Raw genomic sequence first — 115,343 nt, 5'->3', positions numbered from 1 at the left:
TCACCGCACCCTCACCAGACCTTCGAGGGGCATTATTTTACAACCCGGAGCGTCCGTCCCCAGCGGGTCTCGTCGAAGAAGTGCAGAACCACCTTGCCGAAAAACAAGATTCGGTCGCCCCAACTGGTCTTGCGATATTGATCGCTGGGCGTCTCGAACGACCAATAGATGAACATCGGCCGCCCGATCACGTTCTCCTTTGGAATGAAGCCCCAGTAGCGGCTGTCAAGACTCACACCGCGATGATCGCCCATCGCGAAGTAGTGGTCCGGCGGCACTACCAGATCGTCCCCCTGAATGTAGGAATGCAAATCGACAAACCAGTTGGGCGACATGTTGCCGTCATCGGCTGGTGGGACAGATGGAAAATCATTGCGATAAGGATCGAAAGTGTCGGCGTCGTGCAGCACATAAGGCTCGTCCAGAGCCACGCCGTTGCGATAGACCACGCCATTACGCAGATGGATACGGTCTCCCGGGACGCCAATGATGCGCTTTACCACGTAGGTGCCGGCCTGATTTGGGTCGGGATGCAGAAACACAACGATGTCCCGGAAACGTACGTCCCGATAGGGAAGCAGCGGACCGATCCACTTGCTCCGCGGAGCAAACTGGATGCGATTCACGAACACGTGGTCGCCGATCAGGAGCGTATTCTCCATCGAACTCGATGGAATCTCGAACGCCTGTACGACAAAGGTGATGATGAAGAGTCCCGTAACGAGCACCGCGGCCAGCGACGACAGAAACTCGACCGTAGTCTCCTTCGGTTTCTCTTCCGCGACGTTGTCTTCGGGCGCTTCTTTGACTGCTATCTCTTTTTTCGCCACCGTCATCGTTCGTTGTCGGCTCAAAGCGTCTCTCGAGTCTGTTGAGTACTGTGGCCAGGGTGCGGGTTTGAGCCGTACCGTAGTTATTGGTAGGCGCGGCTTTGGACGTGCCCTAAGCCCCGTAAAAAGTGGGCGCCTCAGCCCCTGAGGGACATTTTCAGTGTACCAGTCGCAGCGTCCGATTCCAGCGCGTGAGCTGAAAAATATGCGTCACCGCGTACGCCAGATGATAGAGTCGGCCTGCAATCGATGAAGATGGGCTCTTATCCCAATCCCGCACCGACCAGTAAATTACCAGCGGCGTTCCAATGATGTTCTCCCGCGGCACGAATCCCCAATACCGGCTGTCCTGGCTGTCGTCGCGGTTGTCGCCCATCACGAAATAGTGCCCGTCGGGAATAATCAATTGGCCGTCTTCCACCAACTTCCGCATCTCCAGCCACCACTTTCCCTCGAGAAAAGGAGCGGGAATATCCACGCGCGGAAAATCGTCGCGAAACAGATTGTTCGGTGGTTCCAGAAACCGTACATACGGTTCGTCCAGCGGCTTGCCGTTGATGAACACCTTCTTGTTCACCATTCGCAGATGGTCTCCGGGGACGCCGATTACGCGCTTCACAAAGTGCTGCTGCGGATCGACCGGGTAGTGAAACACGATAACATCCCCACGCTTGATCGCCTGATACGGCATCAGGTGATCGCCCGGCCCACGTCCTCCGTAGCACAACTTGTTCACCAACAGGTAGTCGCCGACCAGCAGCGTGTTCTGCATCGACTCGGAAGGAATCTGGAACGCCTGAACGATAAACGTGATTACGAAAATCGCAATCACGACGGTGCCCATCAACGACTGGAGCGATCCGATTATATCGCTGCCGAAAGTGTTAACTAGGCGCCGCGTCGGCATAGGAGGTTGTTCGACTGCGGCCTGGAGCTCAACTGGAACCCCAGGCGGAGCGGCGACGGGAGCCGGAGGGGCCACAGGATCTTCGATCGAAGCGATAGGAAAGTTTGGCGAATCCATGAAATCTAATTTCTTCTTTTCTACTGAATCTTCTACTTATCCTCTAAAGCTTCGGCCGAATGAAGCCCGGCAGAATGTAGCGGCGCTCCCTTCGCATCGCCGGCTTTCGGGCGGGAGGCCAGAAACGTCAACAGTTGCCGCGCCGCGTCCTGCTCGGCCGTTTTTTTGGTCGAACCCTGAGCCCGCCCAACGAACTCCGTGCTCTTCCCACCATTCTTTGGATGCAATCGCGCCTCGACCGTGAACGTCTTGCTATGTTCCGGACCGGCCTCCTCGACCAGCACATACGCGGGTTGAGGCAGTCCCAGGCTTTGCACCGCTTCCTGGAGAGCCGACTTGAAATCAGTCACCGGAAGCGTGCCGCCGCCCCGCTCCATCCGTTCCAACTCAGGCGCGATCACATTACGGATCACGAACGCCCGCGCCACCTCCAGCCCGCCATCCAGATAGATCGCCGCCAGGATCGCCTCCAGCGCATCGACCAGCAGAGCTGTCTTGCCGCGCCCGCCGCTCTTTTCTTCGCCACGTCCCAGCCGCAGGTAGTGGCCCAATTCCAGTTCCTGCGCCACCCGGATCAAATGCCTTTCGCTCACCAGGTGAGCCCGAAGCTTCGAAAGCTCACCCTCGCGGAATTGAGGAAAGCGCTGAAACAATTCTTCGCTGGTCACCAGGGCCAGCACGGCGTCGCCCAAAAATTCCAACTGTTCGTTGTCGCTTACCTTGTATTTGCTCTCGCCCGCCTGTTGCGCTTCCTGTTCCCGCGCCTGCGAACTGTGCGTCACTGCCTGCTCAATGAACGCGCGCCGCCGGAAGTGATAATCCAATCCTTCTTCCAGCGCCGTGATTTCCCGTTCTTTCATACGTCCATACGCGGTGTCATTCTTATGTGGGGAGAGCCGCCCTCGGCTGTCCGGCGAGCGCAGATCGCCAGGTTTGTGCTACCGATTTGAGCAACGCTGCCCTAATTCTTCGGAGGCGCCGTCGTTTGCCCCGGCGCCGACCCACTGCTCAGTTTTGTCAACCGGTCCTTCTCATCCCGCGCGGCTTTACCCACGCCCGAGTCAGGTCGATCCTTCGTAAGCTCCACTGCCTGGTCGCAATACTTCATCGCCTCCGGAAGTTTGTTCTGCATATCCAGCGCGACCGCCAGTTGGAAAACCGCGACGGTATCAGGCTGCTCCGGCAACGCGTCAATCGACTTGCGCAGATTCGTCTCCGCATCCGGCCAGTTACTGGCTTTGAATGACAATGTCCCCAAAATAAAGTAGGCCTCGGACCGCAAGAAGCCCTTGAACGCGGCTAGCTTTGCCGGATCATAGCCCGAAGTCGGAACGTCCGTCTCAATCGTCACCAAAGCATGCTCCGCATCCTTCTTGGCTTCAGCCAGGCGCTGGTCTTTGTCCAGATCCGTATCGTGCGTCCGTTCCGCCAGCGCGTGCGCCACTCCAACCAGGGCGGCCGGGTCATCGGGATCAATCGCCAGGACTTTCTTGGCCATTTCGATCATTTTGTCGGCGTTATTGGCCTGCTGATACCGTTGCATGGCTGCCGTATAGAGCAGAGCACGCAGTTCACTCTCAGGAAATTTGGTCGCGAAATCGTCGGCAGACTTTTCCAGCGCCGCTGGATCGGCCTGCGCCATGGCCGCGTTGTAGGCCGCAAACTCCGGCTGCGTCTTGGCCTGTGGCGGACGCTTTCCCTGCGGCGCGGCAGGATTCGCTGTTTGTGCTGCGGGCGCCGACGCGGGTTTGCCCGTGTTGCCGCTACTCTGTCCGAAACTCCAGGCGCACATTCCGCCGACGTACATGCCCAGAACTGCCACCGCCTCCAAGACGATCGCTGCTCGCTTCATGCTTTCTCCTCGCCCCTGAACTTTTCCGATCTCAATCACCCGCGACAGCCGCAACGATAAATCTTATCGTAGTGTGGGTTGTTTTCACTGAGAGCTGATACCTAACAGCTGACAGCTTACTACTGCGGTTTTGCCGGAGGCTCGTATGCCTGCTCCAGACCGTGCTCCGCCGCTGCCTTGACCTCGGGCAGTTCCGCCCCGGCAGTCAAAGCCGCCTGGTACTCCTTCATGGCCGCCTCGCGATCTTCCTTCATATCCAGAATCCTGCCCAGATATACGTGCGACCATCCAACCACCTTGGGATCTTTCGTCTCCTGGATCGCCTTCTGGAAATTCTGTTGCGCGCCCTCGCGATTCTTAGTCGCCACCGCGGCCTGTGCCAGGATGAACAGCGCCCGACCGGGATCTCCGATTTTCTTATCCAATGCCTGCTGCGCCAGTTCCTGTGCGCCCTTGGGATCGCCCGCCGCCAGACGCTTTTCGGCCGTCATCAGCATCCGGCGATCTTCGAGTCGGGAAAGTTGCACCAACTCCGGCGCCGATACACGCACATACTGCACCTCACCCGCTGCCTTCTCCTCCGCCTTCAAATCGACGTTATTTAGAATGTCCGAATACGCTGTTCGCAGTCCTGCCGGATCTTTTTCAAACACCACCAGGGCGTTGTAGAAGTATCGGGTTAGCACGTAACCTTGCTTGACCGCATCGTCCACCGCCTGCTGACGCATGGCCTCGACGGTCTGCTTGTTTCCCAGCGTGCGTATCTCAATCGCCCGTATCAGGCACTCGGTCACCAGCAGCGAGATGTCCGACTTGAATCCCTCTTCCAGCGGCGCCCGCCTTACCGATTGCAGTAGCGGTTCAATGCGCTTGATCGAGCTGAAATGTTTCTCCGCCAGCGGATCGAGCAGATAGTGCAGATACGCATGCCGAATCTGCGGCATCTTCAGCGGATCGGTCGAACTCGGGTCCGGCGAAGGAAAGACGACCACGTCATAGTCAGTCCCGTAATTGCGGGCGTTCGCCTCATTGGGATCGCCCATGAAATCGAGATAGACGGTGAACGTCCGCCCGAGAAATCCGCCCGACTGCATTTTTAGATAAATGTCGGTATCGAACACCATCTTCGACAGCGGGACATGATAGCGATCCACCAGCGCCGCATAGTTCGCGCGGTGCTTCTCCCAGATATTATGCAGCCCGGCCTTGTCGTAGAACTTTTCCAGCACCGTGCCAAATGCCGACAGCGGCTCGGCATCCGGAGGCATGTCATCCTCCTTCACTCGCGGCAAAAAGTGCGGAGGCCCTTGCAAGTACAGCGCCAGCGATACATACTGCGACAAGTCATGCGCCGCATCTTTTCCCTTATGCCCCAGGTACCAGTCGCACATCGCAGTCATGGCGCCCTGCGCGTCCTCGGAATTTCGCAGGTTCCGCTCCACCTCAGCCCGAATGTTGAGCCGCTGCGCATCGGAAATGTTCAGGCCTTCGCCGTAGCCGCAGGTATTCATCGCCGTCAGCACGGCGAACAGCGTCTCACTCGTATCCAGCGTAATCGGATTATTATTGTCCGCCAGACACACCGGCCCCAGCAGCCCCACCAACCCGGCCACCACGAAACCGCGAAGCCCACAACGTTTCCAAAAGTGAAGAAACCGACTCAGGAATCCCTCCCGCAGGCAAACCACACACGATGGCCAACATGAACCATAGGCGGAGAACACCTTCAGTTTAAGGGCTCGTAGGCAGAGGGTCAAACCGATTTGGGGGCTTATGGTGGTTGATCTTTCCTGCACGACCATCAAAGTGGGTCCCCCATCCTTCGCGCTTTTTGCGAAGGGTGGGAATGGGGAATGCTGGCACTAGAGGTTTGAGGCAGGAGAGCGCTACTCTACCCGATCACGAATCGAAATCCAAGCAGAGGCAATCGCCGGTAGCACGAGCGCTTGATAAGGTGCGGATGATGAGCGCCGTAGGTTCGATGCACACGGCTGCGCATAAGTAAATCCCACGTCAGAGATAGCATCGCGTCCCGTCATTGCAAAGTAGCAAGCACGGGGCACCCACATTTCTATAATGGGTACGAGAAAGCTCACCCCGAAAAGGTGGGCCAGCCTGGCTGCGAGATGTTATGAAAAGGAATACCGCATTCATTGTCGCGCTGATTCTCGCCGCGCTCATGCTGTCCGGCTTCTTGGCGGTCTTCGTCGACTGGATTTTCTGGTTCGCCATGATGTGTGCGGTCTATCTCGCGGTCGCGAAGATGTCGCGAAGGGCAAAGGGATTCGCTAATAGGGCCAGGGACTTTAGGTTCGATGACTAGACAGGCTATATTCAAGATCGTTCTTGCATCAGCGGGGCTGGCTCTGTCGCTTTACCTCGCGCTCGGCGGCTGGGCATTGAAAGCAGACTATGGCATCCGTACTCCCGGCGTCAGAGCAGCGGAGTCTGTCGGCACGTCAGGTCGAGGCCTCAGCGCGGCGTTCGCTACGCAGTTGTCTGTTGACTGCGCTTTCTGGTTCGCCTTGATGTGCCTGATCTATTTTGTGGTTACGAGGCTTCGACAAAGGTCTCGATGACTAGACCTAGACGGCAGCATGACGCGGGCCGGTATTGCGGAGGAAATAATGAATCGCAAGAACGGAATCTTTCTTTCGACCATTCTTTTTGGGCTCACGGCGCTTGGATCGATGCCTGCCTATGCCCAACAACCTCTGATCCAGATTACTGCCCCGGCCAACAATAGCTTAGCTACCGAGGGCCAGACAATCACCATAACCGTCTCTGCTGACCCCTCGGTCCAAATCGTGGGCGTGATTCCCCAAGGTCCGCTTCCGGAGGTGCAAGCGACCTCGTCCGCGAACCAGTTTACGCTTGCCGTTCCAACCACTATTCCCGCAGGACTCTACAACCTTACTGCGATCGGAACCAACGCGAGCGGCGATGTCGAGTCTGTGCCGGTTGCAATTGACGTTGAGCGACAGTACGTTCCCACCAGCATTGCGGCCAATCCGCCCCCCGCTCAATCTCAAGTCGGTCGGCGACCAATACCCAACCTATGTCATCGGAACCTTCGGCGACGGCACCACGCTCGACATTACGGGTTCGACACAAACGGTTTTCAGCTCGAACAATACCCAAGTCCCGTCGTGGTGATAATCGGTGGCCTGTCGACCACTGTCCCTGGAGGAAATTTCACGGTGAATTAACCGACCCAGTCGCTCCTAAACGCCGACCCGACATCGCTCTTGTGTGCTAGCATTTCTCCTGCTGCTGGTCCCTTTGATGCTCAACTTACGTCCAATTCCCTTGGGCTCGATCCCTGGCATTGAACCTGTGTTCGTAGTGGGAGCGGGCCGCTCCGGCACTACTCCGCTACAACTTGCCCTCAATATGCATCCTGAACTTGGTGTGTATGGGGAAACGCAGGCATTCTTTGAGTATCGAAGGTTTGGGCCGCCCGCCAATGAAGTGAACTTCCGATCTCTGCTCGACCACTGGCGCGGTGTTCTTTCCGAGTGTTGCCCTTACAACGATCTCCTCGAGAATCGAGAGATACAAAGCCAGTTGGCTGATGCGCCGAGCTACGCCCACATACTGAACATACTGATGGGAGCGATAGCCGCCCGCGAAGGCAAGAGCCGCTGGGGTGAAAAGACTCCGGCGCATATTTTAAAGCTGCCCGAGATTCGCGCCTGCTTTCCGAACGCGGGGATTATCCACATCGTGCGCGACCCTCGCGCCGTGGTTTGCTCTACCATCAAGGCCTTCAACCGAGGGCAATTCACCGACTGGAATGTCTATAGCGCTGCCCACCACTGGCTGCGCTGTTTAGAAGTTCATGCCCGGCAAGAGTCGCGCAAGGAATCGGAAAACAGCGACCGCTACATGCTGGTGCGATACGAAGATTTCGTAACTCAGCCAGAGGAAAGTCTAAATGGAATCTGTTCGTTCCTGGGCATTACGTTCGTGAGAGCGATGCTGAAGGCTCATCAAGTCGCGTCCGACTACGTACGGCCGCGCAGATGTGGCGGCAAACCGGATTTGCACGTCCTGACTCGAAAACCATTGGATTCCGGCCGCACCGATGCCTGGCGAGGAATTCTTTCCCCTGCTCAGTCCAAACTCATCGAGCAGGTTGCGGGAAGGCAGATGGCAGGTTTGGGTTATGAGCCAGCGCACGAAGGGGAGTCTCACGCACCCCTGCGGGTTTCGTACTTTTCGATGCGATCGGCAGTTTGGGTAAGCGGGGAAGTCCTGATGAATCAGATCAAAATACCGTATTGGGCTGTCCGACGTGTGATCGATTCGCGGAACGCGTCGAAGGGTTCCGATGATGCTCAAAATGGGGCGACTCCTGTGGTGAACTCCACTCTCTCCGTAAAGCAGAAGCGGATGGGGTGACTAGCATGGGCCGTTTATGCCTTTTGGAAGACGGAACAGGTTAACCTCGGCAAGTCACGTCCTTTGCGCTAGCGGGAAAAGCTTCCGCCCCAGTGTGCTTCCCGAGCCTAAGTCGTCTAAAAACCTTGTGCTTACTTTTCGGGTTCCGTTACCTTCAGGACGCGGTCCGCGTCGACGTCGCGCAGTATTTGGATGGCACCTGGGGGCCAGTGAATTTCGATCGCTCCTACATGGCTGTCGGCACCCAGGCCAAAATGCACGGGGCCATTGCTCGACGACGCATAGCCATATCCCGCGCCTGCCAGGCCGGCGGTATTGGTAACATCGGTGAAGGTGCCGTTGCCGTCATTTCGGAAGAGGCGGTTGCGGAATTTTGGCGAGTCTTTCTGGAGCGTCGCAAGGTTGGCGCCATTGGTGAAGAAAATGTCGGGACGTCCGTCGCCGTTGTAATCGAAAATGGCCACGCCGCCAGCCATAGTTTCAGGTGCGTTCTTCGCCGGAGTAACTCCATTCTCCAAGTGAAACGGGATTTTCTGCAGCTCGAATAGGATTGGGCTAGGGCTGGAATCGGTTATTGCAGAAGGAAGCGAACCCAGCATGAGAGCGAAGGTAAGTAAAACAAGCTTTAGGACGCGCATTCCCGCCTCTGCCTCCATTTCCGGCCACTCCCTACATAAACTGCGCCGTGGCCGCGCTTTTTGCAAGGTTTTGCTTCATCGATGACATGCGGACGTTGGCGTGCTTGTCTGAAAACGGGGAGGCGCCCGTCATGAGTCTTCCGAGCCGATCCGTTTCCGGAATAGTGTCGAAATAGGAAATACACTATTGCATTTCGCGTCAGCATGCCCCTTCGGTCCTTTCGGCTCTCGCCGAACTGTACGACTATTACTCACAGGCGGCGGAGCCGCACACGGCCAGAGATACTACCGGATATCGGTAGCGAATCCTGGAATTCAGACGTCAGAACTGCGTCCGCGCTCTCTTCATCGGATCCGACGCAGGAGTTGGGGTTTTGGAATCTCTCAATCCGCTATTTTCTTCCGACTTCATGCCGCACGGCTACTGCTATCAGTGGAATCCGTGGATTGTATGGCTTCATGTCATCTCCGATCTCCTTATCACGATTTCGTATTACTGCATACCACTGGTGCTGATTTACGTTGTCCGCAAGCGCCGGGACTTGCCTTTCCACTGGATGTTCCTCATGTTCGGAGCGTTCATACTGAGTTGTGGCACAACCCACCTGCTGGAAGTGTGGACGGTATGGCGCCCGGACTATTTTTTATCGGGCATCGTAAAGGCGGCCACCGCGGCGGTCTCCGTGACCACGGCGGCATTGCTACTGGCAGTGGTTCCCAAAGTATTGACGCTGCCCAGTCCCGCCGGATTACTGGCGGTCAATAGCGAACTCGCCAAACAGGCCGCGGAGCGAAGACAGGCGGAAGAGAGGTTTCGCGCTCTACTGGAAGCTGCCCCCGACGCCATGGTCGTGGTGAATCGCGAAGGAAAAATCGTACTCGTCAACGCCCAGGTCGAGAAGTTATTCGGATATGGTCGCGAGGAACTGTTGCAACAGCCGATCGAAATATTAGTGCCGGAGCGATTCCGCGGACAGCATCCCGGCCATCGCAATGCCTTCTTCGCCGATCCCCGGGTACGTCCCATGGGGGCCGGCATTGAGTTGTATGGATTGCACAAATACGGCCGCGAGTTCCCCATCGAAATCAGTCTCAGTCCCTTGCAGACAGCGGAGGGCATATTAGTCTCCGGCGCCATCCGCGACATTACCAGCCGCAAGCGGGCCGAGGCCAAGTTTCGCGCTCTGCTGGAAGCAGCCCCCGATGCCATGGTGGTAGTGGATCGAACCGGAACGATTGTCCTGGTCAACGCGCAGGTCGACCGCTTGTTTGGCTATCGTAGAGAGGAAGTTTTGGGCCGAAAGATTGAGGTCCTGGTGCCCAAACGTTTTCAGGATCAGCACCCGGCTCACCGCGACGCGTTTTTTTCCGATCCCCGGGTCCGTCCCATGGGCGCCGGCCTAGAATTGTATGGATTACATAAGGACGGCCGGGAATTTCCCATCGAGATCAGCCTCAGCCCATTGGAAACGGAAGATGGGATCCTGGTCTCCAGCGCAATACGAGATATTACTGAGCGCAAACGGGCGCAAGACCAGATTCAGAACTTGAACCGCGAACTGGCGGGGCGAAACACCGAACTCATCGCGGCCAACGAAGAATTGGAGAGTTTCAGTTACTCCGTGTCGCACGATCTCAGGGCTCCAATCCGGCACATGGATGGATTCTCCAAGTTGCTCCACGACGAGTACGGCCCCGACCTGGACACGACAGCCCAGCATTACCTGCGCATGATTCAGGAAGGCGCCACCAGCATGGGTGGACTGGTGGACGGCTTGTTGAACCTGGGCCGCATCGGGCGGAAGGAACTCGATTGTAAACTCACGGATTTGAATTTGCTGGTGAAGAGCGTGCTCCGCGATCTTCAACCCGACTGCGAGGGACGGCAGATCGAGTGGCGCATTCAAGAATTGCCCAGTGTGCCATGCGATCCCGGATTGATGAAGCAGGTGTTCGCCAACCTGCTTTCCAATGCCGTGAAGTACACCCGACGCCGGGATTCGGCTCTCATCGAGATTGGCGAACTTGTTCGTGAACCTGCGGTCGAGGGCCGTTCGGTTATCTATGTCCGAGACAACGGCGCAGGATTTGAGCAGCAATACGTCCACAAACTATTTGGCGCTTTCCAGCGACTGCACCGCGCCGAAGAGTTTGAAGGAGCCGGCGTGGGATTGGCCACGGTCCAGCGCATCGTCCGAAAACATGGGGGCCGCATCTGGGCAGAAGGGAAGGTAGATCAAGGCGCCGCTTTCTTTTTCGAACTAGGGCAAAACCTGAACCCAACGCCGGAGGAGACCCTGGCATTGACCGGGCGGACTTGTCCGTTCCCGGGAGCCAGCCAATAGGAGTAACCCAATGATTCATGATGAAGTAGAAATCCTGTATGTCGAAGATGACCAGGCAGACGTGGAACTAACGCTGGCGGCCATGCGACGGGGCAAGATGGTAAACACCATGCACATCGCCCGCGATGGGGCAGAAGCACTTGACTTTTTGTTTTGCCAGGGTTCGCACGCCAGTCGTGAATTCTCCAATCCCAAGTTTGTTCTGCTCGATTTGAAACTACCCAAAATTGGAGGCATCGAGGTGCTGCGAGCTATTCGCAACAATCCCCGCACCAGTCTTCTTCCGGTGGTAATTCTGACTGCATCGAACGAACAACGGGATCTGATCGACAGCTATCAATTGCACGTCAACAGTTACATCCAAAAACCCGTAGACTTCGCAAAATTCCAGCAGATCGTGCAGCAACTCGGGCTCTACTGGTTGATTGTCAACCAGACGGCTCCCGCAACAAACTCTGCCGCGGCGGGGTAGTGCTATTTTGTCTGAATGCGCGCAGTCTGCCTCGTGCAAAATCCTATCTCGGCCGGGCAGCGGCAACTCTCCGCCAGCAACGCGCAACCTACTTTCAACGTAAATCTTGAGTGGCCCCTCGGCAGCGGTTTTGGGGGCGCTAACAAAAAAGGAGCAATCCGAATGAATACATTCAATCGCCTGTTGATGTGTGTGACGCTGATATGTCTGATGACAGCTTGGACCTTCGCCCAAAACTCCAGCGAAGACAAGTCCAAGAGCGAAGTACGAACCATGACCGGATGCCTCACCCAGAACGGCAACAACTACACCTTAACCGCCAACGATGGCAGCACCTGGGAGATTCACGGCAACAGTTCGGTCGATTTGGCTAGCCAGGTGAACCATACCGTGGAAGTCACTGGCGCGGTCTCGCACACCATGGCCCACAATATGAAAGAAGATGAGAAAGATATGGCGCACGATACCGGAATGAAGAAAAACAACGCCGAACATGGTCACCTGAAAGCCACCGACGTCCATCAGGTTTCCGATTCCTGCCACCAGTAGGCTCGTATCGGAAGTGAAAAAACGAAATGGGCACCCGGCATGGGTGCCCGTCCTTTGATGGCATGTTTTCGGTACGGTGTTAATTACCCTCGAACGCTGATCTTCGAAAACGACAGTACGGCACGACTCGGCGTCGGCCGGCCCATTGAGAGCGCAGGACGAAATGTCGTGAAGATCAACATGCGCTTCACTTGGGGCAACACTTCCTTTGACGCTTCGGTGTCCGACAGAATGCGGTAATCCTGCACCCGGCCGTTGGCGTCGACGTAAGCCTCAATCACCAGTGAATCGGCATCGATCGAATCCATAGTCATGCCAAAGGCGCTCTGCTGCAATTCGGGCGCGGTATTGAGCATGACCAGCGGTACATCGTTACTCGCCACCAGCGACGACGGCGCCACAAAGTAAACCATGGCGATGCCAAAGATAATCAATGCGCTCAGAAATCCAGCCGTAGCCGGAACCATGAAGGCGTGCAGGGAATTTTCCAGCCGAATTCTCCAGCCTTCGAAACGAACTCGCCGGGCCTGGTCCGTTTCCCGCGAAATGGCCAACCGCAGCCTCAACCCCAGGTCCGCCGGAACCCTCGGCCGCATCGTGCTCACCAGCAACTGTTGCGTCTTTCGCAGTTCGCGATACTCCCCGCTGCAATCCGCGCACCCCGACAAATGATCCTGCAGCGCGAGCATCTCCGTGCCCGTAATTGCTCCATCCAGATATGGCGAGAATAGCCGCTTCGCCCGCGGGCACTCCAGTGGCGCATTATTCACTGTGCCTGTCTTCACTGTGCCCATCATGAAATCACCTCGAACCTTCTACCCCCTCCAGCAACCTGCGACCGCTCTTTATGATTTTGTTTTGACGAAGCTAACCCCAATTCGTTTCCAACTTCGCGTACGTACGGCGCCAGCCGTTGCCGCAGTGCGTCTCTGCCACGCGTAAGCCGAGACTTCACCGTTCCCAGCGAAATCTCGAGAACCTCGGCAATCTCTTCGTACGACATGTCTTCCAGATCGCGCAGAATCAAGGTTGTCCGGTACGGCTCCGGGACTTTGCGCAACTCCTCATCCACCCGGTGCTGCACTTCGTGATGCGCGACCTGGTCAAACGGAGATTCCGCATGATCGGTCAGCGCCACCTGCATCGCATTCTCTCCCAGGCTCGGTCCATCGGATTCCACCGGCTCAATCGAAGTCTCTTTCGCCTTATGCCGGAACCACCACCGCCGCCGGTTCGCCGCCTCATGCAGCGCGATGCGGTAGATCCACGTCTTCAGCGTCGAGCCGCCATGAAAATGCTTCATCCCGCGAAACACTTTCAGAAACACATCCTGGGTCGTGTCGGCCGCGTCCGCCGGATCATTCACGATCCGATAGACGAGCCCATACACCGGCTGCTGAAACTCGCCAATCAGCCAGGCATAGGCCTCTTCCGAACCAGCTTTCAGTTCGGCGACAATCGCCGCCTCTGCTTGCGACCGTGCTCCGATTGCACTTGCCAGATCACCCAAGGTGGTTACTCCCGCCATAATGGCGTCCCCTGCTTCCTAAATCATTATAGGATTTTACACCCTACCGCGCCTTAAAATCTGCTGCCCAGCCTGCTCCAAACTGCTGCGTGCCCGGTGTGTTCGATGCTCCCCGCGCGAAAACTGTGGAACGACACTCTCACTCCACATAGACTCCGCCCACCTGTCTAGAGTTCCCGATCTGTAAGTGTTTTGTTTTCATGACACCGGCGACCAAGACTGAGAGTGAGCGAAGCGGGCGACGACCACGTTTTTAGCGCAAAGGTCACCTCTCTATGGTTACTCGCCGTTCCCCGGCGCGCTAAGACATGGCAACCGACCCTTGAAAGCTGGCGGATTCCTATAGAATTCCCTCATTCCTCTCAAGCTTTCACCGGATTACAACGATCCTTCGCCGTTCAATCTGCTCTGGCTGTTATAGCGGCTCCGTTCGGGACCTTCAGATCCAATCTGCGCACGATCTCAGCCAGCGCGGTCAGCAACGTTTCGTAACTCTTATCCATTCCCATCGCCGACTTTTCCAGGAAGGCGCATGCCCCGTCTTGCCGCAGGCGTTCCTCATTCTTCTGCGACAGCGCGGTAAACGCTACGACCGCGATTTTCGCTGTCTCGGGATCGCTCTTTAAAGCCTTCAATACATTCGGCCCCGTCATCTTCGGCAGCAGCATGTCCAACAGGATCACGTCCGGCTTCTTTTCTCGCGCAATTTCCAGGGCTCGCTCCCCATCGGTCGCGGTGCAGACGTCATAGCCGGCACGCGCGAGAGCACGCTCCGTAGCCAGTCTCAGGAATTTGCTGTCATCGACGAGCAGAATCTTGGTCATCTCTCCATGTCTCTTTTCAGAAGTCTCGCCTGCGTTCACTCGGATTCCTGGAGGGAATCGACCGTGAACGAGCCGTCACCGTATTGCTATCGGCAGTTTTGTGAAGCGGGCGAGCAATCAGGAGTAACTAGGATGAGATTCGTCTCAGGTGGGCTCTCTCGAAAGGCCAATTGTGTGCAGTGGGTAATCTCGCCCGCTGGTTTGGTAGAACCAGGGGCAGCAGCCGCTCTGCCCAGAATCACTTCTCTATAGGAAACTTGTGCGCTCCTTCCAGCATGGCCTTTACGGCCGCACGACAGGCCGAGCGCAACTCTTGCTCGTGACCATCGGGAATCGATTTCGAGAGCAGCAGAGTGGTGGTCCCGTGCAGAGTCGCCCACACCGCCAGCGCCAATTGCGTGTGATCTTCGGGCATGCCTCCCAGCCGTTTGGCCAATAACCGTTCCACGAATGCGAAGTTCGGCCTCGATTCCCGGATCGGCCGCGGCCGGCCATTGCCTCGCGGCGGCGAAAGCTCCCGGGCGTGAGTATAAAAAAGCTGGTACTCATGCGGCACCCGGAGCGCCTGCTCGACGTAGGCCTCGGCCATTTCCTCCAACGTATCCCGCGCCGCAAAATCCTGCCGGATGCGATCCGCAATGCGCAGCAACAACCCGCGTACCAGGTCGCGACGGTCTTTGAAGCGCCGGTACACTGCCGGGGTGTTCGTTCCCGCCGCCCGCGCCACCGCCCGCATGGTCAGAGATTTGTCTCCCCCGCGCTTCCACAAGCGGTGTGCGGCATTCAGAATGCGGTCTTCCAGATCGGGATCAGGGCGCCGGGGCATTCTGCGTTCCTTCTGCTTTGAAACGACCGGTTTCTCTAAGACTTGGTTCTCTACAACCTGGTTATGTACGATCTGGTAAATCCGGCCGGATTTCACGCGATACTGCGGCACCGGCGCCATAATCCCGGAAATTGTGTTGACATCGTATACATAACACCGTTATACGCAGAAATACAAGTCCTCACCCATCACAACAGATTGCGCTATCAGGAAAAGGCGATGCGCCCTGTAATGGCTATTCGATGCTGCGCTAAATGTCTTAAAATAGATGCGGCGGACTTTTAGAAATGGCGCGCGAATCGATCATTATTTCTTCCACTAGCATTTCTTCCGCCAGCGCTTCCCCGGCTGGCGATTCTCCAACCAGGATTTCTCCCGGCCCGCAGTTTATGACCGCCATGGCGCTGGCTATCGTGGCCGACGTGTTGCAGCTTGTGATTTTTCCTTTGTTTGTGGAGGGTGCGCTTTCTCCGGCAGAGGACCTTCTTGATCTCGGCGTGGCGGCCGCGATGGTACGGCTACTGGGATGGCACTGGGAATTTCTACCCTCATTTTTCGCCAAGCTGGTGCCGGGAATGGATCTGGTTCCTTTCTGGACGATGGCAGTGGCTAGCGTTTGGCGCAAAGCGAAACGAGCAGTCGAAAGCACCGAAGCCAAGCCCCTGGAGAAGTAGAGATACCGGCAAACCGAGCGGTGTTGCTCCTATGGAAAGGGCAATTGTTCAGCGCAAAACAAAACGCCCCAGACTCATAGAGTCATGGGACGTCTGTTGATCAGCCCTCCCCCAAGTGCTGCTCAAGCACAATCTAACTCTGACCCAATCCCCGGTAAATGGCTCACCAGTGCCATATATGGCACGAAAGTGGGGTCTAACGCGCCGTAGCGTAAGCACATGAAAAATAAGGCCTCATTGCCAGGCAGCATCTTCCATGTTGCTAAGGGCAAATGCCGGAAGAAATAATTCTGACATTGATTTGTACAAGCCCGCGGCATTTCGCAAAGTAGATGAAAGAGCCAGAACATCGGGATTGAGGAGGACCGATGAAACCCTGACGGAGTTGGAAATGGAGCCGACGAGCGGACTTGAACCGCTGACCTGCCGATTACGAATCGGCTGCTCTACCAACTGAGCTACGTCGGCTTCTTAACGATTCTAAATGCGAGGCCGGAAAGCGTAAAGAGAAACGCCGATGAAGGGGCGCTACCCGCTAGGCAGCCCGAGCCGCAGCCAGGGCCTCGTACTCCTCCTCCGACTCTGCGGGAAGCAGAACCCACATGGTGTAGATGCCCAGCGCCGTTCCGAATGGAATGTTGGTAAACAGCGAAAGAAAGGCCACCACGAGCGTGAGCACGCGAGCCCAGCGCTCGCGCTGCAATAAACCGTAGCCGGCGATGAACCCACAGGCTGCTTTGGCGAGGAGGATAATCGCAATCGCGCTCAAGAGCGGAGTCAGAAACTGCGGCGGACCACTCTCCGGTCCGCGGGCGCGCAGATGTGGGAACAAAGTATTCGCGACAATGAATAGCGCCAGGCCACCGATCGTGTTCAGCGCCGAGAGCCCGAACCACAATATCGCTAGCAGGCGCACATGCTCCTGCACCCGGCCCGGCCGCGGCTGCATGAGCGATACCGGACCGATGATCTGCTTGCCGCATTTGTTGCAAAAAGCCTGACCCGGCTGCACTGCCATGCCGCACTGATCGCAGAACATAATCCCTCCGCCGCTTACCATCTAGAAGTTCGTCTGAAGGCCGGAGAATTTCGAAACCCTCAAACACTTCAACAAAAGATAATACGCAGAACCCGCGAAACAGTTCCCGCCTAAGTTTTCGCAGGATCGTTTTTTTGGGCGCTTTTTTGCTACCCAGGGGAAGTTGTCTTGAGAATGCTGAATGGAACGCAAAAACGAAGAGGCCACCCGGCAACAGGGCAGCCTCTTCTTCAAGGGAGAATAGTTCCAACGGAGCTTAAAAATCCGTCAAAACTTTCTGCCGAAATCTTATGAGTCTAAAAACGGGGGTGTCAAGCGATTTTTATGAAATAAATGTCTTTGTTTTCAATGGCTTACATAAGCGATCAATACTCGCGGAGAATGTACCAATTTGAGACAAAATGTTCATGCAAAGGTTCTAAGCCGATATTTCTAAAGGCACTTACCGGGGTTTAGAGAGGGTTTTGGGGGACCGAACCGGTGCTCTCAGTCCCACTTCCAGACGTACCTTTGACCACCGTTTCTGTCAGCCGCAGCGAGATAAATTCCATCTGTTCGGGACGGTCAAATACTTTGTCGGGATACATGCGTTTCATCAAAATTCTGATTCCCCCGAAGGCTACACCGGCCACGACTGCGAGTCCCGCAAGAATTCCGCAGAGAATCACGATGTTGAGAATCAGCATGTAGAGGTCGCGCGCCTGCGCATTGTCGGTGGCCTGGTTCCAGGTGACGCTGGCTTCCCAGTTCACCATTCCGAGCAGCGACTTTGCATCACCGTCAGAGATCGGTCCGGTCGCGATGGCAACGATGGGCCCGGTGCGTTTGTCGAAGAATGAACCTGCGCTTTCAATCGCGGCGACGCCCGCCTGCGGCGGTGCCATGTGATGCGCAGCATCAATCCGGCGCAAATGCTCGGCGGCTAGTTGTGGCGTGGGATAGGAGATCAGCATCAACGTCGCTTCGCCGCTCGTTGTGTTGTAACGCGCCAAAGTTACTTCCGAACTGGCATCGAAATCGACCTGGTCCGCGGCGACCGGAGGCGCTTGCGCGGCGAGTGCTTCCGGTCCCATCACATACTTTTGGGTGTTCGCGATATAGCCGCGGCGTGGCATGAACTGGATAAATGACGGCAGGTTGCCGGAGTTCCCACGGGGTCGCGGGAGCGCTCCCGCCAGCTCCCGCAACTGCTCCGCCGACATGACGGACTCTGCGCTGAACTGCGCGTCCACCAGCACATGCCCGCGATAGAAGAGTGTGCGCCGGCCCAGCGATACCCCCTGGTCGCCAATGTCTTCCTTGGCCATCCCCGGCTGAAGGTAGAACGTGTAGGCGCCAAAGGCTCCAGAAGCATCGGCGAAGCGCGCAGCGCGAATCTTCAACGTACGGCCGTCGTCCCGCGAGTAGGTACATGTGGCAACGTCGGTGAAGCGGTACTCCTTGAGCACGGCGGCATTCGTAGGGTCGGCGGCTGCGGGATCCTGGCTGATCTGCGGCGCCCCCTGCATCTGCCATCCGCCAAACTGCGCTGGCAGCAACGCAGGCGCCTGATCCGAATGGACTGCGGCTTTCTGCGCCGCTTGCGGATGCGCTGCCCACGCCACACCCAACAGGCTTCCGGTCAACAGGACGATGATAACGGTACGGGAAAAACTCATGAATATCCTGGCTTGAAACACCTACTCACAATTAGACCACAGAGCGGCCAGAAAAGTTTCTAGCGCTTTCTATCACCCAGGTCTCGAAGTTTCTCCGTACGGGCTGGTTACCTACGTGCCGCTTCCCTACACATCAGGGCCATTCACAGTTTGCCATTCCACGGGCAAACTGGTTGTGGGTGAAGGAATGCCGTCAAGCAGTGTGGATAAGAATCAGCGCCGCGGGAATCGCACCAAAGCGGTTCTTCCGGTTCGAGTGAAGGGCAAAGACAGCAACGGTAGAGCTTTTGAAGAGCTGGTGCATACGCTCGATGTTACTCCCGAAGGAGCGCGTTTGGGTTCGGTGCGTCGCGAATTGAATTTACTGGACGAGGTCACCGTTTTCTATCGCCAGCGCAGAATACAGTTTCGCGTGGTCTGGACGAAGAAGATGAAGGGCTCGTCTGAGTTTCAAGTCGGGTTACAGGCTGTGGCCCAGGACAGCGAAGTCTGGGGACTGGATTTTCCGGAGTTCCGGCGTCAACCAGTTTCGCGATCGGCGGCTTCTCAGGCCTTGGCGGCGGTATAGAAGTAGTACAGAGTGTAGAGGTATAAAGAATTAAAGAGAGGACTACGGTATGAGCTGCGCATCGCGCAATAGTGGGCTGAATAGACTTTGGACTGAGGAGGAAGGCCAGGATATCGCCGAATACTCGGTGATGCTCGCCGTGATTCTCGTGATTGTCGTGGGCACCGTGCGCCTGATCGGCTCCAACGCCGGCAACGTATTCTCGCAGGTGGGCAGCGCGATTCAGTAGCGATCAACTGCCGCTCGAGTCTTATTTATACTGCCCCGCAGCTTTATCGATCTTGCTGGCCATTTTCACGCCGCTCAGCCCGTCCACATACTTCGCGATGCCGCGGTAGAGCGATTCGGCAATGCGCTGGCGATATTCGCTGGTTTCCAGGCGATGCTCGTCGGCGGGGTTGCTGACGAAGGAAATTTCCGCCAAAATCGACGGCATGTTGGCGCCAATCAGTACGATGAACGGCGCTTTCTTCACTCCGCGGTCGCGGATGGCCGGGCTCTTGGCCGCCAGGCCACTATGCAGCGACTCCTGCACGTCTCCGGCAAATTCGCGGGACTCTTCAATTTTTTCCTTGAGCGCGATCTTCTTCACCAGGTCCTGAAGTTCGTAGATGGATTTTTCCGACACGGCGTTTTCGCGCGCCGCTACTTCCAGCGCTTCGGGCGAAGAGGTGAAGTTCAGGTAATACGTTTCCACGCCGCGTGCCGCGGGGTCATGGCTCGAGTTGGCGTGGATTGAAATAAAAAGATCGGCACGCTGCTGGTTGGCGATGGCGGTGCGCGTCTCGAGGGGAATGAAAGTATCGTCCTTGCGAGTGTAGACCACCTCAGCCCCCAGCCGACTTTCCAGCAACTTGCCCAGGCGGCGTCCTACTTCGAGCACGAGATCTTTTTCCTGGAGGCCGTTGGGACCGATGGTTCCGGTATCGTGCCCGCCGTGGCCGGGATCGATCACAATTCTGCCAATCTTCAGTCCCAGAGCTCTGATCAAAGACCGGTCGCCGCTGGCAGTCGGCTTGGCCTCTCGCGTTCCCGTTCCACGCATACCCAGGTCTCCTCGCTTCGAAGCCAAACGCGACGCTTTCTGGGGTGCTGGGTTGCTCAGCGTCGGTTCTGTTGCCGACGCCTCCTCGGGAACGGAATCGGCATCCACCGCGACGTCCTTTTTTGAAGATGTCGAGGCCGACGAACGCGAATGCGATGGTGTCGAAAGTTTCGCGACCTTTGGCGCAGGCGCGCCGTTCTCGTCATCATCATCGTCAGCCTCTACAACGACCTTTTTGACGATCCCGGTCGCGGTCCTGGCCCCCGCAGGAGTTGTAGCAAGATTGTCTTTAGACACAACCTCCTGACTCTCATGAAGCTGTTCGTGCTGGGTGATCGGCTTCCCGGCCAGTGCTTTGAGGTCAGCTTTCAACTCCGATTTGGGGACAGACTTCGAACCGTCGGGCTTGGTTCCCTCAGCCTTCGTGGGCACAGCCGAAGTCGCGGTCGGAGGTTCTTCCACATCTCCGGTTTCATCCGCCAGCGCTTTCCCGTGGCCTGCGGCTAGGTCTCTTCCGCGCATGTCTTTAGCGTGAAAATCTTTGCCATGAATATCGATAATCAGACGATAGGGATTCGGTAGCAGAAAGGCGTCGTAGTCCGAGAGATCGTCAACTTCGAGCACCACCCGCGTGCGGCCGGGCTGAAACTGCGCGACGCGAATTTTCTTCAGGAACCCATCATCCACATCAAAGCTCTTGCCCACCAGCGTGGACGCCAGCTTCGTATTGCGCAGGTCGAAAAAGATGCGGTCGGGATGGGCGATGCGCTGCGAACCAAACTTGATCTCGCCCTCCAGATCGATGGCGACGCGGGTGTAATCCGGTGTCGACCAATGCCGGATTCCCGTCACCCGAGGCTGATGTGGCAACCCCGTGCCGGATGAATCTTGTCCGGCATCGGCTTGAGAGTCGGAATTAGGATCTGCTTTCGGATCCAGGTTAAGGGCAGGCTTAAAAACCCTGGAATCAGCGGAAAGGTCCCCACCCTTCTCGCGAGTATCCTTAAGGGCCGTAGCATTGCCGGCGATTTCCCTCCCCGGCTTATTGGGGCTGTCGACCTTCTTCGCGGCAGCGGCCTCGCGATCGAGTTCTACTACTGCCTGCTGCGCATCTTCTACCAGGTGATTGTGCGGATAGCGATGCAGAAAATCCTGAAAAACCGCACGCGCCTGCCGGGCGTCATTCAAGTCGTCTTTGTATATCTCACCAATCGTGAACAGAGCATCGCACCGGTACTTGCTGCCGGGATATTCCTTCCGCAGAAACTTGTACTGGGCAATGGCTTCGTTCAGAATTTTGTCGTCTTCGAAGCGGCGACCCATCTCAACTAGAGTCTCGGCTACGGCGACCACGCTGGGATCGGCCTTGGTCGAAGTGGGTGCGCCTAGATAGACATTGCGATAGGCGTTGAGTACGCGCTGGTAGTTGTGGCGGGTGCGGTCGGCGAGAGGACGTCCGTTGAGCGCTTCACGCATGCGCTCCGCGGCGGCAAAGCGGTCGCGCGCCCAAGCTTCCGTATGATGCGTCCGGGCGTACGCCGGCATTCCGGAAAGCGCCATCAGCAACAGCAGCGCTCCCCAGCGCAGGCTGCGCTGGCTTAATTTCATTTTCAAAGTCGGTCCGTAACTGTCTTGACCCAACTGTCTCGATCTGCCGTTGCAGTTGAACTGCCTTAGGTACCTGAGAGATTGCTAAGTAAAACTTACTGAAAACAGATGCCGTAAACCTATTCGGTGTTGCTGATGTAAAGCATGCCCCGCGCATCTCGTTGAACCCGCACCGGATCGCGTGTAACGCCGGACTGAGAAAGATCAAAACCGCCATAGTAAAGATTGGTAATTCTCCGCACGTAATTCTGCGTCTCGGCGAAATGCGGGACGCCGTTATTGCGGGCCACCGCGCCCGAACCCGCGTTATAAGCGGCCAGGGTCAGATTCACGTCGCCGCCGTAATTCTCAAGAAGTTGCTTGAGATGCCGCACGCCCGCATCCACGTTCTGGTCGGGGTCAAACGGATTCTTCACCTTCAACTCCCTCGCCGTGGAAGGCATTAACTGCATCAGCCCCATCGCTCCCTTGCGCGAAACGGCATTGGAATTGAAGTTCGACTCCACTTTCACCACCGCCCGCACCAGGTTCGGGTCTACATTGTGCCGCGCCGCCGCCATCGTGATGGAGGCGTCGATTTCGTCTTGCGTAGCCTGATGTCCCCGGTAGTTGGCAGCTAAAATCCTGGCATTGGCTGACTGCTTCGACTCATGACCGAAATATTGGGCACCCTCGTATTGGACGACCTCGGCCGCCGCCGACCGCGCCGCCTGCATCGAGGCCGTATTCACCGACGGTACCGGCTTCCAGCGATTCTCCTTGCTGCTCCAGTACACCAGCGAGGACCGCTTCGGTTGCGGAGCCGGCGTCGCCGCATGTTTCTGCACCGGGGCTTCATCGTTCACGTAGATCTTGCGTCCGTGCTCGTCGGTAGTAGAGATTACTTGGGACGTGCTGTCGCCCTCGGCGGCCCACACGTGCAGTGGATAGAGAAAGTAGGAGGTCGCGATTGCCGTGGCGGCCGTCAGCATGAATGCGAGTTGCAGGCGCTTTCGCATATCCGGGCGTTGTCCCTTTCACCAAACTCTCGTCGGGAGACTGGCGCTAGCTAAGACTCGCGCTAGACAGGCCTTGCCCTCCCCACCCACCACCCGGAACCTCACGGAGAATCCTTCAACCAGAGTAGGACCAGTATAGGCAGAAGGAATGCACCCGGCAATCTCTCCGAAGGGAGTAGAACCATCGGAGTAATCGAGGCAAGCGCTTGAAAAATATGCGTATTAGAAGATTTTAGGAACCGGGCGGAAATGCCGGAGGTAACCCAGGGCGAGGTTACCACGGGTTCATGGGTACATCCGCGCTTCGGGCGCCGAACCTCCGCAATTCACCGCAGATGAGCGAACGGATTTTCTATGCGAATGCCCGCAATCTGCTGCTGGGCATCCAAGTCCTCCGACAGGATTCGCGTCGTTCCAGCTTTCGCTGCGGAAGCGACAATGAGTGCGTCCCAGAAACCGATGCGGGATTCGTCCTCGATTCGGAACGCGGCTGCAATTTCGGTCGGCGTTGTTTCCACGCACCAGATCGAATAGCTGTTCACCACCAGCCGCGCTTCGCTTCTCGGCAGCGGGGAAGCGATCTTGCGGGTTACGTTCACATAAAATTCCTTTAGCACTTGCATGCTGAGAACACCGCTGCGCCCGCTCCAAAGTTCTCGCAAAACATTCCTGGCGATGTCGTGCTTGGTTTTCGCATCAACGTCGTGCGCGTAAATCAGGATATTTGTATCGACGAAGGTCTTATCGATCATCGTTCCGCCGTCGATCACCCCGCTCAGCGTTCATGCCGCTCCTCGCGGGTGCCACGAATCACACCGCCCAGATGAAACCCCTGCTCCAGGAAAGCCGTGGCTTGACGCTGGGCGCGCTCATACGCCTCGTCTTCTCCCACCAGAATCTCAATCTGCTCGGCCAAAAGTCCGCTGATAGAGGAACCCCGCCTCGCAGCCAGGATTTTGGCTTTGCGTATTGTCTGCTGGGGGAGGCTAACCGTAAGATTTTGCTTGGGCATAAAGTCTTCTACACGTAAAATACGTGTATCACGTTTAAGGCGTGCAGTCAAGTTAAGCCACCCTGCGTAATCGCATCCTGCACCCGCAATTGCGCGCGCAGCCGCCAGAGACGAAGGTTCAGTGCACCAGATCCTTTGGGTCTCGTTGCGGCTCGACGTGACACCAACGCGCCGCGAAAAATTAAGAGGGAAACGGCAAAGGGCGCAGGATTGTCCGCACTTCGCCCAGACGTTGCTTCGCCCGACGCCAGACTGTTACGATGCGGCGGGGTTGTCGCCAATTGAAGTCCATTCTGAATTACATCGGGGGCGAGTTCGTACGCGGCAAGCGTGAGTTCGCCGATGTGAATCCTGCCGACGGCAGCTTGATTGCGCAAGTGGCAGAAGCCGACGCTGGCTTGGTCGACGATGCGGTGGCGGCCGCCCGTAGAGCGTTGGGCGGGGAGTGGGGCCGGTTGGGCGTCCGCGAGCGCGCCGCTCGGCTGCACAAGGTGGCGGACGCGATCGAGGCGCGCTTCACTGATTTTGTCGCCGCCGAAGTGGCGGACACGGGCAAGCCAGTCGCCCTTGCTTCTAAGCTCGACGTTCCGCGCGCGGCCGCGAACTTCCGCGTATTTGCCGATCTGATCAAAACCGCGCCTCTGGAATCTTTTCAAACCGAAACGCCCGATGGCAAGAGCGCGCTGAATTATGCGGTGCGCAAGCCGCTCGGCGTGGTGGGCATCGTCACTCCATGGAACCTGCCGCTGTTGCTCCTCACCTGGAAAGTCGCGCCGGCCCTGGCCTGCGGCAACACGGTCGTGGTCAAGCCCTCCGAGGAAACTCCGGCGACCGCCACGCTTCTCGCCGAAGCGATAGCGGCGGCGGGAATTCCTGCCGGGGTCTACAACGTCGTCCACGGCTTCGGTCCGAATTCGGCGGGTGAATTTCTTACGCAGCATCCCAACGTAAATGCCGTGACCTTCACCGGTGAGTCGCAGACTGGGGCCGCGATCATGAAGACGGTCGCGGCCTCGGTGAAACCGGTCTCCTTCGAACTCGGCGGCAAGAATGCCGCAATCGTATTCGCCGATTGCAATTTTGACGAAGCGGTCAACGGCATCCGCGACGCGGTGTTCCTCAACACCGGGCAGGTCTGTCTTTGCGCGGAGAGAGTTTATGTGGAGCGCGCCATCTTCCCGCGTTTCGTCGAGGCGCTGAAAGGTAAAGCCGAAACCCTGCAAGTCGGGTCTCCGCTGGAGAACAATACCAATCTTGGCCCGCTCATTTCGGCAACGCATCGCGACAAAGTGCTCTCCTATTACCGATTGGCGCGCGAAGAGGGCGCAACGGTACTGACGGGCGGCGGCATTCCGCAGTTCGGCAACGCGCTCGATCAGGGCTTCTACGTGCAGCCGACGATCTATACTGGATTGTCGGAATCGGCGCGCTGCGTGAAGGAAGAAATATTTGGCCCTGTGTGTCACATCGCTGCTTTTGATGACGAAGAAGAAGCGATCCGGATGGCGAACGATACGAAATACGGCTTGGCCGCGTCGATCTGGACGACGAATTTGAAACGAGGTCACCGCGTAGCGCAGGCGATGAATGTCGGTATTACGTGGGTGAATTGCTGGTTCCTTCGCGACCTGCGAACGCCCTTCGGCGGCGCCGGACTTTCCGGCATCGGGCGTGAAGGCGGAATGCATTCGCTGAATTTTTATTCCGAACTGAACAATATCTGCATTGGCTTGTAAGGCTTGCAGCAAAGCGCAAAAATGGGGAAAGTCGAAAGCACGGTGGTGGCGGGAAAGGCAAAGCCGCGGGGAAAATTTCCTCACGTCAAGCGCGCGGGCGACTTCCTGTTTGTTTCCGGTACCAGCGCGCGCCGCCCCGACAATTCCATTGCCGGCGCGGAGGCCGATGAACTCGGCGCCACGCATCTCGATATTCGCTTGCAGACCAGGGCCGTGATTGAGAACGTGCGTGACATCCTGAAAAGCGCGGGCGCGCAACTGGAAGATGTTGTCGAGGTGACGACCTACCTGGTGAACATGAACGATTTCGCGGGATACAACGACGTGTATGGTGAATTCTTCGGCTACGATGGGCCGACTCGGACGACCGTGGCCGTCCACCAGTTGCCGCATCCACACTTGCTGATCGAAATTCGAGCGATGGCATACCAGCCGGAGAAAAAGAATTAAGGAGCCGCAATGCCGTCTATCAAGAACCTAAGAGCCTTCAACTTTCAGGGTTGGATCGAAGCCAACAAAGAAAAATTCAAGCCGCCCGTGGGCAATGCCCAGGTCTGGGAAGACGGCGAGATGATGGTCACGGTGGTCGGCGGACCGAACAATCGGCGCGATTACCACGACGATCCGACCGAGGAGTTTTTTTACCAGCTCAAGGGCGACATTTTTCTTCGCCTCATGGAGACCCCCGGTAAGCCGCCGCTGGAGATTCCAATTAAAGAAGGCGAAGTTTTTCTCCTTCCCAAACACATGCGTCATTCGCCGCAGCGCTTGCAGGCGGGTACCATCGGCGTGGTCGTTGAGATGCCGCGCCCAGAGGGGGCTATGGACGGCTTCGAGTGGTATTGCCCGAATTGTCATCAACTGGTTCATCGTGCGGAAGTAAAACTGAAAAGCATCGTGACTGATTTGCCGCCTTTGTTTGAGCGCTTCTACAGCGACGAGAGCCTGCGCAAGTGCAAACACTGCGGAGCGGTTCATCCCGGCAAGCCGTAGCCATGTCAGTCATCCATCATGCGAATCATCGACATTCATAATCACTTTTTTCCACGCAATTGGCCCGATCTTGCGGCGCGTTACGGCACTCCCAACTGGCCCTGGATCAAGCATACAGAGACGGGCAAAGCGGAAATCATGGTGGGGGATCGGTTCTTCCGCCAGATCTATTCCGCTTGCTGGGACCCCGAAGTGCGGCTGAGTGAGATGGACCGCGACGGAGTGGACATGCAAATTCTCTCGGCCACGCCGGTGCTGTTCGCCTATGATCGTCCCATTCAGCATGCGCTGGATTGTGCGCAACTGTTCAACGATGCGGCGCTCGGACTCTGCGCCCAGGGTCAGGGCCGGCTGAAGTCCTTGTGCCAGGTTCCGCTACAGGATATCGATTCCGCATGCCAAGAACTGAGCCGGTGTATGCGCGCGGGGCACCTGGGAGTGCAGATCGGCAATCACGTCGGAGAGAAAAATCTCGACGATCCCGGCATGGTGACCTTCCTGCATCATTGCTCGGATGAGGGCGCCGCTGTACTGGTGCACCCCTGGGACATGCTCGCCCCCGAGCGCATGCCGAAGTACATGATGCCGTGGACCGTCGCGATGCCGGCCGAGACGCAACTCGGCATCGTCGCGATGATTTTAAGCGGTGCCTTCGACAAACTGCCAACGAAACTACGCATCTGCTTCGCTCATGGCGGTGGAAGTTTTGCCTTCTTGCTTGGACGGCTCGAGAACGCCTGGCAGCATCATCCCGTGGCACGCGGCGTTTGCGAGTTGCCTCCAAGGCATTATCTGAATCGCTTCTATACAGATTCCGCAGTGTTCGACGCGCGGGCTCTTCAGTTTTTGGTGGGAACCCTGGGCGCGGAGCGTGTCATGCTCGGATCGGACTATCCGTTCCCGCTGGGCGAGCATCGCGTCGGGTCGCTGATTCGATCGAGTGAATTGTCCTCGCTCGAAAAAGACCTGCTGCTGGGCGCGAATGCCGTGGAATTTCTAGCGCTTAATCGCCCGCAGCCTCAAGCGACCCCTGAGGTTTCAACCTCGGCCGCCCCGATCGTTCCCCACGCCGAGCAACTCACGTACAGTTCCTACCTCAAAGTTCCGGAACTTCTGAAGTTGCAGCGCCCGCAATCGAACCCGCAACACCACGATGAACTCTTGTTCATCATCGTGCACCAGACTTACGAGTTGTGGTTCCGGGAGTTGCTGCACGATCTGGACGCGGTGGTCGCCAACCTGCGCGGCGCCGGCGCGAACCCTGAATCGCGCGATGAGGTGTATGAAGCAGCGCGTTTGCTGCGGCGCTGCACGGAAATTACTCGCGTATTGGTGGAGCAGTTCACGATCCTCGAAACCATGCTTCCGACGCACTTTCTGGCCTTCCGCGGAAAGCTCGAGCCCGCCAGCGGTTTTCAATCGGAACAATTTCGCGAGTTGGAATTCTTATGCGGCCTGAAGGACGAGAAAATGTTGCGCTACCATCGCCCGACGCCCGAGGCGCATGCGCAGTTGGAGCGCCGGCTGCGTGAGCCTTCGCTGCACGATGTTTTCTTTGACGCGCTGCGGACCATGGGCAAATTGCGATTCGACGACACAGCGACCGAGCGCGAACGTTTCGAGGCGCGCGCCCGCGCCGTGCTCTCGCTCTATCAGGACGAACGAAGCCATCGCGATTGGATCGATGTCTGCGAACGGCTCACCGAGTTCGACGAACTGGTGGTGAGCTGGCGGCTGCGACATATACAACTGGTCGAGCGCGTGATTGGCGTCCGCATGGGCACGGGCGGCAGCGCCGGGTCGTCGTATTTGAAACTTACCCTGGACAAGAAATTCTTTCCCGAATTGTGGGAGGCGCGAACGCTCCTGACGCAGTAGCGAAGCGTCGCCGTTACGCTAAGCCTTAAGTTGCCAGGTTTCAAAGTTGCAAAGTTTAGTGTCTTTGAAACCTTGAAACTTCTGAAACTTTGAAACCTATGTCATGACTTCTCCACTCCAACCCATTTCACTGATTGGCGCGGGACTGAATGGCCCGCTGCTGGCGCTGGGCCTGGTCAAGCGCGGGCATCGGGTTGAGATCTATGAGCGCCGGTCTGACATGCGGCGCGTCCGCATGAGCGCCGGGCGCTCGATCAACCTCGCCCTGTCGACCCGCGGAATTCACGCCCTCACCGAAGCTGGATTGTGGGACGAGATGCGGAAGATCGTCGTTCCGATGCGGGGAAGAATGATGCATTCGGCGACATCGCAGCTCACTTTTCAAGCCTACGGCAGGAATGACAATGAGGTCATCAATTCGATTTCGCGAGCCGAATTGAATATTGCGCTGATCAGTGCGGCTGAGCAGGCAGGGGTGAAGATCAATTTTCAACAACGTTGTACCGGGATCGATCTGAAGACCGGAGAGCTTTTATTGCGAGATGAACGCAGCGGCGAGAACAGAACGATCGAACGCGAGGTTGTGATCGGCTGTGACGGATCGGTGTCGGCGATTCGCAACGAGATGTTGAAGATGACCGGGTTCAACTTTTCGCAACAATATCTTAATTACGGCTACAAGGAGCTTTCGATTCCAGCCGGGCCAGACGGCATGCACGTATTGGAAACGAATGCGCTTCACATTTGGCCGCGCGGCAATTACATGCTCATCGCCTTGCCCAATGTCGACGGCACATTTGCCTGCATTCTTTTTCTACCATTTGAAGGTCCCGACAGCTTTGCCCATCTGACATCACCTGAGCTTGTGCTGGAATTCTTTCGGGCGCGCTTTCCCGACGCGATTCCGCTTATGCCGGATCTGGCGGCAAATTTCTTTGCCAATCCTACTGGCGCGATGGTTACGATCAAATGTTCTCCCTGGCATATTGATCGCCGCGCTCTTCTGCTCGGTGATGCGGCCCATGCGATCGTTCCCTTTTTTGGGCAAGGAATCAATTGCGGCTTTGAAGATTGTTCGGTTCTGCTCGAACTGCTCGATCGCCATGGAACCGATTGGGCGCGGATCTTCCGCGAATTTGAGTCGGCCCGAAAGATCAATACCGATGCCATCGCCGACCTGGCAGTGGAAAATTTTGTAGAGATGAGAGATCGCGTGGCCGACCCGCGATTTCTCTTTCGCAAGAAAGTTGAGCTGGCGCTCGAAGCGAAATATCCGCGGCTTTTCGTGCCCAAGTATTCGATGGTCACGTTTCATCGCATCCCCTACGCGACCGCACTGCAGCGCGGAAAAGTGCAAGATGGCATCCTCAGCGAGCTCTGCGAGTCCATCGATCGGGTCGAGGGTCTCGATTGGGAAAGGGCTGACCAGCTGATTCGCAGCGGACTCACGCCTCTGGATCTGGCCGCGTGACCCTTCCACCGTTTCACATTGGAAGAGACTTTGCCGTTGCCATGGATGAGCGCGATCCCCTGGCTTATTTTCGTGAACTCTTTTTTATTCCAAAAACGAAAACAGGCGAAGACTGCATCTACCTGTGCGGGCACTCTCTCGGGCTGCAACCAAAATCGGCGCGAGCCTATCTCGACCAGGAACTGCGCGACTGGGCGCATCTCGGCGTCGAGGGACACTTCCACGCCAAAAATCCCTGGATGCCCTACCACCGTCTGCTGACCGAGCAGACCGCGGCTCTGGTCGGCGCGCAGCCGGAAGAAGTCGTGGTCATGAATTCGCTCACCGTAAACCTGCACCTGATGATGGCGTCGTTTTACCGCCCCACGAACGCTAGACATAAGATTCTGGTGGAACGCGGAGCGTTTCCGTCGGATCAATACGCCGTGGCTTCTCAGATTCGGTTTCATAAATTTGATCCGGCATCGTCGCTGGTGGAACTCACGCCGCGCGACGGCGAATCCTGCATGCGCGACGAAGATATCGAAGCGCTGATCGAACGCGAGGGTGACTCGATCGCACTGATCCTGCTGGGCGGCGTGAACTACGCGACCGGACAGGCCTTCGATTTGGCGGCAGTTACAAAAGCGGGGCATCGCAAGGGATGCGTGGTCGGATTCGACCTGGCGCATGCCTCCGGAAATATTCCGCTCCACCTCCACGACTGGGGTCCGGACTTCGGGGTATGGTGCAGCTACAAATATTTGAATGGCGGCCCAGGATGCGTGGCGGGCTGCTTTGTCCATGAGCGCCACGCCCACGCGCAGCATCTGCCGCGCTTCGCCGGCTGGTGGGGACATGACGAAAAGGTCCGCTTCCAGATGGGGCCAGACTTTCATGCCATGCCGGGCGCGGAAGGCTGGCAGTTGAGCAACCCTCCAATTCTTGCTCTGGCTCCTCTGCGTGCGTCGATGGAGATTTTTTCTCGGGCCGGCATGGAAGCCTTGCGCGCCAAGAGCATTTCGCTCACGGCATATATGGAGTTTTTGCTCCGCCAACATGCTTCGCCGAAGTTCTCAATCATAACTCCGCCGGAGCAGGAGCGAAGGGGTGCCCAACTCTCCATCCGCATGCCCACTGACGGCCGCAAGCTGTGCGACCGATTGACCGCCGGAGGAGTCATCGGAGACTGGCGCGAGCCCGACACGTTCCGGGTAGCTGCCGTGCCCTTATATAACTCGTATCAGGACGTTTACCATTTCGTGCAACAGTTCTCCGTGGCACTTTAGGGGAGTGAGCCGCCCCACGTCGGTCTCGTTCTTTTGATTACCTCAGTAATGCTTTTGTGCGTTTCCGTAACCCTACAATCGAAACCGTGGGAATTTCTCCGCTCCAGCATGCCCGCAGGTGGATGGCGATTGTGTGCGCGGTGGTGTGCGCGCATGTTTTGTTATCGGTATTCGTGCCCCGCGGATTTGCTCTCACGGCAATCGGCGACATGCTGCAAAGCGTCGTGCTGCTCTGCGCCACCCTTGCGGTTCTCCCTAACCTGAAAACAGCGGCCCCGAAAGCCCGCCTGTTTTGGGCGCTGATGGGTCTGGGCTTGGCCATGTGGCTGGCCTCGCAGGTGCTGTGGACTTATGTCGAAATCTATCTGCGCCACGAGGCGCCGAATCCGTTTGTCGGCGACGTAATTCTTTTTCTGCACATCGTTCCCATGATGGCCGCGGTAGCTCTCCAGCCACATGTGCAACAGAACGACCGCTCCATCCGGGTGGGAACACTTGATTTCGCGCTGCTCTTCACCTGGTGGCTGTTCTTATATTTATTCATCGTGATTCCGTGGCAGTACGTACACCCGGTTGAATCCGTGTACGGGCGCAGCTTCGATCTGCTTTACGTCTGCGAAGAACTCGTGCTCACCGCCGGCCTGGTCATCGTGTGGCGACAAAGCCGGGGTGCCTGGCGAAGCATTTACTTCCATCTCTGCGGAGCCAGTCTGCTCTATTGTGTGGCCTCGCTGGTGGCCAGCGAAGCGATCGATTTGCACATCTACTTCACCGGCAGCCTCTTCGATGTCCCGCTGGTCGCGGGGATGGCATGGTTTGTCCGGGTCGGTTTTCTGGCGCGCGAAACCGCCGCGCAGGATCCCATCGAAGAACCGCCCAGCCGCAGTTACGGAATCTGGAAAGCCCGTCTCGCCATGCTGGCCGTATTCCTCACCCCCCTTATGGTGGCGTGGGCTGAGTTCGGCGGAGACGCGCCACAAAAAGTTCGAACCTTCCGCTTGTTGCTTACCGTAGCTGTAATGATCGTGATGGGCGCGCTGGTTTTTCTCAAGCAGCATCTGCTCGATCGGGAACTGCTCACCCTGCTCCAATTGTCGCGCAACAACCTGGACGAAATGTGCCGGCTCAAAGATGAACTGGAAAACAAGGAGCATTCGCTGCGCTGGCATAGCCTGGAACTGCAACGCAAGAATCTTGAATTGCAGGAGATCTCCTTCACCGATGTTCTGACCGGAGTCTGGAACCGCCGTTATCTCGAAGAAATCCTCACGGCGGAGGCCGGCCAGGTGCTGCGAAACTATCAGCGCGCGCGCGGCAGCGGCATCCGCAAAATGGATCATCGCGATCTCGTATTCATCATGGTCGATGTCGATTTCTTCAAGGAAGTCAACGACCGCCACGGTCATCCAGCGGGAGATCGCTTGTTGCAACTCGTGGCGCACAGGCTTTCCACCGTAGTGCGGAAGTCCGATGTGCTGGTGCGCTGGGGCGGAGAAGAATTTCTCATCATGAGCCGCTCGACCGATCCCTCCGGGACCCCCGCATTTTGCAGCCGTGTTCTCGAAGTCATGGCATCGGAGCCCTTCGAGCTTGGCCACGGCATCGCAGTCAGAAAAACCTGCTCGGTCGGTTGGTCCGCCTACCCCTGGAGCCGCGCGGCGTTCGAGGCAATTTGCGCGGAGGAGTCGATTGCATTGGCGGATGCGGCCTTGTATCGCGCGAAGGCTTTCGGCAGAAACCAGGGAGTTGGTATCGTGGCGACCGATGCAGCCGGGCAAAATCCTGACGAGATCGATCTGGTCTCAGTCTGCAAGGGCGATCCTCCGCTCGCGCGCATTATCCGAACAGAATGCCCGTGCGCGAAGGCAGCACCTGCGAATGCGGCGACTGCGGAGATTGAAGTCGCGGAGCCGGTGAACGAAGGCACGCTTTGATTTCTCTCAGATTAGATTCCCGCGAATTGAGTGTTAAAAACCGCGATTGTCATCCCGAGCGGAGCCGCATTTCAGGCGAAGAGAGGGATCTCCCGCTCAACCGATCCCGCGCGTACGCGGAGTGCACTATTTCCACCACCGTCGCTTGACCTCTGCGAGTCCTGTTGACTACATTGAGTTGCCGGCCTCGCGGCCCGCAGAGGCATGAACCTGAATGAATCCAAAGACTCCTTCACGCAACACAATCCTTCGGCAGAAGGCGCAACTTATGTCCGCGTCGGAAATTGAGCGCACGCTGGTTCGCCTGGCCTACGAGATCGTAGAAAAAAATGGTGGTGTGGATGGCCTGGGACTGGTCGGAATTCGCCGCCGCGGAGTCCCTATCGCCGAACGGCTGGGCAAGATCATTACCCGCATCGAAAACGCCAAAGTTCCGGTTGGGACTTTGGACATCACTTTCTACCGTGACGATCTCTCGACGCTGGGACCGAAGCCGGTCGTCCAGGAGAAGGAAATTGGCTTCGAGATCGAGGACAAAAATATTGTGCTGGTCGATGATGTTCTCTATACTGGCCGCACGACGCGAGCGGCGCTCGACGCGCTTTTCTCCCACGGGCGGCCGCGGCGGGTGCAACTCTGCGTGCTGATCGACCGCGGACATCGCGAGATTCCTGTCGAAGCAACGTTTGTTGGCCGCAACGTTCAGACTACTGCCAGCGAAGTCATCGAAGTCAAGTTGACCGAGATCGACGATGCGGAAAAAGTTCTGATGATGGAAAAATAACGGCTGGAAGAGCGGCCCTTTAGAGCTTGCCCTGAGCGAAGCCGAAGGGGCCGCGTGAAGTCCCGACAAATCTTCGGGCTTTAGCCCCTGAAAATAAAGGACGGCGGCGGGAGCCACCGTCCTTGTCATTTTTTAAACTGCTCAGGATGCAGTTTGATAATCGCGATGTCATCCTGAGCGTAGCCGTTTTTCAGGCGCAGCGAAGGATCTCCCGCGTAAACGCCGCCGGGAAAGCAAAACTGTCAACCGGTACTTGCAAATCCCGCACCTAAGCGATCCGCGTACAAACCGCCTTGGTCTGCGTGTAAAGATTCAGCGCGTCGTGCCCCATCTCGCGGCCCCATCCGGACTGCTTATAACCTCCGAAGGGCAGCGCTGCATCGAAGATGTTGTAGCAGTTGATCCAGACAGTGCCGGCGCGAAGTTGCTCGGCCATGCGATGCGCCTTGCCGATATCGCGCGTCCAAACCGCCGCAGCCAGGCCGTAGTCGCTATTATTCGCCCGCGGAATAATTTCTTCCGGATCGCTGAACGGCATTGCGGTCACCACCGGCCCAAAGATTTCTTCCTGCACGACTTTCATGTTTTCTTTTGTGTTCACCAGAACGGTCGGCTCGACAAAGTACCCACGTTCGCCGGCTCTGTGCCCGCCGGCGGCCGCCTTCGCGCCCTCCGCTACTCCTGATTCGAGATATCCGCAAACCCGGTCCAACTGCTCTTGCGAGACCAGCGGACCCATTTCAGTTTTCGGATCGAGCCCCGATCCGACTTTGATTTTGCTGGCATGCTCCGCGACGCCTTCCACCACCTGATCGTAAATCGATTTCTCGACGTACAACCGCGAGCCCGCGCAGCAGCACTGCCCGTGATTGAAGAAGATGGCGCTGGCCGCGCCCGGAATCGCGGTCTCCAGATCGGCGTCTTTAAACACCACGTTCGGAGACTTTCCGCCCAGCTCCAGCGAAACTTTTTTGAGGTTCCCCGTGGCGGCGTGCACGATCAGCTTGCCGACTTCGGTCGATCCCGTGAACGCGACTTTGTCCACGTCGGGATGCGCCGCCAGGGCTGCACCTGCTGTCTCGCCATAGCCGGGAACAACATTCACTACTCCTTCGGGGAAGCCCGCTTCCATGATCAGTTCGCCCAAACGCAGCGCGGAGAGCGGAGTTTGCTCGGCAGGCTTCAGCACCACCGTGCAGCCCGTGGCCAATGCCGGACCCAGTTTCCACGCAGCCATCAACAGCGGGAAATTCCATGGAATGATCTGCCCCACAACTCCGACCGGCTCGCGCAGCGTATAAGCGAGATACTTTGCGCCCGGCGTGTACGGAACGGAAAGCGGAATCGTGTTGCCCTCGATCTTGGTGGCCCATCCTGCCATGTAGCGGAATAGATCGACCGCGAGCGGAACGTCGGCGGCCTTGGCAATATTTAGCGGCTTGCCGTTGTCGAGACTCTCGATGTAGCCGAACTCCTCGGTATGCTGCTCGAGCAGATCGGCAAGTTTCCAAATAAGGCGGCCGCGTTCAGATGCCGTCATGCGGCGCCACGGACCGTTGTCAAAGGCATTGCGAGCGGCCGTCACGGCCTGATTGATGTCCTCTCTATCGCCTTCCGCGACCTGAGCGAGAACTTCGCCTGTAGCGGGATTGTAAGTGGGAAAGGTTTTTCCGGAGACGGCGCTCACCCACCGGCCGTTAATTAACATTTTTCGTGGTTTATCGATGAACTCCGCAACTTGGGGATGAATCTGGGGGGATACTGCGATGCCCATAGGGCCTCCTTAGTCAGACGACTTGGTCAGACATTTTTGGTCAGACGTACTTGCCAGACACTTTGGAAGTAATGATGCCGGCGAATGAAGGCGACCGAGGTATGCTAGCGCCGAGGCAAAAGAAATGCAATTGCGAATGGGTCGCCTTACACATACCTGCGTCACATATTAGCGGAGTTGTCCTCCTGAGCGGAGCCGTTTTTCAGGCGAAGCGAAGGATCTCATGCTCAACCGGCACGTCGCGAAAGCCAACCCGCGAGCACAACACGGCTCCCTATTCCCCGTAGGGAACCCAGATATTTTTCACCTGCGTCGCATGTTCCAGAAACCAACGCCCCTCCGCTACTTTCGGATTGAACCAGTCGATGACGCGGCCTTCATTGGTCCAAACTTGCTTCAGATTTCCGGTAGACATTGCCTTCGCGGCCGCGACAGTAGCCTCGTCGCCGTAGCACCAGATCGCGTCGACGTCGTCATGCTCGGCAAGAGTCTTCAGCAATTGCGACGCATAGCCCGTCACTAAGTTGACCGCCCCGCCGGGAAGATCGCTGGTATCGAAAAGCTGGTAGAGATCGCTGGTGATGAGCGGATATTTCTCCGAGGGCACGGCAATTACCGTATTACCCACGCAGAGCAGCGGCAGCACTAAAGATAGAAAACCCAGCAGGGGTGCATCCGTCGGGCAGATCACGCCGACCGTTCCGATGGCCTCGTTCATCGCGATGGCAATATTACGAAACGGCGGATTGTGCGCCGCCCCGTCGAACTTGTCAGCCCACGCCGCATAGGAAAAAATGCGCTCGATCCCGAGCTCGACTTCCGCCGCAGCCTGTTTCTCCTCGACCGCTGCCGCCAGGCGATGAATGATCTCGTTCTGGCGCTGCGCCAGATTCTCCGCGCAGTAATAGAGGACCTGCGCGCGGTTGTGCCCAGTAGCCTTGCCCCACGCTTCAGCCTTGCGCGCCGCTTCCACGGCGTTGCGAATATCTTTGCGATTGCCCAGAGGAGCTTCGCCCAGAAGTCGTCCATCCGCCGATCGAACTTCCATGCTGTAGCCCGAGTCCGGACGCGCCTGCTTTCCGCCAATGTAAAGCTTCACCGTGCGGTCAATCGCAGGGGCGGAAGCGTCAGCCTCATCCGCGCTGCGTGCCCCATCGCTGGGTGCCCCACTTCTCGCGTCTGTTGCGAGAAAGCCTGCCCTGAGCTTGTCGAAGGGTGAGGACTTCTCTTCTGGTGTTGTAGGAGCCAACTTCGTCGCATGCTTGAACCAAGAAGGCTCCATATACTCCATCAGCCCTTCGCGTCCGCCTTCGCGGCCATATCCGCTCTCGCGATATCCGCCAAAGCCGCAGGCCGCGTCGAACATGTTCGTGCAGTTCACCCACACCACCCCAGCCTTGATTTGCGCGGCCACGTGCAGCGCGACGTTGATGTTCTCGCTCCACACGCACGACGCTAAGCCATACACCGTGTTGTTGGCGAGTTCAACGGCTTCTTTCGGCGTGCGGAACGTCATGGCCGCCAGCACCGGTCCGAAAATTTCCTGCTGCGCGACAATCGACGTGGGATGTACATTGCTCAACAGCGTCGGCGGATAAAAAAATCCGCGCGCGGGCAGCACAACCTGCGGCTGCCAGCAAGTCGCTCCGTCCGCAACGCCTTGCGCCACCATGCGCTCGATGCGTTCCAGTTGCACACGCGCCACAATCGCGCCAATGTCGATCGCCTTATCCAGCGGAGATCCAATACGCAGCGTGCTCATGCGGTCGCGAATCTTCGCCATCAGCGGCTCCGCGATGCTTTCCTGCATCAGCAGGCGTGAGCCCGCGCAGCACACTTGCCCCTGATTGAACCAGATTCCATCGACCAGGCCCTCGACTGCGCTATCGAGGTCGGCGTCTTCGAAAATAATGAACGGAGACTTGCCGCCCAGTTCCAGCGAGAGCTTCTTATGACTCGCAGCCGTCGCACCACGAATGGCGCGTCCCACTTCAGTCGAGCCCGTGAATGCAATCTTGTCCACATCCGGATGCTTTACCAGCGCCTCGCCCGTCGAGCCGTCGCCAGTCACGATGTTGACGACGCCAGCCGGCAATTCCGCTTCAAGACAAAGTTCCGCGAACACGAGCGCGGTCAGCGGAGTAAATTCGGCGGGCTTCAACACGACCGTGTTTCCCGTGGCCAGCGCCGGCGCAATCTTCCAAGCCAGCATCAGCAGCGGAAAATTCCACGGGATAATTTGTCCAACGACGCCGCACGGTTCGTACCCTGGAAACTCCTGTTCCAGCAACTGCGCCCACCCAGCATGGTAGTAAAAATGCCGCGCCACCAGAGGAATGTCGATGTCGCGGCTCTCGCGGATGGGCTTGCCGTTGTCCATGGTTTCGAGAACAGCCAGCAGCCTCGAATGCTTCTGCACCAGCCGCGCGAGCGCATAGAGATAGCGAGCACGAACATGCGGCGTGAGCGCGCGCCATTTTGGGGACGCCGCGCGCGCAGCGCGAACGGCGGCGTCAACGTCAGCGGCGCCGCCTTGGGCAATCGCCGCCAACTTTTCACCATTGGAAGGATCAATCGTGTCGAAGTATTCTCCCGCCGCAGGAGCTTGCCACACTCCACCGATAAAGTGACCAAACCGGCGCGAGTGTCGCTCCAGCCAAACCAGCGCCTCCTTCGGATCTTCGGGAGCAGGCCCGTACTCCATAGAAACGAATTTTTCCGCGATACTCATTTCAGTTCGATCTTTTGTAGCGCCGGCGTCCCGCCGGCTGTCGCGAGGGCGTCCCGCCCTCGCTGTTGCAAACTTTCAACGGCTGGTCCTTTCGAAAGTTACGCAATCGGATGCCGATACTCCGCCGAGTACCGTCCTGTCGCATAGTGCTCCAGTTGCCGCTCAATATCTCCCAGCAAGCCGCTCGCACCGAAGCGAAACAACTCGGCCCGTGTCCACGACACACCCAGTTCCTCTTTCATCATCGCCAGCCAATCGAGCGACTGTTTCGCAGTGCGAATTCCTCCCGCAGGCTTGAAACCAACCGCCATCCCGGTATTCTGCGCGTATTCGCGAATGGCGCGAACCATCACCAGACTCACCGGCAGCGTGGCGTTCGTCGGTTCTTTCCCCGTGGAAGTCTTGATGAAATCCGCGCCCGCCATCATGGCCACAAAACTCGCGCGAGCAACATTGCGGTAAGTCAGTAGATCGCCCGTGCCGAGAATGACTTTCATGTGCGCCTTGCCGGCGCACGCAGACTTAAACTCCGCGACTTCATCGTAGAGCGCCTGCCAGCGCCCGCCAAAAACCTGAGCGCGGGTGATGACCACGTCGATCTCATGCGCTCCCGCTTCCACCGAGCGGCGAATTTCCGCAACCCGCTCGCTCATCGGCGACAGGCCCGCAGGAAATCCAGTGGAGACTGCTGCAACCGGAATGCCGCTGCCTTCCAGCGCATGCACCGCCGTTTCGATGAAAGCGTGATAAACGCAAACTGCGCCCACCTTGATGCCGAGTTCCTCGATGCCGAGTTTCTGTACGAGTTCGTGTTGCAGAGGCTGCCGCGCCTTCGCGCACAGTCGCCGCACGCGCTCGTCCGTATCGTCGCCGGAGAGCGTCGTCAGGTCCATGCAAGTAATGGCGCGCAATAGCCAGGCAGCCTGCCACTCTTTCTTCACCGTGCGTCGCGCAGTTTGCGACTGTGCGCGGCGCTCCACGGCGCTCGTGTTCACACGAACGTCCCGCACCCAATTCAGATCGAGAGGAATTCCAGAATTCGAGAGCAATGCATTTCCCGCCAGCGTGGCGATCGCGTTCGCGGACGCGGCTTCACTCTTAGCTTTGCGCTCGACTGACATCGCGTTGGATATTGTACGGCAGCCCAATCGCACAACGCGAATGGGATCCACTGTCGGTAGCGACGCCGAACACGTGGGGGCGGACGCATTCGTCCGCCCGCCAGGGCCGCCGGCCGAATGCGTCCGGGGCCACGTGATCCAGGTGCGCGACAACGAGAAAAAATCCGGCAACTCCATCTCAGGGTTTACAATGGCGCGATTCAGCGAAGCGATTTCGCCGCAGTACACAGCTCGTTTTCCATGTCCAAGAAACCAATCTCTGCCGGCCTGCGCAAGAAGCTGGAGCAAGCCGCCATCAAAGTGATGAAAAATGCCCACGCCCCCTATTCCAATTTCCGCGTCGGCGCCGCCGTCCTGCTGACCAACGGAAAAATCTTTTCCGGCTGCAATGTCGAGAACGCTTCCTACGGCATGACCAACTGTGCCGAGCGCACCGCCATCTTTACCGCAGTCGCGCAACTTGGCCCGAAGATCGAGATCCAGGCAGTCGCCGTCGCCAACGATCATGGAGTGGCCTGCTCCCCGTGCGGCGCGTGTCGCCAGGTGATTTATGAATTCGGTCCCGACGCAACCATATTCTTTCAGACCGCCGCCGGCCCCAGGCAGGCGCACATCACCGAACTCCTTCCAGAAGGATTCCGCTTACAGTGAGCCAACCTCCGGTGCCGCAAACTTTTCGTGCCATCGATGTGATCCGCAAAAAGCGCGATGGCGTTGAACTTTCGCGGACCGAAATCGAGGGCCTGGTTACCGCCTACACCAACGGCGAGATTCCCGACTATCAGGTTTCCGCCTGGCTGATGGCAGTAGTACTGAAGGGGATGACGCGCCCCGAAACCGCGGCCCTCACCGACGCGATGCTGCACTCGGGCGATGTGCTCGATCTTTCTTCCTTGCCCGCGAGAAAAGTCGACAAGCACTCCACCGGCGGCGTCGGCGACAAAACTTCTCTCGTGCTTGCTCCCCTGGCAGCCGCGGCGGGCATCGTCGTGCCAATGATTAGCGGACGTGGACTGGGACACACCGGCGGAACGCTCGACAAACTCGAAGCGATCCCCGGATTCAACGTGAATCTTCCGGTCGCGGAATTCCGCCGAGTGCTCGAAATCTGCGGCTGCTGCATGATCGGGCAGACGGCCGAGATTGCTCCCGCCGATCGCAAACTCTACGCGCTGCGCGACGTGACCGGCACGGTCGAGAGTCCGTATCTGATTTGCGCTTCCATCATGAGCAAAAAACTCGCGGAGGGCATCGACGCTCTCGTTCTCGACGTGAAGACCGGCTCGGGCGCTTTCATGAAGAGCGAAAAAGATGCCGCGTTCCTCGCCGAACTCATGGTAGAAACCGGCGAGCGTATGGGCAAACAGGTTGTCGCGCTGATCACGGATATGGATCAACCGCTGGGAACCATGATCGGCAACTCTCTGGAAGTCGTGGAAGTTGTCGAAATTCTGCGCGGCGCCGGCCCGGAGGACCTGCGCGAACTCTGCCTTGAAACCGCTGGCTGGATGCTGCACTTGGGCGGAGCCTCCAAAACGGTCGCGGAAGGCAAACAGCAGAGCGCAAAATTAATTTCTTCCGGCAAGGCGCTGGAGAAATTCCGGCAGATGGTGGAGTTGCAGGGCGGGGACGCGCGGGTAATTGACGATGCAAAACGCTTGCCGCAGGCGCTACATACGATGCCGGTGGCCAGCTCCAGGGCCGGCTACGTCGCCTCCATACAATGCGAGCAAGTCGGCACGGCATGCGTGATTCTCGGCGGCGGCCGTGAGCGCAAAGAAGATTCAGTCGATCCTTCGGTAGGGATCGTGCTGCGCAAAAAAGTTGGAGATCACGTGGCCGCGAGCGAGCCGATCGCGACGATTTACTACAATGCGGAAGCCAAAGCCGAGCGCGCCCGACAATTGATCGCGGCCAGTTACGACATCGGCGATGCTGCGCCGACCACCAAGCGCCCGCTCATCCACAGAATCATCGACAGAAACAGCATCGGCGCTTCTCGGGAGAAAAACTGAATGGGACGATTCACGGGAATTCTTGGCCTGTTGACCATGCTCGCGCTCGCCTTCGCTTTCTCCACCAACCGCCGCGCCATTCGCGTCAAGACCGTGGCTTGGGGATTGGGCTTGCAAATCGTGTTTGCGATCTTTGTGCTGCGCGTTCCCAAAGGCCGAGCCATATTTCAAGCGGCAGGCGATGCCGCTCAGCGCGTGCTCAACTATGCCTATGTGGGCTCGGAATTTATTTTCGGCGAACTGGGAAAGCAGCGCTCCAGCATCGGTTTCATCTTTGCCTTCCAGGTGCTTCCCGTCGTCATTTTTATTTGCGCGCTCTTCGCCATCCTGTACTACTTCGGCATCATGCAATTCGTGATCCGCATCGCCGCCTGGCTCATGACGCGCATCATGGGCGCCAGCGGCGCCGAGTCGCTCAACGTCGCCGCCAGCATCTTTATGGGACAGACCGAAGCGCCGGTCACCATTCGCCCGTTCCTGCCCGATCTCACCCGCTCCGAACTCATGACGGTGATGACGAGCGGCATGGCGCACGTTTCAGGGTCCATCATGGCGGCCTACTTCGCCTTCGGCGCGGAACCCAGGCATGTGCTCAGCGCCGTGATCATGACCGCGCCGGGGACGATTTTGATTTCGAAGATGCTTGTGCCCGAAACCGAGCAGCCCAAAACCGCCGGCCGCGTCGTGATGCCCGAAGACGAACCGGGTAAAGAGACAGAAAATCTTCTCGGCGCCATCGCCCGCGGCACCGGCGACGGCCTGCACATGGCGCTCAATATCGGCGCTATGCTGATCGCGTTTCTCGCGCTCATCGCGCTCGCCGACGGCATCTTCGGGGGCATTCACAATCACATCGCCTGGTTCCCCGACAGCATCGAGAAGATCTTCGGATACGTCTTTGCGCCGATCGCGTGGGTGATCGGCATTCCGAAACAGGATTGCACCGCGGTGGGCAACCTGCTGGGCACGCGCATGGTGCTGAACGAACTCGTCGCCTTCACCAAACTCGGCCAGATGAAGGCCACGCTCGATCCGCGATCGTTTACCATCGCGACCTTCGCGCTGTGCGGCTTCGCCAACTTCAGCTCGATCGGAATTCAAATCGGCGGCATCGGCGCGCTGGCTCCGAACCGCCGCGGCGACTTGGCTCGCCTCGGCGTGCGCGCCATGCTCGCCGGAACCATGGCCAATCTGATGTCGGCGTCGATCGCCGGCATGCTACTTTAGAGGGGAAAATCGTCGTTAGTCGTTGGTCGTTAGTCGTTAGCGAAGGCCTAAGACTCCTAAGACCAACGACTAACGACCAGATTGCCTATCCGTTCGCGCGCGCGACCAGCACAATAGCCAGCCCGTAGAAAACAAACATCAACGCTAAATAAATTTTTGCGCGCGCCCCCGAGCCCTCGAATTCTTTCCACGCCAGCACTCCCCACAACGCCGCCACCATCGGAGCCGATTGCCCGATCGCATAGGAGATCGCCTGTCCTGTGAGTTTGCCCGCGGTCAGATTGAAAACCGTGCCCAGCCCCCAGATCACGCCGCCCAGCAATCCCAGCAAATGGCCCGAAGGCGGGCCGCCGAAAAAGCCGCTCAAGCTCACCGGTTCGCCCACGATGGGATGCTTCATAAAATACAGGTTCCAGATAAAGCACGACAGCAGCGCCCCCAGCGTGAGAAATACGACGCCGCTGTAAGGCGTGAGCGGATTTCCGCGCGTCATCGCGTAGGTCGAGAACGGACTCCACAGGCCCATCAACGTTCCCGAAACCACGCAGAGGATAATGCTCTTGCGCGACGTTCCGCTGGCCGCGCGCTTCAGGTTGCCGTAAGCTTTGCCATCCAGAATCACCGCGATCAGCGCGCACGCCACGCCCGCAGCCAGCAGCAGAGCGCTGCCCTGCGGTTGCAGAACGTAATTCAGCACAACGCCGACCACCAGCGCGATTCCGATCGAAACCGGAAATGCGACCGCTAGCCCCGCCAAGTCGATGGCCGCGACCAGCAGCAGATTGGCCAGATTGAAAATCGCTCCGCCCACCATAGCTGAAATCATGTTGGTCGGGCCGGCAGAGGCGACGTTGTTCAGAAAACTGTTGGCATCGTGGCCGCTGCTGCCCATGGTGAAGGCGAGGACGAGAGAGATCAGAAAAATTCCGATCGCATAATCCCAATAAAAAAGTTCGAAGCGATAATTCTTGACGCCCTTGAAAGTGTTGGCCCAGGACCCCCAGCAGATGGCGCTGGTGATCATCATCAACAACGCAATCGTCAGACTTGGCGGCGTAAACATTCCGGTCTCCGTGGCAAAGCGGTTAACTGTACTCTTCTTGGCCGCATGCCACAAGTCGAGTACGAATCACGTGGCGGCGGACGCAGCTTGCCCTGAGCGAAGTCGAAGGGTCCGCCAGCCTGTCAACGGGCTCGACGGATAGTGTCCTGACGCTGTACTTAGGGACACCTCCCCGGACGAATGCGTCCGGGGGCCACGTGAGCCTTCTGCTATGCTTACGCCCGTGCCGCGCACATTTCTCATCGATACCGACACCGCCTCTGACGACGCGGTCGCGATCATTATGGCGTTGCGAGCGTCGGACGTCCGCGTGGCCGCGATCACTGTCGTTGCCGGCAACGTTCCTGTGGCCCAGGCGACGCGCAACGCGCTCTATACCGTTGAATTATGCGGAGCGAACGTGCCCGTTTATTCCGGCGCGGCCAAGCCGCTGCTGCGCGCGTATGAGAATGCAACCTGGTTTCACGGACGCGACGGACTGGGCGACCACAACTATCCCGCGCCGCGGCAATCGCCGCAGCCAGCGCATGCGGTCGATGCCATCATCGAAACCATTGAGGCGAATCCCGGACTCGTTCTCGTAACGCTGGGACCGCTGACCAACATTGCGCTGGCGCTCTCGCGCCAGCCGTCGATCGCGGGCAAGGTCAGCCGCTGCGTCATCATGGGCGGCAATCCGTGCTGCGAAGGCAACGTGACTCCCGCGGCCGAATACAACATCTGGGTCGACCCCGACGCAGCGGCCATCGTGATGCGAAGCGGCCTCGCCGTCGAACTGATCGGCTGGCATCTCTGCCGCGGTGAAGCTGTACTCACTCCCAGCGACATTGCGCAGGTGGAGAAATTCAACACGCCGCTCGCCCGCTTCGCTATCGAGTGCAACAGCCACGCGCGGGTCGCCTACAAGATTCAGACTGGTGAAGACGGCATCTGCCTGCCCGATCCGGTCGCCATGTGTCTCGCGCTTGATCCCGCAATAGGCACCGACTCGAGCGAACACTATGTCGAGGTCGAAACTGAGAGTGAACTCACGCGAGGGATGACCGTAGTTGATCGCCTGAATGTCGCCGACGATGAACGCAACCGGACGGTGTGGACGACTGCCATTGCGAAGGGTCGAGCCAAGGTCTGTTGGACTATCGATAACCGACGATGGAAAGAGATGTTGTATCGAGCTCTGCGATAGTTTTGCACAGGACGCTGCACTAATAATGGTGCACTGGTCTGTAAGAGCTTGAGGCCATAGGTATTTCTAGAGCTAAACCCATGTGCAATAAATTCCTTGTAACTTACTGATGGCATTGATTTTAAATTCGATCACTAAATCGATGTAACTCGCCCGCAGCGGGCGTCAAAAAAGCGCCGACCATGGGGTCGACCGGTAGTGTCGGAATGCGCACACGCGACGCAGAATCGCCGCGCAGGGCATTTGGCGGAGCTACCGGCAGCAGTCGTCGAGCTTCGCTCGACCGGACAGCCGAGGGCGGCTGTCCCCACATCGTCTCTCTCAAGTCTAGCGCTCCTTTTCGGCATCACCTTGTCAGCCTCAGCCGTTGACTTGGGCGTAGGTCGATCTTCGCAGGAATTCTCCTTGGCCGGCGCGGCCCAGAAACTTTTCTCCGTCAACGACAACTCTTCCTCTCGACAGAACTACATCCGGCATGCCGGTGACTTCGATGCCTTCGAACATCGAGTAGTCCACGCGCATGTGGTGCGTTTTGGCGCTAATGGTGTGTTTGCGTTTGGGATCGAAGATCACGAGATCGGCGTCGCTGCCGACTGCGATCGTCCCTTTGCGCGGATATAGTCCGAACAATTTCGCGGGCGTCGTTGAAACCAGTTCGACAAAACGATTCGCGCTGAAGCGTCCGCTGGCCACGCCGCCGGAATAAATCAGGCTCATGCGATGCTCCACGCCGGGACCTCCGTTGGGGATCTTCGTGAAATCGTCGCGCCCCATTTCTTTTTGCTCTTTGAAACAGAACGGACAATGATCGGTGGAGACGACTTGCAGGTGATCGTGCTTAAGGCCGTTCCACAATTTTTCCTGATGCCACTTTTCGCGTAGCGGCGGAGTGAAAACGTATTTCGCGCCTTCGAAGCCAGGCGCGTCCATGTTTTCGAGCGAGAGATACAGATACTGCGGACAAGTCTCGGCGTAGACGGGAAGTCCGCGATCGCGGGCCTCGCGAATTTTTTCCAGCGCATCGTTGCAGCTCAAGTGGACGATATAGATCGGCGCGCCCGCCATCTCGGCCAGAGCAATCGCGCGTCCGACGGCTTCGGCCTCGGCGGTCGTGGGACGAGTCAACGCGTGATACTTCGGGGCGCGCTTTCCCTCTGCCAGCGCCTGCTGCACGATCACATCGATCGCGCTTCCGTTTTCCGCGTGCATGCAAACCATGCCGCCGTTCTTCGCCGTGGTCTGCAAAGCTTTAAAGATGCTTCCATCGTCGAGCATGAAGACGCCGGGATACGCCATAAAAAGTTTGAAGCTGGTCACGCCTTCGTGCACCAAATCGTTCATCTCGCCGAGTTGCCCGCCGGAAACGTCGGTGACGATGCAGTGAAAGGCGTAATCGCAGACGGCTTTGCTCGCAGCCTTGCCCATCCAGGTGTCGAAGGCCTGGCGCAAGGGCTGGCCTTTGTATTGAATCGCGAAGTCGATCAGCGTGGTCGTTCCGCCGAACGCGGCCGCGCGCGTTCCGGTTTCAAAGTCGTCGGCGCTGGTGGTGCCGCCAAAGGGCATGTCGAGATGCGTGTGCACATCGATTCCGCCCGGGAGCACAAGCTTGCCCGACGCATCCAGAATTTTCGTTGCGTTCTGCGACGGCAGATCGTTTCCGACCGCGACGATCTTGCCGTCGGTGATAGCTACATCAGCGATGTATGAATCGGTCGCAGTGACGACGGAACCATTGCGGATGATTGTGTCGAAGCCCATCAAGCCCTCCGTCGGCGGCTTGCGCCGGGTGAGAAGAAAGCATTCTATGCTACACTGCCGCACTTCAACTCGTCCGCCAGCTTCATTGAGAGGATCCAGCCATGAAATTCGGCATTGCTCTGAAACCCGATATCTCCATCGATCGCATCGTCGGTCTTACCAAACAGGCCGAAGGCGCGGGATTTGAATATGGCTGGATTTTCGACTCGCACGTGCTTTGGAAGGAACCGTATCCTCTGCTCACGCTCATGGCGATGAACACGAAGCGCATGCGACTGGGCACGTGCGTGACCAATCCTGCGACGCGCGATCTAACCGTGACGGCGAGCCTGTTCGCCACCCTCAACCTGATTTCCGGCGGACGCATGGAACTGGGCATCGGCCGCGGCGACAGTTCGCGGCGCGTGATGGGCAAGAAGCCGGTGAGCTGGTCGCAACTGGAAGCCGCGGTGAAAGAATTTCGCGATCTGACTTCCGGCAGGGAAGTACAGCATGAGGGCCAGGCCACGCGGCTGAGTTGGGCGAAAGACTCTCCGCGAGTATGGATTGCGGGCTACGGGCCGAAGGTGTTGCACATGGCGGGCCGCGTGGCCGACGGAATTATTTTGCAGTTTGCCGACCCGGCATTGATCGCGTGGTGTTTGGGTTTCGTGAAAGAAGGCGCGAAGGCGGCGGGACGCGATGCGAGCAAGATCGAAGTGGTGGCGGCGGCGCCGGTGTGGATTTCGGACGATTTGAAAGTGGCGCGCGAACGGGTGCGCTGGTTTCCGGCGCTGGTTTCGAATCATGTGATGGACTTGATCCGCCAGTACAAGCCGGAAGATTTACCGCCGGCGTTGACTTCGTTTGTGCAGGATCGTGGTGGCTATGACTATCAGCATCACTGCGAGGTGGGCAGCGACAACGCCGATTTCGTCTCCGACGAAGTGATTGATCGCTTCACGCTGATCGGGCCGGCGGAGGCGCATCGCAAGAAGTTGCAGGCGCTCGCCGATGTTGGAGTTACGCAGTTCAATATTTATCTGATGTGCGGGGATGAAGAAGAATCGTTGGAAGTTTGGTCGCGGGAAGTGCTCGCAAGCGTGTAGCCCCGCACGCATTCGTCCGACGCGCGCGCATGTCATGTGTTTTACGCACCGCTGGCGGACGAATGCGTCCGCCGCTACGTGGGTTTTTTCATCATTGCGTAATAGGCAACGAACGCGACTGCGAAGCCGACGAACCAGGAATAGTCGTAGAGCGCGCGCAGCGAGGGAACTGCCAGGCCGATCAACGCGGTGCCCGAGCCCAATGCCAGCGCGATCACTGCGCGCCAGTTAAAGCCCCGCGAATATTCGTAGACGCCGCCACGGAGATACAAATCATCGAGCACGAGCACGCGGCGGCGGATCACGAAATAATCGCAAATCATAATTCCCGCGACCGGTCCCAGAAATGCCGCGTAGCCACCGAGCCATCCCATGATGAACGTGCTGTAACTCGAAAGCAGCTTCCACGGCATGAGCGCGATCCCCATGAAGCAGGTAATGACGCCGCCGGTGCGAAAGCTGATCTTCTTCGGCCAGAGGTTCGAGAAATCGTTAGCGGGCGAGACGACATTGGCGCCGATGTTTACGTTTAGCGTGGCCAGCAGAATCGCGACCAGCGAAATCACAACCGCGACCGGCGAATGAAAGCGGCTGAGCAGTTGCACCGGATCCCAGATGGCTTTGCCGTAAATCACCACCGTCGCCGAGGTCACGACGATGCCGACGAAAGAATAGAGTGTCATCGTTGTAGGCAAGGCCAGTGCCTGGCCGAGAACCTGCTCGCGCTGATTGCGCGCGAAGCGTGTGAAGTCGGGGATGTTCAGCGAAACCGTTGCCCAGAAGCCAACAGTGCCGTTCAGCGCGGGAATGAGAAACTTGAGGAAGTCCGGAAAGTTGGTGAATTTCGAGGGCACGGAAAACATCGGCCCGAAACCGCCCGCCGCATGATACGCCCAGCCCAGCAGAAGCAGTCCGACGCCGAGCAGGATAGGCGCGCTGATGCCTTGGAGTATCCGGATATATTCGATTCCCTTCAGAACGACCAGAAGATTAATCAGCCAGAAAATCATGAAGCAGACGGCGGCGCCGTATGGGAAATCTTTCCATGCGGGAAACAGCGTTGCGAGCAGCGTGCTGATGGCTTCGCCGCCAATCCAGGTCTGAATGCCGAACCATCCGCAGGCGACCAGGGCGCGCAGCACGGCGGCAACGTTCGCGCCGAGCACTCCGAACGAAGCGCGCGCCAAGACGGGGAAGGGGATTCCGTACTTCGCGCCAGGATGGGAGTTCAGCAGCATCGGCGCCAGCACAATTGTGTTCCCGAGAAAAACGGTGAACAGGGCCTGCTTCCAGTTCATGCCGCCTTGAATGAGGCTCGCGGCCAGCATATAGGTGAGGATGTTCACCGACATGAAAATCCAGAGCGCGGCAAAATTGTAAGTACCCCAGTGGCGGCGATCGGCGCTGGCGGGCGCGAGGTCTTCGTTGTAGAGCGGGCTGGACTCGATGCGGGAGCGGAATTGTTCGCTGGTGGTGGCCATCGATTGTTTTGCGCAGTCTATTTTTGTCCGCTGACAGCTTGTTCCAGCGCTAGTCGAATAAAGCGCTGATAGGGCAGGCCGGCACGGGCGGCGCGCTTGCGGACCGCATCGAAAAGTTCCTCGGACAAGCGCAAGTTGATGGACTTGTCTTTGCGCTTAATCTCGAAGCGAACCAGTTGCGCTCCCGAAAGGTCATATTGCGACAGGTCGGCGCGGTCGACGAAGGCCGCGGCTGCGCGATCGGTTTTAAAGGCCGGGATTTTCTTTTTCGAAGGCATCGAACTCTTTCTTGTGCATGTAACGTGCGCTGACGGGACGGGTCAGAACCTCAGTGCCTTTGCTTCGAAGCGTGAAAACGATGAAGACTCCGCGCCCTCGTTCTGTACGGCCGACCGCGCGAAATCGGCGCTCGCGCTGGGAATGTGCGCTATCCGGCAGAATCGCAAGAGGCCGGGCAAAAACATCTTCGATGTCGGCGACGGAAAGTCCATGTTTCTCGCACTTGGCCCGATTGCCGCGATCCCAATCGAAGCCGTTCGCATCCAAGTTCATCATAGCGCTGTGATATGCAATTGTATAGGCAAAAGCAAGCGCGCTGTCTGAGCGGGATACATGGAGGCTACGTCGTCCACTACTTGGCGGAGCCCAGCATGCCCGGATGCGATACGTCCCGCAGTCAATCCGCCGCTACCGACGACGAACTCTGCGTGGCGATGGGGCCGTAACTCTCGGGGCGGCGGTCGCGGAAGAACTGCCATACCTTGCGAACTTCGGCGATCATGTCGAGGTCGAGATCGGCGACTACCACTTCGTCTTTATCGCGGCTGGCCTGGGCGATGATTTTGCCGCGCGGATTGCAGAAATAACTTTTCCCGTAGAATTCGCCGATGCTCCACGGCTTCTCGGTGCCGACGCGATTGATCGCGCCTACAAAATAACCATTGGCCACGGCGTGCGCGGGCTGCTCGAGTTCCCATAAATATTCAGAGAGGCCGGCGACGGTGGCCGAAGGATTGAATACGATCTCAGCGCCGTTGAGTCCGAGAATGCGCGCGCCCTCCGGAAAATGGCGGTCGTAGCAAATGTAAACGCCGACCCGCGCATATTTCGTTTCGAACACCGGATAGCCGAGATCGCCGGGAGTGAAATAAAACTTCTCCCAGAAGCCGGGATGGCAGTGCGGGATGTGATGCTTGCGATATTTGCCGAGATAGCTGCCGTCCGCGTCGATCACCGCGGCAGTATTGAAATACACGCCGGGCATTTGCTCTTCGTAGACGGGAACGACGATCACCATGCGATGCTTCTTCGCGATCTTCTGCATGAGCTGCGTGGTGGGTCCGTCGGGGACGCGCTCGGTGAGTTCATACCAGCGGGCGTTTTGTTCGGCGCAGAAATATGGGCCGTAGAAAAGTTCCTGGAGGCAGAGGATCTGAGTTTTCTTTTTGGCCGCCTGCTCGATCAGTTTGAGGTGCTTGTCGATCATCGCTTTCCTGATCTGCGCGAGCGGACGATCGGTGCTGATGGCGTTGCTGGCTTGAATCAGGGCGCAGCGGACATTGCGGGGCATGGGAACCTCCCAGAACTTTTCTTGAGGAACGAAACTATAGCAGAGTTCCGCGAGCAAAACGGATGGCAGACAGAGCAGAATATTTCTGGCGAGTGCAGGACGGCCTGCTATAGACTTTACCTGCTTTCGCCTGTTAGCCGAGAGCAATCCCGATTTCAGCTTGAGCAAATTACTCGGAGTCATGTGAAAACTTACAACCTCACAGGCTATCTCATAATTTTTCTATACATGCCGGCCTGCATGTATTCCGCTCCAGGTCACCTGGGACCCTGGAAGGGGCTGCTGATCGGCGAAGTTTATTTTGTCTCCGCCTGGTTTCTTTGCGGTCTGTATTTGGCCGATATTCTTCACATGGGAGTTGCACACCGCGCGCTGGACTACAAGCCGTGGTTCATAAAAACAGTCACCATCTTGAACAACACCTTCGGCCTCTATGTAAATCCGACCACTTGGGTAAATCGCCACCGGCTGCATCACAAGAATTCCGACCATGATGGGGATCCCAATAAACTCGCTGTCGACGGATTTTGGCGAACCATGTATCTCTGCGCAAAGCCTTATCGGTGCAGTGAAGATTTAGCGGGAGATGACATTTTGCAGGCGCCCTCTATGCGGTTCGTGGCCAATCCATGGTTTGCCGTCGTTGCGCAGTCCTTGAGTTTTTACCTTTTGTGGAGGCTGGTTGGAAATCTGAAGTTTGTTCTGGTCATGTGGGTTGGAACGCGAATCTTCGCGCTGTGGGTGAACATGATTCAGAACTACTGGACCCACACTCGAGAATTCGGATACCGGCGGTATCCGGATGAGCCAGACAACGCCATGAACATTGGCGAGTGGTTACCCGTGACGGCGACTTTTAGCGCATGTTTGCAGAACAATCATCACCGCTATCAGACTCTTCTGCGGCTAAGCCATCACGAATCGGAATACGACTTTGGATTTCTGACGGTCAAGATTATGAAATCTCTTGGCCTGGTGAAGGCGACAGCCAGAGGTGTAATCCTGCCCCAGGATGTTCCCCTCGATGCGCTAGATTTTTAGGCCGCTCTTTTTCTTTCCGGTGAAGGCTTCGATGGTCTGTCCCACAAAGCCGGGCGCGATCTCTTCGCCATCCAGTCCGTAGCGTTCCGGCCAGTGGTCGGGATAATAGTAAGTTCCGAAAATTCTGTCGATCCACGGAAAGTGAATCGCGAAGTTCTTGTCGATTCCCTCTTTTTGCGAAGTATGGTGCCAATGATGGTATCGGGGCATTACCACATATTTTTCGATCCATTTTGCGCTGGGGCCGAAATTGTAATGAGTCCAGGTGGCGTGAAGCGTAACAAAGATTAAATACGCCATGAGGATCGATTGCGAAAATCCCAGCATGAGCGGAACCAGGATGAATCCGCGCACAAGCGTGTCGTCTACGAAGTGAGAGCGTGAACCTGCGATCCAATCAAGCGCCTTCGAAGAGTGGTGAATGGCATGAAAACGCCAAAGAAAAGGCACTTTGTGCAAAGCCAGATGAATAAAATATTCGGCCACGTCCGCCACCACAACCGCCAGGAAAAATTGCAAAAGCCAGGGCAGCCGAGCGATGGAGTGTTGCAGAATCGGAACGCCCAAATATTTGACAGCTTGCGTCGCGGGCAATAAGACCAGAAAAGATAAAATTTGAATCGGTAGATGAGTGGACATGAAATAAACCACATCCAAGGTCCACTCCTTTCTGAACGTTCCTTGCTGTGGATACTGCGGCCAGATCCTTTCGAGTGGCACATAGATCAGTGCCATCAAAAACAAATCAAGCAAAAACCAGTCGAGGCCGATTGCGGGCCCGTTGCGGAGAGAGCCGTTGATCTGCACGCTTGATCCGCCCAAAGCCGTGGCCGCTATGGCCAGCAACATTCCAGTCAAGGCCAAAGTTTTTTTCTTGCGCCGAATCGAAGAAATAATTCCGAATACAATCGCGCCCACGATGAGGCATTGAATTAAAACCCGCATCGTGTGCATTGGATAATGCGGACGCAGTTCAGGAGAGCTTAGAAGTTGAGGAAAATGCAGACACACAACTCCGCCGAAGGAAAGAAATCCGAAGAAGGCCGACAAGACGCCACTCCACCAACCCGTTCCAAAGCCGGTAGACTCGGCATCACCAAAGAATTCGTTAATCTGTTGCTCGATCACTGATGTCTGTTAGCTTAAGTTCCCCGACTGATGGAGGCTAGTAGGAAAATGGCGACATGACGCTTTTCCTGAAGCAAGAATACGCTGGTTTTCAGGTACGCAGGTGTTAATGCGTTGACACGGTTAAGCTTTGGTAACTAGACTTCGGCCTGCTTCAGGGAAGGCTACGACTATGTCAAAGCGGCCTCGCATTGCGGTGATTGGCAGCGCTAATATTGATTTGACTACGTTCACCGATCAGTTTCCCAAGCCCGGGGAGACTTTGTTTGCTCCGAAATTCGATTTGGGTTTCGGAGGCAAGGGGGCGAACCAGGCGGTGGCGGCGCGGTTGTGCGGGGCGGAAGTGTTTATGGTGGCGCGGGTGGGGAGCGACTTGTTCGGTCCGGCGACGATTGAGAATTTTCGCAAGCAGGGGATCGATCCAACTCACGTGAAGCAGGTCGAGGGACTATCGAGCGGAGTGGCTCCCATCTTTGTCGAGCGCAACGGGCAGAACCGAATTCTGGTGGTGAAGGGCGCGAATGACGCGCTGAAGCCGGCCGATGTTGATGCCGCCGCCGAAACGCTGAAGACCGCCGACTGCATCGTGCTGCAATTCGAGATTCCGGTGGAGACGGTTTTTTACACCGTCGCATTCGCACGCAAGCACGGAATCCGGTGCATCGTGAATCCTGCGCCGGCGCAGCCGATTGATATAGCGGCGCTGAAGGATCTCGACTACTTTGTTCCCAACGAGACGGAAGCCGAGACCATCACCGGTTTGCCGGTGAAGACTGTGGACGACGCGAAGAAGTGCGCCGAGAAGTTGGTGGACGGCGGCATTCGCCGCGTGATTATCACGCTGGGAGCGAATGGATCTCTCCTGGCCAGCTGTGACGGCTGCGAGCATGTGCCGCCGTTCGCGGTGAGCAGCGTCGACAGTACGGGCGCGGGGGATGCGTTCATTGGCAGCTTTGCGGTTTTTCTCGGCGAGGGAGTGGCGGAAAAAGAAGCGGTGCGACGCGCGAACCTCTATGCCGGATTGTCGACTACGGGCGTGGGTACGCAGAAATCTTTTTACGACCGCGCCCGCTTCGATGCCGAGTGGGCGGCGCGATCCTGAAATTTCGTCGACGTGCCCGTTTTGGAACCGCGGGCACGAATCACGTGGCGGCGGACGCATTCGTCCGCCAGCCTCGTACACCCGTCTGTGCCATTTTTCCCCCGGACAAATGCGTCCGGGGCCACGCGGTTCAGGTGTTTCCCGTACGAAAATTCTTGACTAACCAGGGAGCGGCAATTTATAAGCCGAGTCTGCGGTCGGGGACCTCCTAACTTCACCCAGGAAGCGGGAGGGTCTTTTTCTTTGCGCGAACTCTTTGAGTAGAGAGTCGCCAAAAAGGGGCTGAAGAATGTCGAGCCATCAAAAGCTTTTCGCGCTGGTAGTGTGTTCGCTGGTCGTTCTAGGAAGCCCGCTATGCAGCCCGCTCTTGCATGGTCAGGCGACCGGCAGTTTCTCAGGGACGGTAACGGACAACTCCGGCGCGGTTGTGCCTGGCGCCAAGGTCACCGTCACAGCCCAGTCCACGAACGTGTCGCGCGAAGCGATGAGCGATGATTCGGGACACTATCTCGTTCCCTTACTCGGAGTGGCTGACTACACGATTCGGGCGGAGGCCGCCGGCTTCAAAGCTTCGGAGGCCAAAGACGTTCGTCTGCAACTCGACGAACATCGCGAGCTCGATTTCAAACTGGTGCCTGCATCGGTCACGACCAGCGTTGAGGTCAACGCGACCGAAGTGGCGGTGCAGACCACGAATCCGACCCTGGGCCAGGTGATCACGTCGCAGGAAGTGGCGGAACTTCCCTTGAATGGCCGCGATTTTGTGCAATTGGCGACCCTGACGCCCGGCGTAACGCAAGAAACCAATCCTGCCAGCTTTTTCAATGGCGGTCCGAGCAGCGAAGTTTCGGCGCGCGGGACCTATTCTCTTTCGGTGGGCGGCTCACGGGCGCAGAGCACGGACTGGCTGCTCGACGGTGTGGACAATAACGAGTTGACGGCGGGCGGCATCGCGATTCTGCCGTCGATTGATGCCATTCAGGAATTTAAGGTTCTCACTTACAACTACTCGGCGGAATATGGGACACGCGCGGGCCCGACCGTGCTGGTGACCACCAAGTCGGGATCGAACCAGTTGCATGGATCGCTGTTTGAATTTTTCCGCAACACGAAACTCGACGCCAAAACCTATGATTTCGGCACTCCTGCGCCGAACCAACAATTCAATCTCAACCAGTTCGGCGGAGCCTTGGGCGGAGCGATTGTGAAAGACAAGACGTTCTTCTTTCTCGATTATCAGGCCAAGAGGCAACGGCATGGGATCCCGTTCACGGGGCTGGTTCCGACGCCCGCGATGATGGGTGGGGATTACAGTAACGATCCGTTCGGGAATCCCAATACCGTACAACTGCTGAACCCCTATGGGAGCACCGCGTTGCCTTTAGTGCCGACACCATTTGTTTGCAATAACGTTGGCGGGACACTCACTCCTGTAGCACCTAATCCAGACGGAACCCAAACGGGTGGCGTGCCATGCGACATTATTCCTGCGGCGATGTTCGATCCTGCCGGCAAATCGCTGATTGATCTCTACCCAACGAGCAATGCCAGCAATCCGAGCTTGGGCTACAACTATACGAACACACCGGTCAGGAAACTGAACGAAGGTGAATTCGATATTCGCCTGGACCACAATTTCTCAAGCAAAGACTCGATGTTTGCGCGCTTCAGCTACGATCAGGCGGTTTCGTTCGTGCCGGGTGGTTCGCCGGGATTTGCCGAGGCGGGCGCTTTTGCCAGCACGCAGAACATCACCAACCACGGGCGCAACGTGGCGGTCTCGGAGACACACCTTTTCTCTGATCGGACCATCAACCAATTCACCGCCGGGTTCAACCGCATCTTCAATCACATTTTGTCGTACGGTACGGGAACCTGCGAAGCGGCGAAACTGGGCATTCAGGGCGCAGACTTGGGCGCGGCGTGCGACAGCATCACGGGATATCCCGCGAGTCTGAACCAATCCAGCAAGGATTGCGTTGGTTGCGGCCTGAGTTCGACGCAGCTTACCGGCTACTGGTCGGTCGGCGACCGCGGATTTTCGCCCTTCCAGGGCGGGACGAACGTCTTTTACGTATCCGATACGCTGGATATGATTCGCGGTAAACATAATGTCCGCGTGGGCGTTGGCATTCGCGCCAACCAGATGAATGTTCTGACCAACGGATTCGGGGATGGCTACTTCCTCGTATTCGGAAGCTATACGGGTGACGCGACTGCCGACCTGTTGCTTGGGCAGGTCGGCGGATCGATTCACGATCAGACTTTTCTGGGTGCGACGACCGGCCGGCGCTGGAAGATGTTCCGGCCGTTTGTGCAGGATGACTGGCGCGTATCTGACAACCTGACGGTCAACTTAGGGCTGGCCTGGTCGTTAACTACGCCCATCACCGAGGCAGAAGGGCGGCAGGCCAACTTCGACTATACGACCGGCCAATATCTGATCGCCGGTTCCGCGCCCGGAATTAGCGGATGCACGAACTGTACTCGAACGGGCGGGAATGTAGGCGTCAAATTCGACAAGACGGCTTTGGAGCCACGCATCGGGTTTGCCTGGAAGCCGCTGGGGAACAGCAGCACCGTAGTGCGAGGCGGTTATGCCATCTACCACGACTCAGCTTGGAGTCAGGGCGCGCAGGGACTATGGCAGAATCCTTCTTACTACGCCGAAGTCGACAACTTCAACAACTTCGCGGGCAGTCCCGTCAGCGCCGCGAACCCATTGGGAATTCAGGGAAGCCCCTGTCCTTATGGCAACGCGAGTTCGGCGACACCGACAAATTGCGGTGTGCAGCTGAGTTTCCTGCAACCCACTACACTGTCGCCAATTCTCTCGGCACCCAATCCGGACAGTTTTACGGGGACAATCCAAACCCAACCGCTCAACTTCAAACAAGGCATGGTGCAGCAGTTCAATTTGAATGTGGAGCACCAGTTGCCGGGTGAAGTGGTGATGACCGTGGGCTATGCGGGCGCGCGGAGCACGCACATCCTGAATGATGGACTGAATCAGAATATCGGCTCGCCTACGGCCTGTGCCGGAGGTCCGAATGCGACTCCGGGCTACACATTGGGTTGCGGCCCCGGAGGAACGTACTTTGCCGCTCCTTATGGGGAATTCGTTTCCATCGACAACAACAGCGACAACGGCCGCGCCCGCTACGACTCGCTGCAAGTGAAGGCGGAAAAAAATGCGCGGCACGGACTCTATGCGCTCCTGAGCTATACCTATTCACGAGCCTTCGATTCCGGCTTCCCGGATGGCTTGGGAACGCTCCCCGGTGCCATGTACTGGCCGCTGCCGGGAGCGAACAAATTGGATTGGAGCCTGTCGCAGATCAACCTCAACAACCAGTTCACCGCGAGCGTGCTTTATGACCTGCCGTTCGGCAAAGGCAAGAAATTTGGCAGCGGATGGAATGGCGCAACCAATGCCGTATTCGGCGATTGGAAGTTGAATGTGATCGAGAAGGCGATTTCCGGCTTCCCACTGTTTGTGGTCGCCAGCAATAACGGCAACTTCAGCGGCTCCGGCGTCAACTTCGCGTGGAACGGAAACAGCCTGAACCGTCCCAATGAAGTGGGAAATCCGAATGTAGCCGGACCCGTAGCGGCGAATCCAACATGCAACGGAAATCCAAGCAATATCCCTACTGCGGTCCACACCCTTTCGCACTGGTTTAATCCTTGCGCATTCGAGGATGCTCTCCCGGGCGAGCTTGGCAATTCGGCGCGGGCGCCTTTGTACGGGCCGCGCTTCGTCAACACAGATTTTTCCGTGATCAAAGATTTTCCGATGTCATTTCGCGAGGGAACTTATGTGCAGTTCCGGGCGGAATTCTTCAATCTGTTGAACCATCCTCACTTCTATCTGCCGGGCACCAGCGCGTCTTCCATGCAAGACGTGGATAGCCCGTCCAGTTTCGGAGTGATCAACAATACATTGAACGATCCGCGGTTAATCCAGCTCGCCTTGAAGGTGATCTTCTAGGGAGACCTTTGATTCAGGCTCGGCGTAAGAAAAGCAGGTTTCTCGACTCCGAAAAATGGCGCGCAAAACGCGCCATTTTTCTGCGCTCGAAATGACATTTGCCCTGGTTGGTGTAATTTGCACTGGTTGGTGTAGAGGAGAAGCGCCCATGCGAAATCGCAAGCTTGCTGTGTCGGCCCTGGCTATTTTGCTGACGAGTTCCTTTACCTCCGCGCAGGCGCGGCGCAAGGTCATCATCAACGAAGACTGTTCCGGGCCGGGCGGCAGCAACATGCAGACGCTGATGGTGATGATTCAGTCGCCGCAGGTGGAGGTGTTGGGGATTACGGTGGTGAGCGGGGATCAGTGGCGCGATGAGGAAGTGGCGCACACGCTGCGGTTGCTGGAAATTATGGGCCGCACGGATATTCCGGTTGTGCCCGGGGCCACGTTTCCGCTGGTTCGTACGCGCGAAGACGCGCAGATGTGGCAGCAGCGCTATGGAAACGTCGACTATGCCGGCGCCTGGGACGATCGCTGGTGGCACGAGGCTTCGGTAGTGCCTCCGCTTCCCGAGGGCGCGCCCACAACCAAGCCTGCCGACGAAGACGCCGCGCATTTTCTGATTCGCATGGTGCGGAAGTTTCCACATGAAGTGACCGTCTATGAAGGCGGGCCGATGACGAATCTGGCCTTGGCCATTTCGCTCGACCCGCAGTTTCCGGAACTCGCGCAGGAACTGGTCTTTATGGGTGGAGGCTTGAGCCCGCAAACCGACGAGCCGGAATTTCTGAACAATCCCCGGCACGAATTTAATTTCTGGTTCGATCCGGAGGCGGCGGAAATCGTGCTGCGCGCGCCCTGGAAGAAGATCGTCTGCACGCCGACTGATATTTCGATCAAGACTCACATGACGGCGGCGCTGGTGAAGCAGATCGAAGCGAGCAGCACGCCGCTGGCACGTTACATTGCGCGATTCGCCATGCTCACGCCGGGCGCCGACGTGATGTGGGACGAACTGGCTGCTGAGGCCTGGATTGATCCCACGCTGATCACGAAGAGTGAGTCCCGTTATATGGCGGTGAATCTGGATCACGGCGCGGGTTACGGAAACACTCTCACCTGGGCGGCTAGCGATGGGTCGCATCTCGGCGCGCATTTAGTCGACATTCAGTTCGATCTCGATACGGAGAAGTTCTACCGCATGTTTGTTGGGCTGATGACGGCACGGACGCCGGCGCGGTGATGCTGCTCCGGGCCCCCAAAAGCCCCGGACGAATGCGTCAGGGGCCACGTGAGCTGCGCTGGCACCGAAGGGGCGAACAGCATACAATAATCGCTTGAGCGCTTTTCCCAACATGTCTTCCACGCCAGACGATCTTTCCACCATAAAAGACGACATGGTTGCCTTCATTGAAGGCCACGGCATGCGCCGCTTTCACGGCTACGTGGATTTTGACGAAGTGCAGTGCGTGATGTGGGAGATGGCCGGCAATCCGGACGGCTGGAAAGATTTTGTCGAGCTGGCCAAGTCCGCCGGCGCGCCGTTTCTCACTATGCATTCGTGGACGCTGGAGCGCACCGAACTGGATGACATGGTGCAGCGCCTGACGAATTCGGAGTTCACCGATGGCGAAGATGTTGAAGATGCGCGCTGGCTGCGGGCCCACGTCGGACGCGTAGGATTTTTGCAGCTGGGCTGGGCCTACCAGGGATCGATGTTTCTGTGCGAAGTCAGCACCGAGTGGTACGACCGCTACCAGCATCTGCTCGAGGTGTCCGACGAATTCGGCGGACTCACCATGGACGAGCCCGATCAGGACGAGGAAAACTAGGCTAAGGCAAGTAGCTGCCGCCGTCCCGGCGGCTGTCCGGCGGGCGTCTCGCCCGCCGCGCTGGAAGCAAATACTCTGCAAAAGGTTTAAGCTGATCGTCGCTCACCGACGCCGAGGGCGGGACGCCCCCGGGACAGCCGGCAGGGCCTGCCCTGAGCGGAGTCGAAGGGATGCCGGCGCTACATTCATGCAGTGGATTCAAAAGCCGACAGATGCAACGATAGTCGCTTCTCTGGCCGCCGAGTTGCGTTCAGACTCGACGCTGGGCGGCGTTCCCAACGCAGCGCACATTCTCGCGCCGCTGCTGGCGCGTCGTGGCATCGCCGATCTGGATTCCGCGCGACGTTATCTCTGGCCTCGACTTTCGCATCTCCACGCCCCCGAGCTTATGACGGGCCTGCCGGCGGCGGTGAATCGCATCGACGCCGCCATCGAGCGCAAAGAGACGATCCTGATTTACGGCGACTATGACGTCGACGGTACGATGGCAGTCATCATTCTGAAGACAGCGATCGAACTTTGTGGAGGCGCAGCCGACTTTCATGTTCCGCACCGCATTCGCGAAGGCTACGACATGCGCGACGATGTGATCGAGCGCGCCGCGGCGGCGGGCATTCGGCTGATCGTCAGCGTGGATATGGGCATTCGCGCCTTTGCTCCCGCGGAAACGGCGCAGCGCCTCGGCGTCGACCTGATCGTTACTGACCATCATCTCCCCGGCCTTGATGGTGTGCCGAATGCGCTGGCTGTCGTGAATCCCAATCAGAAGGGATGCGAATACCCGTATAAGCAACTATGCGGCGCAGGCGTGGCTTTCAAGCTGGCGCAGGGACTGATGCAGCGGCGGCTCGATGCCGGCGTTCAGAATAAATTGCTGATGTCATTTATGAAGATCGTGGCGATTGCGACCATCGCCGATGCCGTGCCGTTGACGGGCGAGAATCGTGTTTTCGCCTCGCTCGGGCTCCATGCGCTGTGCAAGGCGGTGAATCCTGGGCTGAAAGCGTTGCTCGAAGTTGCGCAGATTTCTACCAAGCGTGCGCCGACGTCGGCGGAAGTTGGCTTCCGCATCGCACCCCGCATCAATGCCGCCGGGCGCATGGATGTGGCTCGCGATGTGATTGAACTGTTCAGCGTGAAAGATGCAGTGCGAGCGCGCGAACTGGCTGCGAAACTCGATCGTCTCAATTCCGACCGCCAGGAGGAAGAGCGCAGAATTCTGCGCGCGGTCGAGGAGCGATTTATAGCTGATCCGGCGCTCCCGGACGCCTACTGCATTGTCGTCGATGGCGAAGGCTGGCACCGCGGCGTCATCGGCATTACGGCGACGCGAGTGGTAGAGAAATATAATCGGCCGGCGCTGGTGATTTCGCGCGATGGCGCAGAGGCGTTCGGCTCTGGCCGCTCGATTCGCGCGTTCCATCTGCTGGAGGCAATCGAATCCTGCGGCGGTCTTTTTTCGCGGTATGGCGGGCATTCGCACGCTTGCGGATTCGCCATGCCCTCGGCGAATATCGCCGATCTGAGGGCGCAGTTGGATGCTTTTGCCCGAAGCCGGCTGACTGCGGCGGATTTCGATCCGGTTCTCGATCTCGATGCGGAACTTGATCTAAGCGAAATCACTCGGGAGCTGTATCAGGCGCTCCAACTGCTTGAACCGTACGGCATGGGGAATCCTGAGCCGATATTTGCTGCGCGCGGCGCGCAGTTGACGGCGCCTCCGCGCGTTCTCAAGGACAAGCACGTAAAGCTGAAGCTGAGAGCGGGAGAATGGGGAAGGCCCGCACCGTCAGAATTATCAGAGATTCCTGTGGCCGAACTTATTCCGGCAGAATTTTCTCCGTCTGAACTTTCTGTGGCCGCGATTCTGGCGACGCCGCGCTGTCATCCCGATGGCGCCGCAATTCGACGCAGCGAAAAAACAGCAGCGGTTGCCGAAGGCTATGCAGCAAGCGCGACGCAACTGAGAACTGAGAACCGAGAACTGAGAACTGGATTAAGAATCACTTACGACGCGCTCGGATGGCACATGGCTGAGCGGCTGGCGCAGGCTCCGCTACTGGCGGGAGACGCGATCGATGTTGCTTTCACCATCGGCCACAACGATCATCCAGATTACGGTGGCCTGGAACTTTCGCTGCGTGACTTCCGGGGGGCGGTGAAGCGGTCGATGCCAGCCGTGGATTCAGAAGAAGGGAATTGATACCATCGGGAAGGAGGAGTGGTCATGCAAGTCAATCTGCCCCGGGACCTGGAAACATTGGTCAACAAGCGGCTCTCCAGCGGAGCTTATTCCAGTGTCGAAGAGGTTTTCCGCCGCGCTCTGGAAGCCCAGGATGCTGAGGAGAGCTGGACCGATGAGGAGCGGCGGGCCTTAACCGCGCATATCGAGGAGGGATTTTTGCAGGCCGAGCGTGGCGATTTGATTGACGGTGCTCAGGCGCGCCGTGAGATTCAAGAGATGAAGGACGACTGGAGTCAAAATCGCGCGTCCAAACGATGAGCGGCTTCACCCTCACTCGCCTCGCCAAAGCTGACATTTTCGACATCTGGAGCTACATCGCCAAGGACAGCAAGGAATCGGCCGACCGGGTGGAACAAGCGATCTTTGAGGCTTGCGCATTCGTTGCAGATGCGCCGGAGCGGGGCCATTCCCGCGCCGACCTTACAAAGCGTTCGCTGCGATTCTGGACTCTGACGCGATATCCCAACTACTCGATCGTTTACCGACCCGATATGTCGCCGATTCAGGTTGTCGCTGTTCTGCATGGCCGAAGAAATCTGAGGCGCATCATGAAAGAGCGGACCTGACTCCTTCTCACCACAGATGATAATGCCCGTCGCGGCGGGTCATTTCGACGCCGACTCCGAACAAAGCCGCCAGGCGGTCGACTTGCAGGATTTCTTCTTTGGGGCCGTCGGCGACTACGCGTCCGCGATCCATTAACACTACGCGGCCGATTTCGGGGACGATGTCGGCGAGTTCGTGGGTCACGAGGATTATTGCGGTTCCGGAGTTGGCCAGCGAGCGCATAGTTTGGCGCAGGCTCTGTTGCGCCGAAAGGTCGAGCGAGTTGCAGGGCTCGTCGAATAGCAGCGCGCCGGGTTGGTGAACGAGCGCCCGCGCGATCAACACGCGGCGAGCCTCGCCTGACGACATCTCGCAGACGGGGCGGTCTGCGAGATGCGATATCTTCAGGGCAGCGAGCGCGGCGTCGGCTGATGCCCTCTGCCTGGAATCGACGACGTGATTGAAATAGATGGCGTTGCTGCTGAAGAAGCCCGAAAGGACGACCTCTCGGCCCGTCGCGTCGCCGGTACAAGTGAGCATCAGATCGTTGGACACGATGCCGAGGCGGGCTCGCAGGTCGAAGACGTTCCACGTTTCTTCTCCCAGAATTGACATGAAAGAATCCGGCCGCGCAACTGGATAGCCCTCACGGGTAATTGTCTTGATCAAAGTGGATTTGCCGCAGCCGTTCGGTCCGAGGATCGCCACATGCTCGTCGGCCGCGATGCGCAGGCTGAAGTCATCGAGCGCAATCTTCTGGCCGCGCATTACGCGCAGGTTGTGGAAGTCCAGGAGCGGCGGCTTTGGGGCGCGATTCGTCATCGCAGACAGTTTAGCTGAGTGAGCGTTGGTCGCTGGGCGGTCGTTAGTCGTCGGTCGTTGGCCCCTCGCCGCCAACACACATCCGGGCTGAAAGGTTTAACTAACGACCATCGGCTAACGACGAACGACTAACGACGAATGACCAACGACGAATGACCGCCGACCGAAGACTGAAGACTGACGACTGACGACCGAAGCCTGCATTACACTTAACCCAGATGCCGCTCAAGATCTACCGTCTGCGCCGATTGCTGGCTGCGACCGCCGTGCTGCTCTCGGTGGTGGTGGTGGGAATGTATTTCTATGCGCGTTCGAAGGCCACCAGCGTGCTGAAGCAAATTCCTGGAAAGATTGGGTATGACATCAAGCAGACGGCCAACGGATTCCAGTTTTCGAAGTCGGATGGCAAGCGCACGCTTTTTACGGTGCAGGCCAGCGATGTGAAGCAGTTCAAGCTCAACGGCAACGCCGAACTGCACAACGTCAGCATCGTGCTCTACGGGCGCGACTCCTCGCGCTTCGACCAGATTTACGGCGATGATTTTGCCTATAACGAAAAAACCGGCGACGTGACCGCCAAGGGCGACGTGCAGATCGACCTGGTGGCAAATCCCGCCGGGTTGGTGAGTCCAGATCAATCCACGCCGAAAGAAATTAAGAATCCGATTCACCTCAAGACGCGCGACCTCGTGTTTAACAAAAATACGGGGAATGCCGTGACTGCGGCGCGTGTCGAGTTCCGAACGCCGCAGGCTAGCGGTTGGGCCGTGGGTGTGCAGTACGCGGGCAAGGCCAACACGCTGACGTTGTCGTCGCAGATTCACGTGGTGCTGAACAGTCCGAATGCGGGCGTCATTAATGCCGCCGTCATCGAGGCCGACCACGCCGTCATCACCAGTGATCCCCGCGAGGTCGTCCTCGATCATCCGCGCCTTCAGCGCGCCGACGGAACCGTGCGATCGGACCGCGCAGTATTTTATCTGGGTCAGGAGAATCAGGTGGGGCGAGTTTTGGCCACCGGGGATGTCACCACGGTCACGCGCATGCAAGGTAAGGCCGCCAATGACTCCAAGAATAATTCGACGATTCCAGATTTCGCAGCGCAGCCACCGGCTTCGGAACTGCGCAGCCGCGCCGACCAGGCTGAATTTCTGCTGGAAGGAAAGCAAGACTTGCTGCGGACGGCGACTCTAACCGGCAGCGTGCACATCGAGCAGAACGGTCCGCAACCGATGCAAGGCGATGCCGGCCGTGTGATCCTCGACTTTGCCGGTCAAAACCAACTCCAGAAGGTCCACGCTCTCGGCGGAGTGCGGCTTACCCAGAAGACTGACAGTGAGACAAGTGACAAAGCAGAAGCAAAGGTCGCCGGTCCGCGCGATTTTGAGCTAACCGCGCCCGTCATTGACTTCATGGTGGACCAGGGACACATCCTGAAGCAGGCGGAAACGTCCGGCGCGGCGCAGATTACGATTGTCGAGGTGGAGCCTTTTTCCTCGGCAAAGCTTAATCCCGCAGGGCTTGGTCCGGGGACGCTGCCGGCTTCAGTGCCGCGCACGGTTGTGACCGCAGGCAAATTTCGCGCGCAATTCGCCACATCTGACGGTGCAAACCACATTGATCACATCCATGGGGCGCCCAATGCACGCATCGTCAGCTCCTCCCCCAATCAGCCCGATCGCGTCAGTACCAGTCAGGCGATCGATGCTACTTTTCTTGCGCAAGGCGGTATTGAATCCGTGATCCAGACGGGCAACGTCGTCTATTCCGATGGGCAGCCGGCCGACAAGCGGACGCAAGCCTGGGCCAATTCGGCGCTCTATACGCCGGGGGATCAGATTCTTACCCTTGCGGGCAGCCCGCGCGTGTCGACCGGAGGGATGGCGATCACGGCGAAGGTCGTCCGCATGAATCGCGCCACGGGCGACGCTCTGGCCGAGGGCGACGTCAAGACCACTTACAGCGAACTGAAGGAACAACCCGACGGGGCTCTCCTGGCATCTTCCTCGCCGATTCACGTGACGGCGCAGAGCATGACTGCTCGCAATACCGCAGGAACGGCCGTTTACTCAGGAAACGCACGCCTCTGGCAAGATGCCAACATTATTGAAGCACCCACCATCGAGTTCGACCGCGATCGCCGATTCGTCGACGCCCAAGGGACGGCGACCCATCCGGTGCAGACGATTCTGGTGCAGACCGAGAAAGCGCAGACCGAGAAAGCGCAGACCGAGAAGGCGCAGACCGAAGCAGAAGTAGTGAAGAAGGCTCCAATGGAGAAGGTTCAGAGCGATCAGCCTCCGACGGAAGCGGCTAAGCTGGAAAGCAGCCCTGCTACTGGAAAGATATTCGGAAAAAAACCTGACAAAACAACTCCGATTCCAAAATCGAGCCCGATTTCCATCACTGCGGCCGAGCTGACTTATGCCGACTCCGAGCGCAAGATTCACTATGAAGGCGGAGTCGCGGCCAAAGGCGCAGACTTCACAGCTTCCGCGAAAAGCGCCGATGCCTACCTCCTGCCTCGCAATCAAACCTCGAGCCCTCAATCATTTAGCCACCCCGGTCAACTCGACCGTATGGTGGCTGAAGGCGATGTCGTGATTCAGCAGCCGACGCGCCACGCCAACGGCCAGCGGCTGGTTTATACGGCGGCCGACGACAAGTTTGTCCTGACTGGCGGACCGCCCAGCATTTTTGATGCCGAACAGGGCAAGATTACCGGGGTTTCGTTGACTTTCTTCAGACGCGATGATAGGGTGCTCGTAGAAGGCGAAGCAAGTACTCCTGTGGTAACTCAAACACGAGTGGCCCGGTAAATGGCAAGCTAAATGCGTGGACGATGATGCGTACCTTGGCCACGGAAGAAATTGGCAAATCGTATCGTGGCCGGCGCGTTGTAAATGGGGTCAGCCTGGTAGTCGGGCAGGGCGAAGTTGTTGGATTATTAGGCCCGAACGGCGCAGGTAAGACCACCACGTTTTACGCCATCGTGGGCCTGATCCCTCCCGACACTGGCCGCGTGGTGTATGACGGTCAGGACATTACCGACGTCCCCATGTATTTGCGGGCTCGTCAGTATGGCATCAGCTATCTCCCACAAGAAGCATCGGTTTTTCGCAAACTAACGGTAGAAGAGAACATCCTCGCGGTGCTGGAAGCGCAGCCGATGTCCTGGCACGAGCGCCGCGAGAAGATGGAAAAATTCATCGACGAACTGGGACTGGAGCACATCCGGCAGAATCGCGGATATGCGCTTTCCGGGGGAGAGCGCCGGCGCGTGGAAATTGCGCGCTGCCTGTGCATCAATCCCACGTTTATTTTGCTGGACGAACCGTTTTCGGGAATCGATCCCATTGCCGTGCTTGACTTGCAGAAGATTATCAGCAGTCTGAGGGCCAGCGGCATCGGTGTCTTGATCACGGATCACAACGTACGCGAAACTCTTTCAGTCACCGATCGGGCGTACATCATCGATGGTGGCAGAATTTTTCGGCAAGGAAAGCCAGAGCAGTTGGCCGGCGATCCGGAAGTGCGAAGGGTGTATTTGGGAGAGAGTTTCTCGCTGGTGTGAGAAAAGCGTCGTTGGTCGCCAGTCGTCGGTCGTTGGCAAAATCCAAACGAACAGAGGCCAGTGGCGAATGACCGGCGAGTAACGACTAACGACCAACGACTAACGACCGACGACCAAAGCCGACGACATGGTTCTTCTTCAACACAGGCTCAACGTAAAGCTCTCGCAGCGCCAGATCCTCACTCCGGGGCTGGTGCAGATGGTTTCTGTCCTTGCGCTCAACAAGCTTGAGCTCAAAGACATGATCAACGCCGAGATGGTCGAGAACCCCGTTCTCGAAGAGCTCGAAGACTCAGTTCCTCTGCTCGACGAAGTCGGGAAGAAAGAAGAAGATCGCGAGCGCGCGGCTACCGCCAGCACCGAAGAAAATCCCATCGCCGCGGTCGAAAAGAAAGATCCGTTCGAAGAGATCGATTTCGGCTCGTTCTTCCAGGATTATCTCGATCCCGGTTACCGGACGCACAGCGAGATGGAGGACATTGAGCGTCCTTCGTTTGAGAATTTTCTCTCCAAGCCCACGAATCTTACGGATCACCTGGCCTGGCAGTTGGGCGCGCTCAGCCTGCGCCCGGAGGTGCGCGAAGCCGCCGACGTGATCATCGGCAATTTGAATGAAGACGGATACCTGATCGCCAGTGATGAGGAGTTACTTGGTATAGCTCCACCTGCGGCGCCCGAGGCCGATGCGGAAACCGCAAAGAATATTGTCAACGAGGCGCAAGCGCTGGGTTTGACGGAGGTCGCCTCCGAGCCGGAAGCCGAGAGCGAAGAAGCTTCAGAGCTTGAAGGGATCGCCGATTCTAACGAAGGCGACTCTGTCGAAATCGATAAGAGCGTAGAACTTAGCGCCGATCTCATCAACGCGGCGAATGTCGATGCAGGCTACAGCGACGTTGCCGGGATCTTGCCGCCAGCGGAGCCGCACCCGGAAGCATCTTTCTCGACCCGCTCCGGTAATTCCGCTGCCGCGACGGCTCCCGCGCCCGACCGCACGTCGCAGCCAGCCTCGATTTACAGGCCCAACTTCACCGCCGCCGATCTGCACGAGGCGCTGGAAGTCGTCCGCCAACTCGATCCGCCCGGCGTGGCTTGCAGGGATTTGCGCGATTGCCTGCTTCACCAGCTTCGTTATCATCAGGCCCAGCTCGCACTGCACAAGAACGGCAACGGCACGGCACAACTTTTGCAGGACGCGATGGCTGTGGTCGACCAGCATCTACGCGGCCTGCAAAATAAGCAGCACAAAGAGATCGGCAAGGCGATCGGCCGTCCCATTGAAGCCGTGCAAGCGGCGCTCGATTACATTCGTACGCTCGATCCCCGTCCCGGTCTGCGCTACAACAAAGTACAGGCGCGCCTCATCGAGCCTGACGTCGCTTTCGTGAAGCACGGCGACGAGTGGCTCGTGATCATGAACGACGAAGACCTGCCGCAGCTGCGCCTGAATCCGGCTTACAAGAAATTAGTGACGCGCGACGGCGTCAATGAAAAGAGCACGCGCGACTACGTCAAAGAGCGCTACAAGAGCGCAATTCAGCTCATCAAGAACATCGAGCAGCGCAAGCAGACGATCACAAAAGTCTGCTATGTCATCGTCGCCCGCCAGCAGGATTTTCTCGAACGAGGCATCGATCAACTGAAACCCATGATGATCAAGGAGGTGGCCGAAGAAATCGGCGTGCATCCTTCGACGGTAAGCCGGGCTGTGGCCAACAAGTACGCCCACACTCCCCAGGGCGTATTCGAGCTGCGGTATTTCTTCAGCGAGAGCGTGCAGGGTCCGGAGGGCGGTGGCACATCGCTGCTGATCCTCAAACGCCGGGTCAAGAAGCTCATCGAGGAAGAAGATCCCAGCCGTCCGCTGACCGACGAGCAGATCACGCGGATTCTGCAATCACAGGGCATTCAGGTGACTCGCCGCACGGTTGCTAAATACCGCGAAGATATGCGCATTCCGAGCACGCACCAGCGGAGAGTGAAGAAATAAAGGCGTCGTCGGCCTTCGGTCGTCCGTCGTTAGCGACGACGGCTGACGAGATTGATGTTTAGCCGACGACTGACGACCAACGACCGACAGCTTGTTTTAATGCAGTGCCCGTTTTTATCCGATCATTAAGTCTACGAGGGGGCGCTCATGAACGTGGAGTACACGGGAAGACAGTACGTCGTCACCACCGCCATCCGCAAAGAAGTAGAAACCGGCCTCACCAAAATCCGCAAAATTCTGGGCGACAAATTTGAGACCAAGGTTATTCTGGCCGTCGAAAAGCATCGCCACAAAGCCGAAATCACTATCAGCCCCCGCAACGGCCCGCTGGTCGGCCTGGCTCAAGCCAAGGACATGACCATCGCCGTCAATGAAGCTCTCGACCATCTTGAGAAACAGGCGGTGAAATATAAGACGCGCTGGATGTCGAAGAAGCGCTCGGCTCGCAAGAGCGAAGAAGTCAAAAAGTGGAACGGCCACAGCACATCGCCGCAGGAAGAGTTGACGACCGTGGTCGGCCTTTCAGAGAAGACAGCGGTTCCGGTGATGGTGCACAAGTATCCCGCCGTGGCCAAGACCACTGAGGTTCATCTGGTGCGCTCGGATGAGGCCGTCGCCATGCGTCCCATGACGCTCGAAGAAGCGATCAAAGAAGCTCACTTCAAGGATCGCGACGTCTTTATCTTTCGCGACCCGAAAGGCAAGTTGATGATTCTGCATCGCACGCGGGACGGCAAGATGGAGTTAATCGAGGCGCCGTAAGACAACTCTCAGCTTTCAGCCGTCAGCTTTCAGCTCTACCTGTTCGCTTTTAACTGCTATTTTGATTGTGTGGGGACGGGCCTTTGACCCGTCCAGGCCAAGTGAAGATCGGCTGTGCCCTTTGGGTGGGTGCGACAGTGATCGCAGGACCGCAAAGTGCAGTTTGTTAGAAGTGATAGTTCGTTTCCAAAAAGATCAACTGCCCATTCGGATCTCTCGGATAGATCGAGTCGATCACGCCCTTGCCCCAGGCATGGCCATAGTAAAGCGTGGTGCCGAACGACGGCGTCACCTGATAGTCTGCGCTCACATCCCACACATTGCCTAGGCCTCGGTTTCCATTGCTGGGCCGACCGGTATAGCCGAAAGTTTTAGGCTGGAACGCGCCACCACCCGAGTACCAAAAGTCCGCCGCATTCGCCAAGCGAAGCGTGTGCACTTCACTCCGCAATCCTAGCTTCGAGAATGGCTTCACATTGACCGTGCCGTACAAATCTTCATTGTTCATCATGTTGTAAAAAGGGAAGCGCGCGTACTGGCGAGGCGTAGGCAGAACTTGAAAGAAAGTACCGTGGGTTGAGTCTTTGTTATTCCCATCGCCGCTGCCATAGGAATAACCCGCGCTGATCCACGGCTTCAGCACTGGGATGGGTGGTTGCCAGCCAGCCTCGCCGACGAACGCGGACGCATGTTGAGCAAGGCCGCCCCACGAGCCGGTTTGCAGCGCGCCCCACACCAGAAAGTCGAACTTTCCGGCGGCATTGGTATTGAAAACGTGGGCGTAGTCCGCGCCCCAGGTAGCGATCTCAATTTTTCCGAAATCGGCAGCACGAACCGCCGCGGAACGGTTGTCTGTTTTCAGCACCGTCGTGCGATGATCGATATAGCCCAGAGCAAATATGCGCAACTCGCCCGCGGACTGTGGTGTTTCGACCGACCGGGTGTACGCTCCGTAGTAAGTGTCCACATCGAGTTCATCCATTCCTTTGACCTGAAATACTCCTTGCGTCGGCCGCGCGCCGAAAAATGTGAAGTTGTTCTCTCCGGAACTCGCCGAGAGTTGGACTCCGTCAAACGATCGCTGTACCGCGGTAAAAGCGAAGTTCGAAATCAGGCGGCTCGAAATGCGGGTTTGGATGACGGTGGCGAGCAGCGCATCTTTGGGCTTCACTTCCAGTCCATCGAAATACTCGAATCGCCCTATTTTTAGACCGGCCGGCCCGAGGTTCTTGAAATTCACAAAGGCTTGCTTGACGAAGCCGTTGGCTACATCGGTGTGATTGTTGTTCGCTACGTAATAGTTCGCGCCCAGTCCGAGTTGGCCTTGCGGCGCGGCAACCACGGCGTCGTTCGGCAGGCCGAGAATGGATGGCTGTTCGCCTTCGAGGAACCAGTCGAAGCGCTCGCCCGTCTGTCCGATTCCCAAGCGCAGCAAAGAATCCCACAGGCCGTATTCGCTATTTCCCGTCGGAGCCTGAAACCAATACCAGCCCTCGGCGCGCGTGCGCCAATTCACCGAAATTTCCAGCGGCCCGAGTTTGTGCTTGGCCGGGACCGGCTGTTTTGTTTCTTGCATTTTCGCTGGAAGATCGGACGGAGTGGGGAGGGACTGCTGTCCAGCCATCGATTGTACGAACAGTGATCCTGCTAGGAGCATGAGAACCATGCCCCCCGACCACTTCAATGCGCAAGACTTCATGCTTCTCTCCTCGAACTGGAAATATCGAACTGGGAATCAGTGATCAGTGGCCAACGGTCAGTGAGATCTGGAATCGAGCACTCCGCACACTACGAATCTCTGACTTCCGATCCCAGGCCACTTTCACTTGGCGGCAGATTCTCTTCGAACCGGCGGATTAGGGCAATAATAGGTTTCGATTAGTGGAACTTGATTCTCACTGCAAAACCAGTTCTACGAAAAAAGCGCCCCATCCGCTCGCCACGCGCCATAAAGCGACGTAGCGCCGGCGTCTCGCCGGCTGTCCCGAGAGCGTCCCGCTCTCGGAGAGCAAGAGACCGCTTAGACTTTTCGAGGAAATGAGGCGCGGCGGGCGAGACGCCCCGCCGCCGGGACGACGTCGCTACGAAAGACTCACGAGCTCCCGATCAGCACTCCGGTAATGAACACGAGCGCGCCGCCCAGTCCAACTTGCAGCGCGGCGGAGACCCAGGGCGTGTCCATGTAGCGACGGCGAATCCAAGTGATCACGCCCAACTCCGCTACCACGACGATGCCCGCGGCCCAAAGCGCCGCCCGGAAGTCGGGTAGAAGAAACGGCAGCGTGTGACCGATGCCTCCCAAAGCCGTCATTGCGCCGCAGATCACGCCTCGCACCCAGGGATGGCCGCGCCCGGTTAAACTGCCGTCGTCGGAAAGCGCTTCGGCGAATCCCATGCTGATGCCTGCGCCCGCCGAAGCCGCCAGTCCAACCAGAAATGCCTCATGACTATTCTTCGTCGCGAAGGCGGCGGCGAATACCGGCGCGAGCGTCGATACCGATCCATCCATCAATCCCGCCAAGCCGGGCTGAACAATTTGCAACACGAACAAACGCCGTTGCGCGACTTCTTCGTCGGCCTTCACGCTGTCGGGAAGCTTCTGCTTGTCGAGCTCCTGGGCGCGTTCTTCATGTTCACGCTCTTCGCGGGCCAGATCGTCCAGCAGTTGCCGGATGCTCGCGTCCTGGGTTCGATCGGCAGCTTTTTCATAGAAGCGCCGGGTCTCGACCTCCATGGTCGACGCTTCTTTGCGCACGGCTTCAATGCGCAGCGGACGCACCAGCCAAAGCGCCGGGCGTTCGACGAAGCCACGCACATCCTGGCGGCGAATCAGCGGAATGTGCTCCCCGAATTTTTTTTGAAAAAGTTCGAGCAAGCGGCGGCGGTGTCCCGACTCTTCCTCGCGCATGCCGTCAAACATGGAAGCGGTCGCCGGATAGTCCGGCCGCAAGCCCTCGGCAAAATCGGCATACACCCGCTCGTCTTCTTCTTCCAAAGCGATGGCCAGGGCCAGCACTTCGCGTTCTGTGAGCTCTTCGAACTTCTTCATGACGCATTAGCTTACAGGCGACGCGGGTCTGGATACAATCCGGATTTCCGTTTGGCCGCTGGCAATGAGCCAGAAAGCGGCGTTGCCTATCGCCGATGCCGGTATCTCAGTTGGCAACCAAAAATACGCCGCGCCCGATGCTACTATCCATTTCATGGCGTCCCGTCGTTCTGCTGGCCAGGCGAAGAAAAATCAGCCGAAGAAAGTCCACGCTCCCGTCAAGAAGCCTTCCCGCGCGCAGCATCCGCCCGAACTGGTCATCATCACCGGCATGAGCGGGTCCGGCAAGGCCTCGGTGTTGAAGGCCTTTGAGGATCTGGGCTACTACTGCGTCGATAACCTGCCAGTCCAGTTGATTCCGCAATTTGCCGACTTGGCGGTGCAGTCGGCCGAGATTCGCCGCACTGCATTGGTCGTCGATGTACGCGAAGGCTCGAAGCTGGAGCAACTGCCAGGCATTCTGAAGTCCGTCCGGCGCATGATTCCGACCAAGGTTGTATTCCTCGAGGCTTCGGATTCCGTGCTGGTACGTCGTTTCAGCGAGACGCGGCGGCCGCATCCCCTAGGCACCGACTCGCCGGTAAAATCCGCGCTCAAGGCGGAGCGCCGTCATCTGGGCGCGATCCGGCGACTGGCCGATTTCGTCATTGACACTTCCAAGTTTAACGTTCATGAACTACGCGATCACATTCACGAGCGTTTTCATGAGCAGTCGACCGAAAAAGGAATCCTGGTCTCTTGTGTCAGTTTTGGATTTCGTCACGGCGTTCCCGAGGACGCCGATCTGGTTTTTGACGTGCGTTTTCTGCCCAATCCGCACTTCGTTCCGGAATTCCGGCCGCTGACAGGGCGCGATCCGCGCGTGGCGAAATATATACGATCGTTTCCGCAGACGCGGGAGTTCATTTCGCGCATCTCCGATCTCCTCGTTTATTTGCTGCCCCACTACATCCATGAGGGCAAGAGTTATCTCACGATCGCATTCGGCTGCACCGGTGGGCAGCACCGGTCGGTGATGATCGCCGAAGACGTGGCCAAGCATCTGCGGCGCGCCGGATATCGCATCAAGGTTGCGCACCGCGACAGTCCGAAGTGATATCTACAGTCGTTTTGTGCGGCGCGTCGTCGGCGGGCCCATTCAAAGCTGAAACGGCGCTTCGCGGCACTCAAGTAGAATAAGGCTTTGCAACTCATGCTCATTCGACTGGCAGCCAGGGCTTGCGGCGTGCACCGCGCGGGAGTCTCATGCGTCAACTGATGCGCCTGCTGCGATATGTGTTTCCGTTTCTGCTGCAACTGGTTTCCGGCATAGTGTTGCTCGCGGCCGTCGGATTTCTTGAGGCATTTCGCCTGCTTCTCTTGAAACCGATTCTCGATCGCGTGTTGAACCCATCCTCCGGCTCCGAAAATATTCTCCTGTTCACGATTCCGAAAATCGATCGACCCGTTTACTTGCAGGAATTTGTTCCCTCGCAGTTTCACAATGCCTGGACGGTCGTGGCTTTCGCCTTGGTCGCGTCAACTGTGCTCAAAGGACTTTTCGACTACTCCGGCACTTATCTCGTGAACCATGCCGGCTTCGGCATGATCACCAACCTGCGCAACGAGCTGTATAACTCGGTGTTGCGGCGGTCGGTGGCTTTCTTTCAAAGGCATGCAACCGGAACCCTGATCTCGACGATCATCAACGACATTGAGCGCGTGCAGTTCGCCATGTCGAGCGTGCTGGCGGAGTTCCTTCAGCAGTTCTTCACGTTCGTCTTTACTGCCATCCTGGTTGTAGTGCTGGGGCGGCAGTTGGCGTGGGTGCTGCTGCTGTTTGTGCCGTTCATTATTTATTCGGCGGTGCGCATCGGCCGGCGCGTCCGGTCGACGACGCGGCGCGGGCAGGATCAGTTGGCTGACGTGCAGAATATTCTGCATGAGACCATCACCGGCAACCGGATCGTGAAAGCTTTCGGGATGGAGTCGTGGGAAATTGCGCGCTTCCGCAGCGCGGCGCAGCGCTTGTTTCGGGCCAACCTTCGTTCAGTCGCGGCCGCGGCCATCAGTTCTCCGCTCATGGACACGTTCGGGGCGATCGCCATCGCGCTGCTGCTGCTTTTAGGCCGCAGCCAGATCATTCACGACGAATTTACCTTGGGAGCCTTCGTCACTTTCGTGGCAGCCGTCCTGGCGCTCTATAACCCGGTGCGCAAGTTTGCCATTTTCAATAACGGTTTTCAGCAGGCACTGGGAGCGTCATCGCAGTTGTTCAAATTCATGGACGCCGAGGATGCCGTCCTGGAAAAAGCCGGCGCCAGGTCGCTTCCCAAGTTTTCGAAGAGCATTCGATTTGAAGGCGTCGGTTTTTCTTACCAGGCGGATGGCGACGATTCCCGGGAAATTCTGCGCGACATAGACCTCGAAGTGAAGGGCGGCGAAATTCTCGCAGTCGTCGGCTCCAGTGGAGCCGGCAAGAGCACGCTGGTCCACCTGATTCCGCGCTTCTTTGATGTGACCCGCGGTCGTTTGCTGATCGACGGCCACGACCTCCGCGACGTGACCCTGGCGTCGCTGCGGGCGCAGGTGGGCATCGTCACCCAGGAAACGGTTCTGTTCAACGACACCGTCCGCAACAATATCGCGTACGGCCAGCCGCACGTTCCGCAGAAAGAAGTCGAGGCTGCGGCCCGCGCCGCGCTGGCGCACGATTTCATTATGGCGCTACCCGCCGGTTACGATACTGTAATCGGAGAACGGGGCGTGCGGCTTTCCGGCGGCGAGCGCCAGCGTCTGGCCATTGCGCGGGCGCTGCTGAAGGATGCGCCCGTCCTCATTCTGGACGAAGCCACGTCGGCGCTCGACAGCGAGTCCGAGGCCCTGGTGCAATCCGCTCTGCACAATCTGATGAGCGGCCGCACCGTGTTCGTAATCGCGCACCGGTTGTCGACTGTCAGACGTGCGGATCGCATTGTGGTAATCGAGAACGGTACGATCGCCGACATCGGCCGGCACGAAGAGTTGATGACCAAGCTAGGAACGTACCGGCGTCTCTACGAATTACAGTTTGCCAACGCGGATTCGCCGAAAGTTGTCGCGGAAACTTGAGAACAGGCCCTATGCCCATACGCTCGATGACAGGTTTTGGTCAGGTAAAAGGTGAGATCCGCCGTCCAGAGGGCGGCAGCAAAGAAGCTTCATCGTCCTCCAATGGGCGGATGGCCTTCGCGCTGTCGCTGAAGTCGGTCAACCATCGTTTTCTGGATCTGCACTTCCGGCTGCCTTCGGGCACCGATTCTCTCGAAATGCAGCTGCGGCGCCTGCTCAAAGAAAAAATAGGGCGCGGCCACCTCGAAGTTTCGCTCAGCCTGGAGCGCTCGACCGGTGAAACATTCTCGCTGAATCGCGAGATTGTCGGCGGCTACATTGCCGCCTTCCGCGCCGCTGCCGCCGAGTTTTCCCTGGCTACTACTCCCGACCTCAACGCGGTTCTGCGCATTCCTGGCGCGCTCGATTCCGCCAACGACAGCGCTGATGGCGAGATTGAATCTGCGGTCATGGCGAAAGTCGGCGAGGCGCTCGAGCGCCTGAATGTAATGCGCGAAGAAGAAGGCCGCGGCATTGCCCGCGAACTGCGCGAGCGCATGGCCCATCTGGTCGAAGCCGGAAAAAGCGTGCAGCAGCATCGCCGGGCCGTATTGCAGAACTACAGCGAGCGATTGCAGTCCCGCTTACAGGAATTGCTGGGTGCGAGCGTCGACAAAGAACGCGCGTTGCAGGAAGCGGCTCTGCTGGTCGATCGCAGCGACATTCAGGAGGAAATCGTGCGCCTCGAAACTCATGTGCAGCATTTTCTGGGATTGCTGGAAGCCGGTGGCGAGATTGGCAAGAAGCTCGACTTTCTGTTGCAGGAGATGAACCGCGAGGCCAACACCCTTCTGTCCAAAACGTCCGGACTGGCGGGTGAAGCGCTGAAAATTACCGAGGCCGGTCTGGCGATGAAAGCGGAAATCGAAAAATCGCGCGAGCAGGTGCAAAACCTGGAATGAGCTCAACCTACAATCCCATTATCTACATCATTTCAGCGCCCTCAGGCTCGGGCAAATCGACCCTTGTCAACGAGCTGCTCAAGCTGGTTCCAGAGCTCGATTTTTCCATTTCGTACACAACCCGCGCCCCCCGTGGCAGCGAGCAGAATGGCAAGCAGTATCATTTCGTTTCGCGCGAAGAGTTCGAACAAATGATTCTTGCCGATGAATTCCTGGAGCACGCCGAATTCGATCGCAATTTTTATGGCACGGCGAGATGCTATGTCCGCGAGGCGGCGGAGAAGGGCCACGACCTGCTGCTCGACATTGATGTGCAGGGCGCAAGGCAAGTGAAAGAAAAACTGCCCGATGCCGTCAGCACTTTTGTGTTGCCTCCGGACCGCAAGACTCTGGAATGGCGCCTGCGCAAACGCAGCGAGGACCCGGAAGAGACCATCCAGCGCCGTTTGTCCGCGGCCAGCCGTGAACTCGAGAACTACGACAAGTACGACTACATTCTGATCAACGACAAACTCGAGGAATCCATCGAGATCCTGGAGTCGATCGTCCTGTCGCAACGCCTGTTGCGATCCCGTGCGCCTCTGTCCGTTGCCGAGCAGAAAATCGTGGAACAAGCCGACGTTCATCGACTGGCCAATATCCGCGAAAAGGTAGGACCCATCCTGGCGTCCTTTCGTACTCCCCCGCCTTCGGCACATCCTTAGATTTCGCGGTATCATTTTAGGGACGCCGAAGCGGGCGTCGGAAGCCGTGAGCGAAATCGAGCGGGTCCGCTTAGCTGGATCATGTGAATGCTTGAGGTCGAGTTTTCGCAATCGAAATTCGATCTTCGGCGCAGATAGACTTCAAACCAGATTTCTTGAGGGAGAGTCCCAATGAAGTTGATCGAAGGCTTTGACAGCAACTATCGCTACATTCTGGTGGCAGCCCGCCGCGCGCGCCAACTTCAATCCGGCGCGCCGCCCGTGGTCGATACCAATTCCCGCAAGCCCTGCCGCATCGCCCAGGATGAGATCCGCGCCGGCAAGGTGAAGTGGGAAATTCCAGAGACTCGCACCGCCGCCGAGCAGGCCGAAGACGCGCTCGATAAGGCCCTGGGCCAGGACTGATTGGGAAGACCAGGATTGTTGATTTCGTGGTTGTTGATTGTCGGTTGAACGGCCTTGGGCAACGGTTTTGAATCGACAATCGAAAATCAACAATCAACAATAATTATGAAGATTGCTCTGGGCGTCACCGGCGGTATCGCGGCCTACAAAGCGGCAGAGATTGTTCGCCTGCTTCAAGACCGTGGCATTCGCGTGCAAGTCGTGATGACGCGTGCCGCCCAGGAGTTCGTGCGCCCCCTCACCTTCGCCGCGCTCTCCGGAGAGAAAGTGATTACCGGCATGTTCTCCGCCGGCGAAGCACACGGTCAGGGTGAACGGCCCCAGCCCAACATCGATTCGGCCATCGAGCACATCGCGGTCGCGCAATCCATAGACGCGCTCCTGGTCGCGCCCGCTACCGCCGATGTTCTGGCACACTTTGCACAGGGCATTGCGAGTGATTTTCTGACCACGCTTTATCTCGCGACCACCGCGCCCGTGGTCGTCGCGCCCGCCATGAACGTCAATATGTGGAATCATCCCGCGAGCCAGGCGAATCTCCAGACCCTGCGGCAGCGGGGCGTGAAGGTCGTCGAGCCGGACGCGGGTTACCTGGCCTGCGGAATGACTGGCCCGGGGCGGCTCGCGGAGAATGAAGCCATTGTCGCCGCGGTGATGGAAGCCCTCGGCGCTGCGCAGGATCTCAGCGGCGAAACGATACTGATCACCGCCGGCCCGACCCGCGAGAAAATGGATCCCGTGCGCTATCTCACCAACCGCTCCAGCGGACGCATGGGTTACGCTCTCGCCGAGGCCGCGTTACGCCGCGGCGCTCGCGTGCTTCTGGTCAGCGGGCCGACTGCGCTCACTCCACCCGGAGCCGCCGAGGTCAACCGTGTCGAATCCACCGAAGAAATGCGCGACGCTGTCCTCAAATTCTTTCCACAGGCCAGCATCGTCATCAAGACCGCCGCCGTTTCCGACTATCGCCCCAAAGCCGCCGCTGGCCAGAAGATCAAGCGCAAGGGCCCCATGACTTTGGAGCTCGAGAACACGTCCGACATTCTGCAAGAACTGTCACTGAAGAAAACAACCCAAATTATTGTGGGCTTCGCCGCCGAAACCGAAAATGTGCTGGAGAACGCACGCCAGAAGCTGGTATCGAAGAATCTCGACGCGATCGTCGTCAACGACGTTTCCCGCGAGGGCGTAGGCTTTGATTCCGACCGCAACGCCGTGACCATCATCACTCGCGAGGAAGTTATCGAGGTCCCGGAAACAACGAAGTGGGAGGTCGCGCAACGCGTTCTCGACCAGATCGTGCGACTGCGCCAGCACCGAAAAGCGCCAATCAAAGTGTAAACGCCATCTCCTTTGTCAACCTGGTCCGAAGCAGTCGCAGAATCCCTACTTCCAGCGCAAGCCGTATAATCTCGTCAGTCCCAACAGTGCCGACGACAATAAATCCCGATCTACGCCGTGCGCTCGCCGAACGAGTCCGCTACTGCCACGAAATGGGCATCTACGATTTCTACCGCCGCGACGCGCCAGTTTCGGAATCCGGCACACCCGCTGCCATCATCGACGACAATCCATTTCAGGAAGATCTGATTTCCACACCTCAGGAACTCGAAGAGGACATGGCAAGAAAATCCTCAGTAGCTGCAACCGCCGCTAACAAAAATATTCTCACCGTCCTGACTCCGCACGCAGAGCAGGCGGCCACCGATCCCGTCACCGCACTCCAACTGATTCGTGAAGACCTCGGCGACTGCACGCGCTGCAAACTACATAAGCAGGGTCGCAAGCAGATCGTGTTTGGCGTCGGCAATCCGCGCGCCGATCTAATGTTCATTGGCGAAGGCCCCGGCGCCGACGAAGACACGCAGGGCGAGCCTTTCGTCGGCCGCGCCGGACAGTTGCTCAACAACATGATCAAAGCTATGGGCATTCGCCGCGAAGATGTCTACATCGCGAACGTCGTGAAGTGCCGCCCACCGGGCAACCGCACGCCCGAGCGCGACGAATGCGAAACTTGCTCGCCGTTTCTGATGCGCCAGATCGCGGTGATCAAGCCCAAAGTTGTGGTTGCGCTCGGCGCAGTCGCGGCGAAAAATCTGCTTGCCATGAATGCATCGATGTCAGAATTGCGCGGCCGCTTCTACGACTTCATGCCGGCCGGCGCACGCAGCAGCGATCCAACCTGGCAGGGCACAAAACTTGCCGTCACCTACCATCCCGCATTTCTGCTGCGCGATCCGCGACAGAAAGGCGAAGCGTGGAAAGATTTACAGATGGTCATGAAATACCTCGGACTGGAGCCGCCGAAAAAGTCTGATTAAAATCGATACCCTATGACGCTGAGCGAAGTAAATCGATCGCGAAGCGTTCGATCTACGCAGTCGAAGCATCCCCAAGAGCACATCAAGTTAGGCGATGGTTGCTAACGACCGACGACTAACAGCGACGACTAACGACCGAAGACTAACGACCGAAGACTAACGACCGACGACCGAATCCCTGGTTTATCCTTCTAAACAACCCATGCCCGAATTCTGTGACGTCGCCGTGCCCGTGCCGCTGGACACGGTTTTCACCTACTGTATTCCCACGGACGCGTTGCCCGTGGTCGGCGGACGTGTGCTCGTCTCTTTCCGCCAACGGCGCACGACAGGAATTGTCGTCGAACTGCACGACCGCAAGCCTTCCGTCACCACGAAGGATATTCTCGCTGTTCTTGACCCTGCTCCTGTGCTCGACGAACAACAGCTCCAACTCGCCCGCTGGATCGCCGACTATTATCTCGCTCCCCTCGGCGAAGTCTTCCGCACCATGCTTCCGCTCACGGCGGAGTTCAAACGCTCCATCGGCTATCGACTGACCGAGCAGGGCCAGATGGCGCTGCACTTGGCGGGCACATCCGGTTCGTCCGCGCGTTCCAAGCGCACCCCCGAAGAGCAGGATGCAGAACTCCGCGTGTTGGATTACTTGGGGGCGTGTGAATCATCAATCGAAACAGAGGATCAGGAGAAGGAACTCGCCTTGGCGAGGACGGACGGGAAGGGCATGGCTTCAGCCGCGCCATTAGAACCTGATCACCACGGGGCTTTAGCCCCTGAGGCCAACGCTCTCGTCCGCGAGGAAACACTCCGCTCCGCCACTCGGGTCTCCAGAGGCGTGCTCGCCGGAATGGTCCACAAGAAGTGGCTGACGCGCCAGGATCTCTCCGCTCCGCAAGATGCCAGGCGCACCATCAAAATTGCGGTCTTGAAATCCGTCGAGGGCAAACTTAACGACAACCAACGCCAACTGCTCGATACCTTGGCTGCTGCGGGGGGAAGAGTTCCCGTCACCACGCTGCAAGAGCTCGAGGTTCGGCGGACCACGCTTGCAACACTGGTGAAGCGCGGTCTCATCGAGATTCTCGAAGTCCCCGCTGAGTTCACGGTTTCGCGCTCGAAGCCGCGGCCATCGCTCTTCGATTTCGACCTCAACCCAGCGCAGCAGTCGGCACTCGCGCGAGTGCGGCAGAGTGTGGCCGCGCGCACGTTCTCCGGCATGTTGCTGCACGGCGTCACCGGGTCGGGCAAAACCGCGGTTTATCTCGCCGCGATGCGTGGAGTTCTGGAAGCGGGACGCTCCGCTATTTTGCTCGTTCCCGAAATCGGTCTCACGCCCGCCGTGGCGGCCGACCTGCATCAGATCTTCGGCGATGAAGTCGCCATCCTGCACTCCGCGCTATCCGACAAAGAACGCGCCGAGCAGTGGCACCGCATCAAGCGCGGCGACGCGCGCATCGTCGTGGGCACGCGCTCCGCAGTCTTTGCTCCCGTAACAGACCTCGCTCTCATTATTGTGGATGAGGAACACGATTCTTCCTACAAGCAGGAAGAAACGCCGCGCTATCACGCCCGCGACGTCGCCGTCATGCGCGCCAAAATGGCGAATGCCATCGTCGTACTGGGATCGGCGACCCCGTCGCTGGAGTCTTACTACAACGCGAAAAAGAATAAATATGCTTTGGTCGAGTTGCCCGATCGCGTGGAGCGGCGTCCTCTGCCCGAAGTCGAAATCATCGACATGCGCCAGGAATTCCAGGAAACCGGCCACGAGCAGGTCATCTCACGCAAGCTGGCCGCGGAGATCAAAGAGAGACTCGAGCGCAAAGAACAAGTGATGGTCCTGCTCAACCGCCGTGGATATTCGCCGGTAGTCCTCTGCCGCACTTGCGGCAAGAAACTCGAATGCCAGAACTGCGCCATCGCGCTCACCCATCACAAACGCGAACATAAGATGGTTTGCCACTATTGCGGATTCACCGCGCCCGTGCCGAAAGCATGCGTGCACTGCGGAAGCGAGTATGTCTACTTCCTCGGAACGGGTTCAGAAAAACTGGAAGAGCTGTTGCACGGCCTTTTTCCGCAGGCGCGCATCGCGCGTCTCGATCGCGACACGGTCCGCAGCCACCAGGATTTCGAGCGCGCGCTCAACGGACTCAATGAAGGACAACTCGATCTGCTGGTGGGCACGCAGATGATCGCCAAAGGCCACGACATTCACGGAGTCACGCTGGTGGGCGTAGTCGGCGCCGACGTCGCGCTCGGCCTTCCCGATTTTCGTGCCGCCGAACGCACTTTCCAGTTACTCACCCAGGTCGCCGGACGCGCCGGTCGCGGCCAAACCCCCGGCAAAGTCGTGCTGCAAACTTATTTTCAGGATCACTACGCCGTGCAGTACGCGGCCCGCCACGACTTTATCGGCTTCTACGAAAAAGAACTGCAATTCCGCAGTTGGATGCACTACCCGCCCTATTCCGCGCTGGCCAATGTCCTGGTGCGCAGCGACCATCTCGACGACGCACTGCAATGGTCGGGAACGTTAGGCAAATGGTTCGATTCGACACGTCACGAGGGAGTTCGTGTCCTCGGCCCCGCACCCGCGCCGATCATGCGATTGAAGCGCGACTATCGCTATCACTTCGTTCTCAAGTCGCCCAGCCGCGAAAAACTCAACACCACCTTGCGCGCGATGTTGGCTCACGCCGCGCAGAAAAAAATCCCGCGAACGCAGGTTATCGTAGACGTGGATGCGGTTTGGCTGATGTAGCCGGAGTAAATGAAGGGCGGCCGACAAGATCTCGACCGCCCTGGTGGTTGCTGTCTACTTTTTGCGGCCCTGTGCGCCCTCATCCCGCAGAAAAGCCATGCCGTGCGGACTCACCATTCCCGTAACTACGTTTGTAAGCACACCCGTCCCCAGATCTGTTCTGGCCACCGAAGTCAGCGCCGCCGAATAGGCGTCACTGGGTGCGAAAATGTCCCGGGAAATCGAGTAAATCGTTTCGCCATCGCGGTCCGAAACCAGAATTACTCCGTGCGAGGCTCCGGCATAAACGGTGTCGTCGATTTGTACCGACGCGCCATCCAGCGTGAGCGCCACATGATAGGCGGTTTGATCAATCGCCCCCGGATGGTGCACGATAATCAACTCTGCATCGGCCTGGCTGTCGAGCACAAGGTCTCCCAGGGGATCGAATTTCATCGAGTCTGGGTCTTGTAGATTCAACGTAACCGGGCTATCGGTAGGAATGTCGGTGGCCGTGGCATTGCCCATCAACACCGGGGTTACGTTCACCATGGTGCCGCTGATCTGGCCGCGCACAATCGCGGGCTTTGTGTTCGGATTGTATTGTGGATTGGAACAGCTGAAATAGACATTGCCTCCGCTGAATGCAATATCGTCGTAGCCGCCACCGTGTGCCGGCGTCGCGAACGTATAGACCGTTTGCGTGTGCGCGACCGGGTCGATGATTACGAGGTTCGGGTTCCCGTCCTCGTTCTGCATCGCCCACAGTTGCTGGGTACGCGGATCGACTTTGAGTCCGTCGTTGTGGCCCTTGACGCTATAGCTGGTGATAACGTTTCCATTGCGATCGTATTCCACGATCGTGCTGCTCTTGCCATCGGAGCCATCGGGTGCAGCTCCATTGCCAAAGCCAATGAAGATGTGATTGTCGAGCACGGCAATGGAGTCCGGTTGAAAGTAAACATTGGTGACGCTGGAGGCGAAAACGGAGACGGTATAGGGAGCCACCGCAGTGACCTGTGACAGGGCGGCGACTGGAATGATCGCGACACAAAGTGCGATCATGCGCATAGCATGCGGAACTTTCATGGTTACTTCTCCTTGGAAGGATTGCCCGGAGATCTCCGGAGGTCACGTTTTAGAAGCAACTTTCGAAGAGGGTGAATATTAATACTTGGTTAATTCGAAGCCGGTTAACTCGAGGCCGGTTAACTCGAGAAAGCTTGACCGAGATTGCGAGAGAGAAAGCCTGACCGAGAAAAGCTCGACAGATTTACAGGCTTGCGTCGATGACTATCGCCAGGCCATCTGAAACGGCGAGATAGTGAATGTCAACGCTAGCATGATGATCGCCAGCACGGCTAGCGGCCACCGGCTGACGGGAAGCAGCGGATACTCGGGTGCCTGTTGCTGACGGTAGGTCATCACATTCATCACAATGAGCAGCCCGGCCCAGACTCGCCAACTCATATTCGCGCGGCCCAGAAAGACCAGGGCGATGACCGTCATCCACGAAATAATACGATGCGCTCGCGGCGCCAGCGCATAAACGATGTGCCCGCCATCTAACTGGCTGCTGGGCAGCAGGTTCAACGCAGTCGCAAACATCCCCACCCAGGCGGCAACAGCCACTGGGTGCAGGTAGACCCGGCTCAAAGGCAACTCCGCAATGGCGTGGCCCGGAACAACGCTGCGCAGCAGATCATGCATGAAATAGAAAATCGCCGGAAATCCCAATCGCAAATCCGAAGGTCCAATGCCATGCGGAAGCGGCTTCGAAAGATTCAGCGCCACCCCCAGCGCCGCGACGGCCACGACAAATCCCGCGATCGGCCCTGCGATGCCGATATCAAACAGCGCGGCGCGGGTCCGGATCGGCGACTTGATCCGAATCACTGCGCCCAGCGTCCCGATCAGCGTAGGCGCTGGGATAAAAAAGGGAAGCGTCGCCCGCACTCCGTAGTAGCGACAGAATAGATAGTGCCCCATCTCATGCGTGAACAGGATAAGCAACAGCGTCCCCGAAAACGGAACGCCCAGCAGCAGCCGCGACGGTTGCGCCACGATCCATCCCAAAGGGAAGAAGGGAAGCCATTCGTCAGCGGCGGCAAACGGCGGCAAATTATGCAGAAAGTTGAACTCCATCCGCGCGCCCACTACCAGAGTCGTGAAAACGGTGCCCAGAAAAAGCAACGCATGCAGCCAATAGCGCTCCCGCGGCGGCTTGCCAGCAGGTTTCGGTAGCGCGTGATAGTACTCAAGCGTGCTCGACGATGATTGCGACTCTGACGAAAGCGGCGAATTCAGGTCCGACATGATTCTGGGCGGGGCACCCCGACGTTCGGGACCCTTTTCTGATGCTACTACGATGGAGAGCTTTGTGTGGGGACAGCTGCTCCGGGGCGGACAATTCTCCGATCAGAGCGATTCGTATCAGGATATGCCTTCAGGCATATCGCAAAAGACGGGCGAAAGGAAGCCGGCTTCAGCGCGGCGGAGCACCGGCTCAGTCGATCGACTGCAATTCTTTCCCCGGCTTGAAGCGCACAGCCCTTCCAGGTGGAATCGAAACTTCAGCGCCCGTGCGTGGATTGCGCCCGATGCCAGTCTTGCGCGGACGCACATTGAACACGCCAAATCCCCGCAGCTCAATGCGATTGCCGCCGGCCAGAGCCTTCTTCATACTTTCAAAGACCGTCTCCACGGCCAGCTCGGCCTTGGTCTTGGTAATGCCCGTCTTGGCCACCACTTCGTTAATAATATCGAGCTTAATCACAAGCGGCTCCGCGTGCAGGATCAAAAATGGCGCTTCAAGTTATTGATGCTAAGGAAGATAAGTAAGATTGTCAACGGGAGCATCTAGCCCGTAAACGGGGTTAGCGAGATTCTGCATGCCCTGTTGAGGAGTCGGGCGCGCTTTCAAATGGGCCTCTCAAGTGAAATTGATCGCGAAGGGCAACTAACCGGGGATCGCTTTTCTGAGCTACAAACATGGGCTCGTAGTCGAGTTCGATGGCCGTGCACGAGTGCTCTTGAAGAGCCTTTCGCAACAACGAAAATCCCCGCGGCTGGTCTCCGAGCGCAAAATATGCGAGCGAGAGATTGACCGCCGGCATCCAGATTCCTCTGTCCATCTCTCCTTGCAGCCTCGATACGATTGCCCTAGCGTTTGCGGTTTTGCCGGCAAGCGCCAGACTTCTGGCGACGTTCGCCTCATACTGCTTGTGAAGTCCGCTCAAATCGGCGGCGCGCTGAAAGGACTCCGCCGATTTTTCTTCCAAGTGTTTCCGATCATAAGCGATTCCCAGATACCCATAGACCACTTCGTTCTCCGGTTCGCGCAGCCGCAGATGCTCAAGGTGCGCAATCGCGGCGTCGTACTGACCCGCCTCGATCAGCATGAAGGCGTAGTTGTAATTCGATGACAAGGAAATTGGGTCCAAATCGAGCCCGGTCTTCGCCTCGCGCAAAGCCTCCTGCGGCTGTTGCTGCGCCACTAGGTACTGGGCAAACCAATGGTGAGAACGCGCGTCGCTAGGGTTGAGTTGAAGTGCGCGCTGGTATTCCCGCCTTGCGCCCGGCCTATCGGATTCATTGTTGTCCAGAATCCACGCAAGATCACGATGCGCTTCGGCCAGGTGTTCGTCTAGCCGAATGGCGGTAAGCGCAGCCTCTTTGGCGTAGGCATAGGCGGCCTGAGTGGGCGTATTGCCCGCCAGATTTATGTATGTCTCGGCAATGCCAGCGTAAGCGGGCGCGTATTTCGAGTCAAGAACGGTTACCTGTCGAAACTCTTCCAACGCCTTCTGCGACGCTGCCGGATTCTTGTGCTCCAAGTCCATTCGGCCATGAAGGTAGGCATCGTAGGCAAGGGGGTCAAGAGTCTGGCGCTGCCGCGATGAGACGGCATCCGGGAGGAGGCGCGCTTCTACTTCGCGGGCTATCGACTCCGTAATTTCGGTCTGAATGCGGGGAAGCTCCGCGATTGGCCGCGAATACTTCGCTGCCCACATCACGCTTTGGTCTGCAGCTCTCACCAAATGAACGTTGACGTCCACCTGTTTATTCTGCAGCGCGACCGTGCCCTGGAGCAGAAATTGAACATTCAATTCCTTGGCAACCCGCAAAAGGCTCTTGTTCGTCGCCTTGTATTCGCCCGAACTCCCGTTGGCCAAAACCCGCAGGCGTTCCCCATCAATCTGGCCCAAGGCGGTGATTAGCTCTTCCGCGATGCCGTCGGAAAAGTAGTCATTGCCGGATGCGGCAGAGAGGTTGCGAAACGGCAGCACCGCGACCCGGGCCGGGTTTTGGTTCGCGAGTTCGGCGGACCAAAGGTGCCAACGCAAGACAGCGGGTGCCGCAAGAAGCAGAACTATGCACACGACGCCCGCTCCGACCAGCCAGGCGCGGCGGGAACGAGCCAAGCTCGGCGGCGGCGCGATCAGGCGCAGGTCCGTATCCTTGGGCTCGACAATCCGATTCTCCGGAATTCTGACAGGCGTCGAAGCCAGTGAAACCGGCGCGGCGAAACGGTAGCCATGTTTCGGCACCGTCTGGATCGCTTCGGCCCCAATGTGCTTTCGCAAGATAGAAATATTCTTGGCGAGGCTGCCATCGCCGACAAAGCTGTCCGGCCACACCCGGCTGATCAAGAATTCCTTTTCGACCGCCTGCCCAGCCGACTCGACCAGGACGACTAGCGTGTCGAACTCCTTCAGCGTCAGCGGGATAGTCTCATTCCGCGATGTTAGCGACCGCGCTCCCGTGTCGAGCAGAAAATCGCCAAAGCAATAGCACTGGCAAGGAGCGGTTTGGTTCGGGGCGGCCATATTTCAAGAAAACGTAAGGTTCCGGTAAAGACTTTCAACGACGGGGAGTTCATTGTCGCAGCAAGTCGGAGGCAAGGCAAGACGACCTGCGAAGACCATCGGAGCGTGCGCGGTTGTGTCTTGCCAAGCACAAGCAAGTTTGGAAGTAGACAAAATAAATGCTTTCGGGAGAGGAAAATGTTTCTGTCGCAAAGGGTTAACAACGCCGGCGTTATAGCAGTGGCTGTGATGATCGCGGTACATTCTGCCTTCACTTACGGGCAGAGCGCTCCGACGACTCCGGAAAAATCGCCCTCTCAGCATCGGCCTGCCGCCAAGGCTGCCAATGCAGCTGGTACCGTGGCTTCCGCTGCCAAGCTGGTTGCTGAAGCTGATGACTTGATTAGGCCACGTGACGAGGATAAGCAATGCCCCTCTTGCGAAGGCACCAGATTTTCTGGAGAGACCATAGGGCACGCCGCCGCCCTGTACGAAAAAGCCGCGAAGTTAGGAGACCCGCGCGGGCAAATGATGTATGCAGAGTTCCTACTGACATATTCAGGAATGTGCAACGACAAACCCACGGAACAGTATCAGGCCTGTATTACGGCCAAATTTACGCATGCCAGAGATCTCTTGAGGAAATCGGCGCAACAAAAGTACCAGCCCGGCCAAATCCGACTCATCGAGGAGGAGTTGGCGGGCCTGTACGATTGCCAAGTAGGACTTCCCAGCAACGTGGCGAAAGGCGACTACAACAACGCGCCCTCCTACGACACGAGCGGCAGCCTAATTTACCAAATAGGGGCCGCGGATGCATGGGGACATGCCGTTGCGTGGCACAACAACGGTTGGGGTTATTCATACGAGCAGTGTCAAAGCCACAACTACAACAATCCAGCTTGCGAGTTGGTAGGGGGACTGTGGTACGCCGACCTAACCGACGTGCTTACTTTGGTCATCGGGGGCTATACACCGGATTACCTGCCACTCCATTACGATACCTCCGAGAATTCCTTCTTCGGAGTCGTGCGGGTGGACCTTCACGTTACGCGGAGAGGCAAGGGCGCCTTAGAGGGTGTCCAATCGAATTTCAAGTGCGACAAAAGACCTCCTCTGGCTGGTGATGCACGGGGAATCCTATTCCAAGTTGGCAACTAGGAAACGCCGACTAGCGCTATATTCCGAATTGAGAATCAGAGGAGGCGAATCAAAATGCCTGAAGACAGGCTCCAAGCACTTGAGAAACGTGTTGAGAAGCTTGAGTCGAGGTTCAACCTTGCGGCAACCGTTGCATTGTTCTTAGGCATCTCGGTTGCCGGCCTAGGAAGCTGGGTCAAAGTTGAAGCGGCAAATGTGAAAGAGCTAACGGACGAAGTCCGCGCTCTCGATCCATTTGTGAAAGAAGCCAAGGCGCAACTTGAAAGAGCGGGCCAGGAACAGCTCGCGCTTATAAGAACGAAGGCTGATCCGATAGTCGAACGGCTCACCAAGGACAAATTTGCGGACTTGAGCGGAGCCTTGAAGAACGGGTCCCAGGGAGAAATCTATTCATCCAACCCGCAAGGTGAGAAGCTCCCTAATGACAAAGGCGACAAGAACCTCGATTGCCCAAAAGGTCAATTTGTAACTCGCGTCGGGGTTCACTGGATCGGACCTAATATCAGCTACGTGGCGACAACCTGCGGCAGCCCATTAAATTAGAGTTATGGAAGTTGGGTCCGCAGGCGACATTCGTGGGAGCCTTTTTCGTGGGGTTCATGCGAGGGCCAAAGGCGGCCGCCTCCAAAACCTCTGACAAACCTACGTGACTCGAAAATACGTCGTATATGACTGATCCTCGATCAACGTCCAAGACAGCATCTTCATCACGATATTGCCATCTGGCGACACATGCCATATCCCGGGCGCCATGCGCTTCGCAGCTAAGAGATTCGCTCGCGTCAGCCCGCGAACTTGATCCCCAAACAGCACCAGCGGCCCCACCATCACGGCGACCGTGTCGGGATGTTGCGCATCAATCGCTTCCAGCCGCGTCGTCATTGGAAGCTCGAGATCAATGCGGTCGCCATTCTTCCACGAGCGCTGTACCTGCGCGAAACTCCCAGCCTGCGCGGCCTCCCGCTTGCCGTTCACGGCGAACGACGCTCCCTCTGCCCACGCTGGAATCCGCAAATTCACGGCAAACTCCGCAGCCTTCGACGTCTTCACTTTAAACTGCACGTGCGAGTCATACGGATACTCGCTCTCCTGCGTCAATTCGAGCTGCGCCCCGTCCCGCATCCAGCGCAGCGTCGAAGGAATGTAGAGATTCACATACACTCCGCGCGGATCGCGAAAGTAAGTATTGATCCGATAATCGGCAACCACCTGCGGAAGCGTCCCCGAGCAGCATGGCCAGCGATGATCCGAATAAACCTTGCGCCCCTTGAAGTTGTAGTCTGAATAATAGTAGGCGGTCCCGTCGGCGTGGAGCGGCTTCGCGCCGAGCACGGTGTTGTACATCACGCGCTCCATGCTATCGCCATAGCTCGAGTCGCCCGTCACGCGCAGCAGATAGCGCGTAACCTTGAAGTGGGCGTACGATCCGCAAGGCGTTTCAAAGCTGTTGTGAGTCTTCGTAAGGCTGTCGTAAATGTCGGAGCTGCCAGTGGCACGCAGTTGCTCATCCGGCCCCCAACCGCCGGTCGCGAAACTCTGCGCTGCGACGATAGCGAAACCATTCTTCGCCGCCTGCAGATGCTTCTCGCTCGCTGTCGTCAGATAGGCTTGCATCGCCGAACTGAGCGCATTCACGTGGCTATAGGCATGCCGCCCTGCCAAGTCATTTTTTCCCGCCGCCAGGCGGTCGAAAAATGTGTCATTCAAATACTGCACGCCCAGCTTGCGATACCGTTCTCCCGCGCCGCGCTGGTACGCCAGAAAAAGATTCTCCGGCATCGTGTACGACTCGTCCCAGGTAAACGACTCGTCTTTGCCCGGTCGCCAGACCTGTCCATGCTCAATCGCCTTGCCGGGAAGATGCGGCAGCGCCGTGTCGCTGCTTTTTTCCAGAATCTTGAATGCATCCGGATCCCCGGCAAACTTATGCGAATCCATCAGCCCACACACCAGCTTGTCGTAGGTATAAGCAGGGAAGCGGGTCTTCTCGTAAAACTGTCCGTCGATGGTCTGCGCGTAAAGCCGGTTCAGCCGCAACACTTTCTCCCGCGCCGCCTGCGATCCGGTGATGGCATACATCCGCGACAGCGCCGATACCCACTGTCCAAACGTCGATCCCGGCGCGAACCCCGAGTCGAACTTGCGTTGATCGTTGTCAGGATCGTAGCGGTACCATCCGCCCAAATCCTCGCCCGGAGCCGATTGTCCAGCCATCGCGCGAAACGGTTTCAACAGCGCATCGTCATTTAGCTCCATCAGCACGGATAAAGTCTGCTTCAGTTGTTCCTCATGCAGCTCGCTGTGAAGAACAACGTCGCCGTAGCTGAACTCGTCCAGCGGGGTCGAACGAATGGAAGAGGACGCTCCGGAAAGGGATGCTCCGTAAGAGGGAAAAGCTAAGGCCGACTGCCGTAAGCCAGGAAGCAAGCTCGCGGTTGATGCCAACGCAGCCGATTGCAGAAAGCGTCTACGGGAGAGAGGCATGGGAGTTATTGTAGCTCCCGACGTAAGAAAAAACTGCGGAACGGGCGCCCCATTTCTCGCGCGTTCTCTGCGCGAGAAGTGGACCTCGGCGCTAGCGCTGGTTCTCGCCTTCTTTAAACATGTATTTGATTGCCGGCTTGTAGATCATCAGATTCGCATCGCCATTATCGCGGTTCACTTTGATGCAATTCCGATCGTACCATTCGATAATGCCGCGTACTTCTTCGCCATCTTGCAGCACGATCACCATCGGAGTCCGCGACTGCATCTGCTTCTGATAATAGAAATTCTCCGCATTGGTCTGGTCGGGAGGCGCCGGCTTCTTGCCCCCGCCCGGGCCCATTGAACGATCGCCGCGTTCGCTGCGGTCGGCTCGCTCACTACGATCCCCACGATCTACTCGATCCATGCGCTCTCCGCGCTCGGGCAGCTCCGGGCGCTCGCGTCTTTCCTGCGCCGGCATGGCAGCCGAGTTATAGCTATTGTAATTCTCTGCGCGCGGCAGCGTGGGCCGAATCAGCTTGCGGTTCGCGAAATTTTCCTTCTCAGAGGATTCTTCGGCCTGTACGGGTTCCATAATTTCTTTCATCGTGGCGCTACCTCAGGTACACGTCGATACACGCATTCACACACGAGCAACTGACAACTGGGATCCCATGAATGAAATCTACGAAGGCGTGAAATTTAACCTACCGTAACACAGGAATTAGCGCCTGACAATCCTTCCTTAGTGCCACGGTCCCCAGTGTGCCAATTCTTGCACACCTTTAGAAAATCGTTTTACCCCGCCGACTCGTCTCCGATAAATCCGCACCTCGCCGTTCTGTTCCAATGCCTGCAACAATCGCAACCACGCTGGCAATGAGCAGCACCGTCCAAGCCAGAACGGGCGGAAATTTTCCCCCGTAACGGCTCTCCGCCAGCTTTGCTTGAATTACGGAATTGCGCGAAGAAAGCAGATTGCCAATCTGATACGCGAATCCCGGCAGCGTGCCCCGCACCGCCGGAGGCGAAAGTTCGTTCAAATGTGCCGGAATTACTCCCCATGCTCCCTGCACCATAAACTGCATCAGAAATCCACCCAACGCCAGCATCGGCGCAGTATGCGAATATGCCCATAGCGGGATTACCGGAATCGCCAGCAAGGCTGCGATCACGATGGCCTTGCGCCGGCCAATGTATTCCGACCACGTTCCAAACAAAATTCCGCCCAGCAGCGCTCCCACGTTGTAGATGATTACGATCAGGCCTGTCACCTGGGGTGTGAACTTCATATTTCTTTCTAGAAAGGTCGGATAAAGATCCTGCGTGCCGTGACTGAAGGAATTGAACGCGAACATCAGCACGATGAGGAAAGCAAACGTTCCGAGATACCCGAAAATGTTCTTATTCGTCTGATCTTTCGACCCCGCCGCGCCGCGCCCTTGCAGCCATGCCGGCGACTCCTCCACCTTGGTGCGAATATAAATAACCAGAAACGCGGGCAGCGCTCCCACCACGAACATGCCACGCCAGCCCACCACCGGGAAGAGAGTTCGATAAGCTAACGCGGCTAGCAGATAGCCCACGACGTACCCTTCCTGCAATACACCGGAGAAAAATCCACGTCCTTCCGCCGGCAGAGTCTCGAATGTCAACGCAGCGCCGACTCCCCATTCGCCGCCCATGGCGATTCCAAAAAATGCGCGCATGACTAGAAACACTTTCAACGTCGGCGCAAACGCGGAAGCCAATTCGAAGACAGAATAGGCGATGATGTCGATCATCAAGGTGATGCGCCGGCCGAATCGGTCGGCCATCAATCCAAAGAGAAACGCGCCTACTGGCCGCATCGCCAGCGTCCAGAAAATAGCTTCCGTGATCGCCGAAACTTTGGTCTGGAACTGGGTGGCCAGCGCGTTCACGCAAAGAATGAGAATGAAAAAATCAAACGCATCGAGCGACCACCCGAGAAAACAGGCAATAAACGTATTGCGCTGCACCGGAGTCAATCGGCGAAAGTGCCCAATGAATTCCATAATTCGACCGATTCTTCCTAAGCACGTAAAAGCTCTGCGGATGCTAGCATAGGTTTTCAATCAACAATCTAAAATCAAGAATCAAAAGTTCCTCATGCCCGACCTCGCTCTCCCGCAACGACAGTCTCCCGACGCACTCATGCTGACGGGCTTCTGGTATCGCGCCCTTCCCGCCGATCACGTTCACCGCAATCGGCTATACAAGGCGATGCTGCTCGAAATTCCCCTCGTCATCGGCCGCGACCGCCTGGGACAGCCCTTCGCCTTACGCGATGCCTGCCCGCACCGTGGCATGCCGCTTCACTGCGGCCGCTTCGACGGAGAAAATCTAGAATGCGGCTATCACGGATGGCAGTTCGACGTTCACGACGGCCAGTGCGAGCTCATCCCATCGCTGACGGCCGATCAGAATCTGAAAGTCGATCGCATTTATGCCGGCAACTATGCGTGCGAAGAACAAGATAATTTTGTTTGGGTTTTCATCCCAGATTCGCACCCCCCCGGCGCAGGATTTGGTCCGCATCTCGAGCCCCCGGACGAAGCTCCCCAAATCGAAAAATTCTCCGACAAATACAAACTAGCCTGTCTGCAAGCCGAAATGCCCGTCAGCATCGACCACGGCATCATCGGACTCATGGACCCGGCGCACGGACCTTTCGTTCATCAGGCCTGGTGGTGGCGCTCGCAGCACAGCATTCACGAGAAGAAAAAACTTTTCGAACCCATCCCAAATGGATTTCGCATGAGCGCGCACACGCCCAGCTCGAACTCCGCACCGTACAAGCTGCTGCGCCTCTATGCCGACGCCGATTCCATCACCACCACGATCGATTTCGTTCTTCCCAACCTTCGCACCGAAACCATTCGCGCCGGAAAATACTGGTTCTCATCCCTCACCACCGTGACGCCCATCAACCGCAATCATTGCCGCATTGATGTAGTCGCTGCCTGGAATTTATTTCGCTGGGTCCCGTTTGTTACCGATGTGCTGAAGTTTGTCTTCGCAAAATTCGTCGAGCAGGACCGTCGCACCATGGAACTCCAGGCCGAAGGCCTGAAACACAATCCGCACCTGATGCTGATCGACGACGCTGATCGCCCCGCCAAATGGTATTTCCAACTGAAAGCCGCGCACCTCGAAGCCAAGCGCACCGGCACAGAAATGAAGCATCCGATGCCGGGCCCGGTCACGTTGAGGTGGAGAAGCTAAGGCGTTTTGCAGCGGAAATGTCATTCCGACCGAAGCCCGAGCGATAGCGAGGCGAAGTGGAGGAACCTGCTTTTTGGTGTCCACCTTATAAGCTCTGGAAGAATGCGATCTTCTATCTGATTGTCTACGCGCAGTTGGATGGCATGCACTTTTCAGCGCTGCGGTTTGTCGATGCGCTTTTCCGCCGGCTTCACCCTCCGAGGTACATCGAAGTCATCATCGCCGAGAAATTCATCCACTTCCTTGTCGCTCATCGGCTTCCACCAATCTGGATCGATGATTTGAATCTCACCGCGCAGCGTTCCAAGTATCGGCTTCTTAAGAACAGATTTCTTCATACGTCGTCCTCGACCAGCCAGTCCATAGCCTCTTCCCGCGTCTTAAATGTAGGAATGTCGCGCTGCGAAAAGCTCTTGAAATTTTCGTAGAACACGTGCGGCAGGCTCTCCGTCCCTACCCATGCTGATTTCTTTACATACGGGCGATCAAGCACCAGCACTTCTTTGATCTTTGTGGCCACAGCCTTGTCGAAGTGCGCTCCGCCGATATCCGCCAGCGTCAACAGCGAGCCCGGTGGATGGCGCGCCACATCGGCGCGTACCTGATCGAGCAGCAACGTCATCTCCTTCGCGTCGCAGTGACTGAAGTCGACAACATAAATCGCGTGGCCCTTGTGCTTGACGAACCGCAGGCGTTCCTGGGGCGAGTCTTGGTCGCTCATGCCAGCATTTCCTCGACCACCCCATAAGCCCCGTCCAGCGCGGCATCCAGCGCTGCGGGGTCTTTTCCGCCTGCTTCCGCCAGGTCCGGACGCCCGCCGCCCTTGCCGCCAACTTTCTGCGCCACCGGTCCGATTACTTTCCCCGCCTGCACCCGCGAGGTCAAATCTTTGGTGACACCCACGATCAAGGCCACGTCCCCGTTCGACGCCGACCCCAGAATCACCACGCCCGATCCGATCTTGTCGCGAAGTTGATCGACCAGCGTCCGCAACTGCGCGCGCTCCAGATTATCGACGCGATGCGCCAGCACCTTCACTCCGTTCACTTCCTTAATCTTGTCGCCAATATTCGCCGTAGAAGATGAAGCCGACTTCATCCGCACCGAATCAAGCTCCCGCGTAAGCCGCTTGATCTCCGAGTCTTTCTTCTCGATCTCCACTTTCAGCGCTTCGGAAAGGGATATCTGGTTGCCCCACCCTTCCGCGTTTTTTGCGGAGGACGCGGTCGTTGACTCAAAATCCGAAGAGGGTGCACCATCCTTTCGCGTTCTTTGCGAAAGGGTGGGAGAGACGAACGCCGACACAACGTGTTCGAGCTGATGATCTTCACGGAAATGCTGGAGCGACCCCTCGCCCGTAACCGCCTCGACGCGCCGCACACCCGACGACACGCTGCCTTCCTTCAAAACCTTGATCAGCCCAATCTCGCCGGTCTGCCCAGTGTGCGTGCCGCCGCACAGTTCGGTTGAAAAATCTCCGATCTTAATGACGCGAACCCGGTCTCCATACTTCTCGCCGAACAATGCCATCGCGTGATATTCATTGATCGCCACATCGATGGGAACATTCTCGATCACGTCGATCTTCGTGTTGCGCAGCACTTCCTTATTAATGATGTCTTCTATGTCCTGCAACTCTTCGTCGGCCACGCCGGTGAAATGCGAAAAATCAAAGCGCAAATGATCCGGGGCTACCAGCGATCCCGCCTGCTTCACATGCTTCCCCAGCACTTCGCGCAAGCCCGCTTGTAGAAGATGCGTAGCCGTATGATTCCGCATGGTCGCTTCGCGAGTGCCCGTGTCAATCACGGCATCCACCTTGTCGCCCAGGCGAAGGCCCCACCCCTCGCGATTCTCGAACGGAGCCGGCTTCACCACTACCTGATGCGCGCGCACGCCTTGAATCGGGTAGTAACATCCCTTCACCTCGGCGATGACGGTGTTATGATCGTCGGCGTAAAGCCAGCCCCGGTCGCCGACTTGCCCGCCGGCTTCGGCGTAGAAGGGCGTGTGATCGAGAATGACTTCTCCTTCTTCGCCGGGCTTGAGATCGAGCACTCCTCGCCCGCCATGCATCAGCGCGAGCACCGTGCAACCTTCCGAGCGAGTCTGCCGGTAGCCGTCGAATTCAGATTTCGGAAGTTTCTGGTAGGCCGGATTCGCAGCCTGCTTGGCTGCCCCTTTCCAGGACGCCCGCGCCCGCGATTTCTGCTCGGCCATCGCCCGATCGAATCCGGCCTGATCAAACGCGATGCCCTGGTCTCGCGCCGCATCCTGCATGAAGTCGAGCGGCATCCCGAAGGTGTCGTAGAGCTTGAACGCCTTCTCGCCCTCATATACCGGCCGAAAAGCCGCATCCTCGGCGCCCTCCCCCGAAAACCCGGTCTTCCTGGCCGCTTCCCAACTGTCGAAAATTTCGCGTATATCCTCTTCCAACTTTTTCAAGCCAATGTCTAACGTGTGGGCAAAGCGCGTCTCCTCGCCCAGCACCGTCTTCGAGACTCGATCCGCACTTTCCTTCAGCTCTGGGTACGCGTCAGCCATCAAATCACGCACTGCGAAAACCATCTTGTACAGAAACGGCTGAGTCTGACCGAGCAACCGCCCATGCGTGATCGCCCGCCGAATGATCTTCCGCAGCACGTAACCACGCCCTTCGTTGGAGGGAAGGACTCCGTCGGAAATCAGAAAAGTCGCCGCCCGTGAGTGGTCGGCGATGACCCGAAGGGACGACGCGCTTTCAATGTCCGCTGCTCCACCCTTTGCGGCCGTCCCCTGTCCACCTGTGACTTTGCGAGCCGCATCAATCAGCGGCGTAAACAAATCCGTATCGTAATTCGAAACCACGCCCTGTAGCACTGCCGCCGTCCGCTCCAGCCCCATCCCGGTATCAATCGAAGGCTTCGGCAGAGGATTCAACTTGCCAGCCGCATCGCGGTCAAACTGCATGAACACCAGATTCCAAATCTCTACATACCGTCCGCAGTCGCAGGGAAATGCGCAATCGGGATGACTCTGATCCGACGAGGCCGCTCCCATGTCGCAATATATCTCGCTGCACGGCCCGCAAGGCCCGGTGTCGCCCATCTGCCAGAAGTTATCTTTCAGACCCATCTCAAAGATGCGGCTTTTGGGCACACCCTGCGCTGCCCATAAGTCGTAAGCTTCGGCGTCGCGCTCAATCCCCGGAGCGCCTTCAAAAATAGTGACGTACAGCTTATCCTTCGCAATGCCAAACCACTGCGGCGAAGTAATCAGCTCCCACGCGTACGCGATGGCATCTTTCTTGAAATAATCGCCGAAGGAAAAATTTCCCAGCATCTCGAAAAAGGTGTGATGCCGATTGGTGAAGCCCACATTCTCCAGATCGTTGTGCTTGCCCCCGGCGCGCACACACTTCTGCGACGTCGTAGCCCGCGCGTAGTCGCGTTTCTCGAGCCCGAGAAACACCTCCTTGAACTGGTTCATCCCCGCGTTAGTAAACAGCAGTGTAGGATCGTTCGCCGGAACCAGCGACGATGAATGCACTTCCTTGTGCCCCTTCTGCACAAAGAAGTCCAGAAATGTGCGGCGGATTTCAGACCCAGTCAGCATGGAAAAGTAATTCTAAATGATAACCGCAGGAGAAAATTCTGGATCAACCCCTTAACCACAGAGGACACAGAGATTCACCGAGGAAAATCCAATCCTCTGTGTTTCTCTGTGTCCTCTGTGGTTAAGGGTTCTGCGTCAGAGCGCCTCGCCTTCCAGCGCGCTGAGCGTTTCCTCATCCACGTCCCACTTTTTAAGAATGGCGAAGATCGTCTTCATTGCGAATCCCGCCCGCGCCAGCTGCCGAAAAATCCGCGCCGTCTGCTTCTGATCTTTTGGCTTTTCCAGACGCTTCTTGCGCAAGAATTCGCGCGCCTGCTTCTCGTCGCTCACGCCTTCGTACGCGCTCTCTACAGCCTTTTCAATCACCGCGCCGTGCACCCCGCGTGTCTTCAATTCAGTGATCACGCGCATCCGGCCCAGCTTCTGATTATCCCGCCGCAACGAAGAGTAATACGCGGCGTATTGCGAGTCGTTCAAATATCCCTGATCCTTCAACCGCCGCACCACCAACTCCACCAGCGTACGTCCGTACTCCGAGTCGGCTTCTTCGATCCTCGCCCGCATCAGCCGCTTCAGTTCGGCGATGGTCCGCATCCGCCGCGCCAGCGCGCCTACGGCATATTCATACAACTCATCCTCGGAATAAGTTTTTCGTTTGGGACGCGAGAACGCCATACGCTAACGATAGCGCAAATCAGTAGGACTACCCAGTAGCGAGTACCGAGACAAAGAAAAAGGGCGCGCTCTCGCGCGCCCAAACCGAATCAAATTCCGACGCCCGACGCCCGACGCCCGACGCCCGACGCCCGAAGCCTACTTGCTTCCAAACCCCGCCGACTGCATCGACGCCCGCGAAATGTCCGCCGTCGACGCAATGCCCTGCATGCGTAACTTGAAGTCGTCGGCGTTCGACGCATTCTCCAGCGCGGTCTCGTAGTTGACCAGCCCCGCCTGAAACAGGTCCCACAGCGACTGGTCAAAGGTCTGCATGCCGTATTGCGAAGTGCCCGCCGAGATCGCGTCGCGAATCGACCGCGTCTTTTCCGGCACCAGAATGCACTCGCGAATATACGCGGTGTTGATCATCACTTCGACCGCCGGCACGCGGCCCTCGGAGTCGCAACGCCGCACCAACCTTTGGCTGACGATCGCGCGCAGCACCGCCGCCAGCTGCATGCGAATCTGCTTCTGTTCCGGCGGAGGGAAGATAGAAATCACACGGTTGACGGTTTCGACTGCGTCGAGCGTATGCAGCGTCGAGAACACCATGTGGCCGGTTTCCGCCGCGTGCAGCGCCGTCGAAATCGTTTCCAGGTCGCGCATTTCGCCGACCAGGATCACGTCCGGATCCTGACGCAAAGAAGCACGCAACGCCGCCCCGAACGAAGGCGTATCCACGCCGATCTCGCGCTGATTCACGTATCCCTTCTTATCGCGATGCAGAAATTCGATCGGGTCTTCAATAGTTACAATATGTTCCGCGCGCGACGAGTTCACGCGGTCCACCATCGCCGCCAGCGTCGTTGACTTGCCGGAACCCGTAACGCCCGTCACCAGCACCAGCCCGCGCGGCATGTCGCAAATCTGCTCCACCACCTTGGGCAGAAACAGTTCGTCGAGCGCGCGAATCTTGGTCGGGATCACGCGCAGCACCAGCCCCACGTTGCCGCGCTGCTGAAAAATGTTCACACGGAATCGTCCCAGCCCGGCGACCCCATACGCCATGTCGATTTCCGTGGTCTCTTTGAATTTTTGTTTCTGCCGCGCCGACATCATGCTGAACGCCATGTTCAGCATATCTTCCGCGCTGATGCGCGGCTGGTCGGTCAGCGGAATCAATTCCCCGTCAATGCGCAGGTGAGGATAGTTTCCCACCTTCAAATGCAAGTCGCTGGCTCGCCGTTCCGTCGCGATCCGTAGCAGGTCATCAATATTCATGCTGGCTATTTTCCCCTGGGGAGCATGCAGGCCTGATGCTTCTAGACCCTGACGCTCTCCAGCATGATCGCCCGAATCGTCACCTTGCCCAAGATGACCTAGGTAACAGCCGTTTCGTAGCGCCGCCGTCCCGGCGGCTGTGCGGCGGGCGTCCTCGCCCGCCGCGCCGCAGCCAGCAAAACCGCACAAATTTTTGAGGTGTTCACCTTTCGTCGGCGACGAGCGCGGGATGCCCTCTCCAACAGCCGGCAACACGCCGGCCCAGCCGTGAAGGCCGTCGCTAATCAGTTCGAAGGGCTTTCATAGGATCGGTCAAAGCGGCCCGGCGCGCCGGCAGGTACGACGCAAACAAAGCGGTCGCGAACAGAATTACGGCAACCAACACGAGCACCGAGAAATCCATCGCCCCCACCCCGTACAAAGTAGACTGCATGGTCCGGCCCACCAGCACGGAACCCACCAGGCCAACGCCCAGGCCAACCAGCGCGAGCAGTATCGCTTCGTTCAGAATGAGCCGAATCACATTCAGCCTGCTTGCGCCCAGCGCCAGCCGCAACCCAATCTCCTGAGTTCGCTGCGAAACCGCATAAGCCATCAGCCCGTAAACCCCGACCGCCGCCAGCAGCAACGCCACTCCCGCAAAGCAGGCAAACAAAACCATCGTGTAACGGTCCTCCGACAGCGACTCAGTCTTCACTTCGTCCAGGGTGCGAACGTTTGCCAATGCGATCTGCGGGTCCACCGAATGCACGGCAGCCGCGATAGTTTTCGTCATGGCGACTGGATCCTGCGCGGTGCGCACGCCAATGGTCACGTTCGGCGCCAGCGACTGCGCGAAGGGGACATCCACCTCAGGGTTTGTGTCCCGAAAATCCCCATACCGCACATTACGGAAGACGCCAACAATCTGCCACTCCATGGTCGGACCCAGTCCCTGAACCCCGGGAATCAACTCTTCAATCGATAGCCGTTGCCGGAGAGGGTCCATGCTTTTCAGATATCGGCTGACAAATTCTTCGTTCACCATCGCGACCGGCACGCTCGACGCTGTGTCCTGCTCGTTAAACGTCCGTCCCTTGACGAGTTGAATCCCGAAGGTTTTATAGTACTGGGGCGAAACCGATTGGAAACCCGTGCTCGGGCGTTCTGTAGGATCGTTGTAGGCCGGCCCCCCTACCACCGTGAAGGGCATGCCATCGCTGGTTTGACGCAGCGGCAGGCCAGTCACCGTGGCGGCAGAGGAGACTCCCGCCACCGAATGCAGAGCGCTCAATATCTGCTGATTGTAGGCATACATCTGCTCAGGATTTGCGAAACGTGCAGCAGGCTGGTTCAATCCGAACACGAGCACGTGATCCGTACGCACGCCCACATCGACGCGCGTCAAATTCCAAAAGCTGTGAATAGCCAACCCCGCACCCGCTAGCAGTGATAATGCCAGCGCAAATTCCCCCATGATCAGTCCGCGGCGCAGCTTGTGGCTGCCGCTCCCGGACCCGGCCCGTCCACCATCCTTCAGTGCTTCTCCTGGGTCGACCCGCGAAGCGTACCAGGCTGGCGCACAACCAAATAACAAGCCGGCCAGCATGGTCACTGCCAATGCTATGGCTAAGACGTGAATATCGAGCTGAAAATTTGCCTCAGAAGGCAGAATCCCGACGGGTACAATGCTGAGAATCGCGCGCAGCAGGCCCTCTCCTAGCCCAATACCCAGCGCACCCCCCAACAACGCGAGAATCACGCTCTCGGTTAAAAACTGGGCAAAGATTTGCCTGCGACTTGCTCCCACCGAGCTGCGGATCGCAATTTCCCTGAGCCGCGTCGCGCCCTTGGCCAGCAGCAGATTCGCTATGTTCAGGCAGGTAATGAGGAGCACAAATCCCACTGCACCCAGCAGCAGCCACAGGTTGCGAATGCGCTCCGGGGGAAGAAAGTCGTTTTGCAGCGGTTCGACCGATGCGCCCCAACCCTTATTCGAGCTTGGATAAGCGGCCGCGATATGACTTGTCACGGCATCCATATCGGCCTGCGCCTGTTGCAGTGTCACACCGGGCTTCAACCGGCCCATCGTCAACAGCCAGCGATAATTGTGATTGATTTGTTCCGGCCGGAAGGCCAGCGGAACCGCTAACGCAAAATCAAAACGGTCCCCAACTCCCGGCGCCAGTACTCCGACCACGGTATAAGGTTCGCCATTGACCGGTATCGATTGCCCGATGATGCCGCGATTCGCCCCCAGCCGGTTCCACAATTTGTACGTCAAAAGTACGACATGATTCCGGCCCGTTATTCCTTCGTCCGCCACAAAGTCGCGGCCCAGCAGCATCGGCATTCCCTGCATGCTGAACCAGCCGGGAGTCGATCGCATCCCGTCGATCTGCTCCGGTTCGCCGTTGGCGGAGACATTAAAGCTTCCTCCCGTCCAGGCTGCCAGTTGTCGGAACGACTTGCTCTGCTCCTTCCAGTCGAGAAAGTCTCCGGCGGACATTCCGTTGTTGTGCCCGTGCACTCTCGCCCAAACCATCACCAACTGTTCGGGGTCGGGGTAAGGCAGAGGCGCGAGCAGCACGGCGTACACTACTGTATAAATGGCCGTTGTGGCGCCAATCCCGAGCATCAGCGTGGCGATTACCGCCGCCGTCAGCCCCGGACTCTTGCGCAACACTCGCAAACCGTAACGAAGATTCCTGAATAGAGTCCGCATTCTGCACCTCGATCAAGCAGAGAGATACAGCACAGCTGGATACACGCTTGCCGCCAATTAATTATGTGGAGAGAACGCTGAAAAGAATCAGGTTAGGGCGTCGGCCTTGGCTCGTGATGCGAAACTCGTGTCCGAAAGCGAAATCTCGTGTCCGTTCTCGAACACCCTCCGGCTTCCCGGCTTCCGGCTCTCGGATTCGAGATTAGGCGAACGGTGGGACAGTGTCTTTTCGGAAGCCGAGAGCCGGAAGCCGGCACTACGGCGCCTTCGGAATCACAATCCCCGTAACTCCATACCGTGGCACCTCAATATTAAAAGTCGCCCCAAGGCCATCGATCGGCGCCTCGGTAATGGTTTTTCCCGCGTCCATCGTCAGCTTTCCATAGTCGTAGCGCGTCCCCTTCGTGGCATAGCTGTACCCGCTCACCGAAACCGTCACCATCGTGGACCGCGCTACATCCTTATTGATCAAGAGTAAGCCGAGCCCCCCATCGCGCCGCTTAATCGCGTGTACCGCCAAAGTATCCGACCCCGTAGCGGTAGCCGTCACGAACGCATCGCCCGGCAATGCCACCTCATGCAGCATCTTGATTCCGAAATAAGCCGGCTGCGGCTCATCCTTGCTATCCAGAAAACTCGGACTCGGCGCATGAATCGGCGCCCACACTACCGTGTACACGCCCTGCTCGAGCAACGTCGCCACCGAATCGGCTGCGAACAACGCCGTCGCCGCCGGATTCTTCGCGGGCAGCCACTGCGCGATGCCCAGATTCGTCACAGCTAGCGGCGGCTTCTTCCCGCCGGGACAGTTTTTCTTATACTTCTCCACCAGATCCCGAACCAGCTGCGTGTAATCGTAATAAAGCCCATTTCCACCGGGGAAATGATTATTCGGATTCATCGGATCCCGAGCCAGCATCAGCAAATCTTCTTCGTCAATGTGATCCACGAACGTCGGTCGCTCGCCTTTGCCCTCCCAGAATGTTACCGCGCTGAAGTCCATGCTGCCGCACGCCGCTTTCAACACGCCGGCATTCCATCCTCTGCCCGGCTGGTTCGCGTCGTCGGTATAAGGCGGCTGCATCAGGAACGCGCCGATCAGAATCTTCGGATCGACCGCCTTCATCGCCTTCACATACTCCACCACCGCGGCTCCATACGCCGCCGGTCCTACCTTGCCGTTTCCTTGATGCTTTCCCCAATCCTTCGACGTAGGCACGGTTCCCGCGTGCAGATCGGGCTCCGGCGCAGGACTCTGCCCGTACTTGCCCGCATTGTCCGCATCCGACCCCACCGTGTGTGCCTGTCCATAAAAGCCGTTATTCCACGGCTCATTGCCCACCGTCCACAACAGAATGCCCAGCGAATCCGGATGCGCAATCCGCAGATGATTCAATCCGTCGTCGGTCGCCAGCGGCCTGCTCGCGCGCAGACTCGCCCAATAGCCCACCGTCTTCCAGTCGTTGCCCTTCGAATCTTTGCCGATCGCCTGCGTGTTCGCCGGACTCCCGTTCGCATAAGCCACCCACGCCGCCGCCTCGGCCGGCTCGCCGCCACCGCTGCCGTCCAGGTTTGTGCCGTAGTTCACCGAAACAATCGCCGACCCCAGAGTGTCGATCAGCGGCACCACCGCCGGAAACATTTTCTCTTTCGCAAACGCCGGCGCCCGGTCATCGGTATACGGATTCGCGATCCCTCCCGTCGACCAGTGATAAAGCGCATCCGTCCCGCCATTCCCCGGGAAGCGCAAATTGGTAACGCCCGCCTCCCGCAGCAAATGAATCGTCGCCGCGTCGTAGGCGATGCCGTCCCACCGATCTGCCGCCACGCCAATCGAAGTCGTATACAACACAGCTTTCGCCTGACTTGGGTCAACCGTCACCTTGGCCTTTAACTGCGCATGCGCCGCTCCGGCCGATACCAGCATGATCCAAGCCAGCAGCATGAAAGCGATGGCTCCACTGGAAACTTTCCCCAGCAACATTCTCTCGCTCGATCGCTCTTGTTTCACTTCCAAACCCACGCGGAACCATTTCATGGTCGACAATCCTGTCCTGCAGTTTTTGAAAACGTCGCGATTATACTCGCCCCACCCGCTCCGCCCCGGGATCGCGGGCTTGAATCAGTTTTCTTTCTTGACAGCAAAGACCCCATAACAGCACTATTCATACGTTTTAATTGCCTATCTTGGGATCTCAGCCCGCTAGGACAGTGAGTGTTGACCGGCAGGGAAGGGAAACATGTCCAAATCCGCACCGAAGTTTCGTCTTGGTTTCGCGCAAATCCTTAGCGCCACGCTCATCATCGCAATTTCTCTCGCGCTGCCTGCGGCGCTATTCGGCCAAGCTTACTTCGGAACCGTAACCGGCGAACTCACCGATGCGTCCGGGGCCGTAGTCCAGGGGGCCAGCGTCGTTCTCACCGATCAGCAGAAGGGATTCACCTTTAATACGACTTCCGATAGCGACGGCCGATATCTATTCCGCTCGATTCCCCCGGGAGTCTATGCGGTGTCGGCGGAAGCGAAAGGCTTCGCCAAGGTGCAGAGCGCCAGGTTCAAAGTCGACATCAACGAGAACGCCACCACCAACCTGACCATGAAGGTCGGTGGTGCCAGTCAAACCGTACAGGTTTCGGCCGAATCGCAGACCATCCAGACCGAAGATGCAGCCACCGGCCAGGTCGTCAATCGCCGCTTCATCAACGATCTGCCGTTGATCGATCGCGAAGTGATTGAGTTGGTCAATCTGGCGCCGGGTGTCACCGAGATGGATGACCAATGCGACGTCACCTGCACCGGTACGAATTTCGTTTCCAACGGCAGCCGCGGCGCGACTGCCGACATTCTGACCGACGGCGCTTCCGTCACCAACTCCGAGCCCAACGGCGGCATCACCGCCGCGACTTATCTTCCATCTCCGGAGGCGGTAGAAGAATTCAAGGTCGAGCAAACCAACTTCAGCGCCGAGTACGGTTTCTCCGGCGCGTCGGTCGTCAACATGATTACCCGCTCCGGCACTAACAAGTTCCACGGCAGCGCCTACGATTTCGTCCGCAACTCCGTCTTCGACGCCAACAACTGGTTCGCCGATCAAGCCGGGCTCCCTCTTCCGCCCCTGAAGCGCAATAACTACGGCTTTACCATTGGTGGTCCCATCATCAAGAACAAGACTTTCTTCTTCTTCGACTACGACGGACTACGCGCCACCCAGATGAGCAACGCCAATGCTGGCGTGCCCAGCGATCTTATGAGGGCCGGTAATTTTGGCGAGATCTGCCCGGCCAATGGCAATACCGACAGTAGTGGCAACTACCATCCCGGCGCCTGGGATTCAACTGTCGGCGATCCAAATTATGGCGAGTGCGTGCAGGCCGACAACTCTGCCTTGGTCGTATTCGGCGGCCAACTATGGGACCCCTACCAGCGCACCTACGACTCCAACGTGGGTGCCCCAGTTTGGAATTCCCCCTCCACCTTCATCCCATTCAACAACCTCGCTCTCTACACTAGTCCGGGCAATCCCGCGCTCCCTGCGAATCTGCAACCCCCCAATGTACCCGGCAATTTGATTGATCCCGTGGGCAGCAAAATGCTCAGCTACTTCCCGGAGCCGAACTACGCGGCGGGCGGCATCTACCACAACTGGGTCGGAGCTGGCTCCAACAAAACCTATAATGACCAGTTCGACATTAAAATCGACCACCGCTTCAGCCAAAAGAATTTGATCAGCTCGAAGTTTTCCTACCAATACAGCCACAACAGTGGCTTCAACTGTTTCAATAACTTCACCGACCCATGTTCGAGCGGGCCCAACTGGACCAATGCCCATCTGTTTGCCATCAACGATACCCACACCTTCACTCCGACCTTGCTGCTGAATACGACGCTGGGCTTCACCCGCGGGGTATGGCACATCAACGCCTACAATCCGCAAGGCGTGAATGATCCGCTCGGCACACTAGGATTTCCCTCCTACCTGCAAAGCAACGGATTTGCCGGCGTTCCCGCCATCTATCTCAGCGATTACGGCAGCGCTGCTTCCACCGATATTGGCACCGACCCGTACGGCAATTACCGGCTGGGTCAGGACACCGGACAACTCTCCGTCACCCTCGACAAAGTTCACGGCCAGCACGAGCTGAAATTCGGCTTTGACGGTCGCCTTCACCAGATGAACTACATCCAGACCAACGCCCCGGTCGGCATTTTCAGCTTCGATTCGAGCGGGTCGCAGGCCTGCCCGGGTTCGAGCGACCCAAATTATGGCAACACTGGACGTTCGTTCTGCGGCGGCGATTCGATGGCCAGCTTCCTGATGGGAACCATGAACGGCAACTCCTATTACGAAATCCAATTCCGCCCCGCCACCGAGAATTTCCAGTACGGCTTCTTCGGCCAGGACAACTGGAAGGTCACCCAAAAACTGACCTTGAACCTCGGTCTGCGCTACGACGTCACCCTGCCCCGCACCGACCGCTACAACCGCCAGAACTGGTGGAATCCGACCGCAACCAGCCCGCTCACCCCCAATGGAACTCTCTCCTACGACGACCAGTTTAACGGCCCCACGACGCTGCAGTTAAAGGGTGGTGAGGTTTTTGTCACCCCCAGCCAGCGCACAAACTATGTGACCGACTGGAGCAACATTCAGCCCCGCTTCGGCCTCGCCTACCAGTTCGCCCCGAAGATGGTGGTCCGCGGAGGTTACGGCATTTACTACGGCCAGTCCCGGTCCGGCGTCACCGGAGTCGTGCCCTACGGCAGCCAGGGCTTCAACCAGTACACCAACGTGATTAACACCTATCAGAATGATGGCGCGACACCCTACCTGCACCTGAGCAATCCCTGTCCCAATGGATTGAATCAGCCGCCGGGAAATTCGCTGGGCTTGCTAAACGATGTTGGGTACCAGGCCATCGGTCCGCTGCGCACCGCAGCCGCGAACCGCACGCCTTACGAGCAGAGCTGGAGTCTGGGCGTCGAACGCGAAATGCCCGGCAACATCTTGCTTAATGCCGAATACATCGGCAAGAAAGGCACGCATCTTCCTTTCAGCGGCAACAATCAGTGGGATTTCCTCGGTCCGCAGATCGAGAGTCCTACCGCGAACATCAGCAACCTGCTCACTTACGTGAACAATCCGTTTTCCTCGCAGGTGTGTGCACCGACTTGTGGGCCGATCAGCGACCCCAATAGCGTCCTCTCCTCACCCCAGGTGCAGGAGTACCAGTTGCAGCTTCCGTTCCCTCAATTCACCGGCGTTGCCACCGAGCCTCGCCTGACCGCCAACTCCATCTATCACGGCTTACAACTGCTCGCCGAGAAACGCTACTCCAACGGCCTCCAGTTTCTCGTGACCTACACCTGGTCGAAGTCGATCGATGATTCCTCCCAGGCCGACGACAACGTGACCTGGCTGGGCAGCTTCTCGAGCCTACAGGACCCCAATAAACCGTGGCTGGAACGCAGCCTCTCCACTTTCGACATTCCGCATGTCGTGCAACTCAGCTACACCTACGATCTTCCCATTGGACGCGGACGCCTCCTCCTGGGCAATATGCCGCGCTGGGCAGAGATGGCGATCGGCGGCTGGAAGACCAACGGGATCTGGCGCATCGCCGACGGGCGCCCGCTCGCTCTAACCGTCTCCGATGGCAACCCTCTTCCCACTTACGGCGGACAGCGCCCCAACATTGTCGGAACTCCGAAGCGCGCTGGTGGGTCGGACGCGAACTGGGTCAACCAGTACTTCGTCGATCCCACCGTCTTCCAGCGCCCCCCTGATTTCACCCTCGGCGATGCTCCTCGCGCCTATGGCGGTGTCCGCACGCCGTGGACCTTCACCACCAATTTGTCGATTGCCAAGCAGTTCGCCATCCGCGAAGAAATGAACCTCGAGTTCCGCATCGAGGCCCGGAACGCCTTCAATCACCCCGTATTCGGCACCCCAGATCTTTCCCTCGACGACGGCAGCTTCGGGCAGATTTTCTACACGTCGGTCCCCCCACGCGAACTGCAATTGGCGCTGAAGTTTAATTTTTGAAGGTCAATGCCCGCGGTGGCCTGATCAGAGATGTAATCGTGGATGTAATCGTGATCAAAAACTTCCGCTAGCTTAGTAGCGCCGGCATCCTGCCGGCATTCCCGAGAGCCTGCCCTGAGCTTGTCGAAGGAGCGTCTCGCCCTCGGCCTATAGAGCGAGAGAATGGCAGAAAGATCTTAAGGTAAATGCCTAAAGGTTATTGATGTGTACCGGCTCGCCGGGCGAGATCACTGGCGCGTCCTGGGTTCTTTTGTCCCGGCGCCGCCTCCCCAGCCTCCCCTTGCCACTTTCGCGCTAGCGCTTCCAGTTGCGCCAGCACCTTCTCAATGTCCTTCATCCGCTCGGTGATCCCATACGTGACCGCCGGTGGAATCGTCGGTTCGTAATGGCGGTAGACAAATCCCTTTTCCTCGAGGTTGCGCAGCCGCTCGGTCAGCACGCGCGACGAGATTCCGTCGACATTTTTCTTTAGCACGCCAAAGCGCATCGGCCCGTTCGTGCTCAACGACCACAGAATGTGCAGCGTCCACGGCCGCGTCAACAATTCGAGCAGTCCCCCAATCGCACAGGGAGAAGTAGTTTGGGATGAACGTCTCATGGCGCAATAAGATACTAGGTTACTTTAAAGTATCTGATATGTAAAGAGCCGGTAGTTATTTATTGTAACCAATACAAATCCGTCACATCAAAAGTTGTGAATTCGGAATCAACCGGGTTCGGGAGGACGCGGCTGCCGCCGTCCCTGACTCGGCCGCTCGGTAACGCGCTGCGAACCCGTGCCTCTCCGGCGCGATCGCGGGCGAGCGAAGAGACGCATGAACTAAGTGAATTCAAAACAACAAGGAGAAAAACCTATGGCATCCGCTACTGTATCCAATCGCTCCGTCTCTCTGACCCAAACCCGATCCATCGCTGCGCCCGTGATCCTGCTGGGCCGGCTATTCTTCGCACTCATCTTCATCATGGCCGGCGCGAACCATTTTTCCAGCCGCACCATCGCTTTCGCCGCATCGCAAGGCGCGCCACTCGCCTCGATCGCAGTCCCGTTCTCCGGCCTCCTCGCCGTGCTCGGCGGATTATCGATTCTGCTCGGCTTCCGGGCCCGCATCGGAGCCTGGCTCATCGCCCTGTTCCTCATCGGTGTCACGCCCGTTATGCATAACTTCTGGGCCGTCACCGATCCCATGATGCGCCAGATGCAGATGGTGATGTTCATGAAGAACATATCCATGCTCGGCGGCGCCCTGCTGCTCACCCAGTTCGGCTCCGGCCCCTGGAGCCTCGACGCGCGTGGAAAGTAAGGCCGCCGCCGTCGTTTTGAAAGGGCGCGGCTTAGCGCGGCTTCTGCGGTTGCGGGAAGGGGTTTGAAAGCGTGCGGCCTTAAGTCCCGCCGCACAGAAGCTCCACGAACGGGAAGGGCACGACTTCAGTCGTGCCGGAAGTGCCGCAAATCCTGACGGCTTTAGCCGCTGGGGGACCCCTCTGATTCAATTGACTTAGTCCACAGACTTAGTCTACTCTCGAAAGATGGAAGTCAACATCCACGAGGCCAAGACCCACCTCTCCCGCCTGCTACAGAAAGTCGCCGCAGGCGAAGAGGTCACCATCGCCCGCGCCGGCGTCCCCGTCGCCAAGCTGGTTGCGGTAGCCCCAAAGCCGAAAAAGATCCGCCCCCTCGGCATGGATCGCGGAAAAATCTGGATCGCCGACGACTTCGACGCCCCACTGCCCGACGATCTGCTCAAGTTGTTTTACGGCGGCGAACTGCCCAAGCTCGTCAAACCGCGCAGAAGGAAGCGCAGGTGAAGTACCTGCTCGACACAATGGTTTGGCTCTGGAGCGTAGGCTCCACAGAAACCATTGGCCGGGCAGGACTCGACGTCATCACCAACGGCGACGAAGAAATCTACCTTTCAGTGGCTTGCATCTGGGAAGTCAGCATCAAGGCCCGGCTTGGCAAGTACAAGCTTCCTGAAGAACCCGCGGTGTATGTTCCCAAAAGATTGGCCGTGCAGGGCATTCGCGCTCTGCCCATCACGCAAGCCCATGCGCTTAAGGTCTACGATTTCGCGCTCCACCACAACGACCCATTCGATCGCCTCATCATCGCTCAGGCAATTGTCGAGGAGATGACCATCCTCACCGCCGATCGTGCCTTCGCCAAGTATCCCGTGGATGTATTGTGGTGCGGAAAATAACGCGAAAAATAAAGGATGATAAAAAATAAAACGTACGCAAAATAATAAAGCCGCTCTTTGCGAGCGGCTTTTCAAAGCGATGAGCAAGGCTACGCTACAGCCTCGACCGTCTCCGCAGGGGCCGGCCGCTGCAGCGGCTCATCGTAGCTGCCGCCGTAGATCGACGGCACCTTCGATCCCATCGGCCGCAGATACGTCGCCAGCTCTCCACGGTGATGGATGCTGTGGTTGTTGAGAAATCCAAGATAGAAAACGGAAGGGAAGTTGAACATGCCACCGGCGAAACTTACCGGCGTGAGTAACTGCTCGGCGGTCAGCGTTTCTATGCGCGCGATCGAGCCCTTCACGTTCTCGTCATACCATGCAGCTACTTCTGCCGAAGTCTGCGGCTTGTTCTCCGGATTGGCCATCTTGAATTGCAGGTCGGCGATGCCATTCAGAAACTGGACATCGGTATTCGCCAGATGCCACGCCAGTTCTTTCGCCGACCTCGCCTTAGGATCGGGACGGTAGTCGGACTTCGCGTCGGGAATGGCGGCAATCACTTTCTTAGTGCATTCCGCTTCGCGCTTGAAGCCATCGAGCATGACGGCTCGAAAGCCAAGGACAAATTCAGGAGTCATCTGCTGGGACATTTTTTTCTCCTTGTTGAGGGGTGTTCGGTTGCGATCTGTTTGGTTAGGAATTTGTTTGACCTTGTTTTGTTTGGCCCGGGCTAAGACGCACGAAAGGAGCGCGTTTCGCGCCCCTTCGCATGCATCACTCGCATCGCATCACTGATGACGGCCTTACCAGGCCGTCGCAAATTATACGTCGTAAATGAATCACGCAAATTTAAACGCCGACCGGCTGCTTGCTCGCTTTCTTACTCCCGACTGGAACAGGAGTGAGCCAGCTGTAGCGGTCGGTCTTCTCTCCGCGGACAATCGCGTAGAACTCTTTCTGCAACGCCTTGGTAATCGGCCCGATAGTTCCTTTGCCAACCTTAATCTTGTCGACGGAGCGAATGGCCGTCACCTCCGCGGCCGTGCCGGTGAAGAAGGCCTCGTCAGCGATGTAGAGCATCTCGCGCGGGATCATCTGCTCCACCACAGGGATGCCCAGGTCGCGGGCGATCTGCAAGACAGAGTCGCGGGTGATGCCAGGCAGCACCGAGTTGCCCAGCGGCGCGGTGATCAGCTTGTCGTTGTGCACCAGAAACAAATTCTCGCCCGAGCCCTCGCTGACGAAGCCGCTCGCGTCGAGCGCGATGCCTTCGACGTAGCCGTTGACAATGGCTTCCATCTTGATGAGCTGCGAGTTCATGTAATTGGCGCCGGCCTTGGCCATGGCGGGCAGAGTGTTGGGCGCAAGGCGCGTCCAGGAGGAGACACACACGTCGCAGCCTTCCACTTCGCCACCCAGATATTTTCCCCACGGATAGTTGATGATGTAGACCTCGGTCGGCGAGTTGAAGGGATTCACGCCCGCCTCGCCATATCCGCGCAGCACAATGGGACGCACGTAGCACGGCCAGACGCCATTGTGTCCCACGGTTTCGAGCATGCCCTTGACCAGTTGTTCGCGCGTGAAATCCACGTCGATGCGATAGACCTTGGCGGAGTTGATGAGGCGTTGCATGTGCTCGTCGGCGCGAAAGATCGCCGGGCCAGTCGGCAGTTCGTAGCAGCGGATGCCTTCAAACACAGAAGACCCGTAGTGAATGACGTGCGACATCACGTGAATGGTCGCGTCGTCCCAGTTGATGAGCTTGCCGTTGTGCCAGATCTTGTCGGTCTTCTGGATTGCCATGCGGACTCCTTGGTGAGCGCTGCGTTACTGAGACATTATATCGCGAGGCAGATGTGCGGAATCGCGAAGCCCATGTGGGGACAGCCGCCCCCGGCTGTCCCGGCGGCCCAGGGTTATCGGGCCGCGGTTTATTCACCAGCCGCGAGCGATTCCGGGGGAATGTTCCTGCCGGAACACAATGCAAAATGTGAGAAGTGTTCCTGCGGGAACACTTTGAGGGCATAATTGTACGTACAATAGTGAACTACATTTGACGTAAGCACCGCTAGTTGTTGGGGTTGGCGGGAAATATGGGAATCGGGAGATTTGGGGCGATTGGGCTACGACGGCCCGCTCGAGACTGTTCCTGGAACGCCCAGAGGCGGCAGGGTGCTGACGATCTTGACGGTCTCAAGACTGACAGTGATGGCCTGACCAATGAGGCGCAGAATGTAGGTGGGGTCGTCCTGGCGGTTGGGGTCGTTGGTGATGCCGCTGCGTGTGTCGGTTGAGACCTGATATTGGTCGATGATCCATTCGAGGGCGGAACGATTGCCGAGACGGTATTGGGCGGGATGCCGGAGAGAGTTAGAAATTGGTTGTAGATTAGCGACGCTTTGTCTTTGGTCAGCTTTGTCTTCTTTACGAGGTAGTTGAGTTGTTCTCCCTTCTTTTCGGTTTTGGTGAGGGCGTATTCGGGTTGTTGTTCGTAGTGGACGTGGATTTCGGCGAGGCGCTGGCCTGCCTTCGCTAAAGCCCGAAACACTTCCTTGTCATCCTGAGGCCCGCGTTCGGTGCGGGCCGAAGGATCTATGGATTCGTTGGCAGCATCGGCGCCATCGGCAAGATGCATAGATCCTTCGTTGGGAGTCACCCGCTTCGCGTGTGACTCCGCTGCCTCAGGATGACAAACGTCCGTGGCACCGGCAAAGGGGATGCGCGGCAGTTCGCGGCGGAGGTTGGCGGCGTAGCGCTCGCGGTATTCGGGGTGGGGCTTGAGTGGTACGACTGGAAATCGTACCCTTCCCGGTCGTGCTGAAGAAAAGGGGTTCAAGGCGTGGCCGTGAACCCCCCACGGGTGGCGTCGTTTGTACACCTGGGGGGCGGGGAAATGCAATGAAGTTGGGGCGTCGTAGCGAGAAGATCAAAAGCAGGTCCCTCGACTGCGTAGGCCGGCTCGCTGCGCTGGCCGGCCTGCTTCACTTGATTGGATAATGACGTTGGATGACAAGGGGGAAAGCGCTGAATGACTGAGGATACGGGAGCTGGATGACAATCGGCAAAAGAGCCTGCGGCCCGATACGGCCGGGCCGCCAGACAGCCGGGGGCGGCTCTCCACATTGGTCTGCTGTTTCTATATTGACCTGAATGAAGCAGCCTGGGAGCCCGCCTGAATGGGCTACTCGGTTGACCCAAGGGTGGTATTGACCCCGGGCACGATTGCGGCGCATTCTCGGTGCATAGTTTGAGCCCAATTTGTTTGAGTGCTGCTTCACGCCGCTTTGGAGGAAGTAATGGCCGAGCCCCAGTTGGAGAAGAGGGGTGCGCGACGATTTGCGCTGCGCGTACCGGTTACCGTCGATCACGAGAACGCCAAAGGATCTGCGGAGTTGCGCGATGTGAGCGCTCGCGGCATCAGCTTTTATCTGGAGTCGGCGGTGAGTCAGGGGTCGGCGATTGGTTTTACGCTGACGCTGCCGCCGGAGATCACCCTCACCGAAAGCATTCGCGTACAGTGCAAAGGGCGTGTCGTACGAGTCGAAAATGGGCGACCCGACGGCAGACTCGCGGTGGCCGCCGTGATTGAGGAATACGAATTTCTGCCGGAAGCGTAGAGGCGGGCGTCAGGCCTCAGGCATTGAACCTTGGACCTTCAAGCATCGGACTTGGGCCTCCTCGCTTATTGCATCTCCACAGATCCTTGGTTGGAAGTAGCTTCCAGCGCGGCGGGCGAGGACGCCCGCCGGACAGCCGCCGGGACGGCGGCGCTACGGGCTGACTCCCGACGCCCATCTGACCCCTAGCCTCTGACCCCCGAGCCCTGATATCTTTCCTTCAAGCCTACAGTGAGGGGATTTTGTCGCGAGCCGCGCTTACGAAGCATGCGCTGAAGACGTATTTATCTTTATCTCTATCTTTATCTCTATCTTTATCTTTATCTTTATCTTTATCCTGCA

The 115,343-nt window shown here is 57.7% G+C and carries 97 protein-coding genes and 1 tRNA gene (1 of these 98 running past the window's edge); 50 read left to right on the top strand and 48 right to left on the bottom strand.

Annotated elements, in window-relative coordinates; genetic code table 11:
* The 6 genes from VGM18_11415 to VGM18_11390 all read right to left on the bottom strand — a co-directional run.
* A protein-coding gene (locus VGM18_11415) for an AsmA family protein (GenBank protein ID HEY3973606.1) crosses the window boundary here: on the bottom strand, window positions 1-4 show its 5' portion. 2,597 nt of this gene lie to the left of the window's left edge; the window shows 4 of its 2,601 coding nt (coding positions 1-4); its start codon is at window positions 2-4; its stop codon lies off the left edge, out of view.
* A gap of 28 nt (window positions 5-32) precedes the next feature.
* A complete protein-coding gene (lepB, locus tag VGM18_11410) occupies window positions 33-854 on the bottom strand; it encodes a signal peptidase I (protein ID HEY3973605.1) in 822 nt (273 codons plus the stop codon).
* A 133-nt stretch (window positions 855-987) separates the two neighbouring features.
* The gene (gene lepB, locus VGM18_11405) at window positions 988-1,854 is read right to left on the bottom strand and encodes a signal peptidase I (GenBank protein ID HEY3973604.1); all 867 of its coding nucleotides are present in this window, start codon (window positions 1,852-1,854) and stop codon (window positions 988-990) included.
* A gap of 32 nt (window positions 1,855-1,886) precedes the next feature.
* Window positions 1,887-2,714, bottom strand: coding sequence for a ribonuclease III (gene rnc / locus VGM18_11400; protein HEY3973603.1), 828 nt, complete (start codon window positions 2,712-2,714; stop codon window positions 1,887-1,889).
* A 101-nt stretch (window positions 2,715-2,815) separates the two neighbouring features.
* The gene (locus tag VGM18_11395) at window positions 2,816-3,706 is read right to left on the bottom strand and encodes a hypothetical protein (GenBank protein HEY3973602.1); all 891 of its coding nucleotides are present in this window, start codon (window positions 3,704-3,706) and stop codon (window positions 2,816-2,818) included.
* Window positions 3,707-3,825: 119 nt separating this feature from the next.
* Complete coding sequence (locus tag VGM18_11390) at window positions 3,826-5,319, bottom strand: hypothetical protein (protein HEY3973601.1); 1,494 nt, start codon at window positions 5,317-5,319, stop codon at window positions 3,826-3,828.
* Between the two features lie 518 nt (window positions 5,320-5,837).
* Here VGM18_11390 and VGM18_11385 point away from each other — a divergent pair.
* The 3 genes from VGM18_11385 (at window position 5,838) to VGM18_11375 (ending at window position 8,110) form a co-directional block, all read left to right on the top strand.
* Window positions 5,838-6,029 (top strand): hypothetical protein, encoded by a 192-nt coding sequence (locus VGM18_11385; GenBank protein ID HEY3973600.1) that lies wholly within the window; start codon window positions 5,838-5,840, stop codon window positions 6,027-6,029.
* Between the two features lie 620 nt (window positions 6,030-6,649).
* A complete protein-coding gene (locus tag VGM18_11380) occupies window positions 6,650-6,862 on the top strand; it encodes a hypothetical protein (protein ID HEY3973599.1) in 213 nt (70 codons plus the stop codon).
* A gap of 153 nt (window positions 6,863-7,015) precedes the next feature.
* Complete coding sequence (locus tag VGM18_11375) at window positions 7,016-8,110, top strand: sulfotransferase (GenBank protein HEY3973598.1); 1,095 nt, start codon at window positions 7,016-7,018, stop codon at window positions 8,108-8,110.
* 131 nt (window positions 8,111-8,241) lie between these two features.
* Here the strand turns inward: VGM18_11375 and VGM18_11370 are convergent, their stop codons facing one another.
* Window positions 8,242-8,586 (bottom strand): CRTAC1 family protein, encoded by a 345-nt coding sequence (locus tag VGM18_11370; protein HEY3973597.1) that lies wholly within the window; start codon window positions 8,584-8,586, stop codon window positions 8,242-8,244.
* 536 nt (window positions 8,587-9,122) lie between these two features.
* Here VGM18_11370 and VGM18_11365 point away from each other — a divergent pair.
* From VGM18_11365 to VGM18_11355, 3 genes are all read left to right on the top strand, one after another.
* On the top strand, window positions 9,123-11,093 hold the full coding sequence (locus VGM18_11365) for a PAS domain S-box protein (protein ID HEY3973596.1): 1,971 nt from the start codon (window positions 9,123-9,125) through the stop codon (window positions 11,091-11,093).
* 10 nt (window positions 11,094-11,103) lie between these two features.
* Window positions 11,104-11,565, top strand: coding sequence for a response regulator (locus tag VGM18_11360; GenBank protein ID HEY3973595.1), 462 nt, complete (start codon window positions 11,104-11,106; stop codon window positions 11,563-11,565).
* A 162-nt stretch (window positions 11,566-11,727) separates the two neighbouring features.
* Window positions 11,728-12,114, top strand: coding sequence for a hypothetical protein (locus tag VGM18_11355; protein ID HEY3973594.1), 387 nt, complete (start codon window positions 11,728-11,730; stop codon window positions 12,112-12,114).
* An 83-nt stretch (window positions 12,115-12,197) separates the two neighbouring features.
* On the opposite strand, the gene VGM18_11350 is transcribed toward VGM18_11355, so the two are convergent.
* The 4 genes from VGM18_11350 to VGM18_11335 form a co-directional block, all read right to left on the bottom strand.
* On the bottom strand, window positions 12,198-12,911 hold the full coding sequence (locus VGM18_11350) for an anti-sigma factor (GenBank protein ID HEY3973593.1): 714 nt from the start codon (window positions 12,909-12,911) through the stop codon (window positions 12,198-12,200).
* Window positions 12,908-13,642 (bottom strand): sigma-70 family RNA polymerase sigma factor, encoded by a 735-nt coding sequence (locus VGM18_11345; protein ID HEY3973592.1) that lies wholly within the window; start codon window positions 13,640-13,642, stop codon window positions 12,908-12,910. Before VGM18_11345 ends, VGM18_11350 begins: the two co-directional genes overlap by 4 nt.
* 398 nt (window positions 13,643-14,040) lie before the next feature.
* Complete coding sequence (locus VGM18_11340; GenBank protein ID HEY3973591.1) at window positions 14,041-14,466, bottom strand: response regulator; 426 nt, start codon at window positions 14,464-14,466, stop codon at window positions 14,041-14,043.
* Window positions 14,467-14,704: 238 nt separating this feature from the next.
* Window positions 14,705-15,292: a helix-turn-helix domain-containing protein gene (locus VGM18_11335; GenBank protein ID HEY3973590.1), complete on the bottom strand. Its 588-nt coding sequence runs from the start codon at window positions 15,290-15,292 to the stop codon at window positions 14,705-14,707.
* A 287-nt stretch (window positions 15,293-15,579) separates the two neighbouring features.
* Here VGM18_11335 and VGM18_11330 point away from each other — a divergent pair, with 287 nt between their 5' ends.
* Complete coding sequence (locus VGM18_11330; protein ID HEY3973589.1) at window positions 15,580-15,966, top strand: hypothetical protein; 387 nt, start codon at window positions 15,580-15,582, stop codon at window positions 15,964-15,966.
* 392 nt (window positions 15,967-16,358) lie between these two features.
* On the opposite strand, the gene VGM18_11325 is transcribed toward VGM18_11330, so the two are convergent.
* The 3 genes from VGM18_11325 to VGM18_11315 all read right to left on the bottom strand — a co-directional run bounded on the left by VGM18_11325 (window position 16,359) and on the right by VGM18_11315 (window position 18,663).
* Window positions 16,359-16,434: transfer RNA gene (locus VGM18_11325), tRNA-Thr, on the bottom strand.
* Between the two features lie 67 nt (window positions 16,435-16,501).
* Window positions 16,502-17,005, bottom strand: coding sequence for a zinc ribbon domain-containing protein (locus tag VGM18_11320; protein ID HEY3973588.1), 504 nt, complete (start codon window positions 17,003-17,005; stop codon window positions 16,502-16,504).
* Between the two features lie 452 nt (window positions 17,006-17,457).
* Window positions 17,458-18,663: a DUF6599 family protein gene (locus tag VGM18_11315; protein ID HEY3973587.1), complete on the bottom strand. Its 1,206-nt coding sequence runs from the start codon at window positions 18,661-18,663 to the stop codon at window positions 17,458-17,460.
* A gap of 187 nt (window positions 18,664-18,850) precedes the next feature.
* Here VGM18_11315 and VGM18_11310 point away from each other — a divergent pair, with 187 nt between their 5' ends.
* Entirely contained in the window at window positions 18,851-19,231 is a 381-nt protein-coding gene (locus tag VGM18_11310; protein HEY3973586.1) for a hypothetical protein, read from the top strand.
* A 49-nt stretch (window positions 19,232-19,280) separates the two neighbouring features.
* Window positions 19,281-19,460 carry a hypothetical protein gene (locus VGM18_11305; GenBank protein ID HEY3973585.1) on the top strand — a complete coding sequence of 60 codons (180 nt, stop codon included), beginning with the start codon at window positions 19,281-19,283 and terminating at the stop codon, window positions 19,458-19,460.
* 21 nt (window positions 19,461-19,481) lie between these two features.
* On the opposite strand, the gene VGM18_11300 is transcribed toward VGM18_11305, so the two are convergent.
* The 4 genes from VGM18_11300 to VGM18_11285 all read right to left on the bottom strand — a co-directional run bounded on the left by VGM18_11300 (window position 19,482) and on the right by VGM18_11285 (window position 23,894).
* Window positions 19,482-21,884, bottom strand: coding sequence for an N-acetylmuramoyl-L-alanine amidase (locus VGM18_11300; GenBank protein HEY3973584.1), 2,403 nt, complete (start codon window positions 21,882-21,884; stop codon window positions 19,482-19,484).
* A gap of 119 nt (window positions 21,885-22,003) precedes the next feature.
* Entirely contained in the window at window positions 22,004-22,882 is an 879-nt protein-coding gene (locus tag VGM18_11295) for a lytic transglycosylase domain-containing protein (GenBank protein ID HEY3973583.1), read from the bottom strand.
* A 326-nt stretch (window positions 22,883-23,208) separates the two neighbouring features.
* Window positions 23,209-23,634, bottom strand: a complete 426-nt coding sequence (locus VGM18_11290) for a PIN domain-containing protein (protein ID HEY3973582.1) — start codon at window positions 23,632-23,634, stop codon at window positions 23,209-23,211.
* 23 nt (window positions 23,635-23,657) lie between these two features.
* Window positions 23,658-23,894, bottom strand: a complete 237-nt coding sequence (locus VGM18_11285) for a hypothetical protein (GenBank protein ID HEY3973581.1) — start codon at window positions 23,892-23,894, stop codon at window positions 23,658-23,660.
* Window positions 23,895-24,175: 281 nt separating this feature from the next.
* On the opposite strand from VGM18_11285, the gene VGM18_11280 reads away from it, so the two are divergent.
* The 8 genes from VGM18_11280 (at window position 24,176) to pyrR (ending at window position 33,958) form a co-directional block, all read left to right on the top strand.
* Window positions 24,176-25,630, top strand: coding sequence for a 2-hydroxymuconic semialdehyde dehydrogenase (locus tag VGM18_11280; protein HEY3973580.1), 1,455 nt, complete (start codon window positions 24,176-24,178; stop codon window positions 25,628-25,630).
* A 21-nt stretch (window positions 25,631-25,651) separates the two neighbouring features.
* Complete coding sequence (locus VGM18_11275) at window positions 25,652-26,080, top strand: RidA family protein (protein ID HEY3973579.1); 429 nt, start codon at window positions 25,652-25,654, stop codon at window positions 26,078-26,080.
* A 9-nt stretch (window positions 26,081-26,089) separates the two neighbouring features.
* Entirely contained in the window at window positions 26,090-26,623 is a 534-nt protein-coding gene (locus VGM18_11270; protein HEY3973578.1) for a 3-hydroxyanthranilate 3,4-dioxygenase, read from the top strand.
* Window positions 26,624-26,641: 18 nt separating this feature from the next.
* Window positions 26,642-28,501 carry a tryptophan 2,3-dioxygenase family protein gene (locus VGM18_11265; protein ID HEY3973577.1) on the top strand — a complete coding sequence of 620 codons (1,860 nt, stop codon included), beginning with the start codon at window positions 26,642-26,644 and terminating at the stop codon, window positions 28,499-28,501.
* A gap of 103 nt (window positions 28,502-28,604) precedes the next feature.
* Window positions 28,605-29,972 carry an NAD(P)/FAD-dependent oxidoreductase gene (locus VGM18_11260; protein ID HEY3973576.1) on the top strand — a complete coding sequence of 456 codons (1,368 nt, stop codon included), beginning with the start codon at window positions 28,605-28,607 and terminating at the stop codon, window positions 29,970-29,972.
* Window positions 29,969-31,240 (top strand): kynureninase, encoded by a 1,272-nt coding sequence (gene kynU, locus VGM18_11255; GenBank protein HEY3973575.1) that lies wholly within the window; start codon window positions 29,969-29,971, stop codon window positions 31,238-31,240. The genes VGM18_11260 and kynU overlap by 4 nt, the downstream gene beginning before the upstream one ends.
* Window positions 31,241-31,326: 86 nt before the next feature.
* Window positions 31,327-33,174 carry a GGDEF domain-containing protein gene (locus VGM18_11250; protein ID HEY3973574.1) on the top strand — a complete coding sequence of 616 codons (1,848 nt, stop codon included), beginning with the start codon at window positions 31,327-31,329 and terminating at the stop codon, window positions 33,172-33,174.
* A gap of 214 nt (window positions 33,175-33,388) precedes the next feature.
* Window positions 33,389-33,958 (top strand): bifunctional pyr operon transcriptional regulator/uracil phosphoribosyltransferase PyrR, encoded by a 570-nt coding sequence (gene pyrR / locus VGM18_11245; protein HEY3973573.1) that lies wholly within the window; start codon window positions 33,389-33,391, stop codon window positions 33,956-33,958.
* A 268-nt stretch (window positions 33,959-34,226) separates the two neighbouring features.
* Here pyrR and VGM18_11240 read toward each other — a convergent pair whose 3' ends face one another.
* The 3 genes from VGM18_11240 to deoC form a co-directional block, all read right to left on the bottom strand.
* Window positions 34,227-35,732 carry an aldehyde dehydrogenase family protein gene (locus tag VGM18_11240; GenBank protein HEY3973572.1) on the bottom strand — a complete coding sequence of 502 codons (1,506 nt, stop codon included), beginning with the start codon at window positions 35,730-35,732 and terminating at the stop codon, window positions 34,227-34,229.
* A gap of 274 nt (window positions 35,733-36,006) precedes the next feature.
* The gene (locus tag VGM18_11235; protein ID HEY3973571.1) at window positions 36,007-38,463 is read right to left on the bottom strand and encodes an aldehyde dehydrogenase family protein; all 2,457 of its coding nucleotides are present in this window, start codon (window positions 38,461-38,463) and stop codon (window positions 36,007-36,009) included.
* Window positions 38,464-38,561: 98 nt separating this feature from the next.
* Window positions 38,562-39,584 (bottom strand): deoxyribose-phosphate aldolase, encoded by a 1,023-nt coding sequence (gene deoC / locus VGM18_11230; GenBank protein HEY3973570.1) that lies wholly within the window; start codon window positions 39,582-39,584, stop codon window positions 38,562-38,564.
* A gap of 240 nt (window positions 39,585-39,824) precedes the next feature.
* Here deoC and cdd point away from each other — a divergent pair, with 240 nt between their 5' ends.
* Genes cdd through VGM18_11215 form a run of 3 tightly spaced genes read left to right on the top strand, consistent with a single transcriptional unit; the run spans window position 39,825 to window position 42,826 of the window.
* Window positions 39,825-40,235: a cytidine deaminase gene (gene cdd, locus VGM18_11225; GenBank protein HEY3973569.1), complete on the top strand. Its 411-nt coding sequence runs from the start codon at window positions 39,825-39,827 to the stop codon at window positions 40,233-40,235.
* Window positions 40,232-41,599 (top strand): thymidine phosphorylase, encoded by a 1,368-nt coding sequence (locus tag VGM18_11220; protein HEY3973568.1) that lies wholly within the window; start codon window positions 40,232-40,234, stop codon window positions 41,597-41,599. Before cdd ends, VGM18_11220 begins: the two co-directional genes overlap by 4 nt.
* Entirely contained in the window at window positions 41,600-42,826 is a 1,227-nt protein-coding gene (locus VGM18_11215) for a NupC/NupG family nucleoside CNT transporter (GenBank protein HEY3973567.1), read from the top strand.
* An 85-nt stretch (window positions 42,827-42,911) separates the two neighbouring features.
* On the opposite strand, the gene VGM18_11210 is transcribed toward VGM18_11215, so the two are convergent.
* Window positions 42,912-43,889 (bottom strand): AcrB/AcrD/AcrF family protein, encoded by a 978-nt coding sequence (locus VGM18_11210; GenBank protein HEY3973566.1) that lies wholly within the window; start codon window positions 43,887-43,889, stop codon window positions 42,912-42,914.
* Window positions 43,890-44,112: 223 nt separating this feature from the next.
* On the opposite strand from VGM18_11210, the gene VGM18_11205 reads away from it, so the two are divergent.
* The gene (locus VGM18_11205; protein ID HEY3973565.1) at window positions 44,113-45,075 is read left to right on the top strand and encodes a nucleoside hydrolase; all 963 of its coding nucleotides are present in this window, start codon (window positions 44,113-44,115) and stop codon (window positions 45,073-45,075) included.
* A gap of 360 nt (window positions 45,076-45,435) precedes the next feature.
* On the opposite strand, the gene hydA is transcribed toward VGM18_11205, so the two are convergent.
* Window positions 45,436-46,833 carry a dihydropyrimidinase gene (gene hydA / locus VGM18_11200; GenBank protein HEY3973564.1) on the bottom strand — a complete coding sequence of 466 codons (1,398 nt, stop codon included), beginning with the start codon at window positions 46,831-46,833 and terminating at the stop codon, window positions 45,436-45,438.
* Window positions 46,834-46,934: 101 nt separating this feature from the next.
* Between hydA and VGM18_11195 the strand changes: the two genes are divergently transcribed.
* Window positions 46,935-47,921, top strand: a complete 987-nt coding sequence (locus tag VGM18_11195; protein ID HEY3973563.1) for a TIGR03842 family LLM class F420-dependent oxidoreductase — start codon at window positions 46,935-46,937, stop codon at window positions 47,919-47,921.
* Window positions 47,922-47,995: 74 nt separating this feature from the next.
* Here VGM18_11195 and VGM18_11190 read toward each other — a convergent pair whose 3' ends face one another.
* From VGM18_11190 to VGM18_11175, 4 genes are all read right to left on the bottom strand, one after another.
* Entirely contained in the window at window positions 47,996-49,402 is a 1,407-nt protein-coding gene (locus VGM18_11190; GenBank protein ID HEY3973562.1) for an NCS1 family nucleobase:cation symporter-1, read from the bottom strand.
* A 17-nt stretch (window positions 49,403-49,419) separates the two neighbouring features.
* Window positions 49,420-49,680, bottom strand: coding sequence for a BrnA antitoxin family protein (locus tag VGM18_11185; GenBank protein HEY3973561.1), 261 nt, complete (start codon window positions 49,678-49,680; stop codon window positions 49,420-49,422).
* The gene (locus VGM18_11180; protein HEY3973560.1) at window positions 49,649-49,957 is read right to left on the bottom strand and encodes a BrnT family toxin; all 309 of its coding nucleotides are present in this window, start codon (window positions 49,955-49,957) and stop codon (window positions 49,649-49,651) included. Before VGM18_11180 ends, VGM18_11185 begins: the two co-directional genes overlap by 32 nt.
* Window positions 49,958-50,078: 121 nt before the next feature.
* Window positions 50,079-50,972: a nitrilase-related carbon-nitrogen hydrolase gene (locus VGM18_11175; GenBank protein ID HEY3973559.1), complete on the bottom strand. Its 894-nt coding sequence runs from the start codon at window positions 50,970-50,972 to the stop codon at window positions 50,079-50,081.
* A 183-nt stretch (window positions 50,973-51,155) separates the two neighbouring features.
* On the opposite strand from VGM18_11175, the gene VGM18_11170 reads away from it, so the two are divergent.
* A complete protein-coding gene (locus VGM18_11170) occupies window positions 51,156-52,013 on the top strand; it encodes a fatty acid desaturase (protein HEY3973558.1) in 858 nt (285 codons plus the stop codon).
* On the opposite strand, the gene VGM18_11165 is transcribed toward VGM18_11170, so the two are convergent.
* Complete coding sequence (locus VGM18_11165) at window positions 52,002-53,141, bottom strand: sterol desaturase family protein (protein ID HEY3973557.1); 1,140 nt, start codon at window positions 53,139-53,141, stop codon at window positions 52,002-52,004. The two genes, VGM18_11170 and VGM18_11165, sit on opposite strands and share 12 nt — an antisense overlap.
* Window positions 53,142-53,313: 172 nt before the next feature.
* On the opposite strand from VGM18_11165, the gene rbsK reads away from it, so the two are divergent.
* The 7 genes from rbsK (at window position 53,314) to VGM18_11130 (ending at window position 62,859) form a co-directional block, all read left to right on the top strand.
* A complete protein-coding gene (rbsK, locus tag VGM18_11160; GenBank protein HEY3973556.1) occupies window positions 53,314-54,243 on the top strand; it encodes a ribokinase in 930 nt (309 codons plus the stop codon).
* A gap of 289 nt (window positions 54,244-54,532) precedes the next feature.
* Window positions 54,533-58,234 (top strand): carboxypeptidase-like regulatory domain-containing protein, encoded by a 3,702-nt coding sequence (locus tag VGM18_11155; GenBank protein ID HEY3973555.1) that lies wholly within the window; start codon window positions 54,533-54,535, stop codon window positions 58,232-58,234.
* Between the two features lie 148 nt (window positions 58,235-58,382).
* Entirely contained in the window at window positions 58,383-59,459 is a 1,077-nt protein-coding gene (locus tag VGM18_11150; protein ID HEY3973554.1) for a nucleoside hydrolase, read from the top strand.
* A 94-nt stretch (window positions 59,460-59,553) separates the two neighbouring features.
* On the top strand, window positions 59,554-60,048 hold the full coding sequence (locus VGM18_11145; GenBank protein ID HEY3973553.1) for a hypothetical protein: 495 nt from the start codon (window positions 59,554-59,556) through the stop codon (window positions 60,046-60,048).
* A 187-nt stretch (window positions 60,049-60,235) separates the two neighbouring features.
* Window positions 60,236-62,251, top strand: a complete 2,016-nt coding sequence (gene recJ / locus VGM18_11140; GenBank protein HEY3973552.1) for a single-stranded-DNA-specific exonuclease RecJ — start codon at window positions 60,236-60,238, stop codon at window positions 62,249-62,251.
* Between the two features lie 24 nt (window positions 62,252-62,275).
* Window positions 62,276-62,551, top strand: a complete 276-nt coding sequence (locus tag VGM18_11135; GenBank protein HEY3973551.1) for a hypothetical protein — start codon at window positions 62,276-62,278, stop codon at window positions 62,549-62,551.
* Window positions 62,548-62,859, top strand: a complete 312-nt coding sequence (locus VGM18_11130) for a type II toxin-antitoxin system RelE/ParE family toxin (protein ID HEY3973550.1) — start codon at window positions 62,548-62,550, stop codon at window positions 62,857-62,859. The genes VGM18_11135 and VGM18_11130 overlap by 4 nt, the downstream gene beginning before the upstream one ends.
* Window positions 62,860-62,866: 7 nt before the next feature.
* Here the strand turns inward: VGM18_11130 and VGM18_11125 are convergent, their stop codons facing one another.
* Entirely contained in the window at window positions 62,867-63,661 is a 795-nt protein-coding gene (locus VGM18_11125) for an ATP-binding cassette domain-containing protein (protein HEY3973549.1), read from the bottom strand.
* 218 nt (window positions 63,662-63,879) lie between these two features.
* On the opposite strand from VGM18_11125, the gene VGM18_11120 reads away from it, so the two are divergent.
* The 4 genes from VGM18_11120 to raiA all read left to right on the top strand — a co-directional run bounded on the left by VGM18_11120 (window position 63,880) and on the right by raiA (window position 69,984).
* On the top strand, window positions 63,880-66,480 hold the full coding sequence (locus tag VGM18_11120; GenBank protein HEY3973548.1) for an LptA/OstA family protein: 2,601 nt from the start codon (window positions 63,880-63,882) through the stop codon (window positions 66,478-66,480).
* A 26-nt stretch (window positions 66,481-66,506) separates the two neighbouring features.
* Window positions 66,507-67,235: an LPS export ABC transporter ATP-binding protein gene (gene lptB, locus VGM18_11115; protein HEY3973547.1), complete on the top strand. Its 729-nt coding sequence runs from the start codon at window positions 66,507-66,509 to the stop codon at window positions 67,233-67,235.
* A 127-nt stretch (window positions 67,236-67,362) separates the two neighbouring features.
* On the top strand, window positions 67,363-69,222 hold the full coding sequence (gene rpoN / locus VGM18_11110; GenBank protein ID HEY3973546.1) for an RNA polymerase factor sigma-54: 1,860 nt from the start codon (window positions 67,363-67,365) through the stop codon (window positions 69,220-69,222).
* Between the two features lie 147 nt (window positions 69,223-69,369).
* A complete protein-coding gene (raiA, locus tag VGM18_11105; GenBank protein HEY3973545.1) occupies window positions 69,370-69,984 on the top strand; it encodes a ribosome-associated translation inhibitor RaiA in 615 nt (204 codons plus the stop codon).
* Window positions 69,985-70,150: 166 nt separating this feature from the next.
* On the opposite strand, the gene VGM18_11100 is transcribed toward raiA, so the two are convergent.
* A complete protein-coding gene (locus VGM18_11100; protein ID HEY3973544.1) occupies window positions 70,151-71,683 on the bottom strand; it encodes an alginate export family protein in 1,533 nt (510 codons plus the stop codon).
* 393 nt (window positions 71,684-72,076) lie between these two features.
* Window positions 72,077-73,033 (bottom strand): ferritin family protein, encoded by a 957-nt coding sequence (locus tag VGM18_11095; protein ID HEY3973543.1) that lies wholly within the window; start codon window positions 73,031-73,033, stop codon window positions 72,077-72,079.
* 64 nt (window positions 73,034-73,097) lie between these two features.
* Here VGM18_11095 and rapZ point away from each other — a divergent pair, with 64 nt between their 5' ends.
* From rapZ to priA, 8 genes are all read left to right on the top strand, one after another.
* A complete protein-coding gene (gene rapZ, locus VGM18_11090; protein ID HEY3973542.1) occupies window positions 73,098-74,129 on the top strand; it encodes an RNase adapter RapZ in 1,032 nt (343 codons plus the stop codon).
* A gap of 149 nt (window positions 74,130-74,278) precedes the next feature.
* A complete protein-coding gene (locus tag VGM18_11085) occupies window positions 74,279-76,123 on the top strand; it encodes an ABC transporter ATP-binding protein (GenBank protein ID HEY3973541.1) in 1,845 nt (614 codons plus the stop codon).
* Between the two features lie 11 nt (window positions 76,124-76,134).
* Entirely contained in the window at window positions 76,135-77,064 is a 930-nt protein-coding gene (locus VGM18_11080; protein HEY3973540.1) for a YicC/YloC family endoribonuclease, read from the top strand.
* Window positions 77,061-77,768: a guanylate kinase gene (gene gmk, locus VGM18_11075; protein ID HEY3973539.1), complete on the top strand. Its 708-nt coding sequence runs from the start codon at window positions 77,061-77,063 to the stop codon at window positions 77,766-77,768. Before VGM18_11080 ends, gmk begins: the two co-directional genes overlap by 4 nt.
* Before the next feature lie 171 nt (window positions 77,769-77,939).
* On the top strand, window positions 77,940-78,173 hold the full coding sequence (gene rpoZ, locus VGM18_11070; GenBank protein HEY3973538.1) for a DNA-directed RNA polymerase subunit omega: 234 nt from the start codon (window positions 77,940-77,942) through the stop codon (window positions 78,171-78,173).
* A 105-nt stretch (window positions 78,174-78,278) separates the two neighbouring features.
* The gene (gene coaBC, locus VGM18_11065; protein HEY3973537.1) at window positions 78,279-79,514 is read left to right on the top strand and encodes a bifunctional phosphopantothenoylcysteine decarboxylase/phosphopantothenate--cysteine ligase CoaBC; all 1,236 of its coding nucleotides are present in this window, start codon (window positions 78,279-78,281) and stop codon (window positions 79,512-79,514) included.
* 86 nt (window positions 79,515-79,600) lie between these two features.
* Window positions 79,601-80,494: a uracil-DNA glycosylase gene (locus tag VGM18_11060; protein HEY3973536.1), complete on the top strand. Its 894-nt coding sequence runs from the start codon at window positions 79,601-79,603 to the stop codon at window positions 80,492-80,494.
* Window positions 80,495-80,696: 202 nt separating this feature from the next.
* Entirely contained in the window at window positions 80,697-83,258 is a 2,562-nt protein-coding gene (gene priA, locus VGM18_11055; GenBank protein ID HEY3973535.1) for a primosomal protein N', read from the top strand.
* 54 nt (window positions 83,259-83,312) lie between these two features.
* Here the strand turns inward: priA and VGM18_11050 are convergent, their stop codons facing one another.
* From VGM18_11050 to VGM18_11035, 4 genes are all read right to left on the bottom strand, one after another.
* Complete coding sequence (locus VGM18_11050; protein HEY3973534.1) at window positions 83,313-84,326, bottom strand: hypothetical protein; 1,014 nt, start codon at window positions 84,324-84,326, stop codon at window positions 83,313-83,315.
* Between the two features lie 204 nt (window positions 84,327-84,530).
* Window positions 84,531-85,553, bottom strand: coding sequence for a site-2 protease family protein (locus VGM18_11045; GenBank protein ID HEY3973533.1), 1,023 nt, complete (start codon window positions 85,551-85,553; stop codon window positions 84,531-84,533).
* 190 nt (window positions 85,554-85,743) lie between these two features.
* Window positions 85,744-86,013, bottom strand: a complete 270-nt coding sequence (locus tag VGM18_11040) for an HU family DNA-binding protein (protein HEY3973532.1) — start codon at window positions 86,011-86,013, stop codon at window positions 85,744-85,746.
* Between the two features lie 100 nt (window positions 86,014-86,113).
* Window positions 86,114-88,066: a FlgO family outer membrane protein gene (locus tag VGM18_11035; GenBank protein ID HEY3973531.1), complete on the bottom strand. Its 1,953-nt coding sequence runs from the start codon at window positions 88,064-88,066 to the stop codon at window positions 86,114-86,116.
* 177 nt (window positions 88,067-88,243) lie between these two features.
* Between VGM18_11035 and VGM18_11030 the strand changes: the two genes are divergently transcribed.
* Both VGM18_11030 and VGM18_11025 read left to right on the top strand, forming a co-directional pair.
* On the top strand, window positions 88,244-89,206 hold the full coding sequence (locus VGM18_11030) for a hypothetical protein (protein HEY3973530.1): 963 nt from the start codon (window positions 88,244-88,246) through the stop codon (window positions 89,204-89,206).
* Between the two features lie 54 nt (window positions 89,207-89,260).
* A complete protein-coding gene (locus tag VGM18_11025; GenBank protein HEY3973529.1) occupies window positions 89,261-89,749 on the top strand; it encodes a hypothetical protein in 489 nt (162 codons plus the stop codon).
* A gap of 99 nt (window positions 89,750-89,848) precedes the next feature.
* On the opposite strand, the gene VGM18_11020 is transcribed toward VGM18_11025, so the two are convergent.
* From VGM18_11020 to VGM18_11010, 3 genes are all read right to left on the bottom strand, one after another.
* Window positions 89,849-91,690, bottom strand: coding sequence for a beta-L-arabinofuranosidase domain-containing protein (locus tag VGM18_11020; GenBank protein ID HEY3973528.1), 1,842 nt, complete (start codon window positions 91,688-91,690; stop codon window positions 89,849-89,851).
* Window positions 91,691-91,781: 91 nt separating this feature from the next.
* The gene (locus VGM18_11015; GenBank protein HEY3973527.1) at window positions 91,782-92,279 is read right to left on the bottom strand and encodes an RNA chaperone Hfq; all 498 of its coding nucleotides are present in this window, start codon (window positions 92,277-92,279) and stop codon (window positions 91,782-91,784) included.
* A 178-nt stretch (window positions 92,280-92,457) separates the two neighbouring features.
* Entirely contained in the window at window positions 92,458-93,708 is a 1,251-nt protein-coding gene (locus VGM18_11010; GenBank protein ID HEY3973526.1) for an MFS transporter, read from the bottom strand.
* A gap of 94 nt (window positions 93,709-93,802) precedes the next feature.
* On the opposite strand from VGM18_11010, the gene VGM18_11005 reads away from it, so the two are divergent.
* Window positions 93,803-94,918, top strand: coding sequence for a Rieske 2Fe-2S domain-containing protein (locus VGM18_11005; GenBank protein ID HEY3973525.1), 1,116 nt, complete (start codon window positions 93,803-93,805; stop codon window positions 94,916-94,918).
* Between the two features lie 152 nt (window positions 94,919-95,070).
* Here VGM18_11005 and VGM18_11000 read toward each other — a convergent pair whose 3' ends face one another.
* The 7 genes from VGM18_11000 to VGM18_10970 form a co-directional block, all read right to left on the bottom strand.
* On the bottom strand, window positions 95,071-95,256 hold the full coding sequence (locus VGM18_11000) for a hypothetical protein (GenBank protein HEY3973524.1): 186 nt from the start codon (window positions 95,254-95,256) through the stop codon (window positions 95,071-95,073).
* On the bottom strand, window positions 95,253-95,639 hold the full coding sequence (locus VGM18_10995; GenBank protein HEY3973523.1) for a hypothetical protein: 387 nt from the start codon (window positions 95,637-95,639) through the stop codon (window positions 95,253-95,255). Before VGM18_10995 ends, VGM18_11000 begins: the two co-directional genes overlap by 4 nt.
* Window positions 95,636-98,512, bottom strand: coding sequence for an alanine--tRNA ligase (gene alaS, locus VGM18_10990; protein ID HEY3973522.1), 2,877 nt, complete (start codon window positions 98,510-98,512; stop codon window positions 95,636-95,638). Before alaS ends, VGM18_10995 begins: the two co-directional genes overlap by 4 nt.
* A gap of 135 nt (window positions 98,513-98,647) precedes the next feature.
* On the bottom strand, window positions 98,648-99,187 hold the full coding sequence (locus VGM18_10985; GenBank protein ID HEY3973521.1) for a regulatory protein RecX: 540 nt from the start codon (window positions 99,185-99,187) through the stop codon (window positions 98,648-98,650).
* A gap of 138 nt (window positions 99,188-99,325) precedes the next feature.
* Complete coding sequence (locus tag VGM18_10980; GenBank protein ID HEY3973520.1) at window positions 99,326-100,450, bottom strand: type IV pilus twitching motility protein PilT; 1,125 nt, start codon at window positions 100,448-100,450, stop codon at window positions 99,326-99,328.
* Between the two features lie 280 nt (window positions 100,451-100,730).
* Complete coding sequence (locus VGM18_10975) at window positions 100,731-103,154, bottom strand: ABC transporter permease (protein ID HEY3973519.1); 2,424 nt, start codon at window positions 103,152-103,154, stop codon at window positions 100,731-100,733.
* Between the two features lie 256 nt (window positions 103,155-103,410).
* Window positions 103,411-105,192, bottom strand: a complete 1,782-nt coding sequence (locus VGM18_10970) for a hypothetical protein (GenBank protein HEY3973518.1) — start codon at window positions 105,190-105,192, stop codon at window positions 103,411-103,413.
* A 202-nt stretch (window positions 105,193-105,394) separates the two neighbouring features.
* Here VGM18_10970 and VGM18_10965 point away from each other — a divergent pair, with 202 nt between their 5' ends.
* A complete protein-coding gene (locus tag VGM18_10965; GenBank protein ID HEY3973517.1) occupies window positions 105,395-109,198 on the top strand; it encodes a TonB-dependent receptor in 3,804 nt (1,267 codons plus the stop codon).
* A 196-nt stretch (window positions 109,199-109,394) separates the two neighbouring features.
* Here the strand turns inward: VGM18_10965 and VGM18_10960 are convergent, their stop codons facing one another.
* Window positions 109,395-109,796, bottom strand: a complete 402-nt coding sequence (locus tag VGM18_10960; protein HEY3973516.1) for a helix-turn-helix domain-containing protein — start codon at window positions 109,794-109,796, stop codon at window positions 109,395-109,397.
* Between the two features lie 256 nt (window positions 109,797-110,052).
* On the opposite strand from VGM18_10960, the gene VGM18_10955 reads away from it, so the two are divergent.
* The 3 genes from VGM18_10955 (at window position 110,053) to VGM18_10945 (ending at window position 111,396) form a co-directional block, all read left to right on the top strand.
* Window positions 110,053-110,499, top strand: a complete 447-nt coding sequence (locus VGM18_10955; GenBank protein HEY3973515.1) for a DoxX family protein — start codon at window positions 110,053-110,055, stop codon at window positions 110,497-110,499.
* Window positions 110,500-110,725: 226 nt separating this feature from the next.
* On the top strand, window positions 110,726-111,004 hold the full coding sequence (locus VGM18_10950; protein HEY3973514.1) for a type II toxin-antitoxin system Phd/YefM family antitoxin: 279 nt from the start codon (window positions 110,726-110,728) through the stop codon (window positions 111,002-111,004).
* Window positions 111,001-111,396 (top strand): type II toxin-antitoxin system VapC family toxin, encoded by a 396-nt coding sequence (locus VGM18_10945; protein HEY3973513.1) that lies wholly within the window; start codon window positions 111,001-111,003, stop codon window positions 111,394-111,396. The genes VGM18_10950 and VGM18_10945 overlap by 4 nt, the downstream gene beginning before the upstream one ends.
* Before the next feature lie 89 nt (window positions 111,397-111,485).
* On the opposite strand, the gene VGM18_10940 is transcribed toward VGM18_10945, so the two are convergent.
* A complete protein-coding gene (locus VGM18_10940) occupies window positions 111,486-112,031 on the bottom strand; it encodes a DinB family protein (protein ID HEY3973512.1) in 546 nt (181 codons plus the stop codon).
* A gap of 199 nt (window positions 112,032-112,230) precedes the next feature.
* Window positions 112,231-113,187, bottom strand: coding sequence for a branched-chain amino acid transaminase (locus tag VGM18_10935; GenBank protein HEY3973511.1), 957 nt, complete (start codon window positions 113,185-113,187; stop codon window positions 112,231-112,233).
* Between the two features lie 1,493 nt (window positions 113,188-114,680).
* On the opposite strand from VGM18_10935, the gene VGM18_10930 reads away from it, so the two are divergent.
* Window positions 114,681-115,001: a PilZ domain-containing protein gene (locus VGM18_10930; GenBank protein HEY3973510.1), complete on the top strand. Its 321-nt coding sequence runs from the start codon at window positions 114,681-114,683 to the stop codon at window positions 114,999-115,001.
* Window positions 115,002-115,343 lie beyond the last annotated feature (342 nt).

The organism is Candidatus Sulfotelmatobacter sp. (assembly GCA_036500765.1).
Classification (GTDB): Bacteria; Acidobacteriota; Terriglobia; order Terriglobales; family Acidobacteriaceae; genus Sulfotelmatobacter.
Note: the sequence above shows the minus strand (reverse complement) of the source record. Positions and strands in the feature narration are given on the sequence as shown.

Bases quoted from the DNA above. Each gene is read 5' to 3' on its own strand.
- VGM18_11195 (HEY3973563.1), top strand. From the start codon at position 46,935: ATGAAATTCGGCATTGCTCTGAAACCCGATATCTCCATCGATCGCATC.
- VGM18_11015 (HEY3973527.1), bottom strand. From the start codon at position 92,279: ATGAAAGAAATTATGGAACCCGTACAGGCCGAAGAATCCTCTGAGAAG.
- rnc (HEY3973603.1), bottom strand. From the start codon at position 2,714: ATGAAAGAACGGGAAATCACGGCGCTGGAAGAAGGATTGGATTATCAC.
- VGM18_11340 (HEY3973591.1), bottom strand. From the start codon at position 14,466: ATGACCAAGATTCTGCTCGTCGATGACAGCAAATTCCTGAGACTGGCT.
- VGM18_11000 (HEY3973524.1), bottom strand. From the start codon at position 95,256: ATGAAGAAATCTGTTCTTAAGAAGCCGATACTTGGAACGCTGCGCGGT.
- deoC (HEY3973570.1), bottom strand. From the start codon at position 39,584: ATGTCAGTCGAGCGCAAAGCTAAGAGTGAAGCCGCGTCCGCGAACGCG.
- raiA (HEY3973545.1), top strand. From the start codon at position 69,370: ATGAACGTGGAGTACACGGGAAGACAGTACGTCGTCACCACCGCCATC.
- VGM18_10935 (HEY3973511.1), bottom strand. From the start codon at position 113,187: ATGGCAATCCAGAAGACCGACAAGATCTGGCACAACGGCAAGCTCATC.
- VGM18_11380 (HEY3973599.1), top strand. From the start codon at position 6,650: ATGTCGAGTCTGTGCCGGTTGCAATTGACGTTGAGCGACAGTACGTTC.
- VGM18_11350 (HEY3973593.1), bottom strand. From the start codon at position 12,911: ATGATGGGCACAGTGAAGACAGGCACAGTGAATAATGCGCCACTGGAG.
- VGM18_10960 (HEY3973516.1), bottom strand. From the start codon at position 109,796: ATGAGACGTTCATCCCAAACTACTTCTCCCTGTGCGATTGGGGGACTG.
- VGM18_11050 (HEY3973534.1), bottom strand. From the start codon at position 84,326: ATGAAAGTTCCGCATGCTATGCGCATGATCGCACTTTGTGTCGCGATC.
- VGM18_11080 (HEY3973540.1), top strand. From the start codon at position 76,135: ATGCCCATACGCTCGATGACAGGTTTTGGTCAGGTAAAAGGTGAGATC.
- VGM18_11120 (HEY3973548.1), top strand. From the start codon at position 63,880: ATGCCGCTCAAGATCTACCGTCTGCGCCGATTGCTGGCTGCGACCGCC.
- VGM18_11295 (HEY3973583.1), bottom strand. From the start codon at position 22,882: ATGCGAAAGCGCCTGCAACTCGCATTCATGCTGACGGCCGCCACGGCA.
- lepB (HEY3973604.1), bottom strand. From the start codon at position 1,854: ATGGATTCGCCAAACTTTCCTATCGCTTCGATCGAAGATCCTGTGGCC.
- VGM18_10970 (HEY3973518.1), bottom strand. From the start codon at position 105,192: ATGAAATGGTTCCGCGTGGGTTTGGAAGTGAAACAAGAGCGATCGAGC.
- VGM18_11270 (HEY3973578.1), top strand. From the start codon at position 26,090: ATGCCGTCTATCAAGAACCTAAGAGCCTTCAACTTTCAGGGTTGGATC.
- VGM18_11190 (HEY3973562.1), bottom strand. From the start codon at position 49,402: ATGGCCACCACCAGCGAACAATTCCGCTCCCGCATCGAGTCCAGCCCG.
- VGM18_11215 (HEY3973567.1), top strand. From the start codon at position 41,600: ATGGGACGATTCACGGGAATTCTTGGCCTGTTGACCATGCTCGCGCTC.
- VGM18_11290 (HEY3973582.1), bottom strand. From the start codon at position 23,634: ATGATCGATAAGACCTTCGTCGATACAAATATCCTGATTTACGCGCAC.
- alaS (HEY3973522.1), bottom strand. From the start codon at position 98,512: ATGCTGACTGGGTCTGAAATCCGCCGCACATTTCTGGACTTCTTTGTG.
- VGM18_11355 (HEY3973594.1), top strand. From the start codon at position 11,728: ATGAATACATTCAATCGCCTGTTGATGTGTGTGACGCTGATATGTCTG.
- VGM18_11235 (HEY3973571.1), bottom strand. From the start codon at position 38,463: ATGAGTATCGCGGAAAAATTCGTTTCTATGGAGTACGGGCCTGCTCCC.
- VGM18_11025 (HEY3973529.1), top strand. From the start codon at position 89,261: ATGCCTGAAGACAGGCTCCAAGCACTTGAGAAACGTGTTGAGAAGCTT.
- VGM18_11020 (HEY3973528.1), bottom strand. From the start codon at position 91,690: ATGCCTCTCTCCCGTAGACGCTTTCTGCAATCGGCTGCGTTGGCATCA.
- VGM18_11085 (HEY3973541.1), top strand. From the start codon at position 74,279: ATGCGTCAACTGATGCGCCTGCTGCGATATGTGTTTCCGTTTCTGCTG.
- rapZ (HEY3973542.1), top strand. From the start codon at position 73,098: ATGAGCCAGAAAGCGGCGTTGCCTATCGCCGATGCCGGTATCTCAGTT.
- VGM18_10965 (HEY3973517.1), top strand. From the start codon at position 105,395: ATGTCCAAATCCGCACCGAAGTTTCGTCTTGGTTTCGCGCAAATCCTT.
- VGM18_11345 (HEY3973592.1), bottom strand. From the start codon at position 13,642: ATGGCGGGAGTAACCACCTTGGGTGATCTGGCAAGTGCAATCGGAGCA.
- VGM18_11150 (HEY3973554.1), top strand. From the start codon at position 58,383: ATGCGAAATCGCAAGCTTGCTGTGTCGGCCCTGGCTATTTTGCTGACG.
- VGM18_10950 (HEY3973514.1), top strand. From the start codon at position 110,726: ATGGAAGTCAACATCCACGAGGCCAAGACCCACCTCTCCCGCCTGCTA.
- VGM18_10940 (HEY3973512.1), bottom strand. From the start codon at position 112,031: ATGTCCCAGCAGATGACTCCTGAATTTGTCCTTGGCTTTCGAGCCGTC.
- VGM18_11330 (HEY3973589.1), top strand. From the start codon at position 15,580: ATGGCGCGCGAATCGATCATTATTTCTTCCACTAGCATTTCTTCCGCC.
- VGM18_11095 (HEY3973543.1), bottom strand. From the start codon at position 73,033: ATGAAGAAGTTCGAAGAGCTCACAGAACGCGAAGTGCTGGCCCTGGCC.
- VGM18_10995 (HEY3973523.1), bottom strand. From the start codon at position 95,639: ATGAGCGACCAAGACTCGCCCCAGGAACGCCTGCGGTTCGTCAAGCAC.
- VGM18_11275 (HEY3973579.1), top strand. From the start codon at position 25,652: ATGGGGAAAGTCGAAAGCACGGTGGTGGCGGGAAAGGCAAAGCCGCGG.
- VGM18_11030 (HEY3973530.1), top strand. From the start codon at position 88,244: ATGTTTCTGTCGCAAAGGGTTAACAACGCCGGCGTTATAGCAGTGGCT.
- VGM18_11130 (HEY3973550.1), top strand. From the start codon at position 62,548: ATGAGCGGCTTCACCCTCACTCGCCTCGCCAAAGCTGACATTTTCGAC.
- gmk (HEY3973539.1), top strand. From the start codon at position 77,061: ATGAGCTCAACCTACAATCCCATTATCTACATCATTTCAGCGCCCTCA.
- VGM18_11240 (HEY3973572.1), bottom strand. From the start codon at position 35,732: ATGGGCATCGCAGTATCCCCCCAGATTCATCCCCAAGTTGCGGAGTTC.
- coaBC (HEY3973537.1), top strand. From the start codon at position 78,279: ATGAAGATTGCTCTGGGCGTCACCGGCGGTATCGCGGCCTACAAAGCG.
- VGM18_11185 (HEY3973561.1), bottom strand. From the start codon at position 49,680: ATGCCTTCGAAAAAGAAAATCCCGGCCTTTAAAACCGATCGCGCAGCC.
- priA (HEY3973535.1), top strand. From the start codon at position 80,697: ATGCCCGAATTCTGTGACGTCGCCGTGCCCGTGCCGCTGGACACGGTT.
- VGM18_11320 (HEY3973588.1), bottom strand. From the start codon at position 17,005: ATGTTCTGCGATCAGTGCGGCATGGCAGTGCAGCCGGGTCAGGCTTTT.
- VGM18_11285 (HEY3973581.1), bottom strand. From the start codon at position 23,894: ATGCCCAAGCAAAATCTTACGGTTAGCCTCCCCCAGCAGACAATACGC.
- rbsK (HEY3973556.1), top strand. From the start codon at position 53,314: ATGTCAAAGCGGCCTCGCATTGCGGTGATTGGCAGCGCTAATATTGAT.
- hydA (HEY3973564.1), bottom strand. From the start codon at position 46,833: ATGGGCTTCGACACAATCATCCGCAATGGTTCCGTCGTCACTGCGACC.
- VGM18_11360 (HEY3973595.1), top strand. From the start codon at position 11,104: ATGATTCATGATGAAGTAGAAATCCTGTATGTCGAAGATGACCAGGCA.
- recJ (HEY3973552.1), top strand. From the start codon at position 60,236: ATGCAGTGGATTCAAAAGCCGACAGATGCAACGATAGTCGCTTCTCTG.
- VGM18_11100 (HEY3973544.1), bottom strand. From the start codon at position 71,683: ATGAAGTCTTGCGCATTGAAGTGGTCGGGGGGCATGGTTCTCATGCTC.
- VGM18_11175 (HEY3973559.1), bottom strand. From the start codon at position 50,972: ATGCCCCGCAATGTCCGCTGCGCCCTGATTCAAGCCAGCAACGCCATC.
- VGM18_10930 (HEY3973510.1), top strand. From the start codon at position 114,681: ATGGCCGAGCCCCAGTTGGAGAAGAGGGGTGCGCGACGATTTGCGCTG.
- VGM18_11305 (HEY3973585.1), top strand. From the start codon at position 19,281: ATGAGCTGCGCATCGCGCAATAGTGGGCTGAATAGACTTTGGACTGAG.
- VGM18_11035 (HEY3973531.1), bottom strand. From the start codon at position 88,066: ATGGCCGCCCCGAACCAAACCGCTCCTTGCCAGTGCTATTGCTTTGGC.
- VGM18_11045 (HEY3973533.1), bottom strand. From the start codon at position 85,553: ATGTCGGACCTGAATTCGCCGCTTTCGTCAGAGTCGCAATCATCGTCG.
- VGM18_11155 (HEY3973555.1), top strand. From the start codon at position 54,533: ATGTCGAGCCATCAAAAGCTTTTCGCGCTGGTAGTGTGTTCGCTGGTC.
- VGM18_11335 (HEY3973590.1), bottom strand. From the start codon at position 15,292: ATGCCCCGGCGCCCTGATCCCGATCTGGAAGACCGCATTCTGAATGCC.
- VGM18_10980 (HEY3973520.1), bottom strand. From the start codon at position 100,450: ATGAATATTGATGACCTGCTACGGATCGCGACGGAACGGCGAGCCAGC.
- cdd (HEY3973569.1), top strand. From the start codon at position 39,825: ATGTCCAAGAAACCAATCTCTGCCGGCCTGCGCAAGAAGCTGGAGCAA.
- VGM18_11180 (HEY3973560.1), bottom strand. From the start codon at position 49,957: ATGATGAACTTGGATGCGAACGGCTTCGATTGGGATCGCGGCAATCGG.
- VGM18_11300 (HEY3973584.1), bottom strand. From the start codon at position 21,884: ATGAAATTAAGCCAGCGCAGCCTGCGCTGGGGAGCGCTGCTGTTGCTG.
- VGM18_11260 (HEY3973576.1), top strand. From the start codon at position 28,605: ATGACTTCTCCACTCCAACCCATTTCACTGATTGGCGCGGGACTGAAT.
- VGM18_11310 (HEY3973586.1), top strand. From the start codon at position 18,851: ATGCCGTCAAGCAGTGTGGATAAGAATCAGCGCCGCGGGAATCGCACC.
- pyrR (HEY3973573.1), top strand. From the start codon at position 33,389: ATGAATCCAAAGACTCCTTCACGCAACACAATCCTTCGGCAGAAGGCG.
- VGM18_11125 (HEY3973549.1), bottom strand. From the start codon at position 63,661: ATGACGAATCGCGCCCCAAAGCCGCCGCTCCTGGACTTCCACAACCTG.
- VGM18_11370 (HEY3973597.1), bottom strand. From the start codon at position 8,586: ATGGCTGGCGGCGTGGCCATTTTCGATTACAACGGCGACGGACGTCCC.
- VGM18_11385 (HEY3973600.1), top strand. From the start codon at position 5,838: ATGAAAAGGAATACCGCATTCATTGTCGCGCTGATTCTCGCCGCGCTC.
- VGM18_10955 (HEY3973515.1), top strand. From the start codon at position 110,053: ATGGCATCCGCTACTGTATCCAATCGCTCCGTCTCTCTGACCCAAACC.
- VGM18_10975 (HEY3973519.1), bottom strand. From the start codon at position 103,154: ATGCGGACTCTATTCAGGAATCTTCGTTACGGTTTGCGAGTGTTGCGC.
- VGM18_11005 (HEY3973525.1), top strand. From the start codon at position 93,803: ATGCCCGACCTCGCTCTCCCGCAACGACAGTCTCCCGACGCACTCATG.
- VGM18_11010 (HEY3973526.1), bottom strand. From the start codon at position 93,708: ATGGAATTCATTGGGCACTTTCGCCGATTGACTCCGGTGCAGCGCAAT.
- rpoN (HEY3973546.1), top strand. From the start codon at position 67,363: ATGGTTCTTCTTCAACACAGGCTCAACGTAAAGCTCTCGCAGCGCCAG.
- VGM18_10985 (HEY3973521.1), bottom strand. From the start codon at position 99,187: ATGGCGTTCTCGCGTCCCAAACGAAAAACTTATTCCGAGGATGAGTTG.
- VGM18_11210 (HEY3973566.1), bottom strand. From the start codon at position 43,889: ATGTTTACGCCGCCAAGTCTGACGATTGCGTTGTTGATGATGATCACC.
- lptB (HEY3973547.1), top strand. From the start codon at position 66,507: ATGCGTACCTTGGCCACGGAAGAAATTGGCAAATCGTATCGTGGCCGG.
- VGM18_11395 (HEY3973602.1), bottom strand. From the start codon at position 3,706: ATGAAGCGAGCAGCGATCGTCTTGGAGGCGGTGGCAGTTCTGGGCATG.
- VGM18_11135 (HEY3973551.1), top strand. From the start codon at position 62,276: ATGCAAGTCAATCTGCCCCGGGACCTGGAAACATTGGTCAACAAGCGG.
- VGM18_11315 (HEY3973587.1), bottom strand. From the start codon at position 18,663: ATGAGTTTTTCCCGTACCGTTATCATCGTCCTGTTGACCGGAAGCCTG.
- VGM18_11265 (HEY3973577.1), top strand. From the start codon at position 26,642: ATGCGAATCATCGACATTCATAATCACTTTTTTCCACGCAATTGGCCC.
- rpoZ (HEY3973538.1), top strand. From the start codon at position 77,940: ATGAAGTTGATCGAAGGCTTTGACAGCAACTATCGCTACATTCTGGTG.